Source organism: Turicibacter bilis, from assembly GCF_024499055.1.
Lineage (GTDB): Bacteria > Bacillota_I > Bacilli_A > MOL361 > Turicibacteraceae > Turicibacter > Turicibacter bilis.
This window is the reverse complement of record NZ_CP071249.1, coordinates 2,491,716-2,607,058: the sequence shown is the minus strand read 5'-3', so window position 1 is coordinate 2,607,058 and position 115,343 is coordinate 2,491,716. Positions and strand designations below refer to the sequence as shown.

Genomic DNA, 115,343 nt, shown 5'->3' with positions numbered 1-115,343 from the left:
AAATCAGACATTTATGTGGACATATTAAACATTGAATACGATCTTGTTTTCGTTCAAAAAACGGAACGGGATAATCCACTATCGCTCACCTTCTTTATAACGAATCACTTCAAATTTTTCAATATCAAAATCTCCATCGGGATTAATGCCAGCTTTTTGACAAACAATCGCTAATTGATCATCTACCGATTCGACTCCTTCTAAATTAGGTAAAAGTACCCCTTTACGCATGCCTTTACTTACAATCACACCATAACGTTTTGGGTCGAGTTCCTCAATACTTGCTGATGTTGGTGTCATAAGGACATCTACGGAGATTTGAATCTGTTTTAATTCTTCAAATCGAACAGGAATAAATCGCGGATCTTCCGTAGCTGCTGCAATCGCATTTCTAATAATTTCTGATGCAACACAATCCGTTGTTGGAAAGATGGTTCCAATGCATCCACGTAATTGTCCGTCTTTCTTTAAGGAGACAAAGACGCCGTGACGATGAGCCACCATAATTTCTGGTAATTCTTCCTTCGCAATCATTGTCTTAGTTTGTGTGAAATAATCCTCTAAACATTTTCTAGCTAATCGGACATACGGATTACTTCCTTTCGGTAACACTTCTGTCATACCTTGCTCCCTCCGTCCAATATATTTTAGTGCTTTGGTTCCAACACCGACTTCGTTAAATTTAACCACTCCATAGCCGACACCAAATGGACTTTGATAAGCGAGCACTTCTCCTTTTATCTCTTTTCCATCTAGTGCTCCCATTAATATTTTCGTCGATCTTAAACCGCACTCTGCAGCCTCTTCAATCATTTCACAATCTAACTCAAAAATATCTAATGGTTGAGAGGATGAAAGCTTAGCTAAAAACTGACGATCAAATTGTTCTCCGTACGGAGAATAAGCATAAGGTCCACTTGTACTTAACTTATGAGATAAATCTCCACTTGCAATCAGTATCGATTTACGATTAAGGTTTTGAGCTACTTGTTGAAGAAGCATCCCAAATTTATAAAGCATTCGATCACTTAAAGGAGCATAAGTAATATGAACTAATTTATAATTTTGATAATATTTATTCACAAAATATAAAGGAACCAATGTTCCATGATCCAGTTCAAAGGGACGTCCATAGGCTCGTAATAATTCTCGATCAACAGAGACAACAGGAACTTGTTCATCTTGGGATAGTTTAAGTAAAACCTCATTAAATTCCATATCAAGCTTTACATCCACCTTTATATCAAAACATTGAAATCGTCTAAAATCACCACTAATATCCTCTCCATCGGAAATGGAAATAGCATCTGAAAACATCGGTCCATGCGGAGTTACAATGATAATTGTCTCAGGTTCTTTAGTTGCAATTTCTTGTGCAATATCATAACAAGCTAAACTTGTTTGATATAACTTTAATTCTTCTCCTTTACCTATATTGGGAACAATTATTGGAGGATGCGGCATTAAATAGTAACCTTCCAAATCTCCACCTCATTTCTTTTTTTATCTTTAGTAGTTTATATCCTTTTACTATTCATATTCTTATCTAAGCAAGATAAAGTGCACTTTTAAAAAGTATAGGATAAAAACAAATGTTTAAAATAAGTAAGTGATGCTAAAAAATTTTAAAAAATGAGGTAATTATTATGACATGGTTCGTACATGCTCTCCAATCACATCCAGAGCTTGCCTTATTTTTAACATTGGCCATTGGATATGCAGTTGGAAAAATTCAAATCGGATCATTTAAAGTCGGATCCGTCACTGGTGTACTTATTACAGGTGTTATTATTGGACAATTAAATATTACGATTGACGACACTGTTAAGTCTGTGTTTTTCCTTCTTTTCTTATTTGCATTAGGGTATAATGCCGGACCTCAATTTTTTAAAGGATTAAAAAAAGAAGGAATTCCTCAAGTAATTTTTTCTGTTATCGTCTGTGTCATTGGTTTAATTTCTACGATTATAGTCGGAAAAATTCTCGGATACAACGCTGGTCAGGCCTCTGGTTTAGCTGCAGGCGCTTTAACTCAATCAGCAGTTATTGGTGTTGCACAAGATGCTATATCAAACTTAAGTATAGCTGCTAGTGATAAAAAATCAATGATGGATTTTGTGCCCGTAGGTTATGCCGTAACATATATCTTTGGAACGATTGGTTGTGCTTTTATTTTAGCCACTGTTGGACCAAAAATACTTGGTGTTGATCTTGAAGAAGAAAGTAAAAAGCTTGACAATATCTCAAAAGATAAACTTGAAAATAGCTTAGAAAATTCACGGGCGGGTGACTTAGACTATCGTGCATATATTATTAGTGACAAATATGTTGGACAATCAGTTTCAACTATTGAAAAAAAACTGGCACGAGATAGTATTCGTTTATTCCTTGTTCGAATTAAACGCGAAAATAAAGTGTTCAAGCCAGCCGGTGATGAGGTCATTCAAAAAAATGATCATGTCGCTTTCGCCTTTAAAGAACGAGATGTTGAAAAAATTAACTTATTAGATATTGGACAAGAAATCTCAGATTATCACTTAATTAACTTCCCAACAGAATCACTAGCTGTTTACGTTAAAAGTGATAAGGTTATTGGTAAATCAATTAAAGAAATTCGTCATCATACACTTACTCGAGGAGTATTTATTTCTAAACTTCAAAGTACTGGTGAAGAAGTACCTTACCAAAATGATACAATCGTCCAAAATCATGATGTTCTTACCTTAACTGGACCGGTAGATGAAGTTGAAGTACTGGCTTATCAATTAGGTCGTCCAGCGCGTAATTCTGATGAGACAGATATGATTTTTGTAGGCCTTGGGATTCTACTTGGTGGATTAATCGGGATTCCAGCTTTAATGATTGGAAAAGTAGGAATCAGTTTATCAACAAGTGGTGGGGCACTGATTATGGGATTAATCTTTGGACTACTTCACTCACGTCGTCCAACCATTGGTCGTATTCCCTCAAGTACTGCCTGGTTCTTAAGTAATGTAGGGCTAGCAGCATTCGTTGCTGTCGTTGGAATTAATGCTGGACCTGGTTTTGTTTCTGGATTAAAAACATCTGGAATTAGTTTCTTTTTAGCTGGTGTCATTGTAACTATCATTCCAACATTGGCAGGAATTTTATTAGGGAAATACGTCTTTAAGTTCAAGGCACCCATTACACTTGGTGCTACTGCAGGAGCGTTAACAACAACTGCTGCTATTGGAGCTATCTGTGAAAAGGCGAAAAGTAATGCCCCTGTACTTGGATACACTGTCCCATACGCGGTTGGTAACATTTTATTAACCGTTTGGGGTTCTATCGTCATTATCTTCTTCTCCTAATTTAAAAATAGTTTGAACGTTTGAAAGGAAGTTTTATATGACAACACACGAAGAAAATAGACGTAAAAAAATTCAAGATATGATTAAGAAGGTTGAAAGCTTAAGTCCATTCGAATTAAAAGATGAACTGATTAAAATGGCTAAAAAATCAGAGCAAAAAGGCATTCGAATGATGTTAAATGCTGGACGTGGTAACCCAAACTGGACAGCCGCTACTCCTCGTCAAGCATTCTTTACTTTTGGACAATTTGCCGTAGAAGAAACCCAACGAACATGGTCTGATAAAGATTTAGCGGGAATGCCGGAGAAAGCAGGAATTTATGATCGCTTCTTAATGTATACAAAGCATAATTCTAATGCTCCTGGTGTTGAGTTATTAAAAGCTATTATTGAATATGGAATTAAGGAACCTGATTTTGATCCTGATAGTTGGGTATTCGAATTAACAGATGCTATTATTGGTGATAATTATCCAGTTCCTGATCGTATGCTAATTCATACTGAAAAAGTAGTTAAGGACTATGTCATTAAAGAGATGGGAGGTGACCCTAAAACAGCAACTCATGATTTATATGCAGTTGAAGGTGGAACTGCTGCTATGTGCTATATCTTTGATTCATTAATCGCCAACCGTATTTTATCACCAGGTGATAAAATTGCTCTGTTTGTTCCAATCTTTACACCTTATGTCGAAATTGCAAACTTACCTCGCTATCATTTCGACATTGTTAAAATCTATGCTTCTGAGGTTAATGAAAATGGACGCCATACGTGGCAATATCCTAAAGAACAACTAGATAAATTAGCAGATACTAAAATTAAATTAGCCTGCGTCGTTAATCCAAGTAATCCACCCTCAGTGGCAATCAATGAAGAGTCTATGTTCTACTTGAAACATATTGTTGAATCTAAAAATCCAGATTTAATGATTGTTACCGACGATGTTTATGGGACATTCGCAGATAAGTTTCAATCTTTAATGTGTTCAATGCCTTACAATACACTAGGCGTTTATTCTTACTCAAAATACTTTGGTGTAACAGGTTGGCGTCTTGGCGTCATTGCCTTAGCAAAAGATAATGTCTACAATCATTTAATCGAGCAATTACCCGAGGACGCAAAAGATATTTTAAGAGAACGTTATGGTGCTTTAACAACTGATCCAGATCATATTCCATTTATCGACCGTATTGTAGCAGATAGCCGTCAAGTCGCACTTAACCATACGGCCGGATTATCGACCCCACAACAAGTACAGATGGCATTTTTCTCAATCTTTGCTTTACTAGATAAAAATGATACGTATAAAAATCAAACAAAAGAAATTTGTCGTCGTCGTAAACAGTTATTACATACTTACCTTGATGAACTGACCTTAGAAGAAAATCCTTATAGTACGTCATACTATGACGAAATTGATTTACTGGTTTGGGCAAAACTTAAATATGGTGAGGAATTCGTTGAATACCTTAAAGAGGAACGAAATTCATTAGAGTTCTTATTTGAATTAGCTGATCGTTACAGTATTGTCTTATTAAATGGTAGTGGATTTGAAGGACCATCTTGGTCAATTCGTGTTTCATTAGCTAACTTAAAAGATGAAGAATATGCTGAAATCGGTAAAGCTATTAATGAATTATTCGCTAAATACGCAGAAGATTGGAACGCATTTAAATGGTAATCACTATACAGAACTGATTTCTAAAGTTGCTTTTATAAACCAAAGGTTTTCATTATGTAAAAACTTATCTCCCTCTAGATAGATAATTATAAAAAAGCTGTTGATTTAAACATCAACAGCTTTTTCTTATAGTAACTTTCCACATTTAATACATGTCGTTGCATGCCCTCCATTTTCCATTCCGCATTCCGGGCAAATGGTCGAAACAATGGTTTCTCGTTCATCATTTAATTTACTTCCACACGTTTGACAAAACGTTGATGAAATCGGCATTTCCGTTTTACACTTCTCACATCGCTTAATCCCTTTTAACTCGTTTAACATCACTTCATATCGATCAATAGTCTGTAAACATCCACCTATTCCTTGGCAAATATCCGTATATACTAACTCCGGATTATTCTTATGCATCTGATAATAAAGTTGTCCCAACTTCATATATAATTTATTCAGTTTCTTCTCTTCCTCAGCGATTTGCGAATTAATTTTTGTCATCTCAGCTAGTTCTTTCGTTTTTTTCATCGCATCTTGTCCTGTTTGAGAAACTTTCTTTCCAAGTCCTTCAAAAAATGAATTCATTTCTTCTCCTCCTATCCCAACAGCTTTGATTAAATTACTTCATTATATTCACTAATCATCACTTTATGTTTTCTTCAGCAAAATAACAATGATAAAAACAAGAAAACACATAGATTGCTCTATGCGTTTGTCTTTGACTATTCAGCTTTTAACAATGCAAACTCATCTTTAATTTCTTTTAATTTTTGAGAATCTAACAGTAACTCTAAACTAATACGTGCTAAAATTTCAGCACTATCTAAAACCGCTTGATCACCTCTTTTAGAAGCCGCCGCCTCTTTGAACTCTTTAGTATGACTAGCAACATGAGGTTCACAAATTTTAAGTGATGGATGAATCGTTGGAACCACTTGACTCACATTTCCTGCATCTGTTGAACCACGTGAAGCATTCGGATCAAGTTCCTCTACTTCTAGTCCAAGGTCAGTCGCCACTTTTGTAAATAATTCATTAAACTTTGGATAAACAATTAAATCTTCCACAATATTTTGATAAGTCGTATATTTTAATTCACATCCCGTCGATAAAGCTGCTCCTTCTGCTGCTTTAATCACACGTTCAGTCACTTCTTCGCAAACTTGAATCGTATTAGCACGAATATAGAATCTTGCTTTTGTATATTCAGGAATAATATTTGGTGCATCCCCACCATGTGTAATAATTCCATGAATACGAACATCTGGTGTCAATTGTTGACGAAGTGCATTTACTGCATTGTAGAACACAATCATCGCATCTAAGGCATTAATTCCTTTCTCTGGACATCCCGCTGCATGAGCTGGTCGTCCAAAGAATTCAAACTCAATTGGATGATTAGCAAGAGAAGGTCCAGTAATAGTCGTCTTGCTACCTGGATGAATCATCATACAAACATCAACGTCCTTAAATAATCCTTCGCGAACAAATGATCCTTTTGCACTTCCGTTATCTCCCCCTTCTTCAGCAGGCGTTCCAAATACAACGACTTCCCCACCCGTTTCTTCAATCACTTGAGCTAATGCACAACCGGCTGCTACACTACTAGCCCCGATAATATTATGTCCGCATCCATGACCAAGTCCAGCTAAAGCATCATATTCAGCTAAAATCCCAATAATCGGACCTGGTTTAGAGGATGCTTTACGAGCCACAAATCCTGTTTCATGACCTGCCACATTCACAGTAACATCGAATCCGGCTTGGCGTAATGTCTCACTTAATAACTCACAGGCAAAATATTCTTCGTTTGCACTCTCAGGACGTTCATGAATTTGATGACTAATCTGAATAAAATCTTCTCGACGTTTATTTAAATAATCTTGTACTTTAATAATTTTTTGTTCCATGATAATCTCCCCCTATACTCTTATTCAAAAACTGGAATACTTGCCCCTTTATATTCCTCTTCAATTGCTTTTTTCGTTTCCTCTGTTTGATAAACTTCCACTAATCTTTTTAATGTTGGATTATCTTTATCCTCCGTACGAGCCGCAATAATATTATAATAATTTACAACAGACTCACTTTCTGTATTTTCAATATAGATAGAATCATTTAAAGGTGATAAGTTAGCTTGTACGGCAACTCCATTATTAATAACTGCAATTTCTGCATCAGCTAATGAAAGTGGTAATTGTTGTGCGACTAATTCAACAACTTCAAGATTCTTAGGATTTTCAACAATATCCTTTACAGTTGGTGTAATTCCAACTTCATCCGCTAATTTAATTAAACCCGCATCTTGTAATAATAATAAGGCGCGTCCTCCATTTGATGCATCATTTGGAATTAAAACAGTTGAATCATCTGGTAACTCATTTAAGTCAGAAATTTTTGATGAATAGATTCCCATTGGAGCTAAAACCGTATAGCCAATTGATGTTAAATCTAAATTATGATCGTTAATAAATTGTTCGAAAAACGCAATAGTTTGGAAAGAGTTTGCATCAATTTCGCCATCAGCTAATGCTTGATTCGGTAAATTATAATCACTAAATGTTACAAATTGTAAATCAATCCCTTCATCTGCTAAACGTGATTGAACACTTTTCCAAATCTGATTGACTTCTCCATTAATCCCTAATTTGATGACTTTGTCAGTATCTCCTGATTGTCCACCACACGCTACTAATAAAATTCCTAAACAAATCGTTGTTACAATACTTAATAATTTCTTTTTCATTTCTATCTCTCCCTTTGATTTTTTTCTTTGTTCATTAATGACTGAACTTTCGTTCAAGCGCTTCCCCAACACTTTGAACGATTGAAACTAAAATGATAATAATAATGACCGTTACTACCATAATATCTCCCTTATAGTACTGATACCCATAACGAATAGCGAAGTCTCCTAAACCTCCACCACCGACATTTCCAGCAATGGCCGAAAATCCAATTAAGCTAACCGTCGTAATCGTTAGTCCATAAATAATTCCACCTAGCCCTTCTCGAAGTAGGACACGATAAATAATTTCAAATGGCGTTGATCCCATTGCCTTTGCAGCTTCAATCACACCAGGATCCACATTTAATAAGGCTGATTCTACTTGTCTAGCAACAAATGGCGCAGTTCCTACCACTAAAGGAACGATTGCCCCTTTTAATCCAATCGATGTTCCGACAATTGCTCGAGTTAATGGCATAATAAATGCTAATAAAATAATAAATGGAATCGAGCGAAAAACATTAATGAACTTCCCCACTATCAGATTAACTGCTTTTTGTTCTAACAAATGTCCCGGTCTTGTCACGACTAAAACAACTCCAATGGGTAAACCAATTAACACAGCAAACAATCCCGAGATGACCACCATCAATAATGTATCCCATAGCGCTTGAATTAACTCTGGAAAATACGCTACGACATTCGGACAAATTTGATTAAGCAACTGATTCATTCTTTAACACCTCCACCTGAATATCTGAGTTTTCTAAATAGTTAATCGCACTAAAGATTTCTTCTTTGTTACCATGGAAGCTAACAATCAAATGACCAATCGGGGTCTTTTGAATAATCTCAATGCTTCCAAATAAAATACTTGCCTCTACATTAAATTGCTTTGATAACTTCGAAATAAAGGCATGTCCTGTTTGCTGACCAACAAATGAGATTTTAACTAGCTTCTCTAAGTGACTCAGTTCTTCTAGTGGTGCTCTTTCTGCTAATAACTCAAAGATTTTCTCATCTTGGAATAATGAGGACACAAAATCTTTTGTAATCTCTGATTGTGGATTTGAAAAGACACTAACAATATTTCCTTGTTCAATAATACGGCCCTTCTCCATGACCGCAACTTTATGACAAATCTCTTTAACCACTTCCATTTGATGCGTAATTAACACAATCGTTAATCCTAACTCTTTATTAATTTCTTTAAGAAGTTTTAAAATCGACTTTGTCGTCTGTGGATCAAGTGCAGATGTTGCCTCGTCGCATAATAGAACTTGAGGGTCATTAGCCAATGCTCGTGCAATGGCCACACGTTGCTTTTGTCCCCCACTTAATTGGGAAGGATACACATCTGCTTTATCCTCTAGACCCACTAAATTCAAAAGACGTAGTACTTTTTCCTTCTTTTCTTCTTTACTAATTTTTTGACATTTTAACGGATAAGCAACGTTATCAAAAACAGTTCGTGTCTTTAATAAATTGAAGTGCTGAAAAATCATCCCAATTTTGTGACGAGCTAATCTTAATTCTTTGGGCGATAATTGATTTAGCACTTGACGATTAACAATCACTTCACCTTCAGTTGGAACTTCTAAAAAATTTAAACATCGAATTAAAGTACTCTTGCCTGCACCACTATATCCAATAATCCCAAAAATTTCACCAGCTTCTACTGTCAAATTAACCTCTTTAACCGCTTCAACAATCTTCCCCTTTAGCGAAAAAGTTTTACTCACATTCTTCAGTTCAATCATATTGACTCTCCTTTCTTGCTGTTTCCAAAATAAAAACGGACTCCTTATGCTGATGAAAGAAGTCCGTTCAAATCTAAATAAATTCTCACTCACTCCCTCATCTTTCAGAATAGCTCTGTCGGATTTAGCACCTTTGTACATTGTACTGGTTGCTGAAGCTTCATCGGGCCTGTCCCTCCACTTCTCTCGATAAGGATTATTATTCAATTAAAAAAACTAAGGATTCCTTCTGAGAAATCAGAAGAACACCTTAGTTTAAAATCAGCATACTAACCTGTTCTCCTCATCTTTCAGAATAGCTCTGTCGGATTTAGCACCACTGTACATCTGTACTGGTTGCTGAAGCTTCATCGGGCCTGTCCCTCCACTTCTCTTTATAAGGAATCACGATTCAATTGGAATTATTTAACTTATGGATACTATAACATCTATTTTTCTATTTGTAAATCTTTTCTTACATAATTTGTATTTTTTATGAAAAATATTAATTAATAATGAAATTTTTTCTTCAACTCATGAATCATCTGACGATCCGCAAAGAAGAATAAACCGACACAAGTAATGATCGTATAATAACTTCCAATAATAGCAATTTGACGGAAGATAATGACTTGGAAATAAATCATCGTCAAAATCACAATTCCCATCAATCCAAACATTAATTGATAAATAACTAAATCCGTAAATCGCTTTGGATTAAGAAGAATCATGACAGTAATTATGGTTGTTCCAGCCATTAAATCAAGCGGGAAAATAATATCTAAAGACCACCCACTATATCCCAAAAAATAATCAATAATGATTGATAAAGCCGATATTCCAATAACCTGTGTTAAAATATTTGGACCAATATTTCGTTTCACACGCGATCCTAAAATAGCACTAATAGTTACGTAAAGTGTTGCAGCTGTAATAATGAATACCCAATTCCATTGAAAATCCTGAAAAATCCCACTGATAAACGAGAAGGAGATAATCACCATCGCTAAAAAAATAATGAATTTTCGAATGGAAAAACGGCGTTTTTTTGCAAATTGCTCTGGATAATCTCGCTCAATTTCAAATTCAACTGACTCCAGTGATTGCCCACAAAGTGGACAGTTATTCAATTGATTTTGTACTTTCATCTGACATTTAGAACAATATTTCATGATTAAATTCCTCATTACAAGAGATTGTTATATCAATCCCGTATTTTTTTAAAAATCTGAAAAAGTATCTTTGAATATCTGTTTCCTCTAAAGAAGAAGTAAATGTTAAAACGAATTGATCATTACAAGAAATAACACCACAACGAATCGGTTGATGAGGTGTCACAGGAATCATCATTCGCATTTCCTCAACATATGGAGCTAATGATTCAGGTAAGACGACACGCCCTAAATTTGATAACGTTGTTGTAACTCCTTTGTCCGCTTCATGATAAATATGACGCATCACCATGTTCTTAATTCCTAGTGGCACGAAACGAATCATCATGTTTTTTTGAGCACTGACATTATCATTAATTTTTCGATTCACAACTTCTGGCTTTTTTCCCTCATTCAATTGGTTTGAAACGTCTTTTAATAAGTCATCAAGGCTTAAGTCAGGACCTGGTGTAATCGTCACATTAACATTTGAAAAGAAATTTCTTAACGTATGTGAACCAAATCTCCCTCTTAAATCAATAGGAACCGTGACAATAATAGGATGAAGATCCTGATTAAATTTATAATTTTGTTCATAGATCGCATAAATCAAAATTGAACATAGCAAGCTGGATACGGTCACTTCATATTGCTTTGCGATACGAACGACCTGTTTAGCAGACATAATCCCATGAATGACCTTTAATTCTTGAGGACGTTTTTTAATACCTGTTATTTTATATGCTACAGTTGTTTTCGGTATGACTTTTGATTGAGCTTCACTTTTTACCTTTAAAAAACTGTCTTCATCCATCGCAGGTAAAGATGAATGATCTCCTCCTATCACAATGGATTCCGTCGCTAATTCTGGATATAAACGTTTGAGATAATGATAAATGATAACCTTTAAAAACTGAGTGGCTCCTGCACCATCTGCCAGCGCATGAAAGACTTCTAAATGAATCATTTTCTCATAATAAGTAATGCTAAATAAATAATTATTATTTGTAAATTTCGTCATTTTAGAACAAGGATATGTATATTCTTTTCGGATACGAGGCTTTTGTAAGTTCATATCAAAGTAATACCAAAAAAATCCATTACGTAAACGTACACTAAAGGAAGGCATCTCAATTAACGCTGCCCTCACCGCTTCTGATAAAAGGTCAACTTGAATCATATCTTTCATCTTGACAGATAAACGAAATACATTCGTTGCCTTCGAACTAGAAACAAGGGCATATAACTTCGCTACATTATCTAATTTACTCCAATAAAACGTTTGAAAATTCTCATTCATACCTCATCTTCCTTACTGTTTCAATATTAACGATAAAACTATACTTCACTTATCATACACTAACACACACATGAAATCTAGCTATTGAGAGTAAAGTTTAATGATACCTCTTCTTTTCTTATTTTTGCTTATCTTTCAGTTTAATATTTTTCAACTTTTTTCGGAACTTTTTATTTATTTATGCTTTAAAATGGTATATGATACATTTCATGACGTAAATAAAGCTTAAAAAATAGATTTAACTAATTTTTTTATGAGAGTAATTTTTTTAGTTTTTTTACACAAAGTTTATAATTACTAAACTTATAGCAAAAAAATAGATTGGAGAGATGCAACGAAATGAAAAAACTAATATTCACCTCACTTCTAATGGCATTAGGAGTTGTAACAGCTTGTAAAAATAATCCAACCACTGATGGTTCAAATCATGCTGTAACAATAGAAAAAACAAAACCTGATTTCATTGAAGGTGAAGATTTTGATGAATATGGTGGAGCAGATGCTTATGCTTTCGCTGGTGATAATCCTACGTCACGATTTTATGTAAATCCTGATTTTTATCACTTAACTTCTGATGAAATCTTAACAATTATCCCATCTTTTAAAACAATGCAACAAACAACAGAATGGTCTTGTGGAAATGCTGTTGCATTAATGACACTCACACATATGGGAAAAACTGATTTATCAGAATGGGATATCGCCGTGGCAATGGGATCATCAGTTGATGAGGATGAGGAAAATGCGTTACCTGGAACAGCTAATAATTTCTATGAATACGGGACAAATGTTGAAGAAATGTATAACTTCTTCTCAAACTTAGAAGGATTTGAAGTAATTGAAACTAGCTATAAAACCAACTACACAGAAGAAGATTTAGTAAAAGAAGAGGATGGGGTTACACCATCTAATATCGGAAACTTATATCCAACATTCTCATCATCATCACTATACGCTTCTGAAAATAGTGATGAAACTTCTGCCTGGGTAGATGATGCTAAAGATTCATACTTTGTAAAATGGTTGACTAGTCACTTAGAAGCTGGACGTCCAATTATGGTTGAATGGGGCGATTGGGATGGACATTGGGTCGCTATTATTGGTTATGATAACAATGGGACACCTTCAATTGGAGATGACACTTTAATTTTTGCTGACCCATACGATACTTCTGATCATTGGCAAGACGGGTATTCAATCTTCCCATTAGAAAAATTCTTCTACATGTGGCAAGATCGTAAAGTTGCTCCTAAACCATATCAACTACAGCCATACATCATCATTGATAAAAAATTATAATTATAAATGGGCTATCTCAAAATAGTTACAAATAGTTAAAATTTGCGATCGAGAGGTAAAAATAAGTATTAGAATCAATCAGGGCCTCTTTAGTCTACGAAAACATCTTAAATGGAGCCCTCACACGATTTACATCGTCCTTTGGTGGGGTACGGGGGGGGGATTACCTATCCCCATAAATAGACTAGTTTTCTTAAATAATAAAAAGGCTATGTTCAAAAAAGATGAACATAGCCTTTTTATTATTTAAGATGATAATCTAACCATCCTTTTAGTTCGTTTAATGGATGAAATCCTTTTGCTGATTCAATCGGTTTTCCATCCTTAAACAACATTAATGTTGGCACCGTCATGACTTGATATTCATGCGCTAAAACAGGAACTTCATCCACATTCACTTTAACAAATTGAACGTCATTTTGATAAGTCTCTGATAATTCTTCAAAGATAGGCGCTAACATTTTACATGGCCCACACCATGTGGCATAAAAATCCACTAAAGTTAAGCCTTGTTTTGTTAACTGTGGGAGCTGTGCATTATATTCTACTTCAAAAATTTTATTCATTTAATCACCTATTTGTGTGTATAAGAAATCAATAAACCGACTTCTTTCCTTTTCTTTTTTAGAATAACTATAATCCTTAAGATGACGCGTTAATAAAAGGGTTTGTTTCGCACGGGTCATGGCAACATAAAAAAGACGACATTCCTCTTCTTGGTTTGTACCATTAAAATCAAGCGGGAACATCCCTTGATTTAAAAATGGAATAATCACATGATCAAATTCCAATCCCTTCGATTGATGTACTGTAATCACCGCTAATTTATTTTGGTCTTTCATAACTCGATCCAGTTCACTAGCCGATAACGAAGTTTGGGCTAAAATTCGTGTCCATAACTCCCACATTGGAAGATGAGGACAATCGGTTAAATGTTGCTCCTCAATTTCTCTTAAGCAAGCTAATAGTTCATGATGCTTCATTTGTTCCACTTCATCTTCAACCCATGGGGCTGTCTCCCAGATTTTAAACTCATCAATTAATTTTAATAAAAACTGTGAAGGAAGTTCTTGATTAATCCAAGCATTTATTTGTTCCAACTGATTAACGATAGAAATTAATGATGCCTGATAATAACTCATGACCTTCTTACGCTGTTCATGACATTGCATTAAGCGTTCCATACTTTTAACTAACACATCTTTTGTGGCCAAAATATCATCCATCGCATTATGCGTTGGTTCGTGTTCCACACCAATAAAATCACTCACCGTATCTAGCTTATGGTTTTTGAGATTAGGATATAATCGCCTCACAATATCTAGCGTATCACAATAACCTACGATTGTGTCAAATGATAAGCCTACGCGATTCATATGTGAACGAACAATCTTCAGGTCATACTGAACATTATGACCGATTAAAAGGGCGCCATCAATGAACTGTAAAAACTCTTGAAAAACATCATAGGCTGATTGTCCATGCGCTTCTAAAAACTCATCACTAAACCCATGAACTAGGGCTGATTCCCCCACTGAATTCAATGGGTTAATAAAGCGTTCAAAGGATTGAACAACTATTCCTTCTTTTAACTCAATAGCAGCGATTTGAATGACTTCATCTTTTGTGACATCAAGCCCAGTTGATTCCACATCAAAAATAATCACTCGCCCGTTTTCATAATATTGCTTCAATAACCCATAAGGTTCCTTATACTCATAAGCCGCTTTTGAAAATAAATCGACCAGTCGCATGTCGTATTGTTTATAACGTTTTAAATATTGAGGCTGAATCATTTGTATTAAATCAACCGACTTAAATAACAAAGGAATAAATCTTTGAAGAGAAACTTCGTCCGATGGATTCAAATAAAATCGAACGATAGCAAGTAAATCTTTAATACTTTTGCGTTTAAATAAAGATAATTGATCAACTAGATAACACGGAATTCCATCTGCTTTTAAAAAGTTAGCAACTTCACTATTTTGACGATTACTTCGTGTTAAGATAACTGTTTTCGCAAGATCTTCCTGTCGATGATGTTTTAAGTGATCAATAATAAAATTCATTTCTTCTTGTTTTGTTCCCGCTTCATAAAAGACAGGACGAGTCCCCAGTACGTCACTGGCTGCTTCAATTAACTTTGGTGATAAACTAGGATTAATTAAGCGTGCACGCTTTCCATTCTCTAAATAATTCGCACTCATTTGAACGAGACGTTTTGTCGCTCGATAATTTAATGATAATTCTAAACAGATTGGATTAAAATCTTCCATAATTTTGGCACGAATTAAAACAGGATTTGAATCTCTCCATTCATAAATCGTTTGATTAAAATCACCAAAGGCACTGAAGTTTGAATGTGAAGCTAACTTTTGAATTAACTCATACTCTACGATACTTGTATCTTGCACCTCATCAACAACGATAACTTGAAACTTAGATTGCCATCGCTTCAAAATTTCTTCTTCGGCTAAACACTCCGTGGCATATAACAATAAATCATTAAAGTCTAGCAGGTGATGCTCTTTCAAATGACGTTGATATTCTTCATAAAGCCACCAACCATAATTCGATAAATAAGCTAATGTTTCAACCCCAAGATTTGAGTTTTTCAAGGTGTAATAAAGTCGTAAGGCTGATTCTGATTGGTGAAATGCATGAATTAAGTCTTGATTCACCTCACCACGTCCTATTTGATAAAATTTGAGAGCTTGAATGTATTCATAGGCTTTATCACTTAAAACCCCCGCATCTGCAACTAACTGCTTAATCACAAACTTCGCATCTTCTTCATCGATAATCATAAAATCGTTAGATAATTTTCCCAGTAATTTTGCTTCTTCTTTAATTAATTGATAACAAAGACTATGAAACGTCTTGACGCAGACTGCTTTCCCATCTGCTCCAATTATTTTTATCAGACGATCTTTAAGTTCATGACAGGCCTTATTCGTAAAGGTTAAACACAATATTTGATTCGGACTCATGCCTGACTGAATAAAATGAGCTGTTCGTAAGGAGATGACATTGGTTTTTCCAGTTCCAGCGGGTGCCATAACTAAAAGAGACTGATTCAAATTTTCTACTACCGCTCGTTGAGCCTCATTCAATTTCTGCAACTCTTCATTTAACCCCATTTCAGACCCACTCCTTTCCATAATTTTACTGATAAAATCCAAACAAATATTCGGTAGTTTAGGGTATAATATTGGAATATAAGACACTTTTCGACAATTGAAGAATCATAGGAGGAATTTAATCATGACAGCCGCTACTCACCAACGCGGAGGCTTACTTTGTGGACTAATCACTCATCAATTATTTATCGCACCGCTTTATGCCGAAGCTAATACCTTTTCTAAACTTTTCATTATTACCCTCTATTGTGTAGCTACAACTGTCGGTTCTTTACTGCCTGATATTGATATGAAAAGTTCACAAATGGGAAAACTTCTTCCCTTTATTTCAAAGTTTATCTCAACTCATTTTAAACATCGAACACTAACTCACAGTCTTTTGTCCATTGCTTTTTTCTTTATTCTCATGTCGTTTGCACCACTACTTAATGTAGGACAAGATTTTTATATCATTCTAACGTGTGGATTAATGGTCGGTCATATTTCTCATATTGTTCTCGATTTATTTACGCATCAAGGCGTGTGTCTTTTTTATCCGTGTAAAATAAAAATTAAACTAGCGAACTTTAAAACAGGAGCTAAAGGCGAACGATTTGTTAATTCCGCCCTTTTAGTCAGTATGGTCCTTTATTTTGTATATGAGACTTATACTGTGATGGTTTATGCCTTTCATCCGTGATAAAAGCCGTTCATTTGAAACGGCTTTTTATTTTTGAACGGGATATTTAACTGCATTCTTTTCTAATTTTTCAAAAATAATCTGCTTTGCATCAACACCTAACACATCTACCATTTGTAAACAATAAATTAAAACATCAGCCAATTCTTCATTAACATGAATCGGATCAAACTCATGGTTCCATTGAAAACATTCAAGTAATTCTGCCGCTTCAATCGAAATTGACTTCGCTAAATTTTCAGGTGTATGGTATGGTTTCCAACCACGTTCATCTCGAAACTCTAAAATTTTTTTCATTGTTTCCTTCATTAATTCACTTCCATTTCTATATATATAAGTTAACAGATTGACTTATGCTAAACAAAGGTCATCTCTAATCATTCGATGTAAAAAATAACTACTGCTTAACACTATGATGTTTTATTTTATCATACCTATAGAACTTGGATAGATATCCTTTTCAATATTTTATAAAAAACATAAGATATCATGATTTAAATTTAATCCTTACTCAACGGTGATACCTATGAATAAAAACAACGTTCCATTAAACAAACTACTAAAACACGAATGGAAAGAACTTGATATCGCTTGTAAGACGGTCTTAATTATTGGTGTTTTTCTCTTAGTTCAATTAATTTGCGCGATATTTGTGCCAGCTTTCCATTCGCAACCTACTATTAATGCGATTTTTCAAACGAGCCTTTCAAGTATATTCGGGTATATTTTAGGAATGAATATTCCACACCAAAACAATAACTCTAACGGACAAAAAAAAGATTCAAATACTGAAACACCTGAATCAAATCCTGAAACATCAGTCCAAAATATAACTCGTGAAATATTCAATCAAGACATGGAACCTCAAATAAAAAATCAAGAGATAGACAATGACAGTCTTCTTACAAGGGGAGTGACCGAACCTGATTTAGAAACGGAAAAAGACCCTGTCTTACAAACTGAAGTTCCACTTTTGAAAGGAACGAGTATTCGAGTCCTATTTGCGGCAGGCGTTTGCCTTATCTGTCTCATCACATTAATGGTTATTGCTTTAACCAAGCAGAATAATTATAGTGATGGCATTACTCAAGTTGATCATTTAATTTCAACAACCATCGGCTTTTTAATTTCAAATACTAGTCATAATCACTAAGCTCTCACTTTTTAGAGAGCTTTTTATTTAATGGTACTACGACTTATTGACTGAATAAACACATATTCTTTCTCATTTTAGTCCCCATCATAATAATCTATACCTAGCTATTAAAAAAGAGCTAATCAAATTTTACTCTAATTAGCTTTAAACTATTCTATCCTACCACACTTCTTTTATCATTAACTCACATCATACACTATATTCTTTCCTAAATAATAATCCCATTACAGTGATCGATTTCGTGTTGAATAATTTGTGCGACAAATCCTGTAAATGTTCCTTTTTGTTTTTTGAAGTCTTTATCTAAGTATTCGACAACGATACTTTCATATCGTGTTGTTTGTCTAACACCTGTTAAAGATAAACAGCTTTCCTCAGTCACATAACTTTTTTCTTTTTTCACGATTATTGGATTAATCATCGGAACAATTATTTCTCCTATCGCAAAGATGATAATGCGTTTTTTCACTCCAATCATGTTAGCTGCCATTCCTACGCAACCATCAAGATTGGCTCTTAATGTATCGATTAAATCTTCAACGACTGGTAAATCTGCTTTTGTAGCTGGTACTGATTTTTGCGCTAAAAAGACTTCATCCTTCATAATGGGTCTAATCATCTTTATTCCAACACTCCTTTAATATCTTTTGGCATAGCCACAACGTTTACAAAGCTCTTCAACAGCACAACGGCGTGAGAATCCGTCATACATATTTTTAGCACGCTCACTTTCTAAAACTTCATTTAATGGTGTTTCATGAACATTTCCTAGTGGAATTTTTCCTTCACTGTCTAAACAGCAAGGTACGACTGTTCCATCGGCTTGAATCGCAATATGATCGCGCAACCCATAACAGAACATTTTCTCACTAATCACGTCACGCTCAAGTGTTGGCCATTCAAACTTTTCGGCCATATTAATAAACACCCGATCTTTAATCTTAATATTATGCGTTTCTTGTAATTTCTCACTTAAATTAACATCTAATTTAAAAGACTTTTCAATTAACGTTAAAATCTCTTGATTCAATGAATTTTTCGCCTTTAATTCTTCTGCATCCATATTCCATAAACGAAGATTACAATATATAGGCTTCACCGCTTGAATCCGGTCAATAAAATCAGCAATACTTAATAAATAATCTTCGAGTGTTCCATTTTGTTCATTCGCTTCAAATGAATGAATTGAGAAATTAATTTGTCTGAGGGCGGGTGCTTGAATTAAAATATCTTCAACCTTCTTAATCAATGTCCCATTCGTTGTTAAATTAACCTGCATTCCTGCTTCATGACTCAGTTCTAAAAAGCGTCCAATACGTGGATTTAAAAACGGCTCTCCTAATAAGTGAAAATATAAATAATTCGTATACGGCTTCACTTCATTTAATATATGTATAAAATCTGACTCTGTCATCACACGCCCCTTTCGACCAAGTGTCGCACTCGGACAGAAGTCACACTTTAAATTGCAACGATTTGTAATTTCAATATAAATCTTCTTAAATCGAGGCATGTCTAAAACCTCCCACTTTATCCAATAATACATTGTAAACACAGGTAATTTTTCACCTAAAAATTATTTTAGCATAAATGTTCGTTTAACGACAAAGCGAAGTGTCTAGAAAGTGAAAAACCATCGACAAAATTCGTCATTTTTTTAAAATTAAGTTCGTTAGAATACAAATACTAACATAATCATTAAAGGAGTGTTCACATGAAAGTAGGAATCGTTTTAGAAGGTGGCGGTATGCGCGGATTGTATACGAGTGGTGTCTTAGATTATTTATTAGATCAAGATATTATGGCTGATTACGTGATCGGTGTTTCTGCGGGAGCTTGTAATGGGGTTTCCTATGTTTCCAAACAGAGAGGACGTAACTTTCGTGTCAATACCAGTTATTTGAATGATAAACGTTATCTAAGCTTAAATAATTTTATTAAAACAAAATCTTTATTTGGAATGGATTTTATTTTTAATCAGATTCCTCATCAACTTGATTTATTTGATTATGATACCTTTTTGGCTTCTTCGTGTGAATTCAAGGTAGGGGTCACGGATGCCTTAACTGGTCAACCCGTTTATTTCGATAAAACTCATTTAAATTATGATTCAACGATTATTAAAGCGTCTTCTTCTATTCCCGTCTTTTCACCTATTGTACCTTACCAAGAGGGAGAATATTTAGATGGGGGAACATCAGACTCTATTCCTGTCAAACAGGCGTTAAAAGACGGGTGTGATCATGTCATTGTTGTGCTAACTCGAGATCGTAGTTTTATTAAAGAACCAGAAAGCTTCCGATTTATCTATTCAAGAGCTTTAAAAAAATATCCTAATATGATTAAGACACTTGATAACCGCCACCTCATGTATAACGAAACCCTTGAATTCATTAAACAACTTGAACAAGAAGGAAAAGCAACCGTCATTGCACCTTCTCATCCGATAAAAATCAGTCGTTTTGAAAAAGACATTAATAAATTAAAAGAATTATATGAACTTGGTTATCAGGATGCGGCTACTCAAATCAATAAAATAAAAAAACTAAAGGATTGATGTCATCTCACTTCAATCCTTTTCTTATTGACTCTTGATCCAGATTAAGCACTCAGTAGACATATTTTTAAAAAAAGCACCACTTATGATTTCATAAGAGGTGCCCATATCTATTTAAAATAAAATCTTTACTAATTCCATGTTCAAGTGCATACGTATAGGCTTCGACTTTCGTATCAAATGAAATAATATGTAAAACATTCATTGGGTAATAGGCTTGCTTATACTCTTTATCAAATACATCTACTACTTTTAAAATAATAAACGTGCGTGTCATCGCCTCATCTAAATCATCATAATCAATCGCATCAAAATCCATGAAGTTAATTAATTCTTCAATAAGCTTAGCCATATTGACATTAATTTGTTGAGCTTCAATTCGTACATTTGAGGTTTCCATCATGTCAACTAACTCATCCATATTTCGTTGGATTTCTTTAATGACAGCTGAAATAGATACGGCTTGCAAAATAGTTGTTGGATAAGTTAATTGTGAGACTAAACTTTCTAAAATTCCGAAATTATTATCAAATCGTTTATATAATGCTAAGAAATCATAATATTCTTGACGAGTTAAAATACAATTGGCGATTTTTATAAAATCATTCACTTTACTTTCGCAAAGCTCACAATAATCAAGCATATCATTGGCTGCCTGAATGATTGAGGTTGCTCGTTCATCGCTCATGAATCCATCTTCTACGACTGTCATCCTCTCATCCCCCCCACATCTATTCCATTGTTCTCCTTCACTTCTCACTGAACATCAAAATCTACAAATAGATCTTATTAATATAATGTATGAGCCTAAATTAAAAAAATGACACATTATAACAAAAAAAGAACCATTCATTCACGGTTCTTTAACAAAACAGATATATAACTTACATAAAATTCATCAAAGTGACAGGCTTAAAACCTCCTAAACACAAATCAGTGATAAAAGGAGTAAAATTTTTATTCAACCTGAAACGCAACAATGGCATAAGGATTCAATTCTTGATCACATAAGGTGACATAATAAATATCCTCTTGCCTTGCAATAGTTGGGACTAAACAATCTCCTAACTTTGCTGCTTTTTTATACTCGACTCGAACTTGCTTAACCTGAATTTGTGCAGGTAAGTATTCCGAAGCAATTGCCACATATTGACTATTATTCATATGGCCATTTGTATCGATTTGAAATTGACTAACACGAATCGCATCCATATATTTCTCAGCCTTAGGTGCTTTGATTTTTCGTGGTAAATAGGTCATCTCCCACTTCGGTTCAATTGGATATTTTTCAATTTCATCTATCGTTAATTTAACAAAAGATCCGGTTTTTACACTTAAGAAGCACCCACACACATTAGCATACGCTAAAACTTCATCATTTGCACCAAACAGAACATAATTACGATAGCCAAACATCCCTCTACAATCATAGATTAACGTTCCAACTTTAATCTCTTCACCAAATCTAGGTAACCGATTGATTTCGATTTGCCACGATAATATATAAAAAGCTAAGTCTTGTTGCATAAAATAATCTGTGCCAAGCCCAATATCCTCTAATTGAAAAGTACTACAATCTTGAAAGTAATTAATTAAATGATGCAGTGTTAACCGTCCATCTTCACCTATTTCACTAAATCGAATACGCCCTCGTGTTTGATACAACGAAATCACCCCTTTTATTTAATATTATAAACTAAAAATCCTATATTAACCAAATAAAAAGGCCTTATCATTTTCCCGATAAGGCTATTTCTTTTCATTCAACTCAATCTTATGGTTAATCTTTTAAAAAATACTACTCAATAAATCAAACTCCACGGCTCACGTTGATGAGATTCTTGCGATTGTGGTGGTTGACTTCCCGTTTGATCCTCTTTTGCTGAACATGAAAAAAGGTATCCACATAAAACCACCATCGTCATGATTAACATCCATCGTCTTTTCATCCCGGGCACTTCCTTTATAAAGAATATTCATTAAAATTTAACAATCTACTAAATTATATGCCATTTCCCCTCAAACTATTATAAAAGAACTTATTTTTATTATCTCATCTTCAACTAAAAAAAAACTGACTGTTTTGTTACCATGAAAAAAAACTTCCTAAGAAAAGTTAGAAAGTCTTTTTATGACTCAAATCCACTTCAATTAAGCCTTTTGTTTTGCTTTATAATCTTCTAACGCTTGAATAGCTAGAACATATCCAAACTCACCAAATCCGCATAATTGTCCAATACAGGCTGAAGCTGTCACTGATTTATGACGGAATTCCTCACGGGCATGAACATTTGAAAGATGGACTTCAACCGTTGGAATCGTGACGACTGATTTAATTGCATCATGAATGGCATAGCTGTAATGAGTATATGCTCCTGGATTGATAATAATCCCATCATAGTTTTCAAAGTATGCTTTTTGGAACCAATCAATCATTTGTCCTTCATAGTTACTTTGAAGAACCTCAATTTCATGTCCACGTTTTGTTCCTTCTTCCTTGATATAGGCTACGATATCTCCATAGCTACGATTTCCATAGATACCTTGCTCACGAATTCCAACCATATTTAAATTTGGACCATTTAAGACTAAGATTTTCATCAATACCTCTCCTATCTTATTTAAGATCTAGAACATCTTTAATATAATCAATCGGCATCTCCTCACCTGTCCATAACTTAAAGGCTTCTGCTCCTTGATAAATAATCATCCCAACTCCATTCATAACCTTGCATCCCGCTTCTTCCGCCTGTTGTAGCAACTTCGTCTTTCTTGGATTATAAATAATGTCACAGACGATTAAGCCAGGATGCAAAACACTAGAATCGCTAATAAAAGACAGGCCTTCTAATTCAGCCATCCCAATACTCGTGGCATTAATAAGAAGATAGCTATCTGCTAACTGTTCTTTTAATGCTAATTCATCATTTAAGTGATAAAAGGTTGCTTTACAATTTGTATGTTTGTTAATTAAGTCAACGACTTGTTGTCCTCTCTCAGCTGAACGGTTAAAAATAGAGAGTTCCGATACTCCATCTAGCGCTGCTTGAATTTGAATCGCTTTTCCAGCTCCACCACAACCAATCACCGTTACTTTTTTCCCTCGAATATCATAACCTTCATCTTGTAGTGAACGAATTAATCCACTTCCATCCGTCATATGTCCAACCAATTTTCCATTTTCATTCACAACTGTATTGACTGCTTGACATAATTTCGCCGTAGGCGATAATTCATCTAAATACTCAATGATTGCTGTTTTATATGGCATGGATACATTAAACCCTCTAGCTCCTATTGCCTTTAAACCTTTCACACTATCCTCTAATTGAGACTGTTCAATATCAAATGCTAAATAAGCATAATCCAGTCCTAACCTAGAAAAAGCTGCATTATGCATTTTAGGTGAAATACTATGACCAATAGGTGTTGCAATGATCCCTATTAATTGAGTTGTTCCACTAATACGTGACTCCATAGCCATCCTCCTTTTTTCACTATTATTAACGTTTATATTTCTTCATCAACTACTCTTTTATTATAGAAAAAAATGTTAAAGAAATAAATGATTTTAATAATTGAAGCAATTAATAATAAAAAGGCACTCCTAGACAATAGAAGTACCTTTTAAAGTAATATAATTAACGATAGAACTCTTGAGTAGCATAAACTTTATCTCCACATCGATAAACACCAATCCCAATACTAGAAAAATTAGTAGATAAAATATTCGCTCGGTGTCCACTAGAGTTCATCCAATTAGACATAAATTGTTCTGCTAATGCCTCTAGGCTTTCATTCATATCGCCTCCAATATAGGCAATATTTTCACCCCACGCTTGATAAGTAATTCCATCCTGTTGCATGAAGGCACTCATTAAATCGCCTTCAGGATTTTCATGAGCAAAATAATTTCGTTCACCCATATCTTGTGATTTTGTTCGAGCATATTGACTCATGATCTGATTATTCTCAAAAGGTGATAATCCAGCTTTTTCACGCTCTTGATTGACCTTTTCAAAGATTAACTGCTCAACATACGACATAAATCCATCAACGGATTCAGCTACTGTTCCACCTGTTGGCTCTGTCGTTAATGGTTGTAATGAGGAATCTCCTTTAAGCTGTTCTTCTTTCGCCATAACTACATGATCTGTTTTAGTTTCATCAGGTATTAATGAAACTTGAGTCTCTTCCTTTACAGGTTGTTTTATTTCGATAGATGCTATCATATCTTTTTCTTTAAACTGTGGTAGCATCAATGATGATAATATCGCTGCCTCATTCGGATTTTCTGCTTCTATTTTGTGACTTGTAACCGTCATTGTTGCTCCTAAAGTAATAAGAACAAAAGTCATAATCGCAACAAGTTTCTTATTCATAAGTATCTCTCCTATTGGTTGAGTATGTCTTACGGTAACTCCTGCGTTCACCTTTATTGTAACACAACCTCACCTCAGAGTATCTAGTGACTTATTGTCTATTTTATCAAATGATAGTATGCTCTAACATTTGTATACAGGTCTACCAAAATAAGATAACTAAGAAAAAAGATAAATCAAATCGACGAGTTACGACTTTTTTATACTATTATTTCAAAAAAAGCTTGACTCTACGACTAGAAATCAGTATATTTATTTTCAAGTAGGAACCCTTTAAGATTACTCACGAGAAGTAATTAAGGAAAAATATAGTCGTTATTTTATACTAAATGATAGTATTGGTCTATCTTTTAGTTATATTGCTGTATTCATTTATGCCTTAAGTTCGTGATATCTAATGGAATTTAAGGCTTTTTTTATTCATCTTATAGACACTAACCCTGTTTAATCTAATAAGATGATTGGGTCCTAACATCTATAATAGAGGAGAGACTTATTCAATGACTAAAAAACAAAATAAAAATCGTTTAGCCATTCATATGGCCATTGCCCTTGTCTGTGGTTTAGTAACGGGATCATTATTCTTAATGTTACGTGAAAACTTATTAGCAGGTGGAAATGCTGACCTTTGGGCGACTATCAATAAAATCTTATTCCAAGATATTAGTGCTGAAGGTGCAACGGATGCTATCGGAATCTTCTACATCTTAGGTCAATTATTCTTAAACTCAATGCAATTAGTTATTGTACCTATGGTATTTACATCAATTGCATTAGCAATGTGCCGTATCTCTGATACAAAAACATTAGGACGCTTATCATACAAAACAATCGCTGGATTCTTAGCTACTTCATTTTTCGCTTTAATTTTAGCAGGTGTTGTTGGATTATTCGCAAATAAGCTTGGAGTATTTAACGTCAGCATCGATAATATTACAGCTCAAACAGGAACAACAGGATCAAATCCATTATTAATCCTTGTTAAAGCTATCCCTAACAACATTGCTTCAGTATTTACAACAAACGGAAGCATTTTATCAATTGTCTTCTTAGCGGTGATCACTGGTTTATCAATCAATCATTTAGGAGACCAAATCTCAATTCTTAAAAAATTATTAGAAGATGTCAATAAAATTATCACCGTCTTCTTAACGTTCTTAATTACGAAGTTCGGACCATTCGCTATCTTTGTATTATTAACTCGTACATTTGCGATTTACGGTGTTGAACATTTAAAACCAGCCTTAGCATACGTGATCACAGTCATTGTTACTTTATTAGTATTCTTAACAGTTGGTTACGCCCTATTCATCTTAATTGCAACTCGTTTAAATCCAATGCCATTCGTTAAAAAGATTGGAAAAGTTGCCATGTTTGGATTCTCAACTTCATCTTCAGCTGCTACATTACCGTTAAACACAAAAACAACAACTGAAGAATTAGGAGTAAATGAAGAAGTTGCCTCATTCATCTTACCACTAGGAATGACAATTAACATGAACGGGACGGCAATCATGCAAGTCATTGCTGCTATCTTCATCGCTTCAAGTGCAGGATATGACGTAACATTCGGAAGTATTTCATTAATTGCCATCTTAGCATTAATTGCTTCAATCGGAACACCTGCTGCACCAGGTGCCGGAGCAGTCATTCTATTTACCGTCTTATCTGGAATGGGATATCAAAATGATGCCGCACTATTAGCTTACTCATTAATCTTAGCGATTAACCGTCCAGTAGAAATGTTAGTAACAGCATTAAACGTTGTTGGAGACTCTGCAACAGCTGTTGTCGTTGCTAAATCAGAAAACTGTTTAAATGAAGAAGCATACTTTCAAGAAATAAAATAAGAAATCATTAGACGCCATTATTTGATGAGCGTCTTTTTTCATCTCATCTAAAAAAAGCGTAAAACTATATTGTTCTACGCTTTTTATTTAAAGTACACGATTAAATAAATATCATCCTCTACATATGAAGCACCTAATTTCCTCTATCATTCCTGGTGCTCACATATCAAGAAGTTTTCATCTATAAGTGAGCATGCTTGTTCTTAAGTTGAGTCGCTAAACCATAAATATTTGCATACCAAATTTTTATGAAATTATTTCGTTATTCATTACAAGAATTATCCACCACAAATGTCTCTATTATAAATCTGCAAGTCTGAGATAATCCTCAAATTCCACTTTTACTGCTTCATAAATATAAATGGTTTATATAATTAATTCCAGTGCGAGTTTTAAAAATTTTCTCTTTAATTGATTGAATTGCTTCCTTACTCATTTGATCTTCATCAATATTAACTAAAAAATCAGCTTCAACTAAGATTTGAAAATCTAATCGATCAATTTCATGATATGTATGATGATGTGCAATTATGTAGCAGACACGTTCAATAAACACTTCATCATATCCTAATTGTTCTAGTATTTTTCTTGCAATCGCTGGCCCTTCAATCTCCTGATAACAGCCTGCGCTAGATTGATACTTCTCTTCACTTACCTTGATTCCAATATCATGAAGAACAGCTGTTACTTCTAATATCTCTTGCATTTTTTCATCTAGATTTTCCATTTCCCCAATCGTTTTGGCATAACTATATACCTTAAAAAGATGATTAATTCGGGAAATATCTGGTGTGAAATAGCCAATTGCCTCATCAATTACATATCCAATTTTCTTCACTCTCTCCACCTCTTTCATCCATCAAACATTATACCAAAATATTCCTGTTTATTGAAAATAAATCCAAATATTTGATAAAAAAACAGATAAGGTATCTTATCTGCTTCTTAATAATTATGACAAGGCAACTCGAAAAATCCTTGCGGATAGCCACAGAATGGACAACGTTCAGGCGCTTCTTTCCCATATACTCGATTCCCACAATTACGACACTCCCAAACGACTGGCTGATCTTTTTTAAATACTCTGTCTTCCTCTATGTTTTTTTCTAATTCTCCATATCTCATTTGATGACCTCTTTCAATTTTAGCGGCTTGATCAAATAATACGGCAATATCTTCAAATCCTTCTTCCCGAGCAATTTTTGCATAATCTGGATACATACTCGTATATTCATGGGTTTCTCCGTTCACTGAGTCTTTCAAATTAGCTAAGGTATCAGATAAGCCAGCATGTAAAATCTTATACCAAACCTCCGCATGCTCTTTTTCATTTCCTGCTGTTTCATTAAAAATGGCTGCAATTTGTTCATAACCTTCTTCTTTTGCAACATCAGAAAAAATTCGATATTTCGTTGATGCTTGCGATTCACCTACAAATGCATCTTTTAAATTTTGTTCCGTTTTTGTTCCCTTCAATTTTGCTTTTATCTCTTCAGACATAACTAAATCCATGATAAAAACCCCTTTTCAATAAATCCTTACTCTTCATATAGATATATTTTTTTCCTAAGTTTGACACTTAGGAATATTAGTCACTCATTAGACTACAACACCTTTATGTCAGATAAATTAATTGAATAAAGAAGGTTTTACATAGCATCTATAATACTTTTATATTACATAAGAAAAAGCTATCTCAAATGAGATAGCCTTTTAGTGTATGTGTGTGTGCTTTTAAATTATTTTGATAATTCTAATGCAGTGTTATAATCTGCTAAAGCTTTTTCAGCTGCTTCTTCTGGAGTCATTTGACCTTCCCATACAGGACGGTATAATGATTCTGCTGCTGTCCAGTAACTTGACATTTCTGGTAAACTTGGCATTGGTTGAGAGTATGGTGCTTGCTCTAAGATTCCCATAATGTATGGATCTTCACTAACACCGTCGATAACTGTTGCATCTTTTAATGCTGGAATTGTTCCTTTAACATCATACATAACTTGTAATCCTTCTTCAGAAGTCATGAATTCAATAACTTGTCTAGCCTCTTCTGGATGTTGAGTGTATGCACTAGCAGAAGCGATAATGTTTCCTGCAAATGTTTCAGGTTGTACGCCATCAATTGTTGGGATTGTTGTTACTCCCCACTCGAATCCTGCATCTTGTGTTTGGATTTCACCAATTGACCAAGGCCCAGTGATAACATAAGGAACATTTCCTTTAGCGAATTCTACTTCGATTGAATCCCACTTAAGGTCAGCATAAGGTACATTTAAATATTCTCTCATTGTTTGATAGAATGTTAAACCTTTTACAACACCTTCTGAATTGATGTTAACTTGTGATGCATCATCATGGTTTGGACCATATAATTCAAATCCACCTGCAGTTAAGAAGAAATGCATTGTATAAGTATTTCCTGCATCAAAACGAATTAAGAATTTGTTTGATTTTTCATCATTATATTGTGCTGCTTGTTCTTTAATTTGTTCAAATGATGTAGCTACTTCAAATCCAGCTTCATCTAATAATGTTTTGTTGTAGAATAATGCAATAGTTTCAGTTGATAAAGGTGCTCCATAGTATGCATCATCAACTTTAACTGTTCCAACCGAAGATTCTAAGAAACGATCTTCAAGATCTGCTCCAATTTCAGCTCCTAATGGTAATAATAATTGAGCGTTGATCGCATTACTGATGTGATCATGAGGCATGATGAATACATCTGCTCCTAATCCAGCCGGTCCATCTAATTCTAATTTACTTACGGCATCAACTGAACCTACTTTTTCAAAGTTAATATCAATATTAGGTAAAGCAGCTTCAATTGCTGTTTCCATCGCTGCTCCATAGTCGTCATTATCTAACCATAATTTAATTTCGACTTTTTCCCCACTAGCTGTGCTAGAAGATTCATCTGTAATTGGTGTATTTGATGATGAATCTGTAGCAGTTTCATTTCCACATGCTGCTAATCCTGTTACCGATAATGAAGCAATTAAGCCCATTGACAATAATTTTTTCATGTTTAGGTGCCCCCCATAATTTTTTTAGATTGTTTACATTAGGTAATATACCACCTAAAGCGCATACATTCAATACATGTAATATACACTGTTAACGGTTACACATGTTGAGATACCGGTTACATTCTAAAAAAGCGAAGTTCAACTTCGCTTTTTTAGAATTAAAATTTAAGTTTTAATTCTGTTTCATCTTTGTGAATGCATCCCATGACATACTCGTTTTCTTTTTTACTCATCTCTCCATGACAGTCACACCCAACCGTAATCATTAAATCATGCTCTTCACAGAAATTCACACAACACGCCGTTAATTCCTCACTATGAATTGGATAGTAACATTCAATTCCATCAATCTCACTTGCTAATAACTTCTCAAAATCAGTAACAACCTCTTCCATCGTACTATTACGATAATACTTACCTGGATGTGCTAGAACTGCTTTTCCTCCACAAGTATGAATGTGTTTAATCGCTTCTTCTACCGTTGGAAAGTCATAGTTACTATAAAAAACGTCATAATCACGATAAATTTTTAATCCATCCATCACATTTTCAGTAAATCCACGATCATGTAAATAATGAATACCTTTAAATCCCCCTAAACGGCGATCATATGTATAACCTTCATAATCAGCTGATGAAATATGATCATATTCTTTTTCCATAATCTTAATCAAATCAACACCCATTTGATCTAATTGATGACGTGATTTTTTAATAATAGCAGCAAATTCTTCATTTACTTTAAAATCATAGGCTAATAAATGTACTGATCGTTCCCCAAATACACAATCTAACTCAACACCAAGTACATATTTCATACCAAGTTGTTGACAAGCTACCTCAAACTCTTCGTGCGCTTCAATCGTATTGTGATCTGTAATCGAAATAAATCCTAATCCTTTTTGCTTCGCTAATTCAACCACTTCATATGGAGAAAATGATCCATCTGAATAATAAGAATGCATATGTAAATCCACTAACATAACATCTAGCTCCTCACCTATTTACTTTTTAATATTATAACAAAGTTCGACAAAAAACAAAATGGTATTAATCAAAATTAAAAAAGAGATAGTCATCAAGACTATCCCAATTAAAAGATTATTTTAAATTTAATGATCTTAAAGCTTCTTCTACTGCTTTTGCTGGTTCCATACCATTTAATACAACATTTTCAACTGCAACCCCAGCAGCTGTACGTACATTATATGATGTGAAGTCATCATTTGTGAAAACAACATCATAGAAGTAGTAGTCTGATTGTGCAGGTCCAGCTTCTTTTGTCATATCTCCTGACTCAACAATATAGTTTTGATATTCTTCTGAGTCAACAACTGTTTGACGAATTGGTAAATATCCTGTATTCATTGTCCAGTAAAGGTTAGCATCGTATGTTCCTAAGAATTTTGCAAATTCATAAGCAGCATATACTTGCTCATCTGTTGTATTCCCTTGTTTCATAACAACAACGTTTGTTCCTTGTTGGATAACTGCTTTAGTATCTTCACTTTGTTGTGGAATTGGAGCAGCTGACCACTCAAATGCATTCTCAGACTCTGCTAATCCGTTGATTACATGTGAAGCCCCTGAAGTTGAACCAACAAACATTTGAACTAAACCACTTGTGAATGGCCCAGACATGTATTTATCTTCACCTGGTAAACGCCAGTATCCAGCATCAGTATTACGTTTAATCATTTCTAACATTTCAACAGCTGCATCAGATTCACCGAATAATACTTCACCTTTAGATGTTGTATATTCTCCACCGAACTGTTTAACTAATGTAATAAAAGCATTTTCCGCTGAATCGAATCCGAATGAAGGTTTTCCAGTAATTTCTGTGATTTGTTTAGAAACTTCCTCCATTTCTGCCCAAGTTGTTGGCACTGTTAAATTGTGCTCTTCAAAGAATGTTTTATTGTAGTATAAAACTTCTGTTGATTTATTAAATGGTAAAGAGTAAAATTTGTTCCCTTCGTATTGGCTATTTTCTTTACGATATGCTTCAGCGATATCATCAAAGTTTTCAATCCCTACTTCTTCATGGAAAATATAATTATCTAATTCAACAACCGCTCCAGATTGTAAATACTCTGCTACCCAATCAGGATATGCTTGAGAAATAGCTGGTGCTGTTTTTGCTTTAATTGCCGCTGTTACCTTTGATTTTAAGTCATTATAAGCCCCTTGATAAATAGGCTTAACTGTGATTCCTTTTTCTTGACCAACTGTCGCATTGAAATCTTCAACTAATTGATTAACTGCTGCTTCGTTTGGTCCTGACATAGCATGCCAGAATTCGATTTCAACTGGATTTTCAATTGAAGTCACTAAATCTTTGTTTTCTTGTTCGTTTTGATTTTCATTTCCATTTGAACAAGCTACCATTGATGATAGTCCAAATAATACTGCACATGATGCTGCTAATTTTTTCACTTTCATGCCCTCCTATTCAATATGGCCATTGAATTTTTCCGCTAAAATCTTATCCCTAAATTTGGATAATTTTAGTCCTTTTTACTTACGAAAGCATTATATCCAAATTCTATACAAAAATCAACATTTTCACCATTATTTTTACATAGAACACAAAAAGAACATTTTTGAAAATAAAACTGACCCTTTACATAAATAAAAAAAGTCTCAGAAAAACATGTTTTCTAAGACTTTTCTTTTATATTTTACAACTGTTTTATAGAACTGTTGCACGCTGTAGTAACTTTTGATAAATAGGGATCATTTGTGGTTCCTGACAGTATGTTTCAATTTCATTAACTGGAATCCAACCGACATTACTATTCTCATCTTCTTTAATACGTAATACATCTTCCTCACTTCCAACTAATAAATAAGAAACATTTAAATGTTGATGAGAACTTACATACTTCCCTTTCTTCATATGACCCCAAACCGGTAAAATATCTAATGACATGATTTCTGTACTTAATGGACGAATATTTGTAACCCCTGTTTCCTCTTTAGCTTCTTTTATTGCCACTGCTAATAAATCTGCCTCACCATCAGCATGCCCACCTGTCCAAGCCCAACTATTATATAAATTATGATAAATCATTAAAACTTTATCTCTTGCCTCATTTAAAATAAATCCTGAACTTGTCAGATGTGCAAATTCATTTTCTCTTGTTAAAATATTATGCTCAAATAATTTGATATAATTTAATATCACTTTTTGATCCTGTACTTCTTGCTCATTCATCGGAACATATGATTGAATCTGCTTTTTAAACATCTTATTCACTCCTTAATCGAATGGTCATAAATTCATCTAATGCTAATTCAGATAAATCACCTAAAATTCCACCCTTTTTATAAACCATTAAACCTAATTGTTGAAACATCTCATTTAGTTCCGCTACTAATTTATCACTGCGGCGCTTATAACCTAATTGCTTTAAAAGAGTGCGTAGCTTGATTTTCACATAGTCAGCCTCAGTATATTGCATCCTAAGTTTCATAACTTTCAAATAGTGTGCCATATCTTTTTCAAAGTGACAACTAATTAGATTTTTTTTCATTTGTGATTGTAATTCATCAATCTCTTTCATCACTTGAACGTCTAATTGTTCTAATTGCTCATCAACGTTTAACATAAACTCATTCAAAGATCCTTCATATTGTAAATCCCGATATAATTCACTAATGATTTGTCGTTCTCTTATATATGAAACGTCAATAACAGATAAAAATGTTGCAATATCATAGACATTAACTAACTCCACGTGTCTCTCCCTCCACTAATTTTCTCAATTCAATATTTAGTTGTCGCATAAAAAATACTTTTTTATGAAAATAAATAGAGAATAAAGACTCTGGGCTATTCCACAACTGATCGATATAAGCACGTTGCTCTGAACGCGTCAAATGCTCGTCAATAATAGTTTGAGCCACCTTCGATAAATCCACACGCTCACGATCTAATTGTTCAAATGGAATAAATGGTGGCGCTTCTTGATGAACACTAAAATATTGAAGCAACGCTTTAACATCACGTTCATCATAGGCGGGAATGAGCTCACCTAAAAAGCAACGTCGTGCACAAATATCACTTAACTTTTGTAATAAATGAGGTGAAGTAATCTCACCTTTAATTTGATGATAATTAAAGAACTGTGGTAACTGTGCAATCAAATGATCGTAGCGACGCTTCGTACTATCGTATATTAAAATTTGATGACTCCGTTCAATCCCTCGATCAACAAGCGTAAAGGCATACATCCCTAATGGTATTCGTTTAATGAACGGAATCGACTCGAGTTGAGTTGTATCAATACTTGCATCTAATAAATGAATATATTCCTCTAATTTAGCCAATGAGATCTGCTCATAAATCTTTTCGACCCGATCACTCAACTCTCCTTCTCGTAACTCTTTCTGTTCATTCATCAATGTCTTTGCATTCACCCAATTAATCTTATCTTGCCAATCATCAATAAAGCTGACAATATAGGCTTCATTAGTTCCACCTGCTTTACTTCCGCGTAAAGCTCGACCAATCATTTGCGTCATTAATGTTGCTGAAGTCGTTGGACGGGTTAAAAAAACAGAACGAGTCTGAGGAAGGTCTACCCCTTCCGTTAAAATATTGACATTAATTAATATATTGATTTCCCCACATTGGTAAGCCGTGATAACAGCCTCATTTTCTGCACCAAATTGTTTCATTTCCAAAATATCATCAGTTTCCCGGGAAATAATAACCCCACATTTCACACCTGATTTTTCAAATAATGACTTTAAGACTAAGGCATGGACTCGATTAATCGCAAAAACAATGGTTTGTCCATATTTTTTATAATCATATTGCCTAACAATTATAGCATTTCTAAGTTTATGCTTCGCTATTTTAATGGCAATCTCAGATGGAATCCAATCTTCAAGCTCTAACTTTTTTTGTTCTTCTTTCGTTAACTCTAAAACTAAATCTGTTTGACATTCTTCAAAATGAGGAAGCGATAAAATCCCTCGTTTAATTAAATCTGTTAAATCAATTTTATAGGCAATATCATCTGGAAACACTTCACTTAGATGACGGGCATCACTTCGGAAAGGGGTCGCCGTTAACCCAAGTAATTTCATATTCGGAACTTTAGTCTGAAGATGATTTAAAATCTTCTCATAAGTTGGTGCACTCGCATGATGAGCTTCATCTACAATGATATACAATTCTTTTTCACCTTTTAACCAACGATCTAAACTCTTCACACGCTTAGCTAAGCTATCCTTACTGACAATTAATAAATCATCCGTACGTTCAATCATTTGAGTTGACTGATGAGTACCAGAAATAATTCGATAGTTAAATCCCCATCGATTAGTCATCACATCTGCATAAGCATTTAGCTCAAAAGTCTTAGCCGCCTGTTCTAATAGAAGTTGTCGATGTGCTAACCATAAAACTTTCTTCTTATTATTCAGTACACCATTTAATAACCACCAACAAGCAGTTAATGTTTTTCCTCCACCTGTAGGAATCACTAATACCGATTTAAATGACTCGTGCTGATCTATTTCTTTTAATACCTCTAATGCCTCTACTTGATGTTCATATAACTGTTTTGGGTTATGCTTTAGTTTCACCCGAATTTCTCCTGCACCTATCATATTGCCTCATCCTTCATCTAAATTTAGCTTTATTATATCGAATTATCATGTTTTTTGACAAATTAAAAGAGCGGTTTACCGCTCTTTTTAATGTACTGAGACTGTTTTTAATTCATCTGTTTTATTATGAAGTGCACATTTCTCAACTAATGCTTTACAGTTTGGACTTAATCCGCTTAATGTTGCTTCAATACCATTTTTGTCTAAGCGAAGCATAACTTTATCAATAGCATCAACTGCTGACTCATCCCAAAGACGAGCATTTGTAAAATCAATCGTTATTGCTTTGTCTTCATCTTGATAATGAAAAGCAGCGATAAAGTCGGAAGCAGAGGCAAATGATAATTGCCCACTAACCATATAAGTATGATCCACTTTAATTACTTGTACTTTTGAACTTTTGATCCCTAAGAAAATAGCACTTAATAACGTTCCTGCCACAACTCCATAAGCTAAGTTATGTGTCATTACCACAATCCCTACTGTTGTTAACATCACTACATTGTCGGTTAATGGAACTTTATGCATTCGCTTGAACGATTGCCAATTAATCGTGGTCAATGAAACAACCACCATCACTGCCGCTAGTGAAACAACAGGAACTTTAATGACAAATCGACTAAATAAGATCATTGAGCCTAGCATTAATGATCCTGCGACTGCACTCGCTAAACGCCCGCGTCCACCATAATTCAAGTTCACCATTGATTGACCAATCATACCACAACCAGCAATCCCACCAAAGAATCCTGACACTACATTAGCAAGTCCTTGTGCCACTGTTTCTTTATTTTTATGACTCGACGTTTCAGTGATTTCATCAATTAACTGCGCTGTTAATAATGACTCCACAATCCCTACAATCGATAACGAAATCGCATATGGAAAAATAATTGATAACGTCTCTAAATTAAATGGCACATTAGGGATCATGAACTTCGGTAATTCACTTGTTAATCGTCCCATATCTCCTAACGTTTTAATATCTATTTTAAATGCAAGCACAATTGTTGTAACAACTGTAATTGCCACAATTGGAGATGGAATTTTCTTTGTTACTTTAGGGAATAAATAAATAATCGCAATTCCAATTACACCTAGTAGCAATAAGATAGGATTTCCTTGGAAATGTTCTAACTGCGAAATAAACATCATCATTCCAAGTGAATTCACAAATCCATGCATCACTGGTTTAGGAATAAACTTTAATAAATTCCCTATTTTTAAATATCCAAAAATAACTTGTAAAATCCCCGTTAAAATAGTTGCTGCAAACATATATTCAATCCCATAATCACGAACTAAATTTGCTAAAACTAATGCCATAGCTCCCGCTGCAGCTGAGATTAACCCTGGACGACCTCCAAAAATAGCCGTAATCATCGTCATGCAAAACGTTGCATACACCCCAACCATCGGGTCAACACCTGCTACAATCATAAAACCCATCACTTCTGGGATTAACGCCATAAACACAACAATTCCTGCTAAAATATCACCTTTTGTGTTCCCTAACCACTCTTGTCTTAAATCTTTCATCGATAACCTCACTTTTATAAAAATGACATACAGCTTTCTATTATATAAAAGATATTCATCAAACGTCAATGTCATCCTAAAAAAGAGTAACATTTAGTCACTCTTTTGAATTTGATTAAACTTGTCTTTTGTTAATCTTAACAATATTCCAACTTCAGTTTTATCTACCTTTTCAAAACCATAACTCATAAGGACGCGAATCCCACGTTCATTTATGACCTCATCGATCATGACTTCGCCACCAAACTCATTAAAATAATAATCAAGCATTAAATCCATTGTGGCTTTAGCATATCCTTTCCCTCGATAACGAGCTTGTATCTTAATATTAAACGAGGCACTTTTTTCATTTTCATCATAACAATGAAAACTAATCTCACCAACGGCCTCTGATTTTCGTTATAAACCAAACAATAGACATTACAGCCATCACCTAGTTTTCACCATACGTTCATACCAACTTTGATGACGCTCGGGTACAAATTCAATGATTCCACCAACATCACGCATCGTCTCTTCATCTGCTCAAAGCTTTTTGACATAGCCTAACTCCTCAAAGCTAGGGCTTTTAATCTGAACTCTATTATTAGACTTATTCAATTAAATCTCTCCTTTTTATGAGTTATCCACACATATTCTCTTGAAACTTTTTGGATAAACTCATACAATTAAATCATCACAATAAATGAGGATAAATGAAATGAATGAAAAAGATTATGAAACATTATTAAATATTGAAACAAGTGGTGTTGATAAATATCATACCTCTCATCTTTATCACAGATATGAACCAACCCCTTATGAGATGCTAAATTATTTATTTGAACAATATCAGCTCAAATCAACCGACCATGTCGTTGATTACGGGTGTGGAAAAGGACGTTTAAACTTCTATATCCAACATTATTTTCATGCGCATGTCATAGGAATAGAATTAAACGAAACCTTTTATGAGGATGCAATGCGAAATAAAGATAACTATCTAAAAAAACATCGTCGCCCAAAAGATTGCATTGATTTTTATTGCTGTTTAGCTGAAGACTACCTCATTCAACCAACAGATAACAAATTCTATTTCTTTAATCCATTCTCCATTCAAATTTTTAGAAAGATCGTGGAAAATATTTTAATCTCACTAGAAAATACGCCTCGAGAAGTTGAACTAATTCTTTATTATGCTTCAGATGAATATCAATACTTCCTTGAACATCGTACCGCATTTACACTGAAACAAGAAATCACTTTACCTAACTACAAACGTGATCACCGAGAACGCTTCTTAATTTATCAACTATCATACTAAAGACTGCAAAGACTCGCAGTCTTTTTTTATATAGCTGATGCTGTTAACACCTCTGTTAAGTGATTATACACTCGTTCAAATCTATCTATTCCTCACCAGTATGTACTCGTCTAGGAGCACAATTTAAAACGAAACTATCTAAATTAAGATTTTATCCTTAACATTCCATACTCACTTGGCTCCTAAACTGCTACCTCCTTCATTGCTTCACCTATTAGAACTTTTATAAACTGAATGACCGCACTCTAGAAAAAAATGAATGAGATTTATACTTCCACGATACATCCCCCTAACATATAGTTCATACTTTGCAATACTAACCTTGAAACAAACTCTTCTTTTTACAACACCATCAAACTACAAACTGAAATATGAAATTCAACTTTTTAATCTTCCCTCTTTTAATGGCTTATAAATACTATCTTATGCCCTTAATAAATCAATTATCAATTATTTACACTTTCTATCTCTAGACTTGGCAATAGATATCCGTTTTGATGCAGGTTGCTTCTTTATAAATCGAATAAACTTTTTTAATTTTTCGTCGCTTTTTAACGCTTCAATAGAAAATAATCGAAGTGCTAACTCTTGATTTGAGTACGAAGCATGGATTTGCCGATGACAATCTGAACAAATCATGACAATATCTTTTTCTGTTCCACCTTCTTCTCTTGGAATTAAATGATGTTTGGTTAATTTGATATCACTACGTTCGCATAATTCACAGCGTTTTTCCATTAATACCGCTCCTTTAACCATTATTTTTGCTTTAATTACATAAAATAAGCTAAAAAAGAACATTTTTTTTATTTTATTTAAACTTTTTTAGACAAATATACGTCTAATAAATGGAGGACTGTTAAAGATAACTAAATTAACAGGATGAGGTTGGAAGGAGATTCACAGTTGTGTTCAAAATAAATAACAAGGAAGATATTTATGAACAGCTTGTTACGTTTGTAACAACAAATCAAGAGCACTTTTATTGATTTGCATATAGTTATACGCGTGAAGAACAAGCAGCGCTTGATGCTGTTCAAAATGCTATCTATAAAGCTTTAACTAAATATCAATCTTTAAGAGATATTCAATTTCTTAAAACATGGTTTTATCGCATTCTCGTTAATGAAAGTCTGACTTATCTTCGAACGAATAAGCAACTACTCACTTTTTCATCAGAAATTGAACAGATTCCACACTCTGATTTATACAACTTGGATGAATTAAATTTATACCAAGAAGTCAATAAATTACCCGATAAACTAAAAACAATTATCATTTTAAGGTTTTATGAAGAAATGACTCTTGAAGAAATCTCAACTATTACAAATACTAACTTAAGTACGGTTAAATCAAGACTTTACCAAGCATTAAAACTATTAAAACTCAATTATAAGGAGATTGACCCTTATGAATAAGCTTAAAAATACGAAAAAAATATATGACCAGATTGAAGTTCCTGATAACTTAAGTGAAATCATCCAACAAACCGTTAATGAAACTTCTCCACCTCGATCAACAAGACATTTCTTTAAACTTCTTGTTCCTCTAACCCTTGCAATGACTACTGTCTTTGTGATTCTTTTAAACACCTCCCCTGTGTTAGCTAGCAACTTATCAGATATTCCACTCTTAACTCAGATCGTTAAAGTCTTAACCTTTAGAAACTATCAAACAATGGATGAGATGAAAAATATTTATGTTAGGATCCCTGTGCTTGAAAATACAGGAAATAATGAACTCGAAGATCGAATCAATTATGAAATAAAAAAACAAATTGATTTCAGCGTCTCTAAATCAGAACAGTTAGCTAAAGAACTTTATGATACTTACATTCAAGCAGGATACAAGCCGTCTCAAATCGAACCATTATTAGTTGAGGTTGACTATCAAACAACGTTCTATAATGATCGATATCTATCATTTATCATTAAAAAGTATGAGAATATTCCTTACTCTACAGTTGATAAAGAACAATACTACTACAACGTTGATTTACAAACTGGAGGTCACATCACACTTCGGACATTATTTGGTCCTGATTATTTAACAAAAGTAGGAACTGAAATCTATAAACAAATTGAATCTAAAAAGAAAGAAGATGAAAATATGCTCTTCTTTGATGAGATTAATATTTTTGAAGTTCTTGAAAATGAAGAAAAATTTTATATTAATGAACAAGGACAAGTTGTTATTTCTTTTGATCGTTATGAAATCGCCCCAGGATATATGGGCTATCCTGAATTCATCATCAATCTACCGATGGAGATGAACTTAAATGAAACGTAAACTAATAATCTTTTGGCTATTAACTCTTATTCTCATAGGGGGTTACCTTGTAAAAAAAGACACCTATACCTACTCTAATCTTGACGATCAACAATCAAAACAACTATTAGAAACTCTCATTCCCAAAACGATTCCTCAAAAGGATTTAACACTATTTTGGAATACTATTTCTGATTACAATAATATGATGAAGAAAGATCAACTCATTAAAACAAAGATGAGTACTTCTAAAATTGAGTATCCAGCTAAAGAGTTGATGGATACCTGGTATGAAAACAACTTACCTTATTATGATTTGGATTCTAAACTTTTGTCCTTTCGCCTATTTAATCATTATTTAAAACTTCAATCAGATTCAATATTTAACATCTCTAGTTTTGATTTAGATCTGATAGAAACTAATCCATATGCTACTTTATCTTCAGATCAATTCAAACTCTTTACAGCCCTTTATGCTCCTATTGAAGTCTCTGACAGTGATCAACAACAAATGATTAATGAAATTAAAAAGACTTGGAAAAGCCGAACACTATCTTTTCATCCACCTGAACAATTATCGTTAATCAATCTTTTCATATATGATAAAAGTCATAACCAAGTTTATATTGAACAATCAGGACTTTTATTTTATACAGCTACTGATTTATACTATTTAGAAAAATATGCCCCAATTTATCCATATCAATTAATTAAATTTAAAACCAAACAAGAGCTTATTCATTATCTTAAAAAATGCCTTCCAGTGAAGGAAGATCTAATTATATTAGAAAATAATGAACAATTAGACATACATTAAATGAAAAGGAGATTATTTATGGGAAACTATAATCGAAGCTACTACTCAACTAAAAAGCAACCATCACCATTATTTTATATCGTATTTAGTTTGGTAATCGTTGCGATCATTGTAGGAGGACTTTTTGCCAACCTCTCGCAACAACGCAGACATTTAACTTACAATGAACAGCCTGTTGAACAATTAACATTTGAAAAAACAACACCAATTAAACGCTGGCACAATCAAGAAGCTAAATTTGTCTATTTAACATTTGATGATGGGCCATCTAATAACGCTTCAAAAATAATGGATCTTTTAGACCAGTATAATGTTAAAGGAACATTCTTTGTGTTAGGAACCTCTATAAGTAATAACGCTAACTCAAAAGAATTATTACAACGTATGAAGGACTCAGGTCATTACATTGGAATGCATACAATGACTCATAACTACAATCACTTATATGGTGAGAATGGACCTGCTAACTTTGTTGCTGAATTAAAAGAAGAGCAAGCTTTAATTGAAGAAATAACTGGTGGATTCAAAAGTGAATTATGTCGTGCACCTTATGGAACTGGAGGAGGCACTTTCAAACCTGAACATATTAAAGATTTAAATGAAGCAGGATTTAAATGTTGGGATTGGGACGTTGATTCTCTTGATTGGAAATATACTGATGCCAACCAAGTCTTTGAAAATGTTCAACACTATACAGAGCTAAGAAAAGATGCAACCAACTTAGTTGTCTTATTCCATGAAAAAAATTCAACATTAGAAGTTTTACCACGTGTTATTGAATATTATCAAAGTTTAGGGTATGAATTCTTACCTTATAATCCAGAGCAACACTTTACTCGAAACTTCTTCCATAGTGATGAAATTTAGGAGGTACCCATCATGAAAAAAGCATTATCAATCGTTATTTTACTTGCTATTTTAGTGATTGGATTAATGGCTGCCTTTTCATATCAGGTTCCTGAAACAAGAACCTATACAGCCTTAAGTAATATTGATACAAAAATTGAACAAAATATTGAAGTAAATACTCAATCAATGGCACAAAATTTAAATGAATTACAATCATCTGTGCAGAACTTAATTACAATTGGAGAAACTTACACAGAAGAAACAGATGTAACAACTACCTTTGAACAATTCAATATAGCTTATCAAAATACTCAACTATTACAGTCACAGCTAACAGACTTAATAAATATGGATTTAACTAATAAGTTAGAAAATACTACTTCCAAATTATCAGCTGAGCAAAAAAAATTAGCAGATGAAGCTATTGAATTAGAAACAACTCGTCTAAATGAATTATCACTTTTACATAAACAAATTGAAGCATTAAACTCAAAGCTATCTAAAACAGAAGAGATGTTTTACACAAAAAAACCGAGTGAGGCTATACAATACTTCAACGGATTAAACAATGACTTCTCAACACTTGAGGAAACATACAAAGCTTATGCTGATGCCTCAACAAAATACTTTGCAGCCAAATCAAACTTATACGAATCAATTATTGGCTAAATCTATTTAGAGATACTCTCGTTTGAGGGTATCTTTTTTAGTTCCTTAAAAAGATACTAGCACATCAAAAAAGCAACCCTAAAAAGAGTTGCTTCTATTGATATTTATTAAAACTTTAATTTTTCTAAATGCCAAATTTGGTCTGCATATTCTTCAATTGTACGATCTGATGAGAATTTACCAGAACGTGCAATATTAATCATTGACATTTCAATCCATTTTTTACGATTTTTATATGTTTGATTTGCAGCTTCTTGAGCACGAACATAAGCATCGAAATCTTTTAATACGAAGTATTCATCTCCGTTATGTGTGACTGCATTAAAGATATCACGGAACTCTTCTGTATCTGGTGTTAAGAATCCATTTACTAATTGATCTAGCACACGACGAATGCGTGAGTCTGAGTTATAAAGATCCCATGGATTATAGCCACCATTTTGATAATAGTCATTTACTTCATCTGCAGTTAAACCAAAGATAAAGCTATTGTCATCTCCAACTAATTCATGAATTTCGACGTTCGCTCCATCCATTGTTCCGACTGTAAGAGCTCCATTCATCATAAATTTCATATTTCCTGTTCCAGAAGCCTCTTTTGAAGCCGTTGAGATTTGTTCCGATAAATCGGCAGCTGGCATAATTAACTCTGCATATGTCACATTATAGTTTTCTACAAAGACTACTTTTAATAAGTCACATGTATCTGGATCATTATTTACTTTTTCGGCAATTGAATTAATTAACTTAATAACTTTCTTTGCAAAATAATACCCTGAAGCTGCTTTTGCACCAAAAATAAATGATTGAGGATGGAAGTTCGCTTTAAATACTTCATCTTCTTTTAAACGATTATATAAATACATGATATGCATCGCATTTAATAGCTGACGCTTATACGCATGAAGACGCTTTACTTGAATGTCAAAAATAGAATTTGGATCTAATTTAACTCCTTGTTCACGTTCAATACGTTCTGCTAATGCTTTTTTACGTGCATATTTCATTTTCGTAATAGCTTCTTGAACTGCTTTATCTTTAACTTTTTCCTCTAACTTCGCTAGTTCAAATGTATTTGTATGATATCCTGTTCCAATTTCCTGATCTAAAATAGTTGTTAATTCCGGATTACAATGTAATAACCAGCGACGATGTGTAATTCCGTTTGTTTTATTATTGAATCGGTCTGGATACATATCATAGAAATCTTTCATTTCAATATGTGTCAAGATATCTGTATGTAATTGTGCTACTCCATTGATACTAAATGACCCAACAATTGCTAAGTGAGCCATACGAACTTGATCATAACCGATAATCGCTAACTCTGCAACCTTTTGTGGTTGATTTGGATAAAGCTCTAATAATTGTAAACAGTAGCGACGATTAATTTCTTCTGTAATCATATAGATGCGTGGTAATAACGGTTGGAATAAACGAACTGGCCATTTTTCAAGCGCTTCAGCTAAAATTGTGTGGTTCGTGTAAGCACATGAATGTTGCGTAATCTCCCATGCTTCATCCCAACCATAACCTTCTTCATCAATTAAAATACGCATTAATTCAGGAACGATTAACGCTGGGTGTGTATCGTTGATATGTAACACGTTTTTTTCATGGAAATTATCAAGCGTTCCATAAGTTTCTTTGTGTTGACGAACTGCCCAACGTACCCCTGCAGCAACAAAGAAATATTGTTGTTTTAAACGCAAAATTTTTCCTTCGGTTGTTGAATCATCTGGATATAAGAACTCTGAGATATTACGAACACCTTTTTCATATTCAACAGCTGAAAGATGATCTGGATATTTATTTTCTGTTGGTTCTGATGACCATAAACGTAACGTATTCACCGTCTTATTACCATTTGAAATGTCGCCTACAACAGGAACATCGTAAGGTACGGCACGAACATACTCAGTTGGAACATGTTTATATACGTCTTTTCCATCAACGTGCTCAACTGTCACCTGTCCATAGAATGGAACTTCAACTGATTCATTTGATTTACGAACTTCCCAAACATAGCCACGTTGTAACCATTTATCTGGAACCTCTACTTGATAACCATCAATAATTTTTTGTTCAAAGAAACCATATCGATAGCGAAGCCCATTTCCATGCCCAGGATATCCTAATGAAGCAATCGAATCCATAAAGCACGCTGCTAAACGTCCAAGTCCTCCATTACCAAGACCCGCATCAGCCTCAATACGTTCTAATTCATTTAATTCAATATTTAATTCATTCATCCCAGCTTCAATCACTGAGCGAATACCTAAGTTCATAATATTATTAGTTAATAAACGTCCCATCAAAAATTCCATTGAGAAATAATAGACTTGTTTGTGTTTCCCCTCTGCAATTGCCTCATTTGTCTCAATCCAATTTGATGAAATATACTCACGAACAAGTGTCCCAAGCGTGAAATAACGTTGATGTGGTGTACTTTCTTCGAACTTAACCCCATAAATTTGTTCCACACGTGTTTGAAACGCTTCTTTGAATACATCTTTATTAGCAAATACATTAGCCATAAGAAGATATCTCCCTTCCATATATGTAACACCCCTCTGACGTTACACATTTTTCCATTTCATAAACTTATTATAGCAGATAATCATTGATATTAAACCATTGTTTCCCATGTAACGCGTTCCTTTTGTAGATAAAAACAATGGATTTTTTACATTTTTTTCTCTGGATTTAACCACTAGCTTCTCAATCTTCTGTTTTTTTGTCACCTTCACAAGGATTTAAAAAGACTTGCTCTATGAAATAGTGAACCGATAATTTAATATAACTTCTTTAGAAATATAAAATATCATCATCTTTAACAGAAGACTTGCTAAAAAATAGGTTTATGTCAAAAGAACTCTGTTTAATCGCCTGCCTAAAATTAGTTGAATCAAAGTTCGATGAAGAAATTTCAACAACTAAATTAACCCAATTTAAACTCAGTTGAATTAAATTTCATGAAGTACTAAAAAATACAAAATTCAAATTCCATCTTGTATTTTTTCTTGTGATGAAATTCGTGTTGTGAAAATTAGAGAGCTATAAAAATCTGTAACTTTTTTAAATTGCAAAAAATTCTACTACTTTTATATAATAATCGCTGAGATTTTAAAAGTTTAACTTACACAGAAGTCATGTAAATAGTTGACCGATTTATGTATAGAAATAGCATTTAATGTTATGCCTATTGAGCCTCTATTAACTCTTTCAATAAGCAAATACGGATTGCGCCCTATTCAAAAAAGTATAGATTGAGTAAATAAGATCCATGAGATGATTCCTTCCTATAATCTCTTATTTTTTAATAAACTTTTTATCTCATTTATGATTAAAGACTATAAAAAAAGAACCAATGAAATTTTGGTTCTTTATTCTTCGTTTATTAAATTTCGATAGAGGTTAATATACTGTTCTGTTGAACTTTTCCAACTTAAATCTTGTGCCATAGCGCTTTGAACGAGCTTATTCCAATGTTCTGGCATGTGATAGAAATTAATCGCGCGCTTTAGTGTAAATAACATATCATGCGCATTATAGTGGGCAAATCCAAATCCATTTCCATACTGAATAAATTCATTATATGGGATAATCGTGTCTTTTAACCCACCTGTTTCACGAACAACTGGTATCGTTCCATACTTCAAGGCAATCATCTGACTAATTCCACATGGTTCAAATCTCGATGGCATTAAAAACAGATCACTTCCTGCATAAATCATCTGTGAATTATAGGAATAAAAACCGATATTCACAGAAACTTTAGTTGGATATTTTTGTGCCATTGCTTTAAAGAAACTAGTGTACTTATAATCTCCATCACCTAACAATACAAATTGAACATTTTCACGCATGAGCTCTTCAAAAACTTTTAAAATTAAATCAAAGCCTTTTTGTTCAACCAAACGCGAAACCATTCCAATGACCGGTACATTCGGATCGACTCGGAGTCCAAGCTCGCGTTGCATTTGACATTTATTTTCTTTTTTGACCTCTACATTTTTGGCCGAGTAACGTTTATAAATACTCAAATCCGTTGCTGGATTATTATAATTATAATTAACTCCATTTAAAATGCCATGAAGATGATCTTTACGTGCGACAATAAAGCGATCCAAACCTTCAGCAAAGTATGGATAACAGATTTCATTACAGTATGTTTTAGAAACTGTTGTAACTTCATCACTGATGACAATTGCTGTCTTCATGAAGTTAACCTTTTCAAATAACATCACTTCATTTGGAATTGAATCAAACTGGGAGATAATTGCTAAATCTGATACATCACAAATTCCTTGATAATGAATGTTATGAATCGTAAAGACGGTTTTGGTAAACATAAAATAATTGCTTCTCTTCATAAACACATACTTCATAAAATAAGGAACTAATCCCGTCAACCAATCATGACAATGAACCACGTCATATTTCAATCCACATTTTTCAATAAAATCAAGGGTTAAATAACAATATAATTCATAGCGTCGACAATCATCACTATAGCCATATAGCTTCTCACGTGTTAACTCTCCGCAGGAGATGAAGTAATAATTAATCCCATCCTTTGAATAGCGGTACACATCATATGGCACTTCTAACTGATTAATCACCGCAAGAGAACGGAATTCATGACTTAAATTTTCTTGATAACGTTCAGCTAAGGAATTAAGCAGCGGGAGAATCACATCAACATTTAATCCTTGATTAATTAACTCCTGCGTTAATTCGGATGTTACATCAGCCAAGCCTCCTGTTTTATAGAAAGGAACGCATTCTGTTGAAATTTGAACAACATTAATCCCTTTATTTCCGATAACACGCTGTCCTTTTCCAATCACAACAGGTGTATACTCTTGTCCGCTTAACCTTGCGCCATCACTAATATAAACATGCTTATCTGTAATAACTTGTTCAACAATACTGTTTTCACCAATCACCGTTCTCGGTAAAATAACCGAATTCCTTACAATTGCCCCGCGCTTAATCGTTACATCACGAAATAGAATACAGTTTTCAACCTTCCCCTCAATATGACAGCCATTTGCGATCATTGAATTACTGACATCAGCCTGTTTCGTATAAAACGTTGGGGATTCATCCTTCGTTTTCGTTAAAACAGGACGTTCCAGTAAGAAGATTTGAAAGCCGTACTCATAGTGTAACATATCTAAATTCGCACGATAGTAAGATAAAATGGAATCTATTGTACGCGTATATAACGTATGTTCATATCGATTGATTTTAATTCCATCATTCATCTCAACTAAATCCATTACTGTTTGATATGGTGAAATTTCATACCTTAAAATTAACTCAATCAAATACTCACGTGATAAAACAAAGATACTCACAGGCTTATTACGATAGTATACTTGCGTCACATCGGCTCCCGATTCAATATGAGATTTAACAAGCTCTTCAAATCGAATGGTCGTAATAATATTAGCATGATACATAACAACATACGTCTGCCTTGAACGTAGAAAATATTCAATATATTCTCTCATCCTCGCAAAAGTCAATGTATTCGCAATCGCACTCACCTCTTTTTTAGGCGGTAACAAGAAAAGACCATCGACCTTACGATCAAGCCCCCAAAACTTGCCCGAACGAATATGATCACTTAATGAGTGATAATCACCATCTGGGAAAATAGAGACATTTGTAATTCCAGAATGCACAGCATTCGATAGTGCAAAATCAACTAAACGATAACGACCGGCGAAGGGTAAAGCTGCGACACAGCGTTGATTTAATAAGTTTTGTAGTGATTGTGACGTATTCGTTCCATCAATCACACATAAAGCCTTATTCTTCATTATTCATCCCCCCTACCTTGATTCTCAAGAATTTCTTCCAAATTATCATTAGTCACTAATATAATATGATTTTCATCCCCTTGAATATCAGTATGAGCTGGAATAATAACTTCATCGCCAATAATGGCATAACTAATATGACAATCATGTTCAATATAAGCGTTCGTTAAAATGACACTCTTTTCTACAATCGAACGTTCCTGAACGACGCAACGATGCCCGATAATCGAGTTATGTACCTCACCAAAAATCATACTTCCTTCATTTAGCCAAGCATTATGAACTTTTGCACCTTTTAGAATATGATGTGGAGGTAAGTTAGGAGTTTTTGAGAAGATTGGCCAACTATAATCGTGTAAATTCAAATCATTTTCAGGATCTAATAAATCCATATGTGCTTTCCAGTAGCCCTCAACTGTCCCGACATCGCGCCAATAACCCTCGTACTCATAGGCATATACCGCACAATCAACATCAATAAAATGAGGAATCACATCTTGAGCAAAATCAACCCCATCATAAAGATGCTTATAGTATTTATGAGCAATATCCTCCTTAAACTTTTGCCAACTGAACACATACACCCCCATAGAAGCTAAGCGACTATCCGTTTGCTTTGGCTTTTCTTCAAACTCAACCACACGGTTTTGATCATCAACCTTTAACATTCCAAATCGATTCGTATCTTCTTCTAGCACACGAATGGTTGAAATCGTTAATTCAGATTTTTTCTCAATATGATAATCGATTAATTTTTGATAATCCATCTTATAAATATGATCAGCAGATAAAACTAATAAATAGTCTGGATTATGCTGCTCAACAAATGGCATATTTAAAATCACAGCTTCTGCTGTTCCACCTTGCCATAAAAAGCCGTAATCACGAGAGGTATAAGGCCCCATCACTGTGACAGAGGCCCCATGTACATCTAAGTCCCATGAACTACCTTCTCCAATATAACTATTTAACTCTAATGGTTCATACTGTGTTAAAACCCCTACTTGATCAATCCCTGAATTCGTACAATTACTTAATACAAAATCAATTAAGCGATACTTTCCCGCAAATGAAACAGCAGGTTTGGGACGATGAATGGTTAATTCTTTTAAGCGAGTTCCTTTTCCTCCCGCTAATATCATAGCAACAACGTTAACGGCCATCCCTTCATCCCCCTCTAATTCTTCAAACTAATCGATGTTAATGTTTATAACATCTTCCTCTAATACAATTTCAACATCCTCTTTTTCATCTAATAAAACGTCTTCTTTTTCATCTAATAAAACGTCTTCTTTTAAAGGTTTGGCTTGATATTTTAAGATAACCGCTCCAAAAGGTGGAATAGTCATTTCAACAAAATAAGGCTTTCCATGAGTGACTCCTTCTTGTGAGCTTAAAGGTAAACCATTATATTGATTTGATCCATGATAATAATCACGATCACTATTTAAAATCTCTACATATTCCCCTTCCATTGGAACACCTACTCGATATTGATGATATGCCACAGGTTTAAAGTTTAATACAACGACTACAAAATCATCTGGATTTTTTGCTTTACGAATATATGAGAACATACTTTGCTCATTATTATTAACATCAATCCACTCAAATCCTTCAAATGAGTGATCTAATTCCCAGAATGCTGCATCATTTAAATATGTTTTATTTAAATCTTTAATGTAACGATTCGATGCATCATGCGCAGGATATTTTAATAAATGCCAATCAACTTGTTCTTTATCTTTCCACTCATGGAACTGCGCAATCTCATTGGCCATAAAATTAAGTTTTTTCCCAGGTAAGGTCATTTGATACGTGCACAATAATCTAAACTGAGCCATCTTTTGCCAATAGTCTCCTGGTGCTTTATCTACTAATGACTTTTTACCGTGTACAACTTCATCATGTGAAAATGGTAAAATGAAGTTCTCACTATAAGCATAGGCCATCGCAAAGGTGATGTAATTATGATGATATGGACGATATATATTATCTAACTCAATGTAATCTAGTGTGTCATTCATCCATCCCATGTTCCATTTATAACTAAATCCTAATCCTCCCACTGATACCGGAGCTGTTACTAATGGATAACTTGTTGAATCTTCAGCAATCATTAATAATTTATCATCTTCAGCAAAGAGTGCTGTATTTAATCGTTTTAAAAACTCGATGGCTCCATGATTCTCACCTCGATCTTTATTTCCGCCCCAATAAATCATGTTAGCAACAGCATCGACACGAAAACCATCGACATGATAATATTTCATCCAAAATAATGCATTTGAAATTAAAAAGCTTCGGACTTCACCTTTTGCTAAATCAAAATTTGCTGTTCCCCATTCAGAAATTGCGGCATCTGCAAATGGATATTCATAAACAGGTTCACCGTCAAATTGATATAATCCATGTGCATCACGACAAAAATGACCTGGAACCCAATCCATAATTACACCAATTCCTGCTTCATGACAACGGTTAATAAACATCATTAAATCTTTCGGTTCACCATAACGGCTACTTGCTGCATAATAACCAGTTGCTTGATATCCCCATGATCCATCGAATGGATGCTCATAAAGTGGCATTACCTCAATATGCGTATAACTATGTTCAAGTACATACTCAATTAAATCGTCAACAATTTCTGCATAACTATGGAAGTTTTCTGCCTCAACTAAATCTTCACCTCGGCGCCATGATCCTAAATGTAATTCATAAATGTTAAGTGGCTGTTCGAAGATATTAGATTGTTTACGTGATTCCACCCAAACCTCATCTGTCCATTCAAAATCTTCAATATCATAAACGACTGATGCAGTATGTGGACGATGCTCAGCATAGAAAGCATATGGATCAGCTTTAAGGATTTTTGCCCCCCATGAAGTTGTAATTTCATATTTATATGTTTCACCAGATTTTAATTTTGGAATATATAGCGACCAGATTCCATGATCTCCAATCATTTCATGATGAGTTCCATTCCAATTATTAAAATCACCAACAACGGATACAGCTTTTGCATGTGGTGCATACACACAAAAATAAGTTCCTAAATCTCCATTCTCATTCTGAACGACATGAGCACCAAATTTCTTATAAAGTTGTTTATGTGTTCCTTCACTAAAAAGATATCGATCAATCTCAGTAAATTGACAATACGGCTTCATTTTTTTTACTAAATTCTTTTTAATCTCATTCTTAAATAATTGGCGATTCTCTTGTGCTAATTCAAATTCAAACATTCACATTTCCCCCTTAGTAAACAACAATGATAGTCTAGACCTAGTCCTTTTAATTATAATCTACATTATCTGATTGAAAAGAACTGTTGTTACTGTAAAGCATTACACTTTTTCAACTCATAGCCCAATCACTTTATTGTTATTATAACGAAGAATGGATGATTCATTTGTCTAATTTTGAAAGATAACAGACATATCTATACTTTTTCTTACTTTTATTAATTTCATAAAAAAAGATTATCTCCTAAAAGAGATAATCTTTTAATATCCTTACTTTTCTAAACTTTTTGCCATCAATACTAAGGCATCTTTTCCTATCATACCTGGTTTAATTCCTAGCCTATCACATGCCACTGTTACTTTAGCTAATGGAGCTTCTAAAAGCTGTTCAATACTACGAACTCCCTCTGCACGTCCTGCAATAATTTTTCGAGCTCGTAATTTTTCAGAGTTATTAAAGAAATCAATATCTAGTGCTGCACACATAATGTATCCTACTTTTTCATAAGACACAATAAATAATGTCGTTTTAGGTAATTCTACCTCATAAGTTAAGAAATCGTAACCTTCAATATTAATTTTATTTACATGTAACACAACTTATCACCTCTCTATAACCTATGCAAAAAGCCTAAAGTAAGTGATAAAAAATGTTAATAAATAGCGTTCTTTGATATTTTAAACAATTTCAAGCATAAGGATCTATCGATTGTACAAACTAGAAATGAAATTTGTATACAAGGAGTGCTGTTTATGAAAGTAAAACAATTTATGACAGATGGCATCGAAGCACTAGCACCTAATGAAACGGTTTTAAATGCTTCAAGGTTAATGAAAAAATATGATATTGGATCACTTCCGGTCATTGATGAATCATCACAAGTTATTGGGATTGTAACTGATCGTGACATTGTTGTTCGTGTATTTGCAGACATTCTCCCTATGAATACAAAAGTGGAAGATATAATGACCCATCCTGTTCATACAATTATAGAAACAGCTGAAGTTGGGGAAGCAATCTCTTTAATGGCCAATAAACAAGTTCGTCGCCTACCAGTTGTCGACAATAATCATAAATTAGTTGGAATGATTTCACTTGGTGATTTAGCAGTTCATCAACTAACTGATGGACGCGCTGAAATTGCTTTAAAAGAAATCTCTGAACCGAATACTAACCCAAATCGCGACTTAGAAGTTGATGATTTTCCATTATAAAACGTGTACCGATAATAGAAGCTATTCTAATCAAACTAAAAAACTGAGTAAGCGACGACAAAGCAGTTCTCCTTTCTCAGTTTTTTATTAATATCTTTAACTCAATAATGGAAACTTTCTTCAAAATTAATAATTAAATCATTCCATCAATGATTGATTAAAATAATGTGGGGATGCAAACTCAATTCCTCTATACGCTTGTATCCCCGCAACTTTAAATGATTCGGTAGTTAAATATTTTTCTACCATTTCAATCATAATGAATAATTAGCCATTCATATCTGCTTTTAATGTAGACATTAAGATTAAGTCTAGACTCATTCCCTTTTGAACATATTAAATATATTCTTCAAAAATAATTTCATTCATGGCTGATGGATTTTTGACGCCACCTTCAATGATTAAATATTTCACGTTTTTAATCGTCCTTCAATACAATTAACATTTTATTATTTCTTCAAACCATTAATATAAGATGAATACTTAAACAGCCCCTCTCTTGAATGAAATAAAAAACTAATCACTTGTTATAAGTTAATTAAAAAAGTCACTATAAAATTTTGTAGTGACTTTTAGTATTTAAATATAATTAATATATGCACCCATTATTTATTTTAATCTTCATGATGACAACCGCATTGATGTTCTAGTTCTTCAAATTCATCGTCATCATCTTCTTCGATGTCAATTACACAACTACCAAGTGCTTCGTCTAATAATTCCTCATCACTTAGTGTTGATAGATTAAGCGCATCTAAAACGGGGCAATAACGGGTGATTCCCTCTGCAACTTTCATACTACCAAGTGCAGCCATCCATCCTTTATGCTTCATAATTCCTAAACTAACCATCATTAATCCGGCACTAATTCGAACATAAGCGTCCATGCGTCCAACGTTTTTTACACACATGTGAATCACTCCTTTCGTTAATAGTGTCTCATTTTTCGACATTTTAATTCATTTTATTCAACTAACAAATAAAGTAAAAAGACTAAGTCCATATTAAGACTTAGTCTTTTTACATAATAATTTAATTAAAATTTAAACAGCTAATCGTTGATTAGCCGATTGATCCATTCATTTCAAGTTTTAATAATTGGTTTAACTCAACCGCATATTCCATTGGTAACTCTTTTGCGAACGGTTCAATGAATCCCATAACAATCATTTCTGTTGCTTGTTCTTCAGTTAATCCACGGCTCATTAAATAGAATAATTGCTCTTCTGAAACTTTTGAAACTGTTGCTTCATGTTGAATCGTTACATCATCATTTTTAACAATGTTATATGGAATTGTATCTGATTTTGAAATATCATCTAAGATAATTGTATCGCATTCAACATGAGACTTGGCACCTTTAGCCTTTTTGCCATGTTCTACAATTCCACGATATGTTACATTTCCTCCACCACGTGATAATGATTTTGAAATAATTGTTGAAGATGTATTTGGTGCTAAGTGAATCATTTTGGCACCCGCATCTTGAATTTGTCCTTCTCCAGCAAATGCAATTGAAATTGTTGTTCCTTTTGCACCTTCACCTTTTAAGACACACGCAGGATACTTCATCGTAATTTTTGAACCGATATTTCCATCAATCCATTCCATATGAGCATAATCTTCACATACTGCACGTTTCGTTACTAAGTTTAAGATATTATTTGACCAGTTTTGAATCGTTGAGTAACGACAACGTCCACCCTTACGAATATAAATTTCAACAACTGCAGAGTGTAATGAATCAGCTGAGTAAGTTGGTGCCGTACATCCTTCAACGTAATGAATATCTGCCCCTTCATCAACAATGATTAATGTACGTTCAAATTGTCCCATACTTTCAGTATTAATACGGAAATAAGATTGTAATGGTTTCTCAATTTTTACGCCTTTTGGAACATAAATGAATGATCCACCTGACCAAACGGCACTATTTAATGCGGCAAATTTATTATCTGCATAAGGAATAACTTTTCCAAAGTATTCTTTAAATAAATCTGGATATTCACGTAATGCTGAATCTGTATCCATGAAGATAACTCCTGCTTCTTCAAGTTCTTTTTGGTTATTATGGTAAACAACCTCTGATTCATATTGTGTTGAAACCCCAGATAAGAACTTAGCTTCTGCTTCTGGAATCCCTAATTTATCAAACGTATCTTTAATTTCATCTGGAACGTCTTCCCAACTATTTTCTGTCTTTTCAGACGGTTTAATATAATACGTATAATCATCGAAATTAATTTCTGATAAATCTGGTCCCCATTCTGGCATTGGCGTTTTCGCAAAATGCGCATAAGCTTTTAAGCGATACTCTAACATCCATTCAGGTTCACCTTTGATGGCTGAGATTTCTCGAACAACGTCTTCTGAAATTCCTTTTCCTGTATCTTTTAAATTTTTATATTCTGTTTTGAAGCCATATTTATAATCCGTTACAATGCCTTCAAGTTCGTGTTTTTTCTCTTGTACTTCAGTACTCACCCAGTAACCCTCCATTTCGGTTTGGTATGATTTTTTTATGTTATTTTTTTATTTCGTTAATTGCTTGCTCAGCAGCTTTCCATGAAATAGTTGCACATTTAACACGTGCTGGGAATTTAGACACACCTTGATAAACTGGTGCATCTCCCATATCTAAATCTTCATCGAATTCATTACCTTTAACTAACTCATAAAAATTGTTTGTAATATGCTGAGCTTCGTCTAATGTTTTTTCTTTTAATGTTTGAGACATAACCGAAGCTGATGAACAACAAATTGAACATCCAGTTCCTTCATGACGTAAGTCAATGATTTTACCGTCCTCTACTTTAACTTGAACCGTAATATCATCTCCACATGTTGGGTTTTTTAAGTGAACTTCATGATACCCATCTTCTTGTAATAATCCTTTATTACGAGGATTTTTATAATGATCCATAATAACTTGGCGATATAATTGCTCTAAATTAGAAAAAGACACCGTCGAAAAACTCCTTTCCTTTACGAGTGGCTTCAATAAATGCATCCACTTCTTCTTTTGTATTATATAAATAGAAACTTGCACGTAAAGTGGCTGGTTGACATAACCATCCCATTAATGGCTGTGCACAATGATGTCCAGCACGTACACAGACCCCTTCGGCATCATAAATAGTGGCTGCATCGTGTGGATGAACCCCATCAATATTAAATGAAATGATTCCAGTTTCAGCATCACGATTAAAAATCGTTACCCCACCTAATTCTTCAAGTTTTTCAACCGCATAGTTTCGTAACTCTAATTCATGTGCTGCAATATTATCAAATCCAATTGCCTCTAAATAATCGATAGCTGCTCCAAGTCCAATTGCTCCAGCAATAACTGGTGTCCCTGCTTCAAAACGATAAGGAGCATCTTTCCATGTTGATGTTACTTCACCAACGATATCAATCATTTCACCACCAAATTCCATTGGCTCTAATGCGTTTAATAATTCATATTTACCATATAAAACACCAACACCTGTTGGTCCACACATTTTATGTCCACTGAAAGATAAGAAATCACAATCTAAATCTTGAACATCAATTTTCATATGTGGAGCTGCTTGAGCTGCATCAACTGAAATGATTGCTCCTACTTCATGAGCTAAAGCTGTGATTTCTTTAATTGGGGACACATATCCCATCACGTTAGAAACATAGTTAATCGCAACAACTTTTGTCTTATCACTTAAAACTTTTTTAAAATTTTCTACTGTAATATGACCTGTTTCATCAAGTGGGATGAATTTTAAGACAGCACCTGTCACACGAGCCACATGTTGCCATGGTAAGAAGCTACTATGATGTTCTAGCTCAGAAACAATGATTTCATCCCCGGCTTTTAAATTATATAAACCATAACTTTGAGCAACTAAGTTTAGGGCGTGCGTTGCCCCTTTAGTAAAAACAATTTCTTCTACCTTTTTAGCATTAATTAATTGTTTAACCTTTTCACGTGCTCCTTCATATAATTCCGTTGCATCGTTACTTAATTGGTATACACCGCGATGAACATTAGATGTTTTCTTCGTATTGTAATGATTTACGGCGTCAATAACCACTTGAGGCTTTAACGTTGTAGCACCACTATCTAAATATACTAATGGATGTCCGTTCATCGTTTCCTTTAAAATAGGGAAATCTTCACGGATACGATTGACATCGATTGACATTGTCTCCACCTCTTTAAGCATTAATTTTACGTTCAATAACCTTCACGAATTCTGATTTGATTACCTCGCTACGAATATCATCAATGAATGGCATTAAGAATCCGTAAATAATTAAAATTTCAGCTGCACGACGCGTTAATCCACGACTCATTAAATAGTATAATTGCTCTTCGTCAATTTTACCAACACCAGCCGCATGTCCAGCTTTAACATCATACTCGTCAATTAAAAGAATTGGATTAGCATCGGCACGTGCTGTTTCAGATAAAATCATGGCACGGCTTTCTTGTTGTGCATTCGATCCATTCATTCCTTTATTAATTTTTCCGATTCCATTGAATGTTAATTGAGCACTATCTTTTGAAACCCCATGGCTGACAATATGCCCTTCTGTATAAGGAGCCAAGTGTTCAATATTGACTGTGATATTTTGTTTTTGTTTGCCTTCAGCAATCGCCACTGTTTTCACTTCAGCAGTTGCACCTTGCCCGACTAAAGCAACTAAGTTCTCAGAAACTGTATTTCCGTCATTTAAAGCTCCTAATGATAATAAGAAACTTCCATTTGCTTGAACATTTGCTTTACGACATTGGTAAACTGTTGAATCTTGGTGTAAACGATCCATCGCTGCATATTCAACATGTGCATTTTCACCAACAACAACTTCTGAAATCGCATTGATGTTTGCTTTTGAAGTATTATGATAGTTTTCGATATATTTGAATTGTGAACTTTGTTCTGCCACGATTAATGTGTGATTCATTAATGATCCATTTTCTTGTACATATACAACATTTAAGACATCATTAATCACTTTATTTTTTGGAACATAGATAAATAAACCACTATTTAAATGAGCAACATGCATTGCCACTAATTTATTCATTTCTACTGGTGTTACTGTCATGAAATGAGACTTAAATAAATCTTCATGAACCGTTAAAGCCTCTGTTAAGTTGGCTAATACAACTCCATTAAAGGCATCACTTAATTTCTTGTAAACAACAACGCCGTCACATACGATGACAACATTTTGTTCATCAGCATTCACTAAGTGCGAAACTGCTGCTGGGATTTCATTCTCTTTATATGAAACTGGAGCTTGTGCTTCAATGACATCGAAGGCCCAGTTTTTAATATTTGTACGATCTGCTTTTGGTAATTTTAATGAAGGCATCGCAGCTAAAGCTTTCGATTGCATTTCATTAACCCAAGTTGGTAATTGCGTCATCAATCTGACCCCTTTCATCTATAACTTTTAAATCTTATCAGTACATTTATTATATAAACAGTGTTTAGATTATAGGTCTAACATTTCTTTTGTAGCACATGTTCCGATTGATACGACTTTACGTTTTTCATCTTCAACGATTACTCGTTCATCTTCGATTCCTAATTCTTGTTTAATCCAATCGTATCCTTCACGATCAATACGTTCAATTAATTCTGGTCCACCAGATTTAACGATACGCCCTTTCATCATGATATGAACGAAGTCTGGTTTGATATGGTCTAATAAACGTTGGTAGTGAGTAATTAATAAGCATCCAAAGTTTTCACCACGCATTGAGTTTACTGCTTCTCCAACAATACGTAATGCATCAACATCTAATCCTGAGTCAATTTCATCTAAAATTGCAATATTTGGTTTTAACATTAACATTTGTAAAATTTCATTACGTTTTTTCTCTCCACCTGAGAATCCTTCATTTAAGTAACGATGTGGTAAATCTTCACGCATTTCTAATTTTGCCACACTCTTATCTAATTCACGAATAAACTTAAATAAAGGAACATCTTTTCCTTCTTCCATACGTGTTTGCATAGCTGTACGTAAAAAGTCTGAGTTTGTAACACCTGGTACTTCTGCAGGATATTGCATTGCTAAGAATAATCCAGCACGAGCACGCTCATCAACTGACATAGCTAATACATCTTCATTATTTAATGTCACATTTCCACTTGTTACATGATATTTAGGGTGTCCCATAATTGTAGAAGATAATGTCGATTTTCCAGTTCCGTTAGGTCCCATGATCGCATGAACTTCTCCGCCTTTAATTTCTAAGTTTACGCCTTTTAAAATTTCTTTATCTTCAACGTTTGCACGTAATTCTGATATCGTTAAAACAGGTTTTTGCATGTTTTATTTCCTCCATTCAAGTGATTTACATTTTTTCAAAGTAATTTTATTATACTAAATTCACATCTTAAAACCAAATAATATAGTAATCTTCTTTACAAATCGATATTTTTATTGTAGTAAAGCATCCAATCTTTGTTATTTTTAGATACGCAAGTTTATTACATACATATTTTTTTATAGATTTCTTTAAATCTTTATGCCTGTTGCAGAATAAATATATAGAAAGTGTAAAAGAAATAAAAAATAACAGAATTTTATAAAAAAATGTAGTTACACTAAAATTATAAAATGCCACCGTAAATAACGATTACTTTTTATTTTTTTAAAATACTATCGTTTTTTATCTTAAATATAGGTTAATCTATTAACATATTATTTTCATTTAGAGGATTTTGTAGTATTATGGAACAGGATAAAATTTGGAGGTAACTGTATGGAATACATTAATATCTTACTAGGTCTATTTAGTGGACTTGCCCTATTTTTATTCGGTATGGAATTTATGGGAGATGGACTTGAAAACGCAGCAGGTTCACGATTAAAATCATTCTTCGATAAAGCCATTACAAATCCACTTAAAGGGGCTTTAGTAGGAACAATTGTCACAGCAATTATACAAAGTAGTAGTGCTACAACCGTAATGGTCGTTGGTTTCGTTAACGCAGGTCTTATGAGCTTATACCAAGCAGTAGGAGTCATCATGGGGGCTAACATCGGGACAACGATTACTGGTCAATTAATCACATTCAAAATTGATGATTACATTCCATTATTCATCATTATCGGGGCGGCGCTTATCTTATTCATGAAACAAGAAAAGCGTAAAGAAATCGGTAAAATCGTCTTTGGGTTCGGTCTTTTATTCATGGGATTATCTCAAATGAAAGATGCAATGAGCCCAATTGCCCAAACAACATTCTTCCAAGACTTAATCTTAACTCTTGAAGGAAACATGTTCTTAGGAATTTTAGTCGGGGCAGCTATGACTGCAGTCGTACAAAGTTCTTCTGCATCAACAGCAATTCTTTTATCCCTAGCTGCAACAGGTGCAATTAGCTTACAAGTAGCGATTCCTATCCTATTCGGTAATAATATCGGAACATGTGTAACTGCCCTATTATCAAGTTTAAATGCCAATAAAGTGGCTAAGAAAGCTGCATTCATCCATTTATCATTTAACTTAATCGGAACATTAATCTTCTTACCATTGATTAATATCCTATCGCAAGTTGTGATGTATATGGGTGGAGATATTGACAAACAAATTGCCAATGCACATACAATCTTTAATATTGTCAATGCAATTATTTTATTACCATTTGCTGGTGTGTTTGTTAAATTAGCTAACTTAGCTCTTAAAGATAAAGAAGGTGAAAAACCAACGATTAATCGTTTAGATCGTCGTTTCCTTGAAACACCTGCGATTGCATTCGAGCAAGCATTCCAAGAAAGTTTAACAATGTATGATTTAGCAAAAGAAAACTTAACACTTTCAACAAATGCTTTAATTGATGGTAAAGTAACAAATCTCAAAAAAATCTTTAAAAATGAATCAGAGATTAATCGCTTAGAACGTGAATTATCTACATTCTTAGTGTCAATTTCTTCTCATGATATTACAGAAGTTGATACTAATCGTATCGCATCAATGATTAAAATCATAAGTGATATTGAGCGTATTGGAGATCATAGTAAAAATATCGCTGAATTAGCCGAAGAAGTTTCAACAAGTAAATTAACATTTACAAGTGATGCATTAGAAGAGTTAAGATTAATGTATAACTATACAATCGAATCGATTAATTCATCTTATGCAAGCTACAAAAATAATAATCGTCAAAAAGCAAATGACACAATGATTTTTGAAGAAAATATCGATCGCTTAGAAGAGTTATTACGTGATAAACACATCCAACGCTTAAGCCAAAACAAATGTAATGCTCATAGTGGTGCTGTATTCTTAGATGCTATTTCAAACTTTGAACGTATTGGTGATCATTCAATCAATATCGCTGAATATGTTTTAAGTTTAGATAATAATATGACAAAATAATTTATATTATCCACAAAAAAACAAGTTAGGATGAATGTCCTAACTTGTTTTTTTATTTTTATTTAAGACCAAATACTAAGTCCATTAATCGTAATAATTCATTTGCCTCTTCTTGATTACGAATAGGATGGTATTTAAAAAAGTCTAACGTTTTTAGTTGAGCCTCACTAACTATTCGATCAATTGGGCCTCCTATTTCTAGAGTCGTTCTTAATCTTTCCTCTATCTCTACAACTTTGAATAAAATATGATTCATCTTCGCCACATCCCTTTCTATTAAATAAACTGACTTATTATGGCTTTAAAATGGACAGTTTATTCATTTCCATCGAAGAATTTATGGACTAAATTTTAAAGAGGGAACGTACAATCTAGAGATACTAACATCAATAGGAGTGAAAATAATGACTGTACTACCGATCATCCTTAGCTTATTTTGCGGTCTTGCTCTCTTTTTATATGGAATGCGACAAATGAGCAATGCCTTGAAATCATTAGCTGGCAATAAATTAAAAGAAACAGTTTCTACCACCATTACTTCTCCTTATAAAGGAGCATTTATTGGTTGCATCTTTACCGCACTCGTTCAAAGCAGTTCAGCAATTACTGTGTTAGTCGTTGGGCTAGTGGATACAGGATTAATGACTTTATTACAAGCAACCGGAGTCATTATGGGAGCTAACATTGGAACAACGGTAACTACGCAATTGATTACACTTAATTTAACGGATTTTATTCCTTACTTTATTTTTTTAGGAGCTACCCTAATGCTCTTTTCTACCAAGAAAAACATTCATCATATCGGGCATTTTTTATTTAGTTTTGGGATGTTATTTCTCGGGCTTGGAATCGTTAAATCATCAATGAGCCCTATCGTCTCTTCTGGCCTTTTCCAACGACTCATTTTTAATGTTCAAGGTAAACCTCTTCTGTGTATTCTTCTGGGAATGTCCATTACCTTCTTAATTCAAAGTTCCTCAGCTTCAACAGCCATTCTCATCTCACTCGCTTCTACCAGAGCAATCACTCTTTATACAGCCATTCCTATTCTTTTTGGCCATGAAATTGGAACATGTATGACAGCTATACTATCTAGCTTAAGTGGTAATACAGCCGGAAAGCAGGCAGCACTCATTCACTTTACCTTTAATTTTCTGGGAACACTACTCTTCTTACCATTCATCGACAATCTAATAGATTTCACTGCAACCTTTAGTCCAACACCTGAACGACAAATTGCGAATGCACAACTTTTCTTCAATTTATCGACTGTATTCTTATTCCTACCATTTAGCAAACTATTCGTTAAATTTGCTGAAATGGTCTTTCATGAGAAAAAACAATCCACCTACCGACATTTTCGATAGAAAAAGGGAGCACTCATTTAAGAGTCTCCCTTTTGTTTACTTTTAATGTCTTTTTTAGTAATAAGCTATCACCCTACCAGCAGAGATACCTCATTAGTGGAGGATACTTTTCTTTCGAAAAAGACAAGGACTCCATAGCTAAGCTGACAATCGAAGATTGTTTCAATCCCTAGCAATTGAGGATACATTTTCTTCGAAAATGCCAGGGAACCCCTTAGCGCTGAGAACCCATGAAGTTCTCAATGTCTTCTACCGATTTGATGATGTCTTTTGATAAGTTTTCGTGTCCATCTTTTGTCACTAATATATCATCTTCGATACGGATTCCGATTCCTTCTTCAGCAATATATAATCCTGGTTCAATTGTAATAACCATACCTGGTTGTAAGACACCACCACGTCCACCAACATCATGTGTATCTAATCCTAAATAGTGTCCGATTCCATGGTAATAGTATTTTGATAATTCTTCATCTTTTTCAATTAACCCAAGTTTCTTACATCCTTCAGCTAACTTTCTACGAGCAAATTCATTAACATCTTGTAGAGAAACTCCAGGCTTAATGATTTCAATAGTTGCTAACTGCGCATCTAAAACAGCCTGATAAACATCACGCTGACGATCTGTAAACTTCCCGTTAATTGGGAATGTACGTGAAATATCAGAACAATAATAGTTCCACTCACATCCTAAGTCAAATAAAATTAAATCTCCATCGCGACAGATTGAATCATTTTTATCATAATGTAAAACTGTGGCATTAGCTCCAGAAGCTGCAATCGTATGGAACGATGTCTTTTTAACCCCTTCTGTTTTAATCGTGAAATTATAATATGCTTCTAATTGATACTCATACATTCCTGGTTTTGAGTTTCTCATTAAACTCTCAATTCCTAAACGTGTTTTTTCAATTGCTGTACGCATATTTGCAATCTCATCTTCTGATTTAATTAAACGTAAAGCGGTAATATCGTGATAAATATTTTGTACGTGCAAAAATGGATATTGACGTTTTAATTCTTTGGCAAATAAAGTTTGAATCGTATCTGAATGATGATATGATCCACGTTCAAAGTCAAAGTACGCATTTTCAAATCCTTCGTTTAATAACCAACGACCTAACATGTTGCGTAACTCACTTTCAGGGAAGACATTTTTAATTCCTGAAATTTCTGTTGCTTCTTCTTTACTCATTCGTTTTCCAGTCCATTTTTCTTCTACTTCTGAAACTGTCTCAATGAATAAATAATCTTCCATAACTCCATTAAATTTACGTAAGACATACGCCATTTTTGGACGATCTAAGTTCGTTAAGTAATAGAAGTTACGATGTGGTGTATATTCATAAAATTGATCACCTGAACGCACGGGTGCATCTCCTGAAAACAAAATTAATAACGAGTTATCTTTAATATTGGCCCCTAATTTTTGACGTCTAAATTTTAAAGTGTCTAACATAAAAGCTCACTCCTTTTCAAAATATTGCTACTATTATAGCATATATTAATTCATTCAATTATTGTTTTTTTGTAAGAATTTTATTCATCTCCTATTTTAAACAAAAAACACTAATTTAATCATAGAAAAAGACATCCTGAGTTACAGAATGTCTTCTTCTATGACGAGGCACTTGTCACCTCATCCTACAATAAGTGAGTCACTTGCTTAATTGCCCATGCTTGATGATCAAGATGTAATTGACTTAAACAATCCTCTAAACTCATCCAGACTAATTCATGGTCATGTTCAATCGGCTGTGCCACTTGTTCAAGATACGTCGCTAAATAAAAGTGTCCTGTTGCATGTAAATAAAGATCACGATACATCGAATAGTAGTAATTAGATGCCTTACAAACAAATTGATTAATTTCAATCTCCCAGCCAAGCTCTTCTAAGCATTCACGACGTAAACAAGCTTCTTTACTTTCAGTGCCTTCTAATCCACCACCTGGTAAAAAATAACCATGAGGTAGACGAATAGTAGCCACTTCATTTTTATCATTTAAAATAATGGCATAAACCCCTTCTCGATCAACATACGTTTGACCAGATAGCTTTTCACCAAAAACATCATCAACCATTTCGTACACTTCCAATCTTTAATTAAATCTCACCGCTTATTTTTAAATAATAACCAGGAATTGCATCAATTCCCCCATTACACGTTTAATATCAGCCGAATTTTTAAACCAACTCTCTTTATTAATTCGTTGGATTTCAATCAGACAAATCATAATTTTAGCTTTCGGATATGCCCATTGAAAATACATCAAGCAACGTCTTGTATGAAATACTTGTATACAAAAAATGGCTTTTTCTACCTCAACTCCTAGTTAATCCGTCACTTGATGGCATTTATATACCTTTTTGAATTAAAACATCTCACATAAACACCTACTCTGTCTCATATGGATGAGGATATTATTTGATCACCTCATCAGGTAGACTAAGGTCATCTGCAAGTACACTATATTTCCCCGCAAGAAGATCGTTAGCATCTCCTTTCGATCATCATTTAGCTGCTTGAAAACAAGACCGTAGAATAAAGATAATATGCTCTGTCTCTAACTCGTGATCAACAAAAATACATTCGGTAATATCCCTAATCACGAAACATCCACTTATTTTCACTTTCGATTATAACGAGTTCAATATACAACATTTGTCACTTTTTGACCATTTTGATTGATAAGTGCAAAAAGTCACTAACCCCTACATGATTAAAGATAAAAGAATGGGAATAAAAATTGCAGGAACAAAGTTCATTAATTTTAAATTCGTCATTCGAAGCATATTCAAGGCAAGTCCAATAATTAATAATGATCCAACCCCCGTCATTTCAGCAATCACCATATCAGTTAAAAAAGGAGCCATCAAACTCGCAAGAAAGGTGATTCCACCTTGATAGATCAAAACCAAAACACTTGATAAGATAACTCCCACTCCTAAACTCGTTGAAAAAATTAACGCTGATATTCCATCTAACATTGCTTTCGTATAAAGCATCGAGGTATCACCTTTTAGTCCATCTTGTAAAGCGCCAACAATCGCCATGGCTCCAACACAAAACAATAAACTTGCACTCACAAATCCTTCAGAAATTGAAACATATTCATCCTTACTTTTAAACTTATTCTCTAGCCAATTTCCTAATTGAGTCACACGTTCATCTAAATCTAATAACTCACCAATTAACGTTCCAATTACCATTGATAAAATAAGCATTAATACATTTTTTGCTTGTAGCGTTCCACTGATACCAATATATAGTACACATAGTGCTAACCCATTCATGACTTGATTTCCAAATCGCTTAGGCAATCCTTTTTTTAATACAAGTCCGATACTCCCCCCTAAAATAATCGCCCCTGCATTCACAACTGTCCCTAACACTATGACGCCCCCTTTCTTTTGTCATGAAGAAATTATACATAAATCTTTCAAAAAATAACAGTAAAGAAATTAAAAAAAGATTCACAGCTATGTACCCAATAACTACACTCTAAGAAAAAGAAAAAAACTAAATCAATTGCCACTGAATCACCTCAACCACAATCAATCTAGTTTTTTCACTGCTAATCACACCCCTATTGCTCTTTTATTATAATACACTTATTAAGCTTCATTTGTCATTTATTGTAAAATATCCCCTTCAAATTTCTACATTAATTTCAAGATTAGTGTGTTAAATCGTTTTTTAATAACTTTAAACCCTAACTTCTTATATAAAGCTAATGCTTCCTGATTTGTCTTCATCACATCAAGAAGATATTCACTTACTTTTATTTCATCCAAAATATATTCTATTAATTGTGTCGCAATGCCTTGGCGACGAAAGCTTGGATGTATAACTAATGAATTTAAATATATTTGATTATCATTCACAACAACTGCGTCTCTCATAACCTTGTAATAAAATCGTAGAAATTTAGACCACCCTGTCATCTTTCTAACATCTTTTAGACTCACTTCAAATGAAGCATGTTCCCTCGTTGAATAAGTCAATACACCTACCAGTTGTTCTTTATACAATGCAATAAAGCATTGTTCACACCTCATCGCAGTACTAAATAACTGAATTAATACCTCTTCCTCTATTTTTAAAGTTAAAAATATATCCTTAAACTGCTCAATTAAAAAGCTAACAACTTGGTTAATTTCATAAAATTCAACTCGTCTAATTGTCACTTCCATCTAATCACTCATTTCAATTGTCGATTGAAAAAATCTTTCTTGAAATTCAACTAAAGCCTTAATCTGTGATTCATTATATCGATACCGATCGCGACAAACAACTAACTTATCTTCCACATCATCTTGTCGATGAATAATCGCCACGACATAACCTTCAAATCTATCTAATGGTTCAAACTCTCCGATAACATAAGCATCTACTTCTTCGCCATCACCCGCTACAGTATCTGGAATATAGCCATAATTCAACGGATAAATGAACCCATGTTTCGGATGTTTTGATCCGAGTGGACGATCCATCATCACAGTAACTTTCTGACCAATCATCACTTTCACTCCCTTCTTATTCCGTACGATAAAGCTAAATAAATTTTACTATAATTAATAACTACTCTTTTACTTTTATTATGACGATATAAGAAGCAATCATTTTTAATCATTCAACGTATTAATTAAGTTCTCTTATGATTTGAAAATACGTACCGCTGCAATGGCTTTTTTCCATCCTCCATACAATGTTTCTCGTTGTTCTTCTGTAATTGTGGCTTTATATTGTTGATTCGATTGCCAATAAGAAGCGATCTCATCCATACTTTTATAAACACCCGTTGCAAGCCCTGCTAAATAGGCGACACCTAAGGCGGTTGTTTCTGTTGTCATCGGAACAGATACATCAACTCCTAAAATATCACTTTGGAATTGCATTAAAAAGCCATTTTTAGCAGCACCACCGTCTACTTTTAAAACATTCATCGAGTGCCCTAAATCTTCTTCCATCGCGGTAATCACATCTTTACTTTGATACGCAATCGCTTCAAGCGTCGCACGAATAAAATGTTCTTTGCTTGTTCCTCGGCTTAAACCAAACACACCACCACGAACATCACTATCACAATAGGGCGTTCCTAGCCCAACAAAGGCTGGGACAACATATACACCACCGCAATCTGTTACACGATTTGCATAGTCTTCCGAATCCTTAGCATGTTTAATTATGCGAAGTCCATCGCGCAACCATTGAATCGCGCTCCCACCAATAAAGACGCTCCCTTCTAAGGCATAATGTATTTCATTATTAATTTTCCAAGCAATCGTTGTTAGTAAGCCGTGGCTTGAAAGAACTGGCTCAGTTCCTGTATTCATTAAGACGAAACATCCCGTTCCATATGTGTTTTTAACATCACCTTTATAAAAGCAATTCTGACCAAATAAAGCTGCCTGTTGGTCACCACAAACTGCAGCAATGGGTAGCGGGATCCCTGTCATATAATCCATCGTATACGTATAGACTTCTGAAGTTTGTCTCACTTCAGGTAAGATACTCTTTGGAATACTGAATAGCTCTAGTAATTCCTCATCCCATGTTCCTGTATGAATATTAAATAGTAATGTACGTGAAGCATTCGTCACATCTGTAATATGTGTTTTTCCCCCTGATAGCTTCCAAACTAAGTAACTATCCACCGTCCCAAATAACACCTCACCTTTCGCCACTTTCTCTTGAATTCCTGGAACATGATCTAGTAAAAAGCGAATTTTTGACGCAGAAAAGTAAGGATCAATTAAAAGCCCTGTCTTTTCTTTAACGATAGCTTCTAGCCCTTGAGCTTTCCAGTTTTCACAAATGGATTCTGTCTGTCTCGATTGCCAGACAATTGCATGATAAAGTGGGCGCCCTGTTTTTTTATCCCATAAAATTGTTGTTTCACGTTGATTTGTAATCCCAATTCCTTTAATATCCTGAACATCAATTTTAGGGGATAATAAGACGCTATTTAAAACAGATAATGTAGAAATCCAAATCTCATTCGCATCTTGCTCCACCCATCCCGATGTTGGATATAAACAAGTAATCTCACGTTGTGACTGTTCAATAACCTGACCTTGTTTATTAAAGACAATCGCCCTTGTACTTGTCGTCCCTTGATCAATTGCTAGTATTAAGTCCATTTCACCCTCTCCTTTAATAAAAGAAACCGTTTCACTTATTATACCACGTTTTAATTTTACCAATCATATAAATGATAAAGCCTCTGCTATGTGCATACAGTTTATAGACGACGTAATTTATTGGAGGATTTATGTTTAAAAAACTGAAGCGTCAGCTCATGCTTGCCTTAGTGCTTTTTCTTATCGCCGATTTATTGGCGATTTATCTGACGACAACTCATCCTTCATCGATTCCAAAACATTTACAATCCCGCTTAACTCACAAGATTGAGATAGTGGATCAAATTCGCGTGAATGAAATGGAATTTATCCTCTATCATGACTTAGCAACAGATCAATTAGATATCGCCTGGTATGAGCCCAATACTCTTTTGTTTTGGCGATATAACTTTTCTGGGGGGCACACCACTTCAAGTGGGGCCTATGTGAACCGATGTCAGACCTATCAAACATCAGATTATTTCCTCGTTTGGGGAATCAATGAAGACTTACGAGCAAGTACGTTAAAAATATCATTAAACAATGAAACCTTTATTGAAGATTTATCACAAGAGCTTTATTTTATAAAGGTTTATCCTTTAAATGGAGAATTTCCAGATACCATTTATTGTTCATTTTATAATAAAAATCATGAAAATATCTCTTCTTATTTCTTCGAATCTTTTAGTCAATAATGATACAATTTCGTCAAATTCTCCCTTCTTGTTGAATAAACTATAGGTAAGACAAGAAATAAAAGGGGGATTTTTCTATGACTAAAGAGTATTATATTACTTATAAGCGTCATGAAGGCTCTATTGACTTTAGTGGAAATGGAGTCGACATTTATTACCTCTTCTTTGTCATTCATGAATTAGGGCGTCTGATCTATGAACTTGAGTATGAAGATATTCTAGACCCAAATGTTTTAGTAACCTTGAAACAATTAAACCTTCATCAAACCATTGCAGAAATTGAACGTATGATTCGATACATGAGCAAACACCCAGCTCCTTCCATTGAACTTATTGCTCATGTTGAGACCAATTATGATGAAGACCCAACAGCTACTATTCAACTCATCGAAATGAATGGAAAACATTCCAAAACAGAACTCATGAGTGACCTTTATCTATTCCAATTATTTTCTCACATGAATTTGTTGCAAGGTTATAGCTTTTCAGATTCAGAAGTCATCACTGAATCAAAAAAAGATTATCTTCTCACATAAATAAAACCACCCATTTTTTCATGGGTGGTTTTACATTTTAGATCTCCAACACATTGAAGTTTTTAATAATAAAGTTGCCGCCAAAAGCAAGTGATGGTGACAAAGTAGTGATTAATCACCTATTTTTCAAAAAAAGTTAATACATTCCTTTCGTGTAATCACAATTGCTTCATCCCCCTCAGAATGAAACGATAACTCTATCATTAGAGCTTGTGAGTCACAAAGATTAATTTACCATATGCTGAATGCGGTTTCAACATAAAAGATGTGTCTTTTTGATGGTATTCGATTGAAATCCTCTCCAAGTAAAAAGAATATCATTCAATTTCATCAAATAATGCTAACACAATACCTAAATAAAAAAGCGACTACTTCCTCCCAATTAGAAGCAATCGCTTAATGAAGCTTTCCCGATATAAAACTTCATTTCAAACTTATAAACTATCATAAAGTAAATAATAAAAATTTAAAAATTATTTTTCCATTATTAAAGTAATAACCCCTTATTACTTTATACTTTCCCCGCTAATTAAACTCTCTCGCATCACTCTAATCTTAATAATTTACCCTAAATAAATACCCATCTTGTATTGACATTGATTATAAATCTCCCAAATTTATAACCCACAACACTAAAAAAACGAAACAATTGAATCAAAACATTACCCATAATTTATTTTATATCGATTCCCACGCCGATATAAAACCCCAAATAACATGACACCCTAAAGGTTGTACATGCTTGATAAACGTCTAAGTTCATCTTTCATTTCTTCCACTAAACTAGGTGGTGATAATACTTTGATATTACTTGATTGGCTGAATAACCACATGACAATCCCTTTACCATATACTTCAGCCTCAATTACATATTTATCAAAGTCTTGTTCTAAAATGGTATCTGTTGGTAAACGATCAAGTACAGGTTCAATTTTGGAACCATAAAATTCAAACTTTAATTTAATTAACTCGCCAAGAAACATAAACTGTATTCTTTTTCTAAACTCTCCTTCTTCAAATCGGTTAGAATAAGGCAAGTAAAATTGACGATTTATTACACGATAATTTTCAAATCGATCAACTCGAAAGACTCGCAAATAATTATTATTTAGTGTTTCACTACTATATAAATCATATTTCGTTTCTTCCATATAGGCAATTAAATAAAAGTAAAAATCTGAAAACATGATACTTACTGGTTTTAAGTGCCGACGTAATCGTTTATGGTCTCCTCGAATATATGAGACTTCTATAATCTGTCGATTATGAATAATCTCACTTAACTCCCAAACTTTATCTAATACATCGCGATTATGTTTTAATGGAACATAATTAAATAATTCGTTTCCAATGAGCTCTTTAATCAATTTACGATCCGATAACTCTAGCTGATTCAGTAATGTATTAATTAAATAATTCATTTCTTTCTCGTTAAAAGCTCGACTCGCTAATAAAATCTTTACCATCGCTAACAAACCTTCTCGTTTCAAGTTTTGATTCTCGCTTCCTAGTAGCTGATAACCACGATATTTACGGCTATATTTTAACTCTAAACTTGCATATTCAGGCTGATTTGCTAAATAGAATTTGATTTGCTCAATATCTCGTTGGATTGACTTATTATTTACACCAAACTCAAGAGCTAATTGTTCTTTATTTAATACCTTTCCCTTTACTAAACGCTCATAAATAGATAAAATCCGATGAACTCTGTGATCTTTCTCTTTATACATCATTATACCATTTCCTCAACATTATATCATTTTACCTGGACATACATTGTCCATTTATATAAATTATATGACATTTATCACACTTTTTGTGTAAAATATATAAAATTTAACAAAATTGAGGCATTTATATTAGAGGGTTATCTTTAATAAAAAGCAATAAAAAAAGTAAACTAAACACAAGCTAAACAGCTCAACTTAATGCTAGTTCACTTTTTAATTTACTATTTTATGCAGTATCTATCTAATCCAACGGCTACACTTCCTAACCCGATGAATAAAGCTCCAACTAATAAAGTTATTCCAACAAATCCTGTTTCAGGTTTATCTACTGGCTCCTTACTTCCTTCACTTTCATTTGGCTTTTGTTGTGATACATCTTCTGCTTCTTCTTGATTCATCTTATCTACTACTGGAGTAGCCACCTTAGCCTTGTTAACAGTAATATTATACGTCTCTTCTAATATTTCTCCATTATAAACCTCTACTTTAAAGATATTTTCCACATCATTTAAATCAAAAATTAATTCTTCATTCGTCAATATTTTACCATTAACCTTAAGAAGCGTTGCATTTTGAGGCCATGTTAAATTCACAGTAAGAGTATCTTCTATATTAGTTATAGGCGTTTGGGATACATTAAAGTGTACAGTTTTTACTTCAGACTTAATATTTGATACACTATACCCTTTTCCATTTTTATCTAATTGTAATTTATTATCTCCCAAATAAACAACTAAATTAAATACCTCTCCTCCTGTTTCTGGTTGACTTGGCTCATCCTTATCTTCTTCAGGGGCTGGTGTAGACTCATTTGGTTCTTCTTTATCTCCTTCTTCTTCTCCTGTCTGCTCAGTAGTTGCTCCAGTAAAGATATATTTAAAAACATTCAATGATTCTAATGGCTTACCCTCAAAATCGAATAAACCTTCATTATCAACTGCACTTCCACCATACCATTTACCAGCATCCTCTGGATCATATTCACTTGCATAACTTGAAGCCCAACCCGATCCATATTGCTCCCATAATAATTGATTGGCTTCTTTCTGTTCACTAGGCCCAACTGGAATCCACGCCGGTTCCCAATAAAAAACGCCTAACCCTGCATCTCCAACATTACTAACAGCTTGAAACACATTTCTAACATGTTCCGCTTGCCCTTGAACGGATGCTTCATAAGCCAATACAGGTTCACTCTCAGAGACTGTATTAGGATGTCCATCACCATCTTCAAAGGTATTAACATATGAAGTTTCAGCAACCATGACTTTTTTACCATAAGTATCTGCAATCTGTTGTAGTTGACTTGTTAAATTCTCTAATGTTCCATGCCAATACGGATAATATGAAGTTGCAAAAACATCATAATCAACCCCATTATCATGTAAGTCTTTTGAAATCCATTCATAACCTCTTTCAGGATTTGTCATATGCACAGCTACTAAAATAGTTTCATCAATCTCACGAACCGCTCGACTTCCTGCATTCATTAGTTGGGCAATATCCCAAAATGAAACTTTTTCATATTTCTCATCCCATGTCGAGCAGCCGACGAAACTATAACCCGTTTCATTCCCAATCTGAACCATTCCTACATCGATACCCGCATCAATTAATTTTTGTAAGCTCTCTTTTGTAAACTGATAAATAGCCTCTTGCTTTTCATTTAAACTATATCCTTGCCATTCTTTCGGCGCTTGTTGTTTCGCAGGATCTGCCCAGAAATCAGAGTAATGGAAATCAACTAATAACTTCATTCCATATTGAGTGGCACGCTTTCCAATCTCAACAGCTGTATCAATATCATTATTTCCGCCACCATAACCATTTCCTTCACTATCATATGGATTATTCCATACTCTAACCCTAATATAATTCACACCTGATTCAGCTAATGTTTTAAATATATCTTGTTCTTCCCCCTCAAAATTAAAAAACTTCACACCACTATTCTCTAATGAGATGACACTTGAAACATCAACCCCTCGAATAGTCTCATCTGAAATCCCTGTCACTTTTTCAACGTTAATACCTGAATGTACTACCTCAGAATCTTTCTCAGATTGAGCATTAGAACTGACTGATGTAGAAAATAAAAATACTAGTAAAATAGAAACAGTTACAAATAATTTAAAAAATAATTTATCCATATAATATCCCCCTCCATTTATGAAAGCGCTTAATATAAATTATATCATAGTAAAATATTTTGTAAATGTTTTCTAAGTTTTTCGCTAAAATTTATTATTTTACAAGAACCATCCATAGTAGTAGCGATGATTTTTACACCTCAAAAATTTGACTCCTTATTTTAGTTTTAATGAAGCCAAGGTCAACATCTTGATGAAAATAAAATTTTACCTATATACAAACAGAAATAAAATCTACATTGGCTACAACACTCTAAATGTTTGATAGTTATGCCGTGAAATGCAGACTATAGTCCAGGGGCCACACCTGCCATTTTCGAAGAAAATGTATCCACTGCTAGTAGGGATCTAAAAGTTTTTACGATGTAAAAAACTTATCTGGACTTATATAAACAAAAATAGCACCCAATAATGGATGCTATCGAATGACTTTTCTATTGTTTCATTTTTTGTTTTTCAACTGCCCAAGCACTTGCAATCATATCTTTAACAGCTGGATGTTTTGGTGTCCATCCTAAAATTTCTTGTGCTTTTGCACTAGATGCGATTAATTTAGCTGGGTCACCTGCACGACGCGGTGAGATAATTGCCGGAATTGGATGCTTCGTTACTTCACGTGCCGCTTCAATCATTTCAAGAACACTGAATCCTTCTCCATTTCCTAAGTTACAAATGGTACTAGCTCCACCGTTAACTAAATATTGCATCGCTAAAATATGTGCCTCTGCTAAATCACAAACGTGGATGTAGTCACGAATACAAGTTCCATCTGCTGTGTCATAATCATCTCCGAAGACATTAATTGCTTCGCGTCGTCCTGATGCAACTTGTAAAATGATTGGAATTAAGTGAGTTTCTGGATCATGTTTCTCACCGATTACCCCCGATGGATGAGCTCCCGCTACGTTAAAATAACGTAATGACACATAGTTTGCCCCGTGAGCTTTATGATACCAGTTAATCATACGCTCCATCGCTAATTTTGTTTCTCCATAAACATTTGTTGGATTTGTTGGATCCGTTTCTAAAATTGGAATATTTTGTGCCTCTCCATATGTTGCCGCTGTTGATGAGAAGACGATGTTATTAACGCCACAGTCAACCATCGCTTTTAATAAAACATTAGTTCCGCTCATATTATTATCATAATATTTATAAGGATTTGTCATACTTTCACCAACTAATGAATAAGCCGCAAAATGAATGACTCCATCTACCTTTTCTTTACGTAACACTTCTGTCATAAAACGATAATCTGCAATACTTCCATGATAGAAAGTTGCATCTTTATGAACATCTTGACGATGTCCTGTGACTAAATTATCAACAACAACAACTTCATGTCCTTGTTCAATTAAAGCATATACAGCATGAGATCCAATATACCCTGCTCCACCTGTTACTAAAACCTTCATTTCTCTTCCTCCTTATAATGAACGATTGATAGTATTAATAAAACGTTGAATACCTTCTAATCCTTCATCTGTTAATTTATATACACCACAACACTCTAAAATTTCAACAAATTTTTGTCCAACTTCAGTTTCAATAACAGACATAGCTTCATCAGATGCTACTGATTCGTAGCGTGTTAGCATTTCATTTAACCAAGGAAGATGCTTTTCAAGTCCTGCTTCCTCTAACATATTCGCATCACGAGCAACTAGCGCTTGTTTCACTACTTCTAACTCGTCTTTAAGACGACCTGGTAAAACAGCTAATCCCATGACCTCAATTAAACCTATGTTCTCTTTCTTTAAATGATGTAAGTGAGCATGTGGATGATAAATTCCATCTGGATGCTCGTCTGATGTACGGTTATTTCGTAACACTAAATCTAACTCGTATTTTCCGTTTTTAAAACGTGCGATTGGTGTAATCGTATTATGAGGCACCCCATCTGTGTGGGCAAAAATACCTAATGCCTCATCACTGTACTCACGCCATGTGTTTAGAATGATTTCTCCTAGTTCAACAAGGCGCTCACGATTTTCACCTTTTAAACGTAAGACACTTAATGGCCAATTAACAAATCCAACTTCAACATCTTTAAAGTTTAAAACATTTAATGTTTTTAAAATCGGTGCTGTTTCCATTGCGAACTGATAAGCTCCCCCTTGGAAGTGATCATGTGTTAAAATCGATCCTCCAACAATCGGTAAATCCGCATTTGAACCTAGGAAGTAGTGTTTAAATTGATCAACAAATTGTAATAAACGCTCAAATGTTAAACGAGAAATTTTCATTGGTTCATGAGCACCTTTTAAAACGATGCAATGTTCATTGTAGTAAACATATGGTGAGTATTGTAAGAACCATTCTTCATTCGTTAATTCTAATGGAATAATACGATGGTTTTGGCGAGCTGGATGATTTAATGTTCCAGCATAACCAACGTTTTCTTTACACAATAAACATTTTGGATAGTTTGAACTTGGTAAGCTTTTTGCCAAAGCGATGGCTTTTGGATCTTTTTCAGGCTTTGACAAGTTAATCGTAATATCTAAATCCCCGTATAGGGTTGTTGTTTTCCAGCTTAAGTTTTTAGCTACACGGCTGACGCGAATATAGTTTGAAGCTTTGCTTAAATCATAATAATACTTTGTTGCTTCTTCTGGATTTTGAGCATGAAGATTGTTAAATGTTTTAATCACTTCAGATGGACGTGGCATTAAACAATCCATGATTTTAGTATCTAATAAATCACGATGATCCACGCTGTCACACTCAAGCACTCCATTTGATGCTGCATAATCTAAGATAGCCCCTAAAATTTCACTTGGGTTTTCCATTGATGGTAGTTCCACCGCTTCATATTCAAACGATGGAACTCTTAAAATATCAATGATTTTATTGGCAGCGTATAATAAATCTGCCTCTTCAATCATGTGATGCTGTAATCCAAAACTGATTAAACGATTAATTTCATAATTGATATTCATGCTCTACTCTCCCCTTATGTCAACTAAGCTAATGTTTTTGTTCCGTCTCCAATCGTTGCTACATATAACTCAGCATCATAACCGATTGCTTCTTTATATCCCTTAGCGATTGCTTCTTTAACCGCTTCTACTGCATCATTTCGAACTAACGCAATGGCACATCCACCAAATCCAGCACCCGTCATACGTGCTCCTAATACACCCTCTTGCGCCCACGCTAATTCAACAATTGTATCTAACTCTTTACCTGTAACCTCATAATCATCACGTAATGATTTATGTGATTCATTTAATAATTTTCCAAATCGATGTACATCTCCACTTGCTAATACTTCAATCGCTAATTTTACACGTTCATTTTCAGTAACAGCATGTTTAGCACGGCGATATAAAACATCTTTATTTATCACATTTGATACACGATCAAATTCAGCAACTGTTAAATCACATAAGAAGTTAATATCTACTACTGTTTTTAATAACTCTAATGCCGCGTCACATTCTTGACGACGCTCATTATATTTTGAATCCGCTAACTCGCGTTTTTTATTCGTATTCATGATTAAAATAGAATGTTCTCCTAAATTTGCCTTTGCATACTCATAGCTTAAATCATTGGTATTTAACTTAATCGCGTAATCTTTTTTCCCCATTCCGATAGCAAACTGATCCATGATTCCACAGTTCACCCCAACATAAACGTTCTCAGCTTTTTGAGATAATTTCACCATATCGATCATTGAAATGTCATATCCATGTAATTCTTTTAAAATTTGAGAAACTAGTAATTCGAGCGAAGCTGATGATGATAGTCCTGAACCGTTTGGAATGGTTCCGTAAACATATGCATCAAATCCAGTTGGAATTTCAAATCCTACTTCTTTAAATTGCACCATCACACCTTTGACATAAACACTCCAGTGCTCATCATCTGCATGTGATAAATCAGTTAAATCGAACTCGATGATTCCTCGGTCCTCAAAGTTCCCTGAGTATAAGCGTACTTTTTGATCTTCACGAGGTGCAACAACGGCATATGTTCCGTAAGTAATCGCAGATGGGAAAACACATCCCCCGTTATAATCAATATGTTCCCCAATTAAGTTAACACGTCCCGGTGAGAAAAATAATTTTGTATTTTCATTTTCCCCAAATACCTTTTCAAATGCTGATTTTAAATTTTCAATATTCATTCTTTAATCTTCCTCTCTATGTTTATTCATTCTCTGATTGACTCTCATCTGATCGCTATACTAAAATTCTATACTTTTTTAGTAAAAAAATCAATAGAACTTTCTTAAAACCCTTACATTTTTCAGAATTTGTTGAGTTGATGCTGTTTTATTTTATGAAACTTAATGATAAAATAATAAACGAAACAATGATGAACGCATTCATTTTTTTACGAAGGGAGGCTATCACAAATGGCTAAAATTAAAGATATTGCCGATTTAACTGGTTTTTCAATTACAACAGTTTCACGTGTATTAAACCAAGATAAAAATTTCAACGTATCGGATGAAACAAGATTAAAAATTATGGCAACAGCTGAGAAATTAAATTACGTTCCATTAAGCAAACGTAATAAATCAAGCAAAAAAAATATAACCTTAACAATTGGACTTGTTTATTGGTACTCAGTGGCTGAGGAAATTACTGACCCTTACTACATGTCCATTCGTTTAGCTATCGAAAATCATTGCCAATTACATAATATCAACTTACAAAAAATCTACTTACCTATGAAATCATTTGATGATATCTCAGCGATGAATTTAGATGGATTAATCGCATTAGGAAAGTACAGTGAAGAGGAAATTCAAACGCTTCACACACTAAACCAACACCTTGTTTTAGTGGATTGTTACTCTAAACATTACAACATTGATGTCGTAATGGCCGATTTAAAAGAGGCCACGAAAGATATCATTTCTTATTTACTTGATTTAGAACTGAAAAAAATTGGTTTCATCTGTGGAATTGAAAAAACATTAGATGGACAAGAATTATTAGATATTCGTTTAACAACTTACATTAATCAAATGTCTAAGCTTAAATCATTCAATCAGAACAATGTTTATTTGGGGGCTTTCACGGCAGATTCAGGATATGAAATTATGTCGGAGATTATTAAACAAGGAAAATTATTAGATGCTTATATCGTCGCTTCAGATGCCATGGCTATTGGCTGCTTAAAAGCATTAAACGAAAATAATATTAAAGTGCCTGATGTTGTTTCAATCATTAGTTACGATAATATCTCATTATCACAATATACCATTCCATCATTAACAACAATTGATATGAATACAAAACACATGGGTGAAACTGCACTAGATTTACTTGTAGAACGTATTAATAACGATCGTGAAATTGCTAAAAAGGTTACCATTCCAACACGATTAATTAAGCGAGCAAGTAGTTTATAACCATCAGATGAGGGGGAAATTTTAAATGGTTACTTACAAAAAATTAGAAAAAGGGACATTCAATGGTGTTAATGTCATTGAATACAGCATGAAAAATGAAGCATTAGAAGTTCGATTTTTAAACATCGGTGGAGTGCTCACTAAAATTGCAATGGCTGAGGACCAATATGAACAAAACTTAGTCTTAAACTACGATCATATCGAAAGCTACTTTAATAATGGATGCTACTTAAATGCCATTATTGGACGCACTTCAAATCGAATTAAAAATGGGCAATTTACGATTAATGGGCAAACTTATCAATTAGATTTAAACAATGGACCAAATAACTTACACGGTGGGGCACAGTGCTTAACTTATGCTGATTTTGAAGTTACTGAAGTTGATTCAGGATACGAGTTAACAACGGTTCTTCCACATCAAGCAGAAGGCTTCCCCGGAAACTTAAGTGTCAAAGTTCGCTATACATTAGAACAGAACAGTTTCATCGTGTCTTACGAGGCAACAACGGATCAAGATACCATTGTAAACTTAACACAGCATGCTTACTTTAACCTATCTGGTAATCTAAGCACAAACATTTATAATCACGAACTTCAAATTAAAGCAGATTATATCGCTGAAATCGATGATAACTTATCGTTTACTGAAAAGTTAATCCCTGTTTCTAACACATTATTCGATTTCAATACACCGACTATCGTCAATCCTGAAACAAAAGAAGTATTACCATTATTCGAAAAAGCATCGGGATACGATCACCTATACCTATTATCGGATACGAAAGATGTCGTAACATTTAAAGATTTAACATCAAATCGTACATTAAAAGTTTCAACAACATCGCCTTCTATGCAATTTTACGCTGGTAACTTCTTAACTGAAGATTTAGTCTTTGAAAATGGCCGTCACGGAGAACGCCATTTAGGCGCTTGTTTTGAAACACACTTGGTCCCATTTGATTTTGAATCACAACTCTTAAAACCAGGTGAAGCTTACTCACAAAGCACAACATTCACATTCACAAAATAACCCAAAAGGGCTGCCTCAACATGAGACAGCCCTTTTACTATGCACTTTTTACTCCATTCATCAAAGTCCACTTAATCTTACATGTTGACTGTTTCACCTAGTAAATATATAAGTCCAGATAAGTTTTTTACATCTTAAAAACTAAAGCCCTAGCAGTTGAGGATTAGATTTCTTTCAGAAATCACTAGGTGACCCAAGCCCTAGCAGTTGAAGAATAGATTTCTTTCAGAAATCACTAGGTGACCCAAGCCCTAGCAGTTGAGGATTAGATTTCTTTCAGAAATCGCTAGGTGACCCAAGCCCTAGCAGTTGAGGATTAGATTTCTTTCAGAAATCGCTAGGTGACCCAAGCCCTAGCAGTTGAGGATTAGATTTCTTTCAGAAATCGCTAGGTGACCCAAGCCCTAGCAGTTGAGGATTAGATTTCTTTCAGAAATCGCTAGGTGACCCAAGCCCTAGCAGTTGAGGATTAGATTTCTTTCAGAAATCGCTAGGTGACCCAAGCCCTAGCAGTTGAGGATTAGATTTCTTTCAGAAATCGCTAGGTGACCCAAGCCCTAGCAGTTGAAGAGACATTTTCTTCGAAAATGCTAGGAACCTCTGGACTACAGAATGCCTACGTATCAAAGGGAATAACCAACTAAGACTGATATAGAATTGTAAAGTACATTTCTACTTCTATATAGTTAATAATTCATCTCTTTATCTCATATGTTAGCAATAGACAGAAGAAGGGAGGGACTATAAATGCGAATTGCTTATTATGAGGCCGAGTATTTAGAGGAATGCGCAGAACTTTTACAAAAGGTTTATAACAATGAGCAATGGGGATGTCATTGGTCAGAAATAAAATCAAAAAAATATATTGCAGAATTAAGTCAGATTCCACGCTTTGTTGGATTTCTTCTTTTAAATGATGAGGAAGAACTAATTGGGGCTGCACTTTGCCATGAACGAACATGGTGGTATAAAGATGAGCTCTTTATTGATGAATTCTTTATTGATCCAGACTCACAACAACGGGGATACGGTTCAAAGTTACTCAAATATATGACTAAATATTCAAAAGAACAAAAATTGGCTGGGTTAACTTTAATGACAAATAATCTGATTGTCGCTGATTTCTATCATAAAAATAAATTCCATGATCATGAAATCTATTTTATGTACAAGGGTGTTGAAAATATTGCAGACTAAATGAATTTTAATCTTGTCATCCTCCTCTAAAAAAGGTATAACCACCTAACTAATAGAAGGGAGAAATGTGCATGGAATTTAAAATCGAACGCGCAAAACAATTAAAAGAAAAACCAGTTGAGACAAAATTAGGATTTGGTCGTCATTTTTCTGACCATATGTTAGTCATTGATTATACGGAAGGAATCGGTTGGCACGATGGACGAATCATACCGTACGGACCGATTGAAATGGATCCTGCTTGCATGGTCTTACACTATGCCCAAGAAACATTCGAAGGGTTAAAGGCTTATCGACATACTGATGGGAGCATTGCCCTATTCCGTCCAGAAATTAATGCACAACGCTTAATTAAATCAAATGAGCGTCTTTGTATGCCTCCTGTTCCAGTTGATTTATTTTTAAAGGGAATTGAAGAACTCGTCAAATACGAACAAGACTGGGTACCAAAAGAACCAAGAACATCACTTTATATTCGCCCATTCTGCTTTGCAACAGAGTCAGGAGTTGGATTACATCCTGCGAAAAAATATAAATTTGTCGTTATCCTTTCACCTGTCGGTGACTACTATCCTGAAGGGGTCAATCCAGTAAAAATTTGGGTTGAAGATGAATATGTACGAGCTGTCAAAGGAGGAACTGGTTTTGCTAAATGCGGAGGTAACTATGCAGCAAGTATCGCGGCTCAAGTCAAAGCTGAACAAAATGGTTATACCCAAGTGCTTTGGTTAGATGGTGTTCACCGAAAATACGTTGAAGAAGTGGGAACAATGAATGTTATGTTTTTAATTAATGACACCGTTGTAACGACCCCACTAGAAGGTTCTATTTTACCTGGTGTCACTCGTGATTCAATCATTACTCTTTTAAAAGATTGGAGAGTAACTGTTGAAGAACGTCATTTAAGTATTGATGAACTCATGGAAGCGGGACGAACTGGCGCTTTAAAAGAAGCTTTTGGAACGGGGACAGCAGCCGTTATTTCACCTATCGGAGAGCTTCATTACAAAGATGAAACAGTAATAATCAATGATTTTAAAACTGGAAAATTAACTAAAAAATTATATGATACATTAACTGGCATTCAATGGGGTCGAGTTGAAGATCCCTATCATTGGGTAAAAATTTTAAAATAGAGAAAAACTGAGACTCGATGGTAAGAGTCTCAGTTTTTTAGTCATGAAAAAAGAGGACGGTTGCCCTCTTCTTCATTATTTTGTTAATTCTAATGCTGCATTAAAATCTTCTAACGCTTTAGCTGCTGCTTCTTCAGGAGTTGCTAAACCTTCCCAAACTGAACGATATAATGTTTCCGCTGGTGTCCAAAAGCTTGCCATTTCAGGAATACTTGGCATTGCCTCAGAGAACTGAGCTTGTTCTAAGATCCCCATTACATACTGATCATCAGAAAGGCCATCGATAACACTTGGATCTTTTAAAGCCGGAATAGATCCACGAACTTTATAAAGAATTTCTAATCCTTCATCAGAAACCATAAATTCTAACACTTCACGAGCTGCTTCAGCATTTTTTGTATAAGAGCTCATACACGCAATAATATTTCCTGAGAATGTAACAGGCTGATTACCATTAATTGTTGGAATAGTTGTAATTCCCCATTCAAAATCAGCATTTTTTTGAATTTCAGAAATCGCCCATGGTCCAACAATAATATAAGGAACTGTTCCTTTAGCAAATTCAACTTCAACAGTATCTATTGTTAAGTCAGCGTAAGGGACATCTAAATATTGTCTCATTGATTGATAATAAGTTAATCCATCAATAACCTCTTGAGTATTAAAGTTAATTTTTTCTGGATCATTATGATCTGGTCCAAATAATTCATATCCAAATGCAGTTAAGAAGAAATGCATCGTATATGAATTTCCTGTTTCCATTCGAATGATAAATTTATTTTCTGCTGTATTATTAAATTCGTCCCCTTGAGCTTTAATCTCATCCCAAGTTTCCGCTACTTCAAATCCATATTTATCTAATAATGTTTTATTATAGAAAAATGCAACTGATTCAGTTGATAGTGGAACCCCATAATACGTTCCGTCAAACTCAACTGTTTGTACTGATCCCTCGATGAAACGCTCCTGAACTTGGCTTGTTAACTTCTCACCTAAGGGTAATAAGATTTGTGATTGAATTGATTGAGCCATTCCATCGTGTGGCTGAATGAAGATATCTGGCCCTACCCCCGCTGGACCATCTAACTCTAATTTTGTACGAGTATCTGTCGACTCCACATGCTCCCACTGAATATCATACTGTGGGTATTTTGCTTCAACTGCCTCTTCTAAAGCCTCTGCATATTCATCATAATCTAACCATAATTTAACGACTGTTTTTCCATCATCTGTTGACTGTACCTTATTTTCATCTTTTGGTGCATCATTACTGCACCCTACTAATCCCGCTACAGATAATCCAGTTGCTAATAAGATTGACATTACTTTTTTCATTCAATACTTCCCCCTCACAATTTAAATAATCTTCACTGAATAGTTCATTTTACTACTAATCTTTAACTTTTTCTCATGATAGACAACGGCATTGATTTTTTACACTTATCAGAAAACATTTGTCAATCAATTCCTATCTATCCTATCATTTTACCTTCGGTGATCATTTCTCTCACTCATAATGGTAACGATTACATTTTAGCATATTTTAATAATATTGTGCTTAATATTTACGAAAAAAAATAATAATATAAACTGTTTTATCTTTTCATTTCAAACAATCTTACAAATTCCCATCTTACTAAAATAAAAAAGACATGTTTAACACATGTCCCTTTTAATGAGCACTTCATTTGTCTAAAAATGTCTATTAACAGTAACATCTTAAATTAAGTAAGGTGTTAACTCACCCTTTAATACCGAAGCATTCAACGTATGTGCACGAACAGTCATAGGTACTCCAATACCTAAACTTAATACCCCTAAAATCGATTTAGCATCTACTTGATATGCATCTCGTTGCAATTGAATTTCATAGCCATAGTGGTTCGCAATATTAACAAACGCTTTAACATCTTCAATCGAATGAAATTGAACCTGATACATTCTCATCAAAATCACAATCCTTTCTGACACATAACTGCCATCTTCTAATAAAATCATATTCCTTATAATAACGACTCGTTCAAAGAAAACGTATCGCAAACTTCTGCGACCATCCCAATTCTTGATAGATAACAATCCTCAATCATATTTTCATGTACAAATCAATTGAGTGTGTGAATAACTGTATAAAGAAAAAATGTGCAATCTAAAAATGAGATCGCACATTTTTTGTATGTTTTAAGTATGTGATATTTAAAATTATTTTGCCGCTTCAATGACAAAGCTAAATTCATAGTTTTGGTTTGCTGGAATTTCGAAGCATTCTTCTGGACGAGCCCCCCAAGAATCATCGCCTCCAACTCCCATTTCTTTTAAGTTGATAGATAATACTGTTTTGTGTACTGGTGGTAATTCATAGTGATGGTAAGCAGCTTCTAATTCATGGGCTGAATACGGAAGCGCACTGAAGCTTAATGGTGTTTCTCCACTGATGCGTAATCCTTTTCCTTCTTCATTTGTTACAGTAGCAAAGCGTACTCCTGTATGATTACCACATGCTTGTGGAATAACATATCCCGCTACATTATCAACCACTTTATTAGTGAATGTTCCAAGGCGTGCTCCAAATTCACGGTCTGCATATGTTTCATCTGGTCCAAATCCACGCCAAGTTAACGTATCAAAATCAGCTGGGATTGCTAAATCCATCCCAAACTTGAACATGTTGGGTAATCCTTCAACCCCATTGTAGCTCATTGTGATATGAATTTGTCCATAAGAGTTAATGAAGTATTTAACAGCTGCGTGTGAAACAGGCATTGTATTTAAATTGTAAGTAAAGATAACTTCTAATCCATCAACACGACGGTTAATTTCCATATTTTCATGGAAGGCATATAGGCTTGCTAATTTCCATTGTGCCATACGAACTGGGGCTTGATTTCCGCGGTCATTATCCGTTGATGCACGCCAGAAACTTGGCATTAACGATAAGTTGGGTTGATGAATATATTCAACTCCATCGTATTTTAATGAAACGATACGTCCTAAGTTTTTCGCAAAGATAACTTCAAACCCATCTCCATTAATTCCAACATTAACATCCCCCTCAGCGATGTTAAACTCTTTAACTTCACGTTTTACTTCTTCTTTCACCGCTTCAATCACACGTTGTCCAAATGCGATTTCATGTCCAGCCTCAGCATAAGCTGTCCCTTCTTTTAAACAAACTGATACAGTAACCACTTGTTCAAGTGAAGATGAAGTTAGATTAATTCCTAAATCAATAAATGCTTTGCTTAATGGAGCTAATTTTTCAACTGTTTCTCCACTAGCAATCACTTGGTCACCTTCTTCAACTTGCCACTTAATGACATACTCACTTAAATCAGTGAAGCAATGTTTATTATAGATGTCTGCTCCTGTATCTTTTACTTCAATTGCAAATGGTTGATACGCTCCCTTAATCGCTTGGATTTTTGGTGAAACCTCACGATTTGCATAAATGATTCCATTCACACAGAAGTTATAATCCGTTGGTTGATCTCCAAAATCTCCACCGAAGGCTAAGTATGGGTTGCCATAACGATCTTTCGACCATAAGGCTTGATCGATGTAATCCCAAATGAAACCACCTTGATACATTTCATATTCATCTTCTAATTCAATATAACGATCCATTCCACCATTTGAGTTCCCCATAGCATGTGTATACTCACATAAAATGAATGGTTTTTCTGGATTATTATCTAAGAATTCACGGATTTCTGGCACTTTTGCATACATACGGCTTTCCATATCTGATGTATCATTAAAACGACGATCCCAGAACACGCCTTCATAGTGGACTAAACGTGTGTTATCTCGGTCTCTAAAGTACTGTGACATTTTGTATAAGTTCTCTCCACCATAACTTTCATTCCCACATGACCAAATCACGATACTTGGATGATTTTTATCTCGCTCAAGCATTGACTTGGCACGGTCTAAAATGATTTCTAAAAACTCTGGACGGCCATTTGGAATAGTGACATCCTTCTCTTCAACTGCCCCCATACGTTGCCATGTTCCGTGTGTTTCTAAATTTGTTTCATCAATCATGTATAATCCATATTCATCACATAATTCATAGAAATACGATGCATTTGGATAATGTGACGTACGAACTGAGTTGAAGTTATGCTCTTTTAAGAATTTAACATCCCACTCCATCTCTTCCTTTGTAACAGAACGCCCATATGTTGCACTAAATTCATGACGATTGACCCCACGGAAAACAATGCGTTTTCCATTGATGCACATCACTTTATCAATCATTTTAAACTCACGAATTCCGACACGTTGGCAAACAGCCTCTACGACTTCTCCATTCACTTTTAGTTCTAATTGTAACTCATATAAATAAGGATATTCGGCACTCCATAAATTCGCATGTTCAACTTCTAACGATAAAGTGGCCGTTCCATCGATGACATCACACGTTCCAGCAGATACTCTACGCCCTTGTGCATCGACTAAATTAGCAACGATGGTTGATTCTTCTCCCGTTACATTAAACTCCACTTCAACAGTTGCGTCTTGATAATTATTTTTTAAATGAGTTTTTACAAATAAATCTTCAATATGAGTTGTTGGAGTAGTAAACAAATAAACGTCACGGAAGATTCCTGATAAACGCCAGAAATCTTGATCTTCTAACCAACTTCCAGTTGACCATTTATAAACTTGTACGGCTAATTTATTTTGACCTTCACGGTTAATATACTCTGTTAAATCAAATTCACTTGGTGTGAAACTATCTTCACTATATCCAACGTATTCCCCGTTACACCAAACGTTGAATGCTGTCTCCACTCCTTGGAATGAGATACAAACTTTTTGTCCATTCCACTCAGCTGGTACTTCAAAATAAGTTACATATGATGCTGTTGGATTATATTTAACTGGGATATAAGGTGGCTTTAATTCTTCATGTCCATCCCATGCGTACTGTGTATTGACGTAGTGTGGTTTATCATATCCCTGTAATTGAATATGCCCCGGTACTAAAATTTTTTCAAAATCTGAACAATCTGCTTCTAACGCCTCAAACCCCTCTGGGCGCGTCGCAACATTTTCACTATACTTAAATAACCATTCTCCATTTAAACATTGACGCCATGACATCTCTGATTTATTCATCGCCTCTTCTAACGTTTGATAATAACGATGGTCACTATGAGCTTTTAAACGATTAATTTCAAAAATTTCAGGATTCGTTAATAGTGCTTGAATATCTTGCGATGTTTTCATTCTGACTTCCCCTTTTTTAGTAAAATTTTATCAGTTTTACAAACAGATATTATCATATATTCAACTTCATGTAAACGATTTCTAATGTTTTTGTGTTTTTTTACCCACAAAAATTAATACTTCTTATCAGTACCTTGGGCATCAAAAAAACACCTCATCACAGGTTCTTCTGCTTTGAGGTGTTTCAATTTTTATTAATAAGCTAAAATTTCAGCTCCATCTTCTGTAATTAAGATCGTATACTCCCACTGAGCAGATGGCTTACGGTCAGCTGTATAGATCGTCCATCCATCTGATTCATGTTCTTCAATTTCAGCGACTCCCATATTAATCATCGGTTCAATCGTAAATGTCATCCCAGGGACAATTAAGCAATCTGTTCCACGGACTCCAACATGACTAACGTATGGCTCTTCATGGAATTCAACACCAACCCCATGTCCTCCAATGTTTTGCACAACTGTATACCCATTTTTAGCAGCATGCTCAGAAATAGCTGCTCCAATATCACCAATGTATCCCCAAGGTTTTGCTTCAGCAAGTCCAAGATCTAAACACTCTTTAGCAATACGGACTAATTTTTGTTTTTCTTCATCAACTTCACCAATCATAAACATACGTGACGCATCCGCATAATATCCGTTAACAATCGTTGTAACATCAACATTTACGATATCTCCTGATTTTAAGACTTCATCGTCACTTGGAATTCCGTGACAAACAACTTCATTAATTGAAGTACAAATACTTTTCGGGAATCCATGATAATTTAATGGGGCTGGCGTTCCGCCTAATTCGATTGTATACTCGTGAGCAATTTTATTTAATTCTTCCGTACTCATACCTTCTTTAATAACTTCTGCAATTTTATCGAGTACCATCGTATTGATTTTACCCGCATGACGAATTCCTTCAATTTGCTCTTTTGTTTTTAAAAGCTCACGTGTTGGAACTTCATCACCTTGATGATAATGTTTAGCAATTTTCTCTTCAATCGGTAAGTGGCATTGTTTAAATTTCTTTCCACTTCCACACCAACATTTATCATTACGTCCTATTTTCATAAGTATCACCTTTTTGCTTATAAAATAACTTTCATTTATTACTATACTACTATTATGGAAAAAATCCTATCTTTAAGCACGATGTTCTAAAGATATATAAATCCAAATAAGTTTTTAAACGATAAAAACTTTTACAGCCCTATCAGTGGAGAATATATCTCTTGCAGAAATCGCTAGTTAACCCAAGCCCTAGTAATTGTAGATTAGATTTCTTGCAGAAATCGCTAGGTGACCCCTGGACTATAGTATGCCTTGAATAGCATAAATGTCAAACCTCTAGTTTGCTATAGTAAATATAGAGAATATTTCTGTATGAATATAGTGACTTTCAAAACAAAAAGACTGAGCTTCATGAATGACGATTCATTCATCTCCCCCAGTCTAATGATACAACATTAAGATGCTTTATTATTTAATTTCCCTTCAATGACAGAGGCAATTCCACTCTCATGCATTTGAGGTAGTTTTAGTTGCTCTGTACTTATTTCATTTAATTGAATACGAGTTGCTGTTTCAATTCCACTCTTTAGTAAGTTCACTGAATCTCCCATGCGCGTTAATCCGTTGTCATAGTATTGTCGACTAATTCCAAGTACATTTGGTAAAATATCGACGCTATACCATCCTTGATATTCTAAGTTATGAATGTTTAACGTCGTTTTTACCTTTTGATAGAATGAATGATATTTATAATCGACATTTAAAATTAGTGGAATCATACTTGTATGCCAATCATTCACATAAATTTCTGAAATTTTTGTTCCTAGATATGGAAGAGCTTCAAGCACTGCACGATTGAAAAAGGCGAAGCGCTCAGCATCATCTTCATAGCCATAAATCTCTTCACGCGTAAAATATCTATCATTTCCGATAAATAAATAAGTCACTGAATCTTGAACTAATTTAAAAAGAGAAGCTCGAGCTTCTGTCGATCCTACTTTAATTGGTAAGTCCATTAACCATTCCATAGTCGTTCCGTAAACTTCCGTAATTTCTTTATACTTAGGTAAAGCAATGATTAATGAGCGACCGTCTTTAATTGTTTGAGTTGCAAAAGCGGCAGCTGTTTTTCCCAATTCTCCTAACGAAGTAAATGGTTCACATTCAGTCACGACATAAGCAATAGTCTTAGCCTCCCTTGACTTCTTCACTACTTTAGGTGTTGTTTCAATAGTTTCATTCGTATCTTTTCCACGACAAATATGACGGCTTAATGTTGCTAACTGTGTTTCATCTAATTTAGACTGAGCTTTAACTTCAATTCCGATTTCATGACAAATGGCTACAAGCTCCTTGCTTGTCACCCCATAATTTCTAGCAAATTCGTATACTCTCATCGTATATCCCCCCTGTTAAACAAGATTTAACATATAACAACATTTTAGCATTTACACTCTTGTTTGAAAATCTAACTTCTTGTAAAACCATTCAAACGACGCAATAGTTAACCGTTTACAACATCGATATCACAACTTTTTGACACACTTCACCTCAAATTCTCCTTCAAATGTCGGAAAAACAGTTGTGAATCCATACATAATTTCTAGGAATCTTGCATAAAATTTTACTTTATTAATTTGGAATTCATTGATTACTTCGACACTCCCTATCAATTCCAAAGCTCAAATACTTTTAACTAAAACCAAGGAACAATATGTTGCCCCATCAAAGAGAGAAGTAGCCTTCCTGCTAATAAAACTGAGCCGATTCCATCATTTTCACATTTTTCTTTAACAACTATATACGCAGTGGTAATTTTTATAATTTCACCGCTGCTATCCTCAATCTATATAGAGCCCGAAATGTATTTTATAATTTTGAATTATTCTTAGTTGCTTAACCGATTTAAGACGAAAGCTCCCTATAGTCCAGATAAAAGTTTTTTGTCATATGAAAAACTTATCGGGGCTTATATACAATAAGGAAATACAACTTGAATCAAAAAAATCAGCGGATAAGAATCCGCTGATTTCATTTACTATGCTTGCACTGCAGCTCCCTTTAATTCAACACCTGAATGATGACGAGCTTCTAATTCTTTTAAGTTATTACGAGCTTCTAATTCTTTTAAGTTATTACGAGCTTCTAATTCATTAAGAACTTCTTCATGGAAGTCACCATTTAATTTATAGTATTTTTTATAAATAGCGAAGCATAAAACAATAAAGATAATTGGTGCAATCGTCATTAAACTGCGCATTCCCATAATAGTTCCAGCAGATTGCTCTTGGTTCGCTACATATCCCATCATTTGTAATCCAACACCAATTGCCCATCCACTGAAAGCAGATGCTGATTTTACTAATAATGTTTGACAAGAGAAAATAATACTTTCATTACGTGTTCCAAGTTTATATTCACCATAGTCAACAACATCAGCTAACATAACTGTTGTAGAAGCTAAGACGAATCCGCCTCCACCACGTACTAATAATGCAGATAAGATAACTAATAATGCATTATCGGGAGCCCAAATTCCAGAAACTAATAATCCAATTAATCCAATCACAGGAACGAAACATCCTACTTTGAATAACTTTTGACGTCCAATTTTTTGAGCTAAGATTGGGAATAATAATAATCCACCAATTTCTGCAAACCCGGCAAATCCGTTGTAAATTTTAAACATTCCTTCATTACCTGTTGCATACTTGAAGTAGTAAAGCGCCATCCCACCTAAAAGCTGTAACATTAAGTTCATACATAAAACAACACCGATGAACACTTTTAATTGATCATTTTGACCAATAATTTTAAATGTTTGTTTTAATGTCACACGCTCAGCTTTTTTTGTTGTTTTATCTGCTGTTTTTGTTGAAGGCTCTTTGACATTAATACATGTTATTAAAGAAGAAACGATGAAGATAACAGCGATAATAAATGCTAATGATTCATATCCTTTTACATCATTCCCTTGCCCTAATTTAGCAACGAAAGTTAAACCGAATGTCCCGATTGTTAATCCACCAATACTAGCGAAAATACGAGGAATTACCGCCACTTTTTCACGTTCAGCTTTATCTTGTGTTAAAGATGGAATCATTGACCAATAAGGAATATCCATAATTGTGTAAGTCATTCCCCATAAAATATACATCACTGAGAAATATGCATATAATGGTAATCCATCTAAATCTGGTTTTTTGAATAAGAAGAATAATACGATAGCATTAATAATCGTACCGATTAAAATCCATGGTCTAAATTTCCCCCATTTTGTTCTCGTATTATCAACGACCATCCCCATCATCGGGTCATTGACCGTATCCCAAATACGTGCGATTAAGAAAAGTGTCCCGACGAATGCAGGCGCTAAACCAATCGTATCAGTAAAATAAATCATTAAGTAAGTACCAACAATACCGTAAACTAAGTCTTTACCTAGTGCCCCTATTCCATAAGAGTACTTTGCCTTTGCAGTTAGTTGCATTTTAACCTCTCCTTTTTTAACTTTTACAACCTGTCCCTCTCTTGGGTTACAATCGTTTTCAAACCTCTCATGCTAATAATATACTATATTTGAAATCGTTTTACAATAGCTATTGTACTAAAAAAGTATTTTTTTTACTAATAAAAATAGATTAATTTTACTTTAATTTACGTGAGGTATTTTTAAAACGTTAACAGGTCATATTCAAAAACAATCTACGCCATGTTTTATCTTATTTTATCCTTTTATAGTGATATAAATAAAAAGTATTATACTAAAATAATCGTTCAAATTGTATTTAGTCTAGTATTCGAATGATCTTTTGCTTAAGCAGATTATTCCGAGATTCTATTAACATCTCCGTCTCATTTAATGAAAAAAGAGTGTTGCATCAAACAACACTCTTTTGAGTTTTATTATGCTTTTTTAAATTTAATAATCGTACTTGCGTAGTCCCCGCTTAATTTCACATCAATTCCATGGTTCATTAAATATGATCCTGATTTTTTCATTTCAGTTCCAGCTAATGTAAAGGTATATTGTGCATTAGCATCTAATCCACGTAATTTCACGCGCACTCCAGTACGAGAGATTTGTGTTTGTGGTAAGAATACGAATAATGCAGCTTCTGTTTCATTCGCATACTCATAGCAATAATAGTTGTTGCTAGACGTATGTTGTAAACGATAGAAGTCCCCGTTTTGCACGACTTCACGAATTTGTTTATATTGTTCAATTAACTCTGCTGATAACTTCATGTCTTCATCAGTGAACTTTAAAATATTACATCCCATTCCTAATGTTCCCATCATGGCACTATGGAATTTGAATGTTAATGGGATTGTTGAACGATTATTAGCGTCTGTTACCCATGCACGCATCGCTTTAACTGGATAAACGTATGAATATGTATTTTGAATTGTTAAGCGATCATAGGCATCCGTGTTATCACTTGTCCAAAAATCATCAAATGATGACTCTAACATTCCATAGTCGACACGGCCACCACCTGAGGCACAGGCTTCTAATAATAAATGAGGATATTTTGCTTTGACACGACGTGCAATGTCATATACAGCCTCAATATGACGAAGCCACATATCACGTGACACTCCTGTTTGTGAAATCGGACGGTTCGCATCCCATTTAATATAATCAATCTCATATTTAGATAATAAGTCATCAATCATATTAAAAATGAACTCTTGTACTTCTGGTAATGTCACGTTTAAGACCATTTGGTTACGAGATGTATCATTTACACGATTTTTGAAATGATAAATCCAATCTGGATGATCTTTTAATAATTGTGTTGGCGGGTTCACCATCTCTGGCTCAATCCAAATACCAAACATCATTCCCATGTCCTTAACCGCATGAATTAACGGATTTAATCCTTCTGGGAATTTATCTTCGTTCACATACCAGTCACCTAAACCATCTGCATCACTATGGCGCTCACCAAACCAACCATCATCGATAACAAATAACTCAACACCCATTTCTTTCGCCTTTTTAGCTAAGGCAATTTGCTCATCACAATGCACGTCAAACTCAGTTGCTTCCCATGAGTTATAAAGAACCGGACGAACACCTTCACGAAGCACATTTTGTTTAGCATAATCATGCATGTGATGACTCATCGCCTCAAACCCTTCATTTGTATAACCAAACAACATCGCTGGCGCAACAAACTCTTCACCTGGTTGTAACGTAACTAAGCAATCATGAGGATTAATTCCCATTTGAACTAAGGTTCCCCCATAAGGACGTGGCTCAATAATAGTTGAGAAATTCCCACTTAATTTTAAAATCCCAAAGTACACTTCACCTTCAGTTTCAGTCGCGTGACGATCTAAAATGAAGAACGGATTATGATTATGCGTTGAAATACCACGACGGTTTTCTAAAATAATTTTCCCTTGTCCTAATGGTTGCTTAAACTCTTGAAACTCCGCTAACCAACGTCCATGAGAAGATGTTAGTGTTAAATCTTGATAAGGAATATGAATTTGAGCACTATGAATTTTTTCAATCTCTACAACGGCTTGTGTATTATTTTTAACAGACACAGTACGCTCAATTAAATCTTGTTCCTCATACGTTTTATAATGTAAATTGAATTCAAAGTCATAGTACACATCCTTTAAATGGATGATTAACTCCTCTTCAGTTTGTGTGTAGCCTACATACTTATATTCAATATCACGAGTTCCATCAGCAAAAATTACTTTTAAACAGTTTTCTTTATAACGCATTCCACCGAAAACTGGATACTCCTCATCTGTTAAATCAAGAATTGGATCATTACTTGATAATTCTGATAATTCAGGCACTTCAAAATCTTCTAAACCATTTAACTTTGGCCCCCAGTATAAATGGCGTAATAAACCTAAGTTATCTACTGCGAATGCATATGTTGTTTTAGCAGTTTCTACACCAAAAACTAATCGTTTTTCATCAATTAAAAATCCCATACTTTTTCTCCTCTCAACGTTACTCCCTCTTTTAGATAACGTTTTCTAAATTGATTATAATATAGCCCTCTTCTTTATTCAATCATTTTTTAGTAAATTTTTAGTGATAATAAAAACTCAAGAGAAAATCTCACATAAAGACATATATTTTTCACATTATAACATTTCCCATACTCCATCAAATCAACACATCTCTTTAACCATTAAACTAATCTATCTAACATTATGACATTTTAAAGAAAGATCCTTTTAATTGAATAACTAAAACCTTAATCCCGACGAACAACAAAAACCAACCTTACCTCTCTGAATCTTAATAATGTCTGCTTGAACTTTATCTCAAATTCAGATCCTCTCTCTGATCATCTCTCCTTCTAAAAAAAACATGTAATTAAACATGTCTTTTTAACTATTCATTTTGATTATAATTTTCCACCTGTTGTCGCAATTCCTTCAATAAACTTGCGTTGGAAAATCACAAAGATTAATAACATTGGCCAAACAGCGAGCAATGATCCTGCCATTAATTGTGGGAAGTTTGTTGAGAATTGCCCTTGTAATGATGCTAAGCCAGCCGATAACGTCATCTTATCAATTGACATATTAACGATTAATGGCCACATTAAATCTTTAAATGCAAATAACGCTGTAAAAATTCCTAATGCTACTAACCCTGAATTCGCTAAAGGTAACATGATACTAAAAAATGTTCGTCCGATGCTACAGCCATCTAGTTTAGCTGCTTCTTCAAGTTCTTTCGGAATTCCCATAAAGAACTGACGAAGTAAGAAAGTCCCAAAGGCACTAACAATACCAGGAATCACTAAAGCTGTTACTGTATTTAATAGTCCTAATTTTTGAACTAATAAAAACTGAGGAATAATGAAAAGTTGCCCCGGAACCATCATCTGTAATAAAACTAATGAAAAGAAAAAGTTTTTCCCTGGGAAGTTTAGACGGGCAAAAGCATAAGCAGCCATGGCACTAAATAAAACTGAACCAATCACACGGAATAATAACATTAAAATCGTATTAATATAAAACTTATCGAAAGGCAATAAACGCATAACTTCTGTATAGTTACTAAACTGCAATGTATCTGGGAAAATTTTCGGTGGCATTTGAGTTGATTCGGCTAACGTTTTAAATGAAGTTAAAATCATCCACGCAAATGGTAAAATCATAATAACTGAACCAATAATCAATACAAGATGAACAATAAGATTTCCCTTGTTGATTTTTTTCTTTTTCATAACTAGTCCCCCCTACTCTCTTAATAATGTACCCATTTCTTTTCAACCTTTGATTGAATAAATGTAATAATCATAATGATGGCTAGCAGTAACATAATAATCGCTGAACCATATCCTTTATCATTAACCGTAAATGAATGCTGATAGAATAAATAAACTAATGATTGGGTATTTTCAAGGGCAACACTTGTTTTATCAATCATCATGAAAATGGTATCGAACACTTGCATTGCACTAATAATGCTCGTTACTACAACAAAATACAGTGTTGGAGAGACAAGCGGTAATGTAACCGTAAAGAATTGACGAATTGGTCCTGCTCCATCAATACTTGCGGCTTCATAATAGTCTTTTGGAATTTCTTGAAGTCCCGCTAATAATAAAATCATATTATATCCAATCGCACTCCAAATTCCGACAATCGCAATCGCAATTAACGCAAAGTTTGGGTCACTCACCCATTGAGGTCCTTGGATTCCAACTAAACTTAATAAATAGTTAATTAATCCAAACTCTGAGTTAAATAACCATTTCCACACCATCGCAACGGCTGCTGGGGCAGCAACCATTGGTAAGAAATAAATGACGCGATAAATACTTTTTCCTTTAATTTTTTGATTTAACAAAACAGCGACAATTAAAGAAAGAGCCACCGTAAGTGGAACAACAATCAACGCATACTTTAATGTATTTCCTGTTGCTTGCCAAACAGCAGGATCACTAAATAAACGTTTATAGTTCTCGAGACCTGCCCAAGTATTCGCACCAAAATCGCCTGTCTTTTGGAAACTTAAAATCAATGTTTCAATAACTGGAATCATATTTAAAATAATTAACCCTAAAATGGTTGGAGCAATTAAAAGATAGGCCCACATCCATTCATTATATTTTGCATTCTTCATCTTAGCGGTACTTCTTGCTTTTGTTTGCTTTTTCACTGCAATTGACATAGGATCCCCCTCCGCTTATTTTTTAATAGGTAACCACTCAATCGAATGGTTACCTTCAATTTACTCTTAATCTTCAGCTAAAATTTTATTGATTTCTGTAACTAATTGATCACAAGCTTCGTCAACTGTTAGTTCTTCTGCCCATAATTTTCTTAAAATCTCCATTTCAACTTTTTCCCACTTAGCTGTACTTTTTGTATATGGCTTAATATATCCATAATCTAACATATCAACTAAGCCTTGAGTCTCAAAATTCCCCTGTGTTGTTGCTTCAACCCATGCTTGTTGAGCATCAAGATAAGCTGGAATTGCCGATTTATATTCTGCTTGAATCATATTTGCCTCTTCAGATCCTAAAAATTCAATAAATTTAACAGCTGCATCTTTATTTTTTGTATTTGCTGCCACTGCATTTCCTAATCCGTTATAAATAGTGGCACGACCAGCAGGCCCTTCAGGTAAAATGGTTACGGCACAGTTTTCAGCTACATAGTCATTTGCAGTAAAATCATTATATGCCCATGATCCGAATAATCCCATTGCTACTTTTCCAGACGTAAATAATGTTGAGTTTCCATTCTCAGCAAATTGTGTTTGAGATGGAGACACTTTTTCGACAGTACTTAAATTTAAATACCACTCTAAAGTTTCCTTTGTTTTCTCCAAAGAATATCCTGATTCTTTTTTATCATTAATTAAAATATCTCCACCATTTTGATACACATAGTTAAAGAAATTTTCCTCAGTATTTAATGGCGCATTTAATCCATAAATACCTTTCTCAGTATCTGTTAACTGATGAGCAGCTTCTAATAAATCATCCCATGTCCAATTTTCATTTGGATACTCTACACCCGCTTCATCAAATAATGTTTTGTTATACCATAATGGAATCGTTGAAACATCTTTTGGAATAGCAATTTGTTTTCCATCTACGTTATATAAATCAACAACCCCTTGATAAAAATTATCCATATCTAATACGTCACTCTTTTCGATGACTTCATTTAAATCCATTAACATTCCGCTTTGTGCATAACGGATATGTTGGCTTGAATGCATCCAAAATACATCTGGCATCGTTCCACCAGTGGCAGCAGCTTCAAGCTTTGTCCAGTATTGATCCCAAGGTGTCACTTCGACATTCACCTTAATACCAGGATTTTTTTCTTCAAATGCATCTGCGATTGCTCTCATACCTGGCTCTTGCCCTTTATCCCAAATTGAATATGTTATCGTTGAGCCCCCATTTGAAGATGATGCTTCATCACCACTATTACTACATCCAACTAAAGTTGATACAAAAATTGATGTTAAACCTACTGCGCCTAATAATTTCTTAAAGTTTTTCTTCATAGATATAACCCCCTCAATAGTTAATAAAAGGCCACTACCTTTTATTTCATTCAATAAAGCTACATAAAATGTTTTTACTAAATATAACCTCAAATATTCATTTAAATTAACAAATATTTTTATTAAAAACTTTCTGTAAAGGCTTACGGAGATATGATATTATATTTACATAGTAAAAAACATGGTCTGATGTAAGCCCTTTATGTATAAATGTGAGAATAATTAAAAATCATATTATTTATGTGAGTAAAATAATTACTACATCTTTACTGATTACAAACATAATAAAAAAGAGACATTTCTTTTTGATATAGTTTCATTAAGAAATAAGCTCATGATCCATTCGGGGGGAATCTAGAAAATGGATAATTTAAAATACATTAAAGAAGAAAATGTAACCTACTTAGAGCCATTAAAAAAAAATTCATTAGATTTATTTTTATGTTATTGCGGACTTGAACAGTGTCATCCAGGGTATAGTTATGGACCTGCTGTTCGTGCTGAATATCTCATTCATTACATTCTTGATGGTGAGGGAACTTATCACGTTAATAATCACATTTATCATTTAAAGAAAAATGAAGGTTTTTTAATCTTACCAGGAGATATTACCTATTACGAAGCTGACAAAGAAAAGCCATGGAAATATATTTGGATTGCAGTAAATGGGGTGAAAGCAGATCACTATTTGAATTATGCTAACCTCCATGAAAAAAATTTAATCTTTAGTTTTGAAGACGCTGAACGACTCACAAGCTATGTCTTTCAAATGTTAGAACTCAATAATTATAATTATGCCAATGAACTACAACTTCAAGGACTAACGTACCAATTTTTATCTTGCCTAGCCGAAAGCAATCATCAATCTACACTTCATTACAAAACAAAAGGAAGTGAAATTTATTTAGAAGAATCAATTCAATATATCCATAGTAATTACTCCAATCCAATTAAAGTCGCTGATATTGCCGAGTTTGTTGGAATTAACAGAAGCTATTTGACAAACATATTTAAAGAAAAGCTTAATACTTCACCTCAAGAATACCTATTGGATTTCCGCCTCAATATAGCCTGTGACCTTCTAAGGAAAACAAACTTATCAATTACTAATGTTGCTAAAGGAGTGGGCTATAATGATCCCTTTGCCTTTTCAAAGATTTTTCGCAAACATAAAGGGATGAGTCCTTCACAATATCGAAATGAACAACAAAAAAACCTCGTAGACTAAAATCTACGAGGTTTTTGATTACTAAGCTTCTACTAACTCAGGAGCTTTTTTTAGATTTCCTTTTTTAAATAAGAAGATAACGACTAATAATGTTAAGACTTCTGCAACTGGAACCGTCATCCATACCCCACTAATTCCTATGAATTGTGGTAAGATGCTAATTCCTAATAAAATGAAAATCATACCGCGACAAACAGCCACAATAATAGACGATAACGCATCACCAATTGACGTAAAATACCCTGAGAATAAAATGTTCAATCCATTAAAGAAGAACGTAAAGGCATAAATTTTCGAACCGTGTAATGCTAAATCTAATACAGCTTCATTATCACTCACGAACATCATAATTAAATACTTCCCGAATAAGAAGATTAGTACGACTAAAGATGTCCCCATGATCATAGCCATCTTACAAGAAATATTCATCATTTGCTTCACACGATCATGTAGCTGCGCACCGTAGTTATAAGAAATAACTGGACCAATTCCTGCTGAAACTCCACACACAATTAATGACGCGAATAATGAAATGTAACCAATCGCTGTAAACGCCGAAACTCCAACTTCTCCAGCAATTCTCATAAACGCCATATTAAACACAAAGGTTGAAATAGCCGCTGCTAATGATGATACGCCTTCCGACGACCCATTATATAATAACTGTCCTGTTAACTTCCAGTTGAATTTCCCTGTAAAGAAATTTAACACAGCACTCTTCTTAATAAATGGAATAGCCGCAATTAAGAATGATGTTGTGAACGATAATCCTGTTGCAATCGGTGCCCCAACAATCCCTAACTTTAACTGCTTAATCAACACATAATTTAAGATAATATTTGCAAATAGACTTGCAACTGAACTGATTAAATAAACATTCGGCTTTCCAATACAACGAACAAATACCCCTAAAATAAACGAAAGTCCGATAAATGGAGCAAATAACGCTAAAATCTTAATATACGTTGATGAATCAGCAAGCAACACATCATTTGCACCTAAAAATGATGCTAATTGATGACTAAATGTAAATCCTAAAACTAAAATCACAATTGATAAACCAATCATGAACAGGCAGGCAGATTTAAAAATATCTTGCGCGCGTTTAACTTGACCTTCACCTAAACTACGCCCAATATAACTTGCCCCACCAATTCCAATGATTAAGTTCATCCCAATCATTAACTGCATAAATGGCGCTGCAATATTAACACTAGCCATCGCATTCGTTCCAACAAAGTTTCCTAAGAAAATCCCATCAACCATTGTTTGAACCCCAGCAATCGTTAATGATAAAATCGCTGGAATCGAGAATTTAATAAATAACTTAGAAATCTTTTCAGTTCCTAAGATATTATCTTGCATCATCTATATAACCTCCCTATCTTAATACTCCTCATCAAAATATTCAATATGATTAATTGTCATAAAAAAAGCCAAATGACTTGCATTTGAACCTGAATAATATTATCATGTATCCTTAAACATTTTTAGTATTATAATGACTTTTTTATAAAAATTTTGACATCAGGAGGTTAAAGTATGACTCATTTTGACACAGAATTAAACCGAATCGCTTACATTAAAAATCTCATTGAACAAACCTCTAACTTACCAATTTCCATTCTAAATTGTAAACAAGAAAATCTTTTTTCAGATCTTATAATCGATGATTATGTTCTTAATCAGCTTGATTTAACTAAGATATATACCACTCCACAAATTAAACTTTATTCATTAGATGAAATTTACATGTTTATAAGCTATATAAAGGAAAGTGAACTGATTGGAACATTCATCGTTGGGCCTATTAGCTATAAAAAAATATCACTCAATCAATTGATTCATCAAGCGATGCTCATTCATAATTTAATTTATCATGAACCGCTAACTTTTGAAGAAGTTCTTAAAGAAAACTTTTATGATGAACAGCTAATTGAGCAAATGGAAAATAAACTTCAAAGTGACTTTACTCATATTCGAATCGATGACCAAATTCATGAACCTTTCGTCCCGCTACATTACGAACGCGAACTACTTTCTTATGTAAAGCATGGAAATACAGCGGAGTTAATAAAAATTATTGATAAACTTACACCGACCGAAGCAGCAATTAATCATCTTAACGAAGACCCAATTCAAACCATGCAAACGATGGTAATCACCTTACTCATTCTTGCTTCTCGTGCTGCGATGACGGGAGGGTTACCTACTGCCTTAGCTTATAAAATTAATACTTATTACTTAGAAAAAATACAAAAAACAACGGATATTCATCAACTCAATCAATTAAAAATGACCTGTTTAATTGACTTAACTTCGCGAATAAACCAAATTAATACGACTGAAACCTCTCGTCCAGTTTCAGATACTATCTTTTATATTACTAAAAATCTTTATAATAATATTTCATTAAACGATATTTGTGAGGCTTTACACTTCAGTCCAAGTTATCTTTCACGATTATTTAAAAAGGAAATGAATTTGACTATTAGCGAATTTATTACGCAAGAAAAAATTGAAGAAGCCAAACGACTTTTAATTGGATCAAATCATACACTTCTTGAAATTTCAAATCTTCTTCACTTTAGTGATCAGAGTTACTTTACAAAATCATTTAAAAAGGTTACTGGAATGACACCAAAAGTTTACCGAAATCGATACAAACTACTCTCTTAAGCTATATTTCTTTAATTGTTCTCGGCTTTCACGAGTTGCAAATAAAATTAGTTCACTCAATGTATTCCCATCAATACACGTAATCTTACATTCTTTTACCCATTCTATGGCCTGTTGTGAGAAAGAAGAAGTGGTTATAAATATCCCTTCATTCACTTTATCATGACTCATCACTGAATAAAAATTTTCAAGCATATGTTGTTCAATTAGATCATCTGACTTTTTTTGCTTACACCCAATATACACACGATTCCCCTCAGATGTCAGGGCACTAATTCTTTTGGACTTCGTCACCTTTACTTCCTGATAACCGAGTAACCGTAATAAATCAGCACAATAATATTCAAACTGAAGCGGTGGAATTTGTTGCACATCATAATGAATTAAACGTAAACAACGCTCTCGTTGTGCCATCATTTGTTGATTGTTTTGTACCTGTTCTTCTAACGCTTTAATCTCCTGTTCACCTAAACTAATCGACCAAACAACCGACATCGCAAATAAAGGAAGAACGATTAAAAACCACCAAAAAGGCAATGCTGCAAACATGTCAACAATTCCTCTAAAAAAGCCTTGAAAATTAAAATAAGTAATCCAACAAAAACACCCAATCATCATATAACCTAGCCATTGCTGAACTTTCCCCTCATTTAAATCCTTCATAAAGCCACGTCCTTTCTAGTAACTTTATTGTGGGAAAATAAAAAGACTTTATTCAATGATCGCTAAATAATAAAGACTAATTCCAACAATTATACTGGCCAATAACTCAATCCACTTTCGATTTAAACGCCACCAGTTACGTCCCCTATAACCTAGCCTTTGATAAAATGGCGGAGAATAATACCATGTCTTCTTATAACGATTTTTTTTAGATTTCTCCCAAATCTCTTTCCGTTGACGTTCAAGAGCCTGTTCATACTTCTTCATCTCTTGAGGTGTTAAATGCATCTTCTGATTCCTCCTCTTTATTCCACCTTAGTACTCATCCGTTGATAACTAATACTAAAATCTTCATTATAATGATAAGTAACTCCTGCCTGATCAAAAACCTTCACCAATTCATTCATTACTTGACTTTGTTGCCCTTGTAACTTAAGAATTGATTCATTAATAGTTTCTTGCTCAGGATGAACTAAAGTATCTAACCAACTAATTAGATTAGCATGATAAATAATAATAGCTTCATTCAAATTAACTAACAGTGGATTTTGAGCCTCCTCAGTAAATGAAATACTTTCCATTAAAACTTTTTGTAAAGCATAAATTTCGATTTCCTCTAATCTACCTTCATTATATCTTTCAATAATTTCATGTGCCTTGTTAATATAGTGATCATACTTATCCAAATAATTAAAAAGGATCTGTTGTTCATTCATTAATGATTCATGAATTGGTGTAGTCAAATCCTCCTTTTTAAACCGATTAAGTATCGGATCTATCAGTCCTGTGAAAGATAAAAGGCCAATAATAAATGCAACACGAACCATAAAAATAAACCAATAAGAGATTATTCTCATCCCCCCTCCTGTTGGAGGAATATAATCATTTTTCTCTTTATAAATGTAACTTAATGGATCTTGCTGACCAGATTTTTTTCGTTTTTTCTCATACCTCTTCATCTCTTTATGAAAATTTTTTTGTGTTTTCGTTCTCATCTTCTCACCCTTTCTTGTCATATTCTACCATAAACTTACAATGCGTTATACTATATCTAACGTCTAGAAAAGTGAATTTCCTTTTTTTAAACTGAAATAATTTTAGTAACAAATAAAATCAATAAATACGCCCAATATTAAAAAGCTGAGACAGAGTTCTCAGCTTTTTAATATTCTCGATAATCTTTCTTCTGTTCTTCTCGTTTCTCTTTTTTACGTTCGATAACCTTAATACTAAAAAAGATAATAAAGAAAATGAGATTAATGACATACCACCCAATAATCAATTTAATCATTGATGACCACAGCTGTTCCGTAAGCGACCATTTCTGCTGCTCCACTCATCACTGATGATGACATTAATCGCATCCCAATAATCGCATTTGCTCCTTTTGCCTCAGCATCTTCAACCATTCGCCCAATCGCAATTTGACGCGCTTCTGTCAGCATATCGTTATAGCTATTTAATTCCCCACCTGCTAAGTTTTTAAAAGCCGCTGCAATATCATTCCCTAAATGTTTTGAACGAATCGTGCTTCCACGTACTAATCCCTTCACTTCTAAAATTTCTTTTCCTACAATAGTTTCTGTTGTTACAATTAACATTTATATTCACTCTCCTAATCGATTTACTAAATGGATAAAGCGTTCATTTTCATGCAATACCGTGAAGACTGGATTTTGTAATAATGCATCTTTCATGCTTTTTTTTATTAACACTTCATCACGAGGCACAATATTTCCAAGATCAAATGTTTCATACCAATCTTCAATCACATCAAAAAAAGGCGTGCCTCTAAATTTAAGAGGATAAAAATCATAGGTACATAACTTTGAATAATCATCTAAGTAATCAAGTGCCTTTTCCACTTTTCCAAGTTGGACATACCCTTGTGCTACCACTAATAAAATGGGCATAACAACATAAGGATTTAACTTCCGCAATTCAAAAGCTTCTTCTACCTTCATAAATCTTGAAACTGTCTCTTCAAATTGATCCGCTCCACCTAATGACAATAACATTGGAAAAGCTTCGACAATCGAAATTAAACTTTTAAACAGAGAAATTTGTAAAGCCGATTTAGCCTCGTCTAGTTGTCCAAGCATTTGATAGGCTGTTGCCTGTAACACTTCCCCTGATAGTTGAGGTTTTTGGCTTCCTTCTAATAACACTAAAGCTTCTTGTGGCTCATTTAACAGCAAGCAACAATACGCCTCAAGCATTTGCGCCTGCTTCGCCAAATCAACATCCTCACTATTTAACTTCACCCGTTCAAATAACGATTTAGCTTGCTCATTTAATTTTTGTGTTTGATTAGAATCTAACATACTATGATTAATGATTAAAACGCCCATTTGAAATAATAAAGGAAAACACGAATAATACTTTCGAATGATATCCTGACATTCCTCAATGACGTCATTAAATGGTCGAGTCGTAAAATCATGACAAAGTCGTTGATACAAAGATTTAATCTCCTCCTTCATCATTTGAGGCTCATAACCTATTAACTCATCAATACTGACATTAAAATATGAGGCTAAAATCGGTAAAAATGTAATATCCGGATAACTCTGACCGGTTTCCCATTTAGAGATTGCCGCTTTAGAAACACCTAAATATTTTGCTAATTCATCTTGCGTTATCTTCTTTTCTTTTCGTTTCGTTGCAATCATCTTAGCAATATTAATTCCTTTCATCGGATCACCTCATAGGTTTATTGTAAACCTATTACCTTATATTCTCAATAGAGTAAATGTAGACTTTCATTGATAAAATCAACTATCAGTTAACAGCAAAAACTTTTATATAAGCAGTCACTCAAATCACTTATGATATTGTATTATCTTTTCATCTATAAAATACTTCATCATTTGACAGTGAATTGGCGGCATAAATGTTATATGGTAAAATATAGTAACTGAAATTTGGATTGGGAGAAAAGATATGACTTTACAACAGTTAAAATATATTATTCAAGTGGTGCAATCGGGTTCAATTAGCTCGGCTGCACAAAAGCTATATATTACACAACCGAGCCTTTCAAAAGCAATTGCCGATTTAGAAAAAGAAATGGGAATTACTATTTTCTATCGAAATAATCGGGGGGTATATTTATCAGAAGATGGTATTAAATTTCTCTCTTATGCAAGGCAAGTCGTTGAGCAGGCGGAATTGTTAGAACAACAATATAAGTTAAAAACACCTGTGCGACGAGTATTTGCTATCTCTTCACAGCACTATGCCTTTGTCGTGAATGCTTTCGTTGCGTTAGTTAAAGAATATGGAGAAAATAAATATGAATTTTCGCTACGCGAATCACGGACCTTTGATATTATCGAAGATGTCCGTACGAAAAGAAGTGAGCTAGGAATTATTTTTTTAAGCCATTTTAACCGTGAGGTGATTCAACGAATTTTACAAAACGATGAGATGCAATTTGTGCCTCTTTTCACAGCAAAACCACATGTGTTTGTCAGTCGAAACAACCCTCTTGCAACGCGTAAAAAAGTGATGTTAGAAGACTTAAAAGAATTCCCACGACTTACCTATGAACAGGGAATCAATAATTCATTCTATTTTTCTGAGGAGCTACACAGTACGATAGAAAGTCCTAAAAATATCATCGTCTCTGATCGGGCTACTTTATTTAATCTGTTAATCGGGTTAAATGGTTATACGATTTCTTCGGGTATTTTAAGTAGTGACTTAAATGGAACAGAAATTGTATCCATTCCACTTCAAAGCGATGAAATGATGGAGATTGGATATATCCATCCAACGGATCATCCGTTAAGTGAAATGAGTGAACGATATTTAGAACATTTACGCCTGTACATTGCACATTATCAATCTTTGGTATAGTTTTTATCTATGTGTTACCATTATTTATTAGTATTAACACATAACTAACCTTTCGTGATAAAGTAATCTCATAACAAATCACAAGGGGGATAAGATATGAGTAATACATTAACACAAAGAAAACATGCACCATTTCGATATGATATTGTAGGGAGCTTTCTTCGTCCACAAGCGTTAAAATCAGCGCGTGAAGCTTTTGCAAAAAATGAGATTAGTGCAGCACAACTTACAGAAGTTGAAGATGCTTGTATTCGTAACTTAGTGGAAAAACAACTTGAAGCGGGATTAAAATCAGTAACAGACGGGGAGTTCCGACGTAGCTATTGGCATCTTGATTTCATGTGGGGATTTGATGGAATCGAGCATAACACAATGGACCAAGGATACATCTTCCATGATGAAGAAACTCGTCCTGACTCTGCAAGAGTTTGCGGTAAAATAAAATTTACAGCTCATCCATTCATCCACCATTTTAAATTTTTAAAAGAAGTAGTTGGTAATCGTGCACTTGTTAGACAAACAATTCCTGCCCCTTCACAATTTTTTGCCGAGTTAGTTCGAGCAGATAATGAAGAGCATCTTAATCGTATTTATCCAAATCGTGAGGAACTTTATGCTGATTTAACACAAGCTTACCATGACTTTATTCTTGCATTATATAACGAAGGATGCCGTCATCTACAATTAGATGACTGTACATGGGGAATGCTTTGTGATAGCAATTTCGCAAAATATTTTGCAGATGCTGCAGGTGGTTTAGAACAATTACAAAAACTTTACTTAAAATTAAACAATGAGGCGATTGCAGATTTACCAGCTGACCTTGTAGTAACAACACATGTCTGTCGCGGAAACTACCACTCAACATGGGCAAGTAGCGGGGGATACGAACCAGTATCAAAAACATTATTCGGAAAAGAAAACGTGCATGGATATTACCTAGAGTTTGACGATGATCGTTCTGGAGATTTTAGACCATTAAAAGAAGTATCAGAAGAAAAACTTGTTGTTCTTGGTCTAATTACATCTAAATATCCAACACCTGAAGATAAATCAACAATTATTGCCCGAATCAAAGAAGCATCACAATACGTTCCATTAGAAAGATTATGCTTAAGTACTCAATGTGGATTTGCTTCAACGGAAGAAGGTAATATTTTAACTGAAGAAGAACAATGGAAAAAAATTAACTTAGTAAGAGAAATTGCAGAAGAAGTATGGGGATAACCCTTCCTAAATAAAAACTTTTTAAAGAGAAGTCATCTAACAAATTAGATATGACTTCTCTTTTTATGTTCTCAAAAAGCAAGAGCTTTTCACATATCAAACAACTTGACCCTCATTGATTTTTTATCGACACCATTCATTTATCTTTAACGGCAATTAAACTCAAAAAGAGACGTCCATTCAATGATAGACGTCTCTTTTTATTATTTTGCATTTTTTAATTTTGACAAGTCATAAATATGATCAGCCGCTTTAGCAACTGCTGGAGTATGAGTAACAATGATGACACATTTTCCTTGGTTTGCTAAATCCCTTAGAATTTTAATAATTTCAGCCTCTGTTTCTCCATCTAAGTTTCCAGTCGGTTCATCTGCTAAAATGACTTCTGGTTGATAAGATAAAGCACGTGCAATGGCGACACGTTGTTGCTGCCCTCCAGATAGTTTTAAAATACGACTATTAGCCTGTTCTCTATCTAATCCAACACTTTCTAATAAATCATACACATATTGTTTCTTATCATTCACATTAAAGTTTGCAATATCCATTGATAAACTGACATTCTCAAAAGCTGTAAATTTTGTTAATAGATTGAAGCTTTGAAAAACAACACCAACATATTTACTACGAAAGTCATACTTATTCATTTTCTCCACATCTTGGCCTTTATAATAAACGTTTCCTGATGTGGGAGCGGCTAAACCTGAAAGCACTGATAATAGCGTTGTTTTCCCAGTTCCCGACTTTCCAACAATGGCATAAACTTTTCCTTTTTCAAACTGCAAGTTTAGATTTTTAAAAATTGGTTTTTTATCATAAGTGAAACTAATATTCTCAAGCTTTAAAACTGACATCCTTCTCACTCCTTAGTCACGATTTGATAAAATTCTTAACGGTTCATAACGTGTAATGAAAATAATCGAAACAACACTTGCAACTAACGTTAAGACAATACCGATTCCTAGTAACTGCATTAATACCGTGAAATCAGTGGCTGACGTAACGTTTGAAATATAATCAACAGCTGCCATCGCCTGCCCTTTACCACCAATGATTCCAGTCATCCCTCCCATCGCTCCTGATGTTGGACGACCAAATGAAGCCTCAGTTTGCATCATATTATTACTTTGAGCTTCAATTTGAGAAGCTAATAATGTATTTGTTACTGGAACGGATGACATCGCCCCAATTCCTGCTCCAATCACTAACGCTACTAATGTGACTACAAAACTTTCCACTAAAAATTGCATCGCAACTTTCCCTTTTTTCATTCCAATGGCAGTTAAAACTCCAATTTCATACTTACGTTCACGAACATTAAAAATATTTAAAACCACTAAAATGATTGCGCCAATTCCAAACACAACGGCTAAGAAATAACCCGCCATTTGACTTAAGTTTTCTAATGGTAATAAACTTTGTTCATAAGCTGCTAAATCAGTTGATGAAACGGTATAGGTTTCATCTAATCCTAAATCGCGTACTTCTGATTCAAACGTATAATATTCATCAACATTTGCAAAGACATATGTTCCTGAAACTTGAGATGGAATAGCCGTTGTTGTTTCCATACCCGTTGTTTCATCAGTTGAAACAACTGCCCCTTCTTCTGAAGCTTTAGCAATCGCCTGAACAGCGTTGTAACTCATATAAATACGATTCGCTGGATCACTAGCTGCTGAGAATCCTTGCATCACTTCACTACTTGAAGTGGTTGATTGACTGTTATTATAAATTCCAACAACGTTTAACGTATAAATTTCCTCTTCATGATTTGGATTGACTACTGTAATCGTATCTCCTACAGCTAAATCATTATAAATAGCTAATTCATCTGAAATCACACAATCTAATAACTCTGTTCCTTCTTCAAACATTTTTCCATCTATTAACGTTGAAGTTCCTGCTACAAAGTCTGTCATCGCTTCATCTGAACTATATCCAATAATCGTGAAATCACCTTGTACACCCATTCCACCTTTTTGGAATCCGCCACCTTTTCCACTATCCATTCCTGGCATTTCCATACCAGCTTTCCCCATCATCGAATCTATCGATGATTCAGAACGTGAACTTGTCGTTGAGATAGCTTCAAATTCATCTGTTCCATTTAATGAAATCGTTGATGTATAATAGAACGATTTAACCGAATCCGCTTCGGCATAAATTTGCATCTCATCAATTGATAAACTTGAAACCTGAGTAAATGCTGATTTATCAAATCTACCTTCACCATTACCATTATTCATCATTTGCTGCATCATCGCTTGACGATCGACTGAAATTTGAGCAGTAACACTCATTGAATCTAACGTCTGTGTTCTTGCACTTTCCGCAGCTTGGCGAATAGATAGCCCGATACAACATGAAATTGAAATGACTAAAACAATAATTCCAATTAAAATATTTCTTCCCATGGAGCGTGAAACACTCTTCAATGCATTTTTCAATACATACATTCTTATTTCCTCCTTGTGTATTAACTTCTCATCTCTTCGTTATTACTATAAACTCCCAACCTTAAATCAAACTTAAATCACAAAAATCAAAATTCATAAAAAATTCCATCAAAAAAAGATGACCCAGTCATCTTTCCGTCTTTACTTTAATCCCAAATCCAAATCGAGCAATAAACCAAATTAAAATGAGTCCCACTAAAAACAATGAATAAATTCCTGTTAACTCTTCCGTATGCTCCAGTGAGACCAAAAAATCTTGTAATCCATGAGCAATCATTAATGGCACAATCGTCTGATACTTAAATAGAAAATAAAAATAAACAAGTGCCCCCACTCCAATAATCAACGTAATATTCAACCACTGATCATAATTATAATTACTATGTAAAAGCCCAAAGAAAAAACTCGTCACAATCACGGAAATGATACATGAACCAAGCTTATGTTTACTAACTTTAACCCCAAGCCAATACAGGATGAAAAACACACATAATTTAAAAATTTCCTCTCCAATTCCGACGAGTGAATATCGTGCTAACTGATTCAAGACATATGGCCCAGATAAATGAAAGGTATATTGATCCAATAATTGAGGGTCATTTGCTGATAAGAAATATCCTGTAAAACTTTCCGCTAAAATCCCACAGACATAAACAGCCCCTGTTATTCCAATTAAATTGATGATTCCGCCTCCCTTATTATAGAAAGGTCCAATTTCTTTGAATCCAACTGTCACTGAAAAAATTAAAAATATCCCTAAGTATATCATTAAAATCATTTCTGGTCTTGAAAAAACAGATAAAATTGGCGTCCTTAACATCGCCAGAAAAACTAAGACAAGCAACAAATAAACCATTGGATGTTTAATAATAGGGACAGCTACCATCTTCTCTTTAAGTTTCATCTCGTTCCTCCTCTCATCCTCTTTTCAATTATAGAAAGTAAATGAAAGAATAGAAGTCACTCGACAAAAAAAGCTATCTATATTAGATAGCTTCATTAGTTATAAAGTTTAACACTAATTTATAAAGCTCTGCTTCATTATTGATACAATAATCCGCTTGAATATTCCCTTCTGGATGCTCTGCATGGTGGCGGTTTAACCAAATAGCTTTCCAACCAGCTCCCTTGGCACCTATAATATCACTCTGAAACGTATCTCCAATAAATAATGTCTCCTCTGGATTAAGGTTCATTATTTTCTCTACATGCTGAAAGATGCCAATTTGCGGTTTAGCAACTCCAATATCTCCTGAGACGAAGATATATTCCTCTCGAATAAACTCCATTACCTTCAATGCCTTCACTTTATTCCATTGATGCTGTGAAGGTCCATTTGTAATAACCCCCATCATAATCTCATGTTTTTGACAGAGTTCAATGATTGTTCGCATCGTTTCAGAAATTTCTAATTTCTTTTGATTACCTGCATAAAGTCGTTGAAACTCTAATGCTTCATCATCTGTGACACTTATACCAAAACTCTCAAAGGCTTTTTGTACACGATAAATATACATGGCCTCCATCGACATTTCTCCACGCTGAGTAGCTTCAAACACTTCATCACTATAATAACGACTTCGTTTATATAACTCTTCAATTGAAAGTTCAAAACTCCCTTTAAATAATTCTTCATACGCCTTTTGAAAAGGAATCACCTGATCATATAACGTATCATCCACATCAAATAGAACTGCCTTCATCTCACCATACTCCTTTTTAACATCTGTTATTTCCAATCAATAGCTGATAATACATCCATCCAAAAAAATTCAATGGTAGGTAGCTAAGTTTTTTTCAATAATAGAGTAATAATTTAAATTCAATAAAATTATACGACTATCACTCACTTTCACCAACAATAAAGGCTATACTATCCTTATCAGAAAAGATGAAAGGGAGATATAACATGTATATAAAGTTACTCGTATTAAGCATTATTATGACAAGTCTACTATTTGCTTTTTTTAATAATATCTATTTAACTATCAAATCCATTCATTTAGATGAAAAACCTAGCTTCATTAAGTCAATTACTTATCAATTCTTAAATGTTGTCATTATTTTTACATTTCTATTAATGTTAGTTATTTTTTCACAATATGGCGATGAAATCATGAACACTTTACTTTATTAATCCTTGCAGAGGTTTGTCTCCCCTGAGGGATTAAATTACTTAATAAAGAATTAGGGGCAGGCCCTTAGTAACCTCGGCTATTGATAAAATTTAATCCTTTCTTTACCTTTGACTATCGAGGCAACTTTTAAATTATCAATAATGTTATATATTTTCGATGACTAATCTATGTAATTAAAAAACAGGGCTATTATTTAAAAACTCTTGCTCTTTACTTCAAATGAATAATTAAATTTTTTAAAACATAGCAATAAACTCGATTGTCCTTTTTATATCCGCCAGTTCTCTTATTTCATGGCCTTTTATGAGATAAGTCATGAGAAATTTTCTATAGAAAATCTTAATATCAGAGTATTTGAAGAACTAAACTTAAATCACACTCTTTGTTTGATGGATAAAATAATAAAAAAAGTCCCTAACGATAGGAACCTTAAAAACTATTTTTATATATTTCAAAGAAGCGGGATATTTCATAGCCTTGATCAATAATTTCTTCATCCTCATGGGTTAACTGCCAGCCATAATAACCATACCGTCGCCACGTTAACTTTGTGATAGGAAATAAATAGTACTCTTTTTGGATGGCTTTAAAGCCATCTTTATAATCAGTTACGATTTGTTTAAAAGCTGCATCTGGATTAACAAATACCGGCTTTCCATCTTGATTCATACCAATTTGATAAGCCTCTCCACCACCAAAATCACTAGGTAACTGACTTGTATCATAAACGCCAATCGCCTTATTTTTAGGATTCATACATCCCACTAAACACAAACAAACTAAAATACTCCAAACCACCCTCACCTAACATCCCCCTAAACCTAACTAAAACTCTTCCCTACAACTCACTCTCATAAATCTCATTCATTTTTTGATTTTCAATAGCACTCCAAAGCATATCTAATAAATTTTTCTTCTGTATAGCTTTTGAACTACCTTTTAATTTAATATTTAATAAGGCCATTCCTAAGAAATAGAGTTGATTAGACGTTAATTGGCTATCAGTTAATTGATTAATCTTCTCATATGAATCATCAAATGGAATTTCTAATACTGATAAAACAATTTTATTGTCAGCTGAATTTAAGTAACTCGTAATAATACTCTGTTCTTCCTCAGCCACTCCTCCAATTGTTTTCCTTTGATAATATAGTTCTCCAATTCGTAACGCATCATCACGAAGAGAAGACCTAGATTTTTTCTTTTTATCCCCACTTATTTTCTTTTCAAACTCATCTAAACTTAACGAACGGTAAGGTTTTAAAATCTCCAAAAATCGGTCAATTTCGGGATCGATAATACCGGCCGTTAACTGAACAATTTTTTGATACGTATTTAAATCCCCTAAGATATCTTTTACCTTTGTCATTTATTATCCCTCACTTATAAAATATCTGTGATTTCCCTTGAAAACTGACTCTTTGGAACATTTATACGATCTAACAAATCAAAAACTATCTGTCCATAACTTTCATTTGCTGGCAGAGTCCCATTTCGTTTCCAATTAATAAAACAACATTCTCCTGCATTAATTAGTTTCTGAACCTCTACCTGATGATAAACAACTGGTGTAAATAACATTCCTGGTAACTTAGTTTCAACAAATCTACGCCATTGCTCTGCCTCAGTTCCACCTTTAGAACTTGATGCCTTACGTAAAGTCTCAATAATTCCAATCATCTTAGGACTTCCACTTTTAAGGTAAGATAGATATGAATTACTAGGTGCTAAATCAATTAATGACCTGTATTGTTTACAAATGATTTGAACCGAATCATTCTCCACTATATTTTTCAAATGATTGATCCCTTGTACTCCCATCTCATCCATAATAGTTGGAACCACATAATAGTCAGATACAAACAGTGCATTTTGAACAATAAAGTTATTGCTTGGTGGACAATCAAAAATAATAAAATCATACTTTTGATCTAGCTCGACTTCTTTTAAAAATTTAGCTAAAATACTTAACCGTTTAATGCTACTATTTGCATCATCCCCAAATCTACGCTTAATCTCAGATTCTATTCCTTCTAATCCTCTCATCATCCCTTGATGTGAGTTACTATACATACTTGATGGAATAAAATCAAATTTTTGCAATTTATATTTTCCACCAGTATAAAAGTTGTGTTTGATTAACTTATCTAAATTGAATGGAACATCAAAATCTAATATCTCACGATTAAGATAACTATTAAATATATGATTAATTGTTTC

At 34.0% G+C, this 115,343-nt stretch carries 104 protein-coding genes, 2 pseudogenes and 2 riboswitches (2 of these 108 cut by a window edge); of the genes and pseudogenes, 27 read left to right on the top strand and 79 right to left on the bottom strand.

The genetic code is table 11. From position 1 onward, the window contains the following. Together amrS and amrA are read right to left on the bottom strand one after the other, a co-directional pair. A protein-coding gene (gene amrS, locus J0J69_RS12565; RefSeq protein WP_212724857.1) for an AmmeMemoRadiSam system radical SAM enzyme crosses the window boundary here: on the bottom strand, nt 1-79 show its 5' portion. Its footprint begins 908 nt before the window's first position; only the first 79 of its 987 coding nucleotides appear in the window; it begins with the start codon at nt 77-79; its stop codon lies beyond the left edge, outside the window. Next, nucleotides 79-1,482, bottom strand: a complete 1,404-nt coding sequence (gene amrA / locus J0J69_RS12560) for an AmmeMemoRadiSam system protein A (protein WP_237252339.1) — start codon at nt 1,480-1,482, stop codon at nt 79-81. Before amrA ends, amrS begins: the two co-directional genes overlap by 1 nt. 164 nt (nt 1,483-1,646) lie before the next feature. Between amrA and aspT the strand changes: the two genes are divergently transcribed. Then, complete coding sequence (gene aspT / locus J0J69_RS12555) at nt 1,647-3,332, top strand: aspartate-alanine antiporter (protein ID WP_055305509.1); 1,686 nt, start codon at nt 1,647-1,649, stop codon at nt 3,330-3,332. A 37-nt stretch (nt 3,333-3,369) separates the two neighbouring features. Further along, entirely contained in the window at nt 3,370-5,013 is a 1,644-nt protein-coding gene (aspD, locus tag J0J69_RS12550; protein WP_212725476.1) for an aspartate 4-decarboxylase, read from the top strand. Between the two features lie 126 nt (nt 5,014-5,139). Here aspD and J0J69_RS12545 read toward each other — a convergent pair whose 3' ends face one another. The 7 genes from J0J69_RS12545 to J0J69_RS12515 all read right to left on the bottom strand — a co-directional run bounded on the left by J0J69_RS12545 (nt 5,140) and on the right by J0J69_RS12515 (nt 11,925). After that, nucleotides 5,140-5,592, bottom strand: coding sequence for a zinc ribbon domain-containing protein (locus J0J69_RS12545; protein ID WP_055243423.1), 453 nt, complete (start codon nt 5,590-5,592; stop codon nt 5,140-5,142). A gap of 137 nt (nt 5,593-5,729) precedes the next feature. Further along, entirely contained in the window at nt 5,730-6,917 is a 1,188-nt protein-coding gene (locus tag J0J69_RS12540) for a M20 family metallopeptidase (RefSeq protein WP_212724855.1), read from the bottom strand. Between the two features lie 20 nt (nt 6,918-6,937). Next, nucleotides 6,938-7,753, bottom strand: a complete 816-nt coding sequence (locus tag J0J69_RS12535) for a MetQ/NlpA family ABC transporter substrate-binding protein (protein ID WP_055243437.1) — start codon at nt 7,751-7,753, stop codon at nt 6,938-6,940. Between the two features lie 34 nt (nt 7,754-7,787). Continuing rightward, nucleotides 7,788-8,468 (bottom strand): methionine ABC transporter permease, encoded by a 681-nt coding sequence (locus tag J0J69_RS12530; RefSeq protein ID WP_055275658.1) that lies wholly within the window; start codon nt 8,466-8,468, stop codon nt 7,788-7,790. Next, nucleotides 8,452-9,495 carry a methionine ABC transporter ATP-binding protein gene (locus J0J69_RS12525; protein ID WP_212724738.1) on the bottom strand — a complete coding sequence of 348 codons (1,044 nt, stop codon included), beginning with the start codon at nt 9,493-9,495 and terminating at the stop codon, nt 8,452-8,454. The genes J0J69_RS12530 and J0J69_RS12525 overlap by 17 nt, the downstream gene beginning before the upstream one ends. 94 nt (nt 9,496-9,589) lie before the next feature. Beyond that, a riboswitch (SAM riboswitch) is annotated at nt 9,590-9,691 on the bottom strand. A gap of 84 nt (nt 9,692-9,775) precedes the next feature. Next, nucleotides 9,776-9,878, bottom strand: a riboswitch (SAM riboswitch). Nucleotides 9,879-9,983: 105 nt separating this feature from the next. Continuing rightward, nucleotides 9,984-10,646 carry a DUF6320 domain-containing protein gene (locus tag J0J69_RS12520; RefSeq protein WP_212725475.1) on the bottom strand — a complete coding sequence of 221 codons (663 nt, stop codon included), beginning with the start codon at nt 10,644-10,646 and terminating at the stop codon, nt 9,984-9,986. Continuing rightward, entirely contained in the window at nt 10,630-11,925 is a 1,296-nt protein-coding gene (locus tag J0J69_RS12515) for a hypothetical protein (protein WP_212725474.1), read from the bottom strand. Before J0J69_RS12515 ends, J0J69_RS12520 begins: the two co-directional genes overlap by 17 nt. 339 nt (nt 11,926-12,264) lie before the next feature. Here J0J69_RS12515 and J0J69_RS12510 point away from each other — a divergent pair, with 339 nt between their 5' ends. Then, nucleotides 12,265-13,224 carry a C39 family peptidase gene (locus J0J69_RS12510; RefSeq protein ID WP_212725473.1) on the top strand — a complete coding sequence of 320 codons (960 nt, stop codon included), beginning with the start codon at nt 12,265-12,267 and terminating at the stop codon, nt 13,222-13,224. Between the two features lie 242 nt (nt 13,225-13,466). On the opposite strand, the gene trxA is transcribed toward J0J69_RS12510, so the two are convergent. Both trxA and J0J69_RS12500 read right to left on the bottom strand, forming a co-directional pair. Then, nucleotides 13,467-13,790: a thioredoxin gene (gene trxA, locus J0J69_RS12505; protein ID WP_055306004.1), complete on the bottom strand. Its 324-nt coding sequence runs from the start codon at nt 13,788-13,790 to the stop codon at nt 13,467-13,469. Continuing rightward, entirely contained in the window at nt 13,791-16,364 is a 2,574-nt protein-coding gene (locus tag J0J69_RS12500; RefSeq protein WP_212725472.1) for a 3'-5' exonuclease, read from the bottom strand. 124 nt (nt 16,365-16,488) lie between these two features. On the opposite strand from J0J69_RS12500, the gene J0J69_RS12495 reads away from it, so the two are divergent. Next, the gene (locus tag J0J69_RS12495; protein ID WP_212724733.1) at nt 16,489-17,043 is read left to right on the top strand and encodes a metal-dependent hydrolase; all 555 of its coding nucleotides are present in this window, start codon (nt 16,489-16,491) and stop codon (nt 17,041-17,043) included. 27 nt (nt 17,044-17,070) lie between these two features. Here J0J69_RS12495 and J0J69_RS12490 read toward each other — a convergent pair whose 3' ends face one another. Next, the gene (locus J0J69_RS12490; protein ID WP_055275647.1) at nt 17,071-17,352 is read right to left on the bottom strand and encodes a nucleotide pyrophosphohydrolase; all 282 of its coding nucleotides are present in this window, start codon (nt 17,350-17,352) and stop codon (nt 17,071-17,073) included. Nucleotides 17,353-17,569: 217 nt separating this feature from the next. Between J0J69_RS12490 and J0J69_RS12485 the strand changes: the two genes are divergently transcribed. Then, complete coding sequence (locus tag J0J69_RS12485) at nt 17,570-18,196, top strand: hypothetical protein (RefSeq protein WP_055306007.1); 627 nt, start codon at nt 17,570-17,572, stop codon at nt 18,194-18,196. 211 nt (nt 18,197-18,407) lie between these two features. Here the strand turns inward: J0J69_RS12485 and J0J69_RS12480 are convergent, their stop codons facing one another. Both J0J69_RS12480 and J0J69_RS12475 read right to left on the bottom strand, forming a co-directional pair. Continuing rightward, on the bottom strand, nt 18,408-18,818 hold the full coding sequence (locus tag J0J69_RS12480; RefSeq protein WP_212725471.1) for a peptide deformylase: 411 nt from the start codon (nt 18,816-18,818) through the stop codon (nt 18,408-18,410). An 18-nt stretch (nt 18,819-18,836) separates the two neighbouring features. Then, nucleotides 18,837-19,712: a radical SAM/SPASM domain-containing protein gene (locus J0J69_RS12475; RefSeq protein WP_055275634.1), complete on the bottom strand. Its 876-nt coding sequence runs from the start codon at nt 19,710-19,712 to the stop codon at nt 18,837-18,839. 201 nt (nt 19,713-19,913) lie between these two features. Between J0J69_RS12475 and J0J69_RS12470 the strand changes: the two genes are divergently transcribed. Continuing rightward, entirely contained in the window at nt 19,914-20,756 is an 843-nt protein-coding gene (locus J0J69_RS12470) for a patatin-like phospholipase family protein (RefSeq protein ID WP_055244445.1), read from the top strand. A 91-nt stretch (nt 20,757-20,847) separates the two neighbouring features. Here J0J69_RS12470 and J0J69_RS12465 read toward each other — a convergent pair whose 3' ends face one another. The 6 genes from J0J69_RS12465 to J0J69_RS12440 all read right to left on the bottom strand — a co-directional run bounded on the left by J0J69_RS12465 (nt 20,848) and on the right by J0J69_RS12440 (nt 25,138). Further along, complete coding sequence (locus tag J0J69_RS12465) at nt 20,848-21,468, bottom strand: hypothetical protein (RefSeq protein WP_055244443.1); 621 nt, start codon at nt 21,466-21,468, stop codon at nt 20,848-20,850. A gap of 245 nt (nt 21,469-21,713) precedes the next feature. Next, nucleotides 21,714-22,421, bottom strand: a complete 708-nt coding sequence (locus J0J69_RS12460; protein WP_212724732.1) for an acyl-[acyl-carrier-protein] thioesterase — start codon at nt 22,419-22,421, stop codon at nt 21,714-21,716. 137 nt (nt 22,422-22,558) lie between these two features. After that, entirely contained in the window at nt 22,559-22,705 is a 147-nt protein-coding gene (locus J0J69_RS12455; RefSeq protein ID WP_156343953.1) for a hypothetical protein, read from the bottom strand. Nucleotides 22,706-22,907: 202 nt separating this feature from the next. Beyond that, nucleotides 22,908-23,357, bottom strand: a complete 450-nt coding sequence (gene aroQ, locus J0J69_RS12450; RefSeq protein ID WP_212725470.1) for a type II 3-dehydroquinate dehydratase — start codon at nt 23,355-23,357, stop codon at nt 22,908-22,910. A gap of 16 nt (nt 23,358-23,373) precedes the next feature. After that, nucleotides 23,374-24,234 carry a shikimate dehydrogenase gene (locus J0J69_RS12445; protein WP_212725469.1) on the bottom strand — a complete coding sequence of 287 codons (861 nt, stop codon included), beginning with the start codon at nt 24,232-24,234 and terminating at the stop codon, nt 23,374-23,376. 163 nt (nt 24,235-24,397) lie between these two features. After that, entirely contained in the window at nt 24,398-25,138 is a 741-nt protein-coding gene (locus J0J69_RS12440; RefSeq protein WP_212724729.1) for a CAP domain-containing protein, read from the bottom strand. 500 nt (nt 25,139-25,638) lie between these two features. Between J0J69_RS12440 and J0J69_RS12435 the strand changes: the two genes are divergently transcribed. Next, the gene (locus J0J69_RS12435) at nt 25,639-26,988 is read left to right on the top strand and encodes a dicarboxylate/amino acid:cation symporter (RefSeq protein WP_212725468.1); all 1,350 of its coding nucleotides are present in this window, start codon (nt 25,639-25,641) and stop codon (nt 26,986-26,988) included. A gap of 349 nt (nt 26,989-27,337) precedes the next feature. Here J0J69_RS12435 and J0J69_RS12430 read toward each other — a convergent pair whose 3' ends face one another. The 10 genes and pseudogenes from J0J69_RS12430 to J0J69_RS12385 form a co-directional block, all read right to left on the bottom strand. Further along, the gene (locus tag J0J69_RS12430; protein ID WP_256637884.1) at nt 27,338-27,826 is read right to left on the bottom strand and encodes an HD domain-containing protein; all 489 of its coding nucleotides are present in this window, start codon (nt 27,824-27,826) and stop codon (nt 27,338-27,340) included. A gap of 107 nt (nt 27,827-27,933) precedes the next feature. Then, nucleotides 27,934-28,500 (bottom strand): rubrerythrin, encoded by a 567-nt coding sequence (rbr, locus tag J0J69_RS12425; RefSeq protein ID WP_212725466.1) that lies wholly within the window; start codon nt 28,498-28,500, stop codon nt 27,934-27,936. 227 nt (nt 28,501-28,727) lie between these two features. Beyond that, nucleotides 28,728-30,014: a sugar ABC transporter substrate-binding protein gene (locus J0J69_RS12420; RefSeq protein WP_212725465.1), complete on the bottom strand. Its 1,287-nt coding sequence runs from the start codon at nt 30,012-30,014 to the stop codon at nt 28,728-28,730. Between the two features lie 161 nt (nt 30,015-30,175). Continuing rightward, complete coding sequence (locus J0J69_RS12415; protein WP_212725464.1) at nt 30,176-31,000, bottom strand: PHP domain-containing protein; 825 nt, start codon at nt 30,998-31,000, stop codon at nt 30,176-30,178. Between the two features lie 118 nt (nt 31,001-31,118). Next, nucleotides 31,119-32,456, bottom strand: coding sequence for an ABC transporter substrate-binding protein (locus J0J69_RS12410; RefSeq protein WP_212725463.1), 1,338 nt, complete (start codon nt 32,454-32,456; stop codon nt 31,119-31,121). 256 nt (nt 32,457-32,712) lie between these two features. Then, a complete protein-coding gene (locus J0J69_RS12405) occupies nt 32,713-33,270 on the bottom strand; it encodes an NUDIX hydrolase (protein WP_212725462.1) in 558 nt (185 codons plus the stop codon). A 1-nt stretch (nt 33,271) separates the two neighbouring features. Continuing rightward, the gene (locus tag J0J69_RS12400) at nt 33,272-33,760 is read right to left on the bottom strand and encodes a hypothetical protein (RefSeq protein WP_055275619.1); all 489 of its coding nucleotides are present in this window, start codon (nt 33,758-33,760) and stop codon (nt 33,272-33,274) included. Further along, entirely contained in the window at nt 33,747-35,618 is a 1,872-nt protein-coding gene (locus tag J0J69_RS12395) for a DEAD/DEAH box helicase (RefSeq protein ID WP_256637883.1), read from the bottom strand. Before J0J69_RS12395 ends, J0J69_RS12400 begins: the two co-directional genes overlap by 14 nt. A 111-nt stretch (nt 35,619-35,729) precedes the next feature. After that, on the bottom strand, nt 35,730-37,181 hold the full coding sequence (locus J0J69_RS12390) for a SulP family inorganic anion transporter (protein WP_212725460.1): 1,452 nt from the start codon (nt 37,179-37,181) through the stop codon (nt 35,730-35,732). 93 nt (nt 37,182-37,274) lie between these two features. Next, a pseudogene (locus J0J69_RS12385) lies at nt 37,275-37,562 on the bottom strand (GNAT family N-acetyltransferase); the annotation flags it as partial. A 319-nt stretch (nt 37,563-37,881) separates the two neighbouring features. Here J0J69_RS12385 and J0J69_RS12380 point away from each other — a divergent pair. After that, nucleotides 37,882-38,484: a class I SAM-dependent methyltransferase gene (locus J0J69_RS12380; protein ID WP_055244737.1), complete on the top strand. Its 603-nt coding sequence runs from the start codon at nt 37,882-37,884 to the stop codon at nt 38,482-38,484. A 450-nt stretch (nt 38,485-38,934) separates the two neighbouring features. Here the strand turns inward: J0J69_RS12380 and J0J69_RS12375 are convergent, their stop codons facing one another. Continuing rightward, on the bottom strand, nt 38,935-39,222 hold the full coding sequence (locus tag J0J69_RS12375; protein ID WP_055304887.1) for an HNH endonuclease: 288 nt from the start codon (nt 39,220-39,222) through the stop codon (nt 38,935-38,937). Between the two features lie 263 nt (nt 39,223-39,485). Between J0J69_RS12375 and J0J69_RS12370 the strand changes: the two are divergent. From J0J69_RS12370 to J0J69_RS12350, 5 genes and pseudogenes are all read left to right on the top strand, one after another. Next, nucleotides 39,486-39,902, top strand: a pseudogene (locus tag J0J69_RS12370) (RNA polymerase sigma factor); the annotation flags it as partial. Continuing rightward, nucleotides 39,895-40,773, top strand: coding sequence for a DUF3298 and DUF4163 domain-containing protein (locus J0J69_RS12365; protein ID WP_055243316.1), 879 nt, complete (start codon nt 39,895-39,897; stop codon nt 40,771-40,773). The pseudogene J0J69_RS12370 and the gene J0J69_RS12365, both read left to right, overlap by 8 nt. Then, nucleotides 40,763-41,569 (top strand): DUF4300 family protein, encoded by an 807-nt coding sequence (locus tag J0J69_RS12360; protein WP_055304889.1) that lies wholly within the window; start codon nt 40,763-40,765, stop codon nt 41,567-41,569. The genes J0J69_RS12365 and J0J69_RS12360 overlap by 11 nt, the downstream gene beginning before the upstream one ends. A gap of 18 nt (nt 41,570-41,587) precedes the next feature. After that, complete coding sequence (locus J0J69_RS12355) at nt 41,588-42,436, top strand: polysaccharide deacetylase family protein (protein ID WP_147614343.1); 849 nt, start codon at nt 41,588-41,590, stop codon at nt 42,434-42,436. 12 nt (nt 42,437-42,448) lie between these two features. After that, entirely contained in the window at nt 42,449-43,087 is a 639-nt protein-coding gene (locus J0J69_RS12350) for a hypothetical protein (RefSeq protein WP_055243319.1), read from the top strand. Between the two features lie 107 nt (nt 43,088-43,194). Here J0J69_RS12350 and J0J69_RS12345 read toward each other — a convergent pair whose 3' ends face one another. From J0J69_RS12345 to J0J69_RS12325, 5 genes are all read right to left on the bottom strand, one after another. After that, nucleotides 43,195-45,624: a glycogen/starch/alpha-glucan phosphorylase gene (locus J0J69_RS12345; RefSeq protein WP_212725459.1), complete on the bottom strand. Its 2,430-nt coding sequence runs from the start codon at nt 45,622-45,624 to the stop codon at nt 43,195-43,197. Between the two features lie 849 nt (nt 45,625-46,473). Further along, on the bottom strand, nt 46,474-48,921 hold the full coding sequence (locus J0J69_RS12340; RefSeq protein WP_212725458.1) for a glycogen/starch synthase: 2,448 nt from the start codon (nt 48,919-48,921) through the stop codon (nt 46,474-46,476). After that, nucleotides 48,921-50,084: a glucose-1-phosphate adenylyltransferase gene (locus J0J69_RS12335; RefSeq protein ID WP_055304897.1), complete on the bottom strand. Its 1,164-nt coding sequence runs from the start codon at nt 50,082-50,084 to the stop codon at nt 48,921-48,923. The genes J0J69_RS12340 and J0J69_RS12335 overlap by 1 nt, the downstream gene beginning before the upstream one ends. A gap of 27 nt (nt 50,085-50,111) precedes the next feature. Beyond that, nucleotides 50,112-52,094: a 1,4-alpha-glucan branching protein GlgB gene (glgB, locus tag J0J69_RS12330; RefSeq protein WP_055304971.1), complete on the bottom strand. Its 1,983-nt coding sequence runs from the start codon at nt 52,092-52,094 to the stop codon at nt 50,112-50,114. A 345-nt stretch (nt 52,095-52,439) separates the two neighbouring features. Continuing rightward, nucleotides 52,440-52,766, bottom strand: coding sequence for a YunC family protein (locus J0J69_RS12325; protein WP_055243323.1), 327 nt, complete (start codon nt 52,764-52,766; stop codon nt 52,440-52,442). Between the two features lie 156 nt (nt 52,767-52,922). Here J0J69_RS12325 and J0J69_RS12320 point away from each other — a divergent pair, with 156 nt between their 5' ends. Continuing rightward, the gene (locus tag J0J69_RS12320) at nt 52,923-53,384 is read left to right on the top strand and encodes a CBS domain-containing protein (protein ID WP_055243324.1); all 462 of its coding nucleotides are present in this window, start codon (nt 52,923-52,925) and stop codon (nt 53,382-53,384) included. A gap of 614 nt (nt 53,385-53,998) precedes the next feature. Here J0J69_RS12320 and J0J69_RS12315 read toward each other — a convergent pair. The 6 genes from J0J69_RS12315 to sufC form a co-directional block, all read right to left on the bottom strand. Beyond that, nucleotides 53,999-54,295, bottom strand: a complete 297-nt coding sequence (locus J0J69_RS12315) for a YgaP family membrane protein (protein ID WP_055243325.1) — start codon at nt 54,293-54,295, stop codon at nt 53,999-54,001. Nucleotides 54,296-54,446: 151 nt separating this feature from the next. After that, nucleotides 54,447-55,868: a Fe-S cluster assembly protein SufB gene (gene sufB, locus J0J69_RS12310; protein WP_147614344.1), complete on the bottom strand. Its 1,422-nt coding sequence runs from the start codon at nt 55,866-55,868 to the stop codon at nt 54,447-54,449. 40 nt (nt 55,869-55,908) lie between these two features. Continuing rightward, nucleotides 55,909-56,349 (bottom strand): Fe-S cluster assembly sulfur transfer protein SufU, encoded by a 441-nt coding sequence (gene sufU / locus J0J69_RS12305; protein ID WP_055275595.1) that lies wholly within the window; start codon nt 56,347-56,349, stop codon nt 55,909-55,911. Then, nucleotides 56,336-57,565, bottom strand: a complete 1,230-nt coding sequence (locus tag J0J69_RS12300; RefSeq protein WP_082411202.1) for a cysteine desulfurase — start codon at nt 57,563-57,565, stop codon at nt 56,336-56,338. Before J0J69_RS12300 ends, sufU begins: the two co-directional genes overlap by 14 nt. A 13-nt stretch (nt 57,566-57,578) precedes the next feature. Further along, nucleotides 57,579-58,796: a Fe-S cluster assembly protein SufD gene (gene sufD / locus J0J69_RS12295; RefSeq protein WP_055304900.1), complete on the bottom strand. Its 1,218-nt coding sequence runs from the start codon at nt 58,794-58,796 to the stop codon at nt 57,579-57,581. A gap of 69 nt (nt 58,797-58,865) precedes the next feature. After that, nucleotides 58,866-59,708: a Fe-S cluster assembly ATPase SufC gene (gene sufC, locus J0J69_RS12290; protein ID WP_055243329.1), complete on the bottom strand. Its 843-nt coding sequence runs from the start codon at nt 59,706-59,708 to the stop codon at nt 58,866-58,868. A gap of 436 nt (nt 59,709-60,144) precedes the next feature. On the opposite strand from sufC, the gene J0J69_RS12285 reads away from it, so the two are divergent. Next, entirely contained in the window at nt 60,145-61,764 is a 1,620-nt protein-coding gene (locus J0J69_RS12285; protein WP_212725457.1) for a Na/Pi cotransporter family protein, read from the top strand. Between the two features lie 58 nt (nt 61,765-61,822). On the opposite strand, the gene J0J69_RS12280 is transcribed toward J0J69_RS12285, so the two are convergent. Further along, entirely contained in the window at nt 61,823-62,020 is a 198-nt protein-coding gene (locus J0J69_RS12280; protein ID WP_055243331.1) for a hypothetical protein, read from the bottom strand. Nucleotides 62,021-62,168: 148 nt separating this feature from the next. Between J0J69_RS12280 and J0J69_RS12275 the strand changes: the two genes are divergently transcribed. Then, nucleotides 62,169-63,131 (top strand): Na/Pi cotransporter family protein, encoded by a 963-nt coding sequence (locus J0J69_RS12275; RefSeq protein WP_055243332.1) that lies wholly within the window; start codon nt 62,169-62,171, stop codon nt 63,129-63,131. A gap of 214 nt (nt 63,132-63,345) precedes the next feature. Here J0J69_RS12275 and J0J69_RS12270 read toward each other — a convergent pair whose 3' ends face one another. The 7 genes from J0J69_RS12270 to glpK form a co-directional block, all read right to left on the bottom strand. Further along, nucleotides 63,346-64,590 (bottom strand): aminopeptidase P family protein, encoded by a 1,245-nt coding sequence (locus J0J69_RS12270; RefSeq protein ID WP_212725456.1) that lies wholly within the window; start codon nt 64,588-64,590, stop codon nt 63,346-63,348. A gap of 185 nt (nt 64,591-64,775) precedes the next feature. After that, nucleotides 64,776-65,213, bottom strand: coding sequence for an NUDIX hydrolase (locus J0J69_RS12265; protein WP_055243334.1), 438 nt, complete (start codon nt 65,211-65,213; stop codon nt 64,776-64,778). Between the two features lie 42 nt (nt 65,214-65,255). Continuing rightward, nucleotides 65,256-65,402: a hypothetical protein gene (locus J0J69_RS12260; RefSeq protein WP_156343919.1), complete on the bottom strand. Its 147-nt coding sequence runs from the start codon at nt 65,400-65,402 to the stop codon at nt 65,256-65,258. Between the two features lie 442 nt (nt 65,403-65,844). Then, nucleotides 65,845-66,525 carry a DUF554 domain-containing protein gene (locus J0J69_RS12255; protein WP_055276975.1) on the bottom strand — a complete coding sequence of 227 codons (681 nt, stop codon included), beginning with the start codon at nt 66,523-66,525 and terminating at the stop codon, nt 65,845-65,847. Between the two features lie 267 nt (nt 66,526-66,792). After that, a complete protein-coding gene (locus J0J69_RS12250) occupies nt 66,793-67,326 on the bottom strand; it encodes a GNAT family N-acetyltransferase (RefSeq protein WP_055276973.1) in 534 nt (177 codons plus the stop codon). After that, nucleotides 67,327-67,653 carry an inorganic diphosphatase gene (locus J0J69_RS12245; RefSeq protein WP_055243337.1) on the bottom strand — a complete coding sequence of 109 codons (327 nt, stop codon included), beginning with the start codon at nt 67,651-67,653 and terminating at the stop codon, nt 67,327-67,329. 135 nt (nt 67,654-67,788) lie between these two features. Then, entirely contained in the window at nt 67,789-69,276 is a 1,488-nt protein-coding gene (glpK, locus tag J0J69_RS12240) for a glycerol kinase GlpK (protein WP_212725455.1), read from the bottom strand. A gap of 131 nt (nt 69,277-69,407) precedes the next feature. On the opposite strand from glpK, the gene J0J69_RS12235 reads away from it, so the two are divergent. Together J0J69_RS12235 and J0J69_RS12230 are read left to right on the top strand one after the other, a co-directional pair. Next, entirely contained in the window at nt 69,408-69,950 is a 543-nt protein-coding gene (locus J0J69_RS12235; protein ID WP_212725454.1) for a hypothetical protein, read from the top strand. Nucleotides 69,951-70,027: 77 nt separating this feature from the next. Next, nucleotides 70,028-70,486 (top strand): hypothetical protein, encoded by a 459-nt coding sequence (locus J0J69_RS12230; RefSeq protein WP_055243339.1) that lies wholly within the window; start codon nt 70,028-70,030, stop codon nt 70,484-70,486. Nucleotides 70,487-71,211: 725 nt separating this feature from the next. On the opposite strand, the gene J0J69_RS12225 is transcribed toward J0J69_RS12230, so the two are convergent. The 5 genes from J0J69_RS12225 to J0J69_RS12205 all read right to left on the bottom strand — a co-directional run bounded on the left by J0J69_RS12225 (nt 71,212) and on the right by J0J69_RS12205 (nt 78,504). Further along, nucleotides 71,212-72,222 carry a helix-turn-helix transcriptional regulator gene (locus tag J0J69_RS12225; RefSeq protein WP_237252333.1) on the bottom strand — a complete coding sequence of 337 codons (1,011 nt, stop codon included), beginning with the start codon at nt 72,220-72,222 and terminating at the stop codon, nt 71,212-71,214. Nucleotides 72,223-72,440: 218 nt separating this feature from the next. Beyond that, entirely contained in the window at nt 72,441-74,369 is a 1,929-nt protein-coding gene (locus J0J69_RS12220; protein ID WP_212725453.1) for an arabinogalactan endo-1,4-beta-galactosidase, read from the bottom strand. Between the two features lie 434 nt (nt 74,370-74,803). After that, a complete protein-coding gene (gene galE / locus J0J69_RS12215; protein ID WP_055276963.1) occupies nt 74,804-75,784 on the bottom strand; it encodes a UDP-glucose 4-epimerase GalE in 981 nt (326 codons plus the stop codon). Between the two features lie 12 nt (nt 75,785-75,796). Then, nucleotides 75,797-77,311, bottom strand: a complete 1,515-nt coding sequence (gene galT / locus J0J69_RS12210) for a UDP-glucose--hexose-1-phosphate uridylyltransferase (RefSeq protein ID WP_212725452.1) — start codon at nt 77,309-77,311, stop codon at nt 75,797-75,799. A gap of 23 nt (nt 77,312-77,334) precedes the next feature. Then, on the bottom strand, nt 77,335-78,504 hold the full coding sequence (locus J0J69_RS12205; protein WP_212725451.1) for a galactokinase: 1,170 nt from the start codon (nt 78,502-78,504) through the stop codon (nt 77,335-77,337). Between the two features lie 231 nt (nt 78,505-78,735). Between J0J69_RS12205 and J0J69_RS12200 the strand changes: the two genes are divergently transcribed. The 4 genes from J0J69_RS12200 (at nt 78,736) to J0J69_RS12185 (ending at nt 83,106) form a co-directional block, all read left to right on the top strand. Next, on the top strand, nt 78,736-79,740 hold the full coding sequence (locus J0J69_RS12200; RefSeq protein ID WP_055243343.1) for a LacI family DNA-binding transcriptional regulator: 1,005 nt from the start codon (nt 78,736-78,738) through the stop codon (nt 79,738-79,740). Between the two features lie 25 nt (nt 79,741-79,765). After that, a complete protein-coding gene (locus J0J69_RS12195) occupies nt 79,766-80,773 on the top strand; it encodes an aldose epimerase family protein (protein ID WP_212724893.1) in 1,008 nt (335 codons plus the stop codon). A gap of 747 nt (nt 80,774-81,520) precedes the next feature. Continuing rightward, the gene (locus tag J0J69_RS12190) at nt 81,521-81,970 is read left to right on the top strand and encodes a GNAT family N-acetyltransferase (protein ID WP_055304922.1); all 450 of its coding nucleotides are present in this window, start codon (nt 81,521-81,523) and stop codon (nt 81,968-81,970) included. 71 nt (nt 81,971-82,041) lie between these two features. Beyond that, nucleotides 82,042-83,106, top strand: a complete 1,065-nt coding sequence (locus J0J69_RS12185) for a branched-chain amino acid aminotransferase (RefSeq protein ID WP_212724894.1) — start codon at nt 82,042-82,044, stop codon at nt 83,104-83,106. 75 nt (nt 83,107-83,181) lie between these two features. Here J0J69_RS12185 and J0J69_RS12180 read toward each other — a convergent pair whose 3' ends face one another. From J0J69_RS12180 to J0J69_RS12135, 10 genes are all read right to left on the bottom strand, one after another. Beyond that, nucleotides 83,182-84,441, bottom strand: coding sequence for a sugar ABC transporter substrate-binding protein (locus J0J69_RS12180; RefSeq protein WP_212724895.1), 1,260 nt, complete (start codon nt 84,439-84,441; stop codon nt 83,182-83,184). 384 nt (nt 84,442-84,825) lie between these two features. Continuing rightward, the gene (locus tag J0J69_RS12175) at nt 84,826-85,053 is read right to left on the bottom strand and encodes an HPr family phosphocarrier protein (protein ID WP_055244983.1); all 228 of its coding nucleotides are present in this window, start codon (nt 85,051-85,053) and stop codon (nt 84,826-84,828) included. Between the two features lie 252 nt (nt 85,054-85,305). Then, nucleotides 85,306-88,338 carry a beta-galactosidase, LacZ type gene (gene lacZ / locus J0J69_RS12170; RefSeq protein ID WP_212724896.1) on the bottom strand — a complete coding sequence of 1,011 codons (3,033 nt, stop codon included), beginning with the start codon at nt 88,336-88,338 and terminating at the stop codon, nt 85,306-85,308. Between the two features lie 194 nt (nt 88,339-88,532). Then, nucleotides 88,533-89,402, bottom strand: a complete 870-nt coding sequence (locus J0J69_RS12165; RefSeq protein WP_212724897.1) for a methionyl aminopeptidase — start codon at nt 89,400-89,402, stop codon at nt 88,533-88,535. Between the two features lie 395 nt (nt 89,403-89,797). After that, nucleotides 89,798-90,739: a translation initiation factor IF-2 N-terminal domain-containing protein gene (locus J0J69_RS12160; RefSeq protein WP_212724898.1), complete on the bottom strand. Its 942-nt coding sequence runs from the start codon at nt 90,737-90,739 to the stop codon at nt 89,798-89,800. A gap of 641 nt (nt 90,740-91,380) precedes the next feature. Continuing rightward, nucleotides 91,381-92,832, bottom strand: a complete 1,452-nt coding sequence (gene melB / locus J0J69_RS12155) for a melibiose:sodium transporter MelB (protein WP_212724899.1) — start codon at nt 92,830-92,832, stop codon at nt 91,381-91,383. Nucleotides 92,833-93,248: 416 nt separating this feature from the next. Beyond that, nucleotides 93,249-95,309: an alpha-galactosidase gene (locus J0J69_RS12150; RefSeq protein ID WP_212724900.1), complete on the bottom strand. Its 2,061-nt coding sequence runs from the start codon at nt 95,307-95,309 to the stop codon at nt 93,249-93,251. 422 nt (nt 95,310-95,731) lie between these two features. Beyond that, nucleotides 95,732-96,562 carry a carbohydrate ABC transporter permease gene (locus J0J69_RS12145; protein ID WP_212724901.1) on the bottom strand — a complete coding sequence of 277 codons (831 nt, stop codon included), beginning with the start codon at nt 96,560-96,562 and terminating at the stop codon, nt 95,732-95,734. Between the two features lie 20 nt (nt 96,563-96,582). Beyond that, nucleotides 96,583-97,512, bottom strand: coding sequence for a carbohydrate ABC transporter permease (locus tag J0J69_RS12140; RefSeq protein WP_237252331.1), 930 nt, complete (start codon nt 97,510-97,512; stop codon nt 96,583-96,585). A 66-nt stretch (nt 97,513-97,578) separates the two neighbouring features. Next, nucleotides 97,579-98,868, bottom strand: a complete 1,290-nt coding sequence (locus tag J0J69_RS12135) for an ABC transporter substrate-binding protein (protein WP_212724902.1) — start codon at nt 98,866-98,868, stop codon at nt 97,579-97,581. Nucleotides 98,869-99,229: 361 nt separating this feature from the next. Here J0J69_RS12135 and J0J69_RS12130 point away from each other — a divergent pair, with 361 nt between their 5' ends. Next, complete coding sequence (locus J0J69_RS12130; RefSeq protein WP_212724903.1) at nt 99,230-100,096, top strand: AraC family transcriptional regulator; 867 nt, start codon at nt 99,230-99,232, stop codon at nt 100,094-100,096. A gap of 21 nt (nt 100,097-100,117) precedes the next feature. Here the strand turns inward: J0J69_RS12130 and J0J69_RS12125 are convergent, their stop codons facing one another. After that, complete coding sequence (locus J0J69_RS12125; RefSeq protein ID WP_212724904.1) at nt 100,118-101,464, bottom strand: MATE family efflux transporter; 1,347 nt, start codon at nt 101,462-101,464, stop codon at nt 100,118-100,120. Between the two features lie 174 nt (nt 101,465-101,638). Here J0J69_RS12125 and J0J69_RS12120 point away from each other — a divergent pair, with 174 nt between their 5' ends. After that, nucleotides 101,639-102,775: an AraC family transcriptional regulator gene (locus J0J69_RS12120; RefSeq protein WP_212724905.1), complete on the top strand. Its 1,137-nt coding sequence runs from the start codon at nt 101,639-101,641 to the stop codon at nt 102,773-102,775. On the opposite strand, the gene J0J69_RS12115 is transcribed toward J0J69_RS12120, so the two are convergent. The 6 genes from J0J69_RS12115 to J0J69_RS12090 all read right to left on the bottom strand — a co-directional run bounded on the left by J0J69_RS12115 (nt 102,764) and on the right by J0J69_RS12090 (nt 106,134). Beyond that, complete coding sequence (locus J0J69_RS12115) at nt 102,764-103,438, bottom strand: restriction endonuclease (RefSeq protein ID WP_212724906.1); 675 nt, start codon at nt 103,436-103,438, stop codon at nt 102,764-102,766. The two genes, J0J69_RS12120 and J0J69_RS12115, sit on opposite strands and share 12 nt — an antisense overlap. Before the next feature lie 48 nt (nt 103,439-103,486). Then, a complete protein-coding gene (locus tag J0J69_RS12110) occupies nt 103,487-103,726 on the bottom strand; it encodes a hypothetical protein (protein WP_212723760.1) in 240 nt (79 codons plus the stop codon). 17 nt (nt 103,727-103,743) lie between these two features. Beyond that, nucleotides 103,744-104,433: a hypothetical protein gene (locus tag J0J69_RS12105; RefSeq protein WP_212723761.1), complete on the bottom strand. Its 690-nt coding sequence runs from the start codon at nt 104,431-104,433 to the stop codon at nt 103,744-103,746. Between the two features lie 167 nt (nt 104,434-104,600). Continuing rightward, the gene (locus J0J69_RS12100) at nt 104,601-104,729 is read right to left on the bottom strand and encodes a hypothetical protein (protein WP_256637881.1); all 129 of its coding nucleotides are present in this window, start codon (nt 104,727-104,729) and stop codon (nt 104,601-104,603) included. Continuing rightward, a complete protein-coding gene (locus J0J69_RS12095; protein WP_055244261.1) occupies nt 104,722-105,039 on the bottom strand; it encodes a heavy metal-binding domain-containing protein in 318 nt (105 codons plus the stop codon). Before J0J69_RS12095 ends, J0J69_RS12100 begins: the two co-directional genes overlap by 8 nt. Before the next feature lie 6 nt (nt 105,040-105,045). Further along, nucleotides 105,046-106,134, bottom strand: coding sequence for a helix-turn-helix domain-containing protein (locus J0J69_RS12090; RefSeq protein WP_212723762.1), 1,089 nt, complete (start codon nt 106,132-106,134; stop codon nt 105,046-105,048). A 247-nt stretch (nt 106,135-106,381) separates the two neighbouring features. Here J0J69_RS12090 and J0J69_RS12085 point away from each other — a divergent pair, with 247 nt between their 5' ends. Together J0J69_RS12085 and J0J69_RS12080 are read left to right on the top strand one after the other, a co-directional pair. Beyond that, nucleotides 106,382-107,299 carry a LysR family transcriptional regulator gene (locus J0J69_RS12085; RefSeq protein ID WP_212723763.1) on the top strand — a complete coding sequence of 306 codons (918 nt, stop codon included), beginning with the start codon at nt 106,382-106,384 and terminating at the stop codon, nt 107,297-107,299. Between the two features lie 96 nt (nt 107,300-107,395). Then, nucleotides 107,396-108,526 carry a 5-methyltetrahydropteroyltriglutamate--homocysteine S-methyltransferase gene (locus tag J0J69_RS12080; protein WP_212723764.1) on the top strand — a complete coding sequence of 377 codons (1,131 nt, stop codon included), beginning with the start codon at nt 107,396-107,398 and terminating at the stop codon, nt 108,524-108,526. A 203-nt stretch (nt 108,527-108,729) separates the two neighbouring features. Here J0J69_RS12080 and J0J69_RS12075 read toward each other — a convergent pair whose 3' ends face one another. The 4 genes from J0J69_RS12075 to J0J69_RS12060 all read right to left on the bottom strand — a co-directional run bounded on the left by J0J69_RS12075 (nt 108,730) and on the right by J0J69_RS12060 (nt 112,688). Continuing rightward, nucleotides 108,730-109,380, bottom strand: a complete 651-nt coding sequence (locus J0J69_RS12075; RefSeq protein WP_055244269.1) for an ABC transporter ATP-binding protein — start codon at nt 109,378-109,380, stop codon at nt 108,730-108,732. A gap of 12 nt (nt 109,381-109,392) precedes the next feature. After that, nucleotides 109,393-110,985, bottom strand: a complete 1,593-nt coding sequence (locus J0J69_RS12070; RefSeq protein WP_212724908.1) for an ABC transporter permease — start codon at nt 110,983-110,985, stop codon at nt 109,393-109,395. A gap of 127 nt (nt 110,986-111,112) precedes the next feature. After that, a complete protein-coding gene (locus tag J0J69_RS12065) occupies nt 111,113-111,889 on the bottom strand; it encodes a CPBP family intramembrane glutamic endopeptidase (protein ID WP_212724909.1) in 777 nt (258 codons plus the stop codon). A gap of 82 nt (nt 111,890-111,971) precedes the next feature. Further along, entirely contained in the window at nt 111,972-112,688 is a 717-nt protein-coding gene (locus J0J69_RS12060) for an HAD family hydrolase (protein WP_055276920.1), read from the bottom strand. 206 nt (nt 112,689-112,894) lie between these two features. Between J0J69_RS12060 and J0J69_RS12055 the strand changes: the two genes are divergently transcribed. Continuing rightward, nucleotides 112,895-113,122 carry a hypothetical protein gene (locus J0J69_RS12055; protein WP_212724910.1) on the top strand — a complete coding sequence of 76 codons (228 nt, stop codon included), beginning with the start codon at nt 112,895-112,897 and terminating at the stop codon, nt 113,120-113,122. 430 nt (nt 113,123-113,552) lie between these two features. On the opposite strand, the gene J0J69_RS12050 is transcribed toward J0J69_RS12055, so the two are convergent. The 3 genes in view from J0J69_RS12050 to J0J69_RS12040 are tightly spaced (at most 34 nt apart) and all read right to left on the bottom strand, a layout consistent with a single transcriptional unit that may run on beyond the window. Next, nucleotides 113,553-113,927, bottom strand: a complete 375-nt coding sequence (locus tag J0J69_RS12050) for a hypothetical protein (RefSeq protein ID WP_212724911.1) — start codon at nt 113,925-113,927, stop codon at nt 113,553-113,555. A gap of 34 nt (nt 113,928-113,961) precedes the next feature. Then, on the bottom strand, nt 113,962-114,492 hold the full coding sequence (locus J0J69_RS12045; RefSeq protein WP_055304951.1) for a hypothetical protein: 531 nt from the start codon (nt 114,490-114,492) through the stop codon (nt 113,962-113,964). 14 nt (nt 114,493-114,506) lie between these two features. Then, nucleotides 114,507-115,343: the 3' portion of a ParA family protein gene (locus J0J69_RS12040; protein ID WP_212724912.1), read on the bottom strand. The gene runs 216 nt beyond the window's last position; the window shows 837 of its 1,053 coding nt (coding positions 217-1,053); its start codon lies off the right edge, out of view; it ends in the stop codon at nt 114,507-114,509.

Bases quoted from the DNA above. Each gene is read 5' to 3' on its own strand.
- aspT (WP_055305509.1), top strand. From the start codon at position 1,647: ATGACATGGTTCGTACATGCTCTCCAATCACATCCAGAGCTTGCCTTA.
- aspD (WP_212725476.1), top strand. From the start codon at position 3,370: ATGACAACACACGAAGAAAATAGACGTAAAAAAATTCAAGATATGATT.
- J0J69_RS12545 (WP_055243423.1), bottom strand. From the start codon at position 5,592: ATGAATTCATTTTTTGAAGGACTTGGAAAGAAAGTTTCTCAAACAGGA.
- J0J69_RS12540 (WP_212724855.1), bottom strand. From the start codon at position 6,917: ATGGAACAAAAAATTATTAAAGTACAAGATTATTTAAATAAACGTCGA.
- J0J69_RS12535 (WP_055243437.1), bottom strand. From the start codon at position 7,753: ATGAAAAAGAAATTATTAAGTATTGTAACAACGATTTGTTTAGGAATT.
- J0J69_RS12530 (WP_055275658.1), bottom strand. From the start codon at position 8,468: ATGAATCAGTTGCTTAATCAAATTTGTCCGAATGTCGTAGCGTATTTT.
- J0J69_RS12525 (WP_212724738.1), bottom strand. From the start codon at position 9,495: ATGATTGAACTGAAGAATGTGAGTAAAACTTTTTCGCTAAAGGGGAAG.
- J0J69_RS12520 (WP_212725475.1), bottom strand. From the start codon at position 10,646: ATGAAATATTGTTCTAAATGTCAGATGAAAGTACAAAATCAATTGAAT.
- J0J69_RS12515 (WP_212725474.1), bottom strand. From the start codon at position 11,925: ATGAATGAGAATTTTCAAACGTTTTATTGGAGTAAATTAGATAATGTA.
- J0J69_RS12510 (WP_212725473.1), top strand. From the start codon at position 12,265: ATGAAAAAACTAATATTCACCTCACTTCTAATGGCATTAGGAGTTGTA.
- trxA (WP_055306004.1), bottom strand. From the start codon at position 13,790: ATGAATAAAATTTTTGAAGTAGAATATAATGCACAGCTCCCACAGTTA.
- J0J69_RS12500 (WP_212725472.1), bottom strand. From the start codon at position 16,364: ATGGGGTTAAATGAAGAGTTGCAGAAATTGAATGAGGCTCAACGAGCG.
- J0J69_RS12495 (WP_212724733.1), top strand. From the start codon at position 16,489: ATGACAGCCGCTACTCACCAACGCGGAGGCTTACTTTGTGGACTAATC.
- J0J69_RS12490 (WP_055275647.1), bottom strand. From the start codon at position 17,352: ATGAAGGAAACAATGAAAAAAATTTTAGAGTTTCGAGATGAACGTGGT.
- J0J69_RS12485 (WP_055306007.1), top strand. From the start codon at position 17,570: ATGAATAAAAACAACGTTCCATTAAACAAACTACTAAAACACGAATGG.
- J0J69_RS12480 (WP_212725471.1), bottom strand. From the start codon at position 18,818: ATGATTAGACCCATTATGAAGGATGAAGTCTTTTTAGCGCAAAAATCA.
- J0J69_RS12475 (WP_055275634.1), bottom strand. From the start codon at position 19,712: ATGCCTCGATTTAAGAAGATTTATATTGAAATTACAAATCGTTGCAAT.
- J0J69_RS12470 (WP_055244445.1), top strand. From the start codon at position 19,914: ATGAAAGTAGGAATCGTTTTAGAAGGTGGCGGTATGCGCGGATTGTAT.
- J0J69_RS12465 (WP_055244443.1), bottom strand. From the start codon at position 21,468: ATGACAGTCGTAGAAGATGGATTCATGAGCGATGAACGAGCAACCTCA.
- J0J69_RS12455 (WP_156343953.1), bottom strand. From the start codon at position 22,705: ATGAAAAGACGATGGATGTTAATCATGACGATGGTGGTTTTATGTGGA.
- aroQ (WP_212725470.1), bottom strand. From the start codon at position 23,357: ATGAAAATCTTAGTCTTAAATGGTCCAAATTTAAATATGGTTGGAATT.
- J0J69_RS12445 (WP_212725469.1), bottom strand. From the start codon at position 24,234: ATGGAGTCACGTATTAGTGGAACAACTCAATTAATAGGGATCATTGCA.
- J0J69_RS12440 (WP_212724729.1), bottom strand. From the start codon at position 25,138: ATGAATAAGAAACTTGTTGCGATTATGACTTTTGTTCTTATTACTTTA.
- J0J69_RS12435 (WP_212725468.1), top strand. From the start codon at position 25,639: ATGACTAAAAAACAAAATAAAAATCGTTTAGCCATTCATATGGCCATT.
- rbr (WP_212725466.1), bottom strand. From the start codon at position 28,500: ATGGATTTAGTTATGTCTGAAGAGATAAAAGCAAAATTGAAGGGAACA.
- J0J69_RS12420 (WP_212725465.1), bottom strand. From the start codon at position 30,014: ATGAAAAAATTATTGTCAATGGGCTTAATTGCTTCATTATCGGTAACA.
- J0J69_RS12415 (WP_212725464.1), bottom strand. From the start codon at position 31,000: ATGTTAGTGGATTTACATATGCATTCTTATTATTCAGATGGATCATTT.
- J0J69_RS12405 (WP_212725462.1), bottom strand. From the start codon at position 33,270: ATGTTTAAAAAGCAGATTCAATCATATGTTCCGATGAATGAGCAAGAA.
- J0J69_RS12390 (WP_212725460.1), bottom strand. From the start codon at position 37,181: ATGAAAGATTTAAGACAAGAGTGGTTAGGGAACACAAAAGGTGATATT.
- J0J69_RS12380 (WP_055244737.1), top strand. From the start codon at position 37,882: ATGAATGAAAAAGATTATGAAACATTATTAAATATTGAAACAAGTGGT.
- J0J69_RS12375 (WP_055304887.1), bottom strand. From the start codon at position 39,222: ATGGAAAAACGCTGTGAATTATGCGAACGTAGTGATATCAAATTAACC.
- J0J69_RS12365 (WP_055243316.1), top strand. From the start codon at position 39,895: ATGAATAAGCTTAAAAATACGAAAAAAATATATGACCAGATTGAAGTT.
- J0J69_RS12360 (WP_055304889.1), top strand. From the start codon at position 40,763: ATGAAACGTAAACTAATAATCTTTTGGCTATTAACTCTTATTCTCATA.
- J0J69_RS12355 (WP_147614343.1), top strand. From the start codon at position 41,588: ATGGGAAACTATAATCGAAGCTACTACTCAACTAAAAAGCAACCATCA.
- J0J69_RS12350 (WP_055243319.1), top strand. From the start codon at position 42,449: ATGAAAAAAGCATTATCAATCGTTATTTTACTTGCTATTTTAGTGATT.
- J0J69_RS12345 (WP_212725459.1), bottom strand. From the start codon at position 45,624: ATGGCTAATGTATTTGCTAATAAAGATGTATTCAAAGAAGCGTTTCAA.
- J0J69_RS12340 (WP_212725458.1), bottom strand. From the start codon at position 48,921: ATGAAGAATAAGGCTTTATGTGTGATTGATGGAACGAATACGTCACAA.
- J0J69_RS12335 (WP_055304897.1), bottom strand. From the start codon at position 50,084: ATGGCCGTTAACGTTGTTGCTATGATATTAGCGGGAGGAAAAGGAACT.
- glgB (WP_055304971.1), bottom strand. From the start codon at position 52,094: ATGAAGCCGTATTGTCAATTTACTGAGATTGATCGATATCTTTTTAGT.
- J0J69_RS12320 (WP_055243324.1), top strand. From the start codon at position 52,923: ATGAAAGTAAAACAATTTATGACAGATGGCATCGAAGCACTAGCACCT.
- J0J69_RS12315 (WP_055243325.1), bottom strand. From the start codon at position 54,295: ATGTGTGTAAAAAACGTTGGACGCATGGACGCTTATGTTCGAATTAGT.
- J0J69_RS12300 (WP_082411202.1), bottom strand. From the start codon at position 57,565: ATGTCAATCGATGTCAATCGTATCCGTGAAGATTTCCCTATTTTAAAG.
- sufD (WP_055304900.1), bottom strand. From the start codon at position 58,796: ATGACGCAATTACCAACTTGGGTTAATGAAATGCAATCGAAAGCTTTA.
- sufC (WP_055243329.1), bottom strand. From the start codon at position 59,708: ATGCAAAAACCTGTTTTAACGATATCAGAATTACGTGCAAACGTTGAA.
- J0J69_RS12285 (WP_212725457.1), top strand. From the start codon at position 60,145: ATGGAATACATTAATATCTTACTAGGTCTATTTAGTGGACTTGCCCTA.
- J0J69_RS12280 (WP_055243331.1), bottom strand. From the start codon at position 62,020: ATGAATCATATTTTATTCAAAGTTGTAGAGATAGAGGAAAGATTAAGA.
- J0J69_RS12275 (WP_055243332.1), top strand. From the start codon at position 62,169: ATGACTGTACTACCGATCATCCTTAGCTTATTTTGCGGTCTTGCTCTC.
- J0J69_RS12270 (WP_212725456.1), bottom strand. From the start codon at position 64,590: ATGTTAGACACTTTAAAATTTAGACGTCAAAAATTAGGGGCCAATATT.
- J0J69_RS12265 (WP_055243334.1), bottom strand. From the start codon at position 65,213: ATGGTTGATGATGTTTTTGGTGAAAAGCTATCTGGTCAAACGTATGTT.
- J0J69_RS12260 (WP_156343919.1), bottom strand. From the start codon at position 65,402: ATGTATTTTCAATGGGCATATCCGAAAGCTAAAATTATGATTTGTCTG.
- J0J69_RS12250 (WP_055276973.1), bottom strand. From the start codon at position 67,326: ATGGAAGTGACAATTAGACGAGTTGAATTTTATGAAATTAACCAAGTT.
- J0J69_RS12245 (WP_055243337.1), bottom strand. From the start codon at position 67,653: ATGATTGGTCAGAAAGTTACTGTGATGATGGATCGTCCACTCGGATCA.
- glpK (WP_212725455.1), bottom strand. From the start codon at position 69,276: ATGGACTTAATACTAGCAATTGATCAAGGGACGACAAGTACAAGGGCG.
- J0J69_RS12235 (WP_212725454.1), top strand. From the start codon at position 69,408: ATGTTTAAAAAACTGAAGCGTCAGCTCATGCTTGCCTTAGTGCTTTTT.
- J0J69_RS12230 (WP_055243339.1), top strand. From the start codon at position 70,028: ATGACTAAAGAGTATTATATTACTTATAAGCGTCATGAAGGCTCTATT.
- J0J69_RS12225 (WP_237252333.1), bottom strand. From the start codon at position 72,222: ATGATGTATAAAGAGAAAGATCACAGAGTTCATCGGATTTTATCTATT.
- J0J69_RS12220 (WP_212725453.1), bottom strand. From the start codon at position 74,369: ATGGATAAATTATTTTTTAAATTATTTGTAACTGTTTCTATTTTACTA.
- galE (WP_055276963.1), bottom strand. From the start codon at position 75,784: ATGAAGGTTTTAGTAACAGGTGGAGCAGGGTATATTGGATCTCATGCT.
- galT (WP_212725452.1), bottom strand. From the start codon at position 77,311: ATGAATATCAATTATGAAATTAATCGTTTAATCAGTTTTGGATTACAG.
- J0J69_RS12205 (WP_212725451.1), bottom strand. From the start codon at position 78,504: ATGAATATTGAAAATTTAAAATCAGCATTTGAAAAGGTATTTGGGGAA.
- J0J69_RS12200 (WP_055243343.1), top strand. From the start codon at position 78,736: ATGGCTAAAATTAAAGATATTGCCGATTTAACTGGTTTTTCAATTACA.
- J0J69_RS12195 (WP_212724893.1), top strand. From the start codon at position 79,766: ATGGTTACTTACAAAAAATTAGAAAAAGGGACATTCAATGGTGTTAAT.
- J0J69_RS12190 (WP_055304922.1), top strand. From the start codon at position 81,521: ATGCGAATTGCTTATTATGAGGCCGAGTATTTAGAGGAATGCGCAGAA.
- J0J69_RS12185 (WP_212724894.1), top strand. From the start codon at position 82,042: ATGGAATTTAAAATCGAACGCGCAAAACAATTAAAAGAAAAACCAGTT.
- J0J69_RS12180 (WP_212724895.1), bottom strand. From the start codon at position 84,441: ATGAAAAAAGTAATGTCAATCTTATTAGCAACTGGATTATCTGTAGCG.
- J0J69_RS12175 (WP_055244983.1), bottom strand. From the start codon at position 85,053: ATGAGAATGTATCAGGTTCAATTTCATTCGATTGAAGATGTTAAAGCG.
- lacZ (WP_212724896.1), bottom strand. From the start codon at position 88,338: ATGAAAACATCGCAAGATATTCAAGCACTATTAACGAATCCTGAAATT.
- J0J69_RS12165 (WP_212724897.1), bottom strand. From the start codon at position 89,402: ATGAAAATAGGACGTAATGATAAATGTTGGTGTGGAAGTGGAAAGAAA.
- J0J69_RS12160 (WP_212724898.1), bottom strand. From the start codon at position 90,739: ATGAGAGTATACGAATTTGCTAGAAATTATGGGGTGACAAGCAAGGAG.
- melB (WP_212724899.1), bottom strand. From the start codon at position 92,832: ATGCAACTAACTGCAAAGGCAAAGTACTCTTATGGAATAGGGGCACTA.
- J0J69_RS12150 (WP_212724900.1), bottom strand. From the start codon at position 95,309: ATGGGATTTTTAATTGATGAAAAACGATTAGTTTTTGGTGTAGAAACT.
- J0J69_RS12145 (WP_212724901.1), bottom strand. From the start codon at position 96,562: ATGAAAAAGAAAAAAATCAACAAGGGAAATCTTATTGTTCATCTTGTA.
- J0J69_RS12140 (WP_237252331.1), bottom strand. From the start codon at position 97,512: ATGTCAATTGCAGTGAAAAAGCAAACAAAAGCAAGAAGTACCGCTAAG.
- J0J69_RS12135 (WP_212724902.1), bottom strand. From the start codon at position 98,868: ATGAAGAAAAACTTTAAGAAATTATTAGGCGCAGTAGGTTTAACATCA.
- J0J69_RS12130 (WP_212724903.1), top strand. From the start codon at position 99,230: ATGGATAATTTAAAATACATTAAAGAAGAAAATGTAACCTACTTAGAG.
- J0J69_RS12125 (WP_212724904.1), bottom strand. From the start codon at position 101,464: ATGATGCAAGATAATATCTTAGGAACTGAAAAGATTTCTAAGTTATTT.
- J0J69_RS12120 (WP_212724905.1), top strand. From the start codon at position 101,639: ATGACTCATTTTGACACAGAATTAAACCGAATCGCTTACATTAAAAAT.
- J0J69_RS12115 (WP_212724906.1), bottom strand. From the start codon at position 103,438: ATGAAGGATTTAAATGAGGGGAAAGTTCAGCAATGGCTAGGTTATATG.
- J0J69_RS12110 (WP_212723760.1), bottom strand. From the start codon at position 103,726: ATGCATTTAACACCTCAAGAGATGAAGAAGTATGAACAGGCTCTTGAA.
- J0J69_RS12105 (WP_212723761.1), bottom strand. From the start codon at position 104,433: ATGAGAACGAAAACACAAAAAAATTTTCATAAAGAGATGAAGAGGTAT.
- J0J69_RS12100 (WP_256637881.1), bottom strand. From the start codon at position 104,729: ATGATTAAATTGATTATTGGGTGGTATGTCATTAATCTCATTTTCTTT.
- J0J69_RS12095 (WP_055244261.1), bottom strand. From the start codon at position 105,039: ATGTTAATTGTAACAACAGAAACTATTGTAGGAAAAGAAATTTTAGAA.
- J0J69_RS12090 (WP_212723762.1), bottom strand. From the start codon at position 106,134: ATGAAAGGAATTAATATTGCTAAGATGATTGCAACGAAACGAAAAGAA.
- J0J69_RS12085 (WP_212723763.1), top strand. From the start codon at position 106,382: ATGACTTTACAACAGTTAAAATATATTATTCAAGTGGTGCAATCGGGT.
- J0J69_RS12080 (WP_212723764.1), top strand. From the start codon at position 107,396: ATGAGTAATACATTAACACAAAGAAAACATGCACCATTTCGATATGAT.
- J0J69_RS12075 (WP_055244269.1), bottom strand. From the start codon at position 109,380: ATGTCAGTTTTAAAGCTTGAGAATATTAGTTTCACTTATGATAAAAAA.
- J0J69_RS12070 (WP_212724908.1), bottom strand. From the start codon at position 110,985: ATGTATGTATTGAAAAATGCATTGAAGAGTGTTTCACGCTCCATGGGA.
- J0J69_RS12065 (WP_212724909.1), bottom strand. From the start codon at position 111,889: ATGAAACTTAAAGAGAAGATGGTAGCTGTCCCTATTATTAAACATCCA.
- J0J69_RS12060 (WP_055276920.1), bottom strand. From the start codon at position 112,688: ATGAAGGCAGTTCTATTTGATGTGGATGATACGTTATATGATCAGGTG.
- J0J69_RS12055 (WP_212724910.1), top strand. From the start codon at position 112,895: ATGTATATAAAGTTACTCGTATTAAGCATTATTATGACAAGTCTACTA.
- J0J69_RS12045 (WP_055304951.1), bottom strand. From the start codon at position 114,492: ATGACAAAGGTAAAAGATATCTTAGGGGATTTAAATACGTATCAAAAA.